107 protein-coding genes and 1 tRNA gene (1 of these 108 running past the window's edge) are annotated in these 111,739 nt (G+C 68.1%); 64 read left to right on the forward strand and 44 right to left on the reverse strand.

The annotated features are described in order from the left end of the window. The first annotated feature begins 48 nt into the window (after positions 1 to 48). From proS to OCL97_RS00570, 3 genes are read left to right on the forward strand one after another with little or no spacing between them, the layout of a single operon-like run. Positions 49 to 1,362 (forward strand): proline--tRNA ligase, encoded by a 1,314-nt coding sequence (gene proS, locus OCL97_RS00560; RefSeq protein ID WP_377366669.1) that lies wholly within the window; start codon positions 49 to 51, stop codon positions 1,360 to 1,362. Beyond that, a complete protein-coding gene (locus tag OCL97_RS00565) occupies positions 1,353 to 2,648 on the forward strand; it encodes a lipoprotein-releasing ABC transporter permease subunit (protein ID WP_370690219.1) in 1,296 nt (431 codons plus the stop codon). The genes proS and OCL97_RS00565 overlap by 10 nt, the downstream gene beginning before the upstream one ends. After that, on the forward strand, positions 2,641 to 3,342 hold the full coding sequence (locus OCL97_RS00570) for an ABC transporter ATP-binding protein (RefSeq protein ID WP_304780162.1): 702 nt from the start codon (positions 2,641 to 2,643) through the stop codon (positions 3,340 to 3,342). The genes OCL97_RS00565 and OCL97_RS00570 overlap by 8 nt, the downstream gene beginning before the upstream one ends. On the opposite strand, the gene OCL97_RS00575 is transcribed toward OCL97_RS00570, so the two are convergent. Then, positions 3,339 to 3,638 (reverse strand): hypothetical protein, encoded by a 300-nt coding sequence (locus OCL97_RS00575; protein WP_305337296.1) that lies wholly within the window; start codon positions 3,636 to 3,638, stop codon positions 3,339 to 3,341. The two genes, OCL97_RS00570 and OCL97_RS00575, sit on opposite strands and share 4 nt — an antisense overlap. Positions 3,639 to 3,748: 110 nt before the next feature. On the opposite strand from OCL97_RS00575, the gene sidA reads away from it, so the two are divergent. The 17 genes from sidA to lpxB all read left to right on the forward strand — a co-directional run bounded on the left by sidA (position 3,749) and on the right by lpxB (position 22,273). Then, positions 3,749 to 3,841, forward strand: a complete 93-nt coding sequence (gene sidA, locus OCL97_RS00580) for a cell division inhibitor SidA (protein ID WP_215340377.1) — start codon at positions 3,749 to 3,751, stop codon at positions 3,839 to 3,841. Between the two features lie 27 nt (positions 3,842 to 3,868). After that, positions 3,869 to 7,309 (forward strand): DNA polymerase III subunit alpha, encoded by a 3,441-nt coding sequence (gene dnaE / locus OCL97_RS00585; protein ID WP_377366672.1) that lies wholly within the window; start codon positions 3,869 to 3,871, stop codon positions 7,307 to 7,309. A 182-nt stretch (positions 7,310 to 7,491) separates the two neighbouring features. After that, positions 7,492 to 8,400, forward strand: a complete 909-nt coding sequence (gene rpsB, locus OCL97_RS00590) for a 30S ribosomal protein S2 (RefSeq protein ID WP_377366674.1) — start codon at positions 7,492 to 7,494, stop codon at positions 8,398 to 8,400. 95 nt (positions 8,401 to 8,495) lie between these two features. Further along, the gene (gene tsf / locus OCL97_RS00595) at positions 8,496 to 9,434 is read left to right on the forward strand and encodes a translation elongation factor Ts (RefSeq protein WP_304713587.1); all 939 of its coding nucleotides are present in this window, start codon (positions 8,496 to 8,498) and stop codon (positions 9,432 to 9,434) included. Positions 9,435 to 9,533: 99 nt separating this feature from the next. Next, positions 9,534 to 10,253 (forward strand): UMP kinase, encoded by a 720-nt coding sequence (gene pyrH / locus OCL97_RS00600; protein WP_305337293.1) that lies wholly within the window; start codon positions 9,534 to 9,536, stop codon positions 10,251 to 10,253. A 37-nt stretch (positions 10,254 to 10,290) separates the two neighbouring features. After that, positions 10,291 to 10,857, forward strand: a complete 567-nt coding sequence (gene frr / locus OCL97_RS00605; protein WP_304713588.1) for a ribosome recycling factor — start codon at positions 10,291 to 10,293, stop codon at positions 10,855 to 10,857. A gap of 38 nt (positions 10,858 to 10,895) precedes the next feature. Further along, entirely contained in the window at positions 10,896 to 11,648 is a 753-nt protein-coding gene (locus OCL97_RS00610; protein ID WP_377366677.1) for an isoprenyl transferase, read from the forward strand. Next, the gene (locus OCL97_RS00615; RefSeq protein ID WP_377366679.1) at positions 11,629 to 12,471 is read left to right on the forward strand and encodes a phosphatidate cytidylyltransferase; all 843 of its coding nucleotides are present in this window, start codon (positions 11,629 to 11,631) and stop codon (positions 12,469 to 12,471) included. The genes OCL97_RS00610 and OCL97_RS00615 overlap by 20 nt, the downstream gene beginning before the upstream one ends. Next, positions 12,459 to 13,658 carry a 1-deoxy-D-xylulose-5-phosphate reductoisomerase gene (gene dxr, locus OCL97_RS00620; protein ID WP_377366681.1) on the forward strand — a complete coding sequence of 400 codons (1,200 nt, stop codon included), beginning with the start codon at positions 12,459 to 12,461 and terminating at the stop codon, positions 13,656 to 13,658. Before OCL97_RS00615 ends, dxr begins: the two co-directional genes overlap by 13 nt. Before the next feature lie 14 nt (positions 13,659 to 13,672). Continuing rightward, a complete protein-coding gene (locus OCL97_RS00625; RefSeq protein ID WP_377366683.1) occupies positions 13,673 to 14,890 on the forward strand; it encodes a M50 family metallopeptidase in 1,218 nt (405 codons plus the stop codon). A gap of 29 nt (positions 14,891 to 14,919) precedes the next feature. Further along, positions 14,920 to 17,319 (forward strand): outer membrane protein assembly factor BamA, encoded by a 2,400-nt coding sequence (gene bamA / locus OCL97_RS00630; RefSeq protein WP_377366685.1) that lies wholly within the window; start codon positions 14,920 to 14,922, stop codon positions 17,317 to 17,319. Positions 17,320 to 17,324: 5 nt separating this feature from the next. Further along, positions 17,325 to 17,951 carry an OmpH family outer membrane protein gene (locus tag OCL97_RS00635; RefSeq protein ID WP_377366687.1) on the forward strand — a complete coding sequence of 209 codons (627 nt, stop codon included), beginning with the start codon at positions 17,325 to 17,327 and terminating at the stop codon, positions 17,949 to 17,951. A 40-nt stretch (positions 17,952 to 17,991) separates the two neighbouring features. Then, the gene (gene lpxD / locus OCL97_RS00640; protein ID WP_377366689.1) at positions 17,992 to 19,017 is read left to right on the forward strand and encodes a UDP-3-O-(3-hydroxymyristoyl)glucosamine N-acyltransferase; all 1,026 of its coding nucleotides are present in this window, start codon (positions 17,992 to 17,994) and stop codon (positions 19,015 to 19,017) included. After that, entirely contained in the window at positions 19,014 to 19,487 is a 474-nt protein-coding gene (gene fabZ / locus OCL97_RS00645) for a 3-hydroxyacyl-ACP dehydratase FabZ (protein ID WP_304777167.1), read from the forward strand. The genes lpxD and fabZ overlap by 4 nt, the downstream gene beginning before the upstream one ends. Further along, on the forward strand, positions 19,484 to 20,281 hold the full coding sequence (gene lpxA / locus OCL97_RS00650) for an acyl-ACP--UDP-N-acetylglucosamine O-acyltransferase (RefSeq protein WP_305337289.1): 798 nt from the start codon (positions 19,484 to 19,486) through the stop codon (positions 20,279 to 20,281). The genes fabZ and lpxA overlap by 4 nt, the downstream gene beginning before the upstream one ends. Positions 20,282 to 20,288: 7 nt before the next feature. Next, positions 20,289 to 21,122: a UDP-2,3-diacylglucosamine diphosphatase gene (gene lpxI / locus OCL97_RS00655; protein WP_377366691.1), complete on the forward strand. Its 834-nt coding sequence runs from the start codon at positions 20,289 to 20,291 to the stop codon at positions 21,120 to 21,122. Then, the gene (gene lpxB / locus OCL97_RS00660; protein WP_377366693.1) at positions 21,119 to 22,273 is read left to right on the forward strand and encodes a lipid-A-disaccharide synthase; all 1,155 of its coding nucleotides are present in this window, start codon (positions 21,119 to 21,121) and stop codon (positions 22,271 to 22,273) included. The genes lpxI and lpxB overlap by 4 nt, the downstream gene beginning before the upstream one ends. A 66-nt stretch (positions 22,274 to 22,339) precedes the next feature. Here the strand turns inward: lpxB and gltA are convergent, their stop codons facing one another. Then, positions 22,340 to 23,620: a citrate synthase gene (gene gltA, locus OCL97_RS00665; protein WP_304777163.1), complete on the reverse strand. Its 1,281-nt coding sequence runs from the start codon at positions 23,618 to 23,620 to the stop codon at positions 22,340 to 22,342. A gap of 56 nt (positions 23,621 to 23,676) precedes the next feature. Further along, complete coding sequence (gene gltX, locus OCL97_RS00670) at positions 23,677 to 25,080, reverse strand: glutamate--tRNA ligase (RefSeq protein ID WP_377366695.1); 1,404 nt, start codon at positions 25,078 to 25,080, stop codon at positions 23,677 to 23,679. Here gltX and OCL97_RS00675 point away from each other — a divergent pair. Next, positions 25,058 to 27,289, forward strand: coding sequence for a ComEC/Rec2 family competence protein (locus OCL97_RS00675; RefSeq protein WP_377366697.1), 2,232 nt, complete (start codon positions 25,058 to 25,060; stop codon positions 27,287 to 27,289). The two genes, gltX and OCL97_RS00675, sit on opposite strands and share 23 nt — an antisense overlap. 6 nt (positions 27,290 to 27,295) lie before the next feature. Here the strand turns inward: OCL97_RS00675 and lexA are convergent, their stop codons facing one another. The 4 genes from lexA to OCL97_RS00695 form a co-directional block, all read right to left on the reverse strand. Continuing rightward, positions 27,296 to 27,991: a transcriptional repressor LexA gene (gene lexA / locus OCL97_RS00680; RefSeq protein ID WP_304777160.1), complete on the reverse strand. Its 696-nt coding sequence runs from the start codon at positions 27,989 to 27,991 to the stop codon at positions 27,296 to 27,298. A gap of 84 nt (positions 27,992 to 28,075) precedes the next feature. Further along, complete coding sequence (gene trpC, locus OCL97_RS00685; RefSeq protein ID WP_377366699.1) at positions 28,076 to 28,864, reverse strand: indole-3-glycerol phosphate synthase TrpC; 789 nt, start codon at positions 28,862 to 28,864, stop codon at positions 28,076 to 28,078. Beyond that, positions 28,861 to 29,877 carry an anthranilate phosphoribosyltransferase gene (trpD, locus tag OCL97_RS00690; RefSeq protein WP_304777158.1) on the reverse strand — a complete coding sequence of 339 codons (1,017 nt, stop codon included), beginning with the start codon at positions 29,875 to 29,877 and terminating at the stop codon, positions 28,861 to 28,863. The genes trpC and trpD overlap by 4 nt, the downstream gene beginning before the upstream one ends. Then, on the reverse strand, positions 29,877 to 30,467 hold the full coding sequence (locus OCL97_RS00695; RefSeq protein WP_377366701.1) for an anthranilate synthase component II: 591 nt from the start codon (positions 30,465 to 30,467) through the stop codon (positions 29,877 to 29,879). Before OCL97_RS00695 ends, trpD begins: the two co-directional genes overlap by 1 nt. 80 nt (positions 30,468 to 30,547) lie before the next feature. Between OCL97_RS00695 and OCL97_RS00700 the strand changes: the two genes are divergently transcribed. Next, a complete protein-coding gene (locus OCL97_RS00700) occupies positions 30,548 to 30,748 on the forward strand; it encodes a hypothetical protein (RefSeq protein ID WP_305337323.1) in 201 nt (66 codons plus the stop codon). Between the two features lie 25 nt (positions 30,749 to 30,773). Here the strand turns inward: OCL97_RS00700 and trpE are convergent, their stop codons facing one another. Together trpE and OCL97_RS00710 are read right to left on the reverse strand one after the other, a co-directional pair. Beyond that, on the reverse strand, positions 30,774 to 32,306 hold the full coding sequence (trpE, locus tag OCL97_RS00705; protein WP_304777155.1) for an anthranilate synthase component I: 1,533 nt from the start codon (positions 32,304 to 32,306) through the stop codon (positions 30,774 to 30,776). Beyond that, complete coding sequence (locus OCL97_RS00710; RefSeq protein WP_377366704.1) at positions 32,303 to 34,234, reverse strand: peptidylprolyl isomerase; 1,932 nt, start codon at positions 34,232 to 34,234, stop codon at positions 32,303 to 32,305. The genes trpE and OCL97_RS00710 overlap by 4 nt, the downstream gene beginning before the upstream one ends. A 136-nt stretch (positions 34,235 to 34,370) precedes the next feature. On the opposite strand from OCL97_RS00710, the gene tpiA reads away from it, so the two are divergent. Continuing rightward, positions 34,371 to 35,114: a triose-phosphate isomerase gene (tpiA, locus tag OCL97_RS00715; protein WP_377366706.1), complete on the forward strand. Its 744-nt coding sequence runs from the start codon at positions 34,371 to 34,373 to the stop codon at positions 35,112 to 35,114. On the opposite strand, the gene OCL97_RS00720 is transcribed toward tpiA, so the two are convergent. The 3 genes from OCL97_RS00720 to OCL97_RS00730 form a co-directional block, all read right to left on the reverse strand. Beyond that, on the reverse strand, positions 35,111 to 35,341 hold the full coding sequence (locus OCL97_RS00720) for a hypothetical protein (protein WP_305702881.1): 231 nt from the start codon (positions 35,339 to 35,341) through the stop codon (positions 35,111 to 35,113). The two genes, tpiA and OCL97_RS00720, sit on opposite strands and share 4 nt — an antisense overlap. Positions 35,342 to 35,381: 40 nt before the next feature. Next, positions 35,382 to 36,260 (reverse strand): aspartyl protease family protein, encoded by an 879-nt coding sequence (locus OCL97_RS00725; protein ID WP_377366708.1) that lies wholly within the window; start codon positions 36,258 to 36,260, stop codon positions 35,382 to 35,384. A 102-nt stretch (positions 36,261 to 36,362) separates the two neighbouring features. After that, positions 36,363 to 37,511: an esterase-like activity of phytase family protein gene (locus OCL97_RS00730; RefSeq protein WP_377366710.1), complete on the reverse strand. Its 1,149-nt coding sequence runs from the start codon at positions 37,509 to 37,511 to the stop codon at positions 36,363 to 36,365. A 100-nt stretch (positions 37,512 to 37,611) separates the two neighbouring features. On the opposite strand from OCL97_RS00730, the gene OCL97_RS00735 reads away from it, so the two are divergent. Next, entirely contained in the window at positions 37,612 to 38,517 is a 906-nt protein-coding gene (locus tag OCL97_RS00735) for an oxygenase MpaB family protein (protein WP_377366712.1), read from the forward strand. Here the strand turns inward: OCL97_RS00735 and OCL97_RS00740 are convergent. Together OCL97_RS00740 and OCL97_RS00745 are read right to left on the reverse strand one after the other, a co-directional pair. Beyond that, a complete protein-coding gene (locus tag OCL97_RS00740) occupies positions 38,514 to 38,924 on the reverse strand; it encodes a VOC family protein (RefSeq protein ID WP_377366714.1) in 411 nt (136 codons plus the stop codon). The genes OCL97_RS00735 and OCL97_RS00740 overlap by 4 nt on opposite strands. A 22-nt stretch (positions 38,925 to 38,946) precedes the next feature. Next, positions 38,947 to 39,462 carry a GNAT family N-acetyltransferase gene (locus tag OCL97_RS00745; protein WP_305761552.1) on the reverse strand — a complete coding sequence of 172 codons (516 nt, stop codon included), beginning with the start codon at positions 39,460 to 39,462 and terminating at the stop codon, positions 38,947 to 38,949. Between the two features lie 112 nt (positions 39,463 to 39,574). Here OCL97_RS00745 and secG point away from each other — a divergent pair, with 112 nt between their 5' ends. From secG to lpdA, 14 genes are all read left to right on the forward strand, one after another. Further along, a complete protein-coding gene (secG, locus tag OCL97_RS00750) occupies positions 39,575 to 39,997 on the forward strand; it encodes a preprotein translocase subunit SecG (RefSeq protein WP_377366716.1) in 423 nt (140 codons plus the stop codon). Between the two features lie 149 nt (positions 39,998 to 40,146). Then, positions 40,147 to 41,787: a CTP synthase gene (locus OCL97_RS00755; protein ID WP_377366718.1), complete on the forward strand. Its 1,641-nt coding sequence runs from the start codon at positions 40,147 to 40,149 to the stop codon at positions 41,785 to 41,787. Positions 41,788 to 41,814: 27 nt separating this feature from the next. Beyond that, positions 41,815 to 42,156, forward strand: a complete 342-nt coding sequence (locus OCL97_RS00760; RefSeq protein ID WP_305704630.1) for an MmcQ/YjbR family DNA-binding protein — start codon at positions 41,815 to 41,817, stop codon at positions 42,154 to 42,156. Positions 42,157 to 42,244: 88 nt separating this feature from the next. Next, positions 42,245 to 42,427, forward strand: a complete 183-nt coding sequence (gene rpmF, locus OCL97_RS00765; protein WP_215340463.1) for a 50S ribosomal protein L32 — start codon at positions 42,245 to 42,247, stop codon at positions 42,425 to 42,427. Positions 42,428 to 42,641: 214 nt separating this feature from the next. Continuing rightward, complete coding sequence (gene eno / locus OCL97_RS00770) at positions 42,642 to 43,922, forward strand: phosphopyruvate hydratase (RefSeq protein ID WP_304777143.1); 1,281 nt, start codon at positions 42,642 to 42,644, stop codon at positions 43,920 to 43,922. 78 nt (positions 43,923 to 44,000) lie between these two features. Then, on the forward strand, positions 44,001 to 44,561 hold the full coding sequence (locus tag OCL97_RS00775; protein ID WP_377366721.1) for a cytochrome b: 561 nt from the start codon (positions 44,001 to 44,003) through the stop codon (positions 44,559 to 44,561). A 27-nt stretch (positions 44,562 to 44,588) separates the two neighbouring features. After that, positions 44,589 to 45,284: a VIT1/CCC1 transporter family protein gene (locus OCL97_RS00780; RefSeq protein WP_305704628.1), complete on the forward strand. Its 696-nt coding sequence runs from the start codon at positions 44,589 to 44,591 to the stop codon at positions 45,282 to 45,284. A gap of 135 nt (positions 45,285 to 45,419) precedes the next feature. Beyond that, on the forward strand, positions 45,420 to 45,716 hold the full coding sequence (locus OCL97_RS00785) for an FtsB family cell division protein (protein WP_377366723.1): 297 nt from the start codon (positions 45,420 to 45,422) through the stop codon (positions 45,714 to 45,716). Positions 45,717 to 45,888: 172 nt separating this feature from the next. Further along, complete coding sequence (pdhA, locus tag OCL97_RS00790; protein ID WP_377366725.1) at positions 45,889 to 46,935, forward strand: pyruvate dehydrogenase (acetyl-transferring) E1 component subunit alpha; 1,047 nt, start codon at positions 45,889 to 45,891, stop codon at positions 46,933 to 46,935. Continuing rightward, entirely contained in the window at positions 46,932 to 48,338 is a 1,407-nt protein-coding gene (locus tag OCL97_RS00795) for a pyruvate dehydrogenase complex E1 component subunit beta (RefSeq protein ID WP_377366727.1), read from the forward strand. Before pdhA ends, OCL97_RS00795 begins: the two co-directional genes overlap by 4 nt. After that, complete coding sequence (locus OCL97_RS00800) at positions 48,335 to 48,736, forward strand: GFA family protein (protein ID WP_377366729.1); 402 nt, start codon at positions 48,335 to 48,337, stop codon at positions 48,734 to 48,736. The genes OCL97_RS00795 and OCL97_RS00800 overlap by 4 nt, the downstream gene beginning before the upstream one ends. Positions 48,737 to 48,783: 47 nt before the next feature. After that, positions 48,784 to 50,115 (forward strand): pyruvate dehydrogenase complex dihydrolipoamide acetyltransferase, encoded by a 1,332-nt coding sequence (locus OCL97_RS00805; protein WP_377366731.1) that lies wholly within the window; start codon positions 48,784 to 48,786, stop codon positions 50,113 to 50,115. 9 nt (positions 50,116 to 50,124) lie between these two features. Beyond that, a complete protein-coding gene (locus tag OCL97_RS00810) occupies positions 50,125 to 50,601 on the forward strand; it encodes a glutathione peroxidase (protein ID WP_305761048.1) in 477 nt (158 codons plus the stop codon). Continuing rightward, positions 50,601 to 52,010, forward strand: coding sequence for a dihydrolipoyl dehydrogenase (lpdA, locus tag OCL97_RS00815; protein WP_377366733.1), 1,410 nt, complete (start codon positions 50,601 to 50,603; stop codon positions 52,008 to 52,010). The genes OCL97_RS00810 and lpdA overlap by 1 nt, the downstream gene beginning before the upstream one ends. On the opposite strand, the gene OCL97_RS00820 is transcribed toward lpdA, so the two are convergent. The 3 genes from OCL97_RS00820 to OCL97_RS00830 form a co-directional block, all read right to left on the reverse strand. Beyond that, positions 52,007 to 53,242 (reverse strand): acetyl-CoA C-acetyltransferase, encoded by a 1,236-nt coding sequence (locus tag OCL97_RS00820; protein ID WP_304777133.1) that lies wholly within the window; start codon positions 53,240 to 53,242, stop codon positions 52,007 to 52,009. The two genes, lpdA and OCL97_RS00820, sit on opposite strands and share 4 nt — an antisense overlap. Before the next feature lie 95 nt (positions 53,243 to 53,337). Further along, positions 53,338 to 54,894: an AMP-binding protein gene (locus tag OCL97_RS00825; RefSeq protein WP_377366736.1), complete on the reverse strand. Its 1,557-nt coding sequence runs from the start codon at positions 54,892 to 54,894 to the stop codon at positions 53,338 to 53,340. A 98-nt stretch (positions 54,895 to 54,992) separates the two neighbouring features. Beyond that, positions 54,993 to 56,012, reverse strand: coding sequence for an alpha/beta hydrolase (locus OCL97_RS00830; RefSeq protein WP_377366738.1), 1,020 nt, complete (start codon positions 56,010 to 56,012; stop codon positions 54,993 to 54,995). Between the two features lie 153 nt (positions 56,013 to 56,165). On the opposite strand from OCL97_RS00830, the gene lipA reads away from it, so the two are divergent. Then, positions 56,166 to 57,125, forward strand: a complete 960-nt coding sequence (gene lipA / locus OCL97_RS00835; protein ID WP_377366740.1) for a lipoyl synthase — start codon at positions 56,166 to 56,168, stop codon at positions 57,123 to 57,125. A 3-nt stretch (positions 57,126 to 57,128) separates the two neighbouring features. Further along, the gene (locus OCL97_RS00840) at positions 57,129 to 57,572 is read left to right on the forward strand and encodes a type II toxin-antitoxin system RatA family toxin (RefSeq protein WP_377366742.1); all 444 of its coding nucleotides are present in this window, start codon (positions 57,129 to 57,131) and stop codon (positions 57,570 to 57,572) included. Here the strand turns inward: OCL97_RS00840 and OCL97_RS00845 are convergent. Next, positions 57,569 to 58,060 (reverse strand): CinA family protein, encoded by a 492-nt coding sequence (locus OCL97_RS00845; RefSeq protein ID WP_304777128.1) that lies wholly within the window; start codon positions 58,058 to 58,060, stop codon positions 57,569 to 57,571. The two genes, OCL97_RS00840 and OCL97_RS00845, sit on opposite strands and share 4 nt — an antisense overlap. 84 nt (positions 58,061 to 58,144) lie before the next feature. On the opposite strand from OCL97_RS00845, the gene OCL97_RS00850 reads away from it, so the two are divergent. Then, positions 58,145 to 60,442, forward strand: a complete 2,298-nt coding sequence (locus OCL97_RS00850) for a spermidine synthase (protein ID WP_377366744.1) — start codon at positions 58,145 to 58,147, stop codon at positions 60,440 to 60,442. Here OCL97_RS00850 and OCL97_RS00855 read toward each other — a convergent pair. After that, positions 60,439 to 61,584, reverse strand: coding sequence for a bifunctional 2-C-methyl-D-erythritol 4-phosphate cytidylyltransferase/2-C-methyl-D-erythritol 2,4-cyclodiphosphate synthase (locus OCL97_RS00855; protein ID WP_377366746.1), 1,146 nt, complete (start codon positions 61,582 to 61,584; stop codon positions 60,439 to 60,441). The two genes, OCL97_RS00850 and OCL97_RS00855, sit on opposite strands and share 4 nt — an antisense overlap. A gap of 92 nt (positions 61,585 to 61,676) precedes the next feature. Between OCL97_RS00855 and dusB the strand changes: the two genes are divergently transcribed. The 9 genes from dusB to OCL97_RS00900 all read left to right on the forward strand — a co-directional run bounded on the left by dusB (position 61,677) and on the right by OCL97_RS00900 (position 71,773). Beyond that, entirely contained in the window at positions 61,677 to 62,687 is a 1,011-nt protein-coding gene (gene dusB, locus OCL97_RS00860) for a tRNA dihydrouridine synthase DusB (protein ID WP_377366748.1), read from the forward strand. Then, entirely contained in the window at positions 62,684 to 63,805 is a 1,122-nt protein-coding gene (locus OCL97_RS00865; protein ID WP_377366750.1) for a two-component system sensor histidine kinase NtrB, read from the forward strand. The genes dusB and OCL97_RS00865 overlap by 4 nt, the downstream gene beginning before the upstream one ends. Then, positions 63,802 to 65,232 carry a sigma 54-interacting transcriptional regulator gene (locus OCL97_RS00870; protein ID WP_377366752.1) on the forward strand — a complete coding sequence of 477 codons (1,431 nt, stop codon included), beginning with the start codon at positions 63,802 to 63,804 and terminating at the stop codon, positions 65,230 to 65,232. The genes OCL97_RS00865 and OCL97_RS00870 overlap by 4 nt, the downstream gene beginning before the upstream one ends. Before the next feature lie 79 nt (positions 65,233 to 65,311). Next, on the forward strand, positions 65,312 to 67,549 hold the full coding sequence (locus tag OCL97_RS00875; protein ID WP_377366754.1) for a sensor histidine kinase NtrY-like: 2,238 nt from the start codon (positions 65,312 to 65,314) through the stop codon (positions 67,547 to 67,549). After that, complete coding sequence (ntrX, locus tag OCL97_RS00880) at positions 67,539 to 68,930, forward strand: nitrogen assimilation response regulator NtrX (RefSeq protein WP_304777121.1); 1,392 nt, start codon at positions 67,539 to 67,541, stop codon at positions 68,928 to 68,930. Before OCL97_RS00875 ends, ntrX begins: the two co-directional genes overlap by 11 nt. Beyond that, positions 68,930 to 69,793 carry a D-amino-acid transaminase gene (locus tag OCL97_RS00885; RefSeq protein ID WP_305337349.1) on the forward strand — a complete coding sequence of 288 codons (864 nt, stop codon included), beginning with the start codon at positions 68,930 to 68,932 and terminating at the stop codon, positions 69,791 to 69,793. The genes ntrX and OCL97_RS00885 overlap by 1 nt, the downstream gene beginning before the upstream one ends. Before the next feature lie 101 nt (positions 69,794 to 69,894). Then, positions 69,895 to 70,143 carry an RNA chaperone Hfq gene (hfq, locus tag OCL97_RS00890; RefSeq protein ID WP_215340521.1) on the forward strand — a complete coding sequence of 83 codons (249 nt, stop codon included), beginning with the start codon at positions 69,895 to 69,897 and terminating at the stop codon, positions 70,141 to 70,143. Then, positions 70,140 to 71,453, forward strand: a complete 1,314-nt coding sequence (gene hflX / locus OCL97_RS00895) for a GTPase HflX (RefSeq protein WP_377366757.1) — start codon at positions 70,140 to 70,142, stop codon at positions 71,451 to 71,453. Before hfq ends, hflX begins: the two co-directional genes overlap by 4 nt. A 14-nt stretch (positions 71,454 to 71,467) precedes the next feature. Further along, positions 71,468 to 71,773 carry a hypothetical protein gene (locus tag OCL97_RS00900; RefSeq protein WP_377366759.1) on the forward strand — a complete coding sequence of 102 codons (306 nt, stop codon included), beginning with the start codon at positions 71,468 to 71,470 and terminating at the stop codon, positions 71,771 to 71,773. Between the two features lies 1 nt (position 71,774). On the opposite strand, the gene mazG is transcribed toward OCL97_RS00900, so the two are convergent. The 7 genes from mazG to OCL97_RS00935 all read right to left on the reverse strand — a co-directional run bounded on the left by mazG (position 71,775) and on the right by OCL97_RS00935 (position 78,694). Then, complete coding sequence (gene mazG / locus OCL97_RS00905) at positions 71,775 to 72,581, reverse strand: nucleoside triphosphate pyrophosphohydrolase (protein ID WP_377366761.1); 807 nt, start codon at positions 72,579 to 72,581, stop codon at positions 71,775 to 71,777. Between the two features lie 145 nt (positions 72,582 to 72,726). Then, positions 72,727 to 73,224, reverse strand: a complete 498-nt coding sequence (locus OCL97_RS00910) for a hypothetical protein (protein ID WP_377366763.1) — start codon at positions 73,222 to 73,224, stop codon at positions 72,727 to 72,729. A 104-nt stretch (positions 73,225 to 73,328) separates the two neighbouring features. Beyond that, complete coding sequence (locus OCL97_RS00915; RefSeq protein WP_377366765.1) at positions 73,329 to 73,691, reverse strand: hypothetical protein; 363 nt, start codon at positions 73,689 to 73,691, stop codon at positions 73,329 to 73,331. Positions 73,692 to 73,925: 234 nt separating this feature from the next. Next, the gene (locus tag OCL97_RS00920) at positions 73,926 to 74,135 is read right to left on the reverse strand and encodes a cold-shock protein (protein WP_215340550.1); all 210 of its coding nucleotides are present in this window, start codon (positions 74,133 to 74,135) and stop codon (positions 73,926 to 73,928) included. A 236-nt stretch (positions 74,136 to 74,371) separates the two neighbouring features. Next, the gene (locus tag OCL97_RS00925; RefSeq protein WP_377366767.1) at positions 74,372 to 75,457 is read right to left on the reverse strand and encodes a lipocalin-like domain-containing protein; all 1,086 of its coding nucleotides are present in this window, start codon (positions 75,455 to 75,457) and stop codon (positions 74,372 to 74,374) included. After that, positions 75,457 to 78,030, reverse strand: a complete 2,574-nt coding sequence (locus tag OCL97_RS00930; RefSeq protein WP_377366769.1) for an FtsX-like permease family protein — start codon at positions 78,028 to 78,030, stop codon at positions 75,457 to 75,459. The genes OCL97_RS00925 and OCL97_RS00930 overlap by 1 nt, the downstream gene beginning before the upstream one ends. Further along, positions 78,020 to 78,694 carry an ABC transporter ATP-binding protein gene (locus tag OCL97_RS00935; RefSeq protein WP_377366771.1) on the reverse strand — a complete coding sequence of 225 codons (675 nt, stop codon included), beginning with the start codon at positions 78,692 to 78,694 and terminating at the stop codon, positions 78,020 to 78,022. Before OCL97_RS00935 ends, OCL97_RS00930 begins: the two co-directional genes overlap by 11 nt. Before the next feature lie 206 nt (positions 78,695 to 78,900). On the opposite strand from OCL97_RS00935, the gene OCL97_RS00940 reads away from it, so the two are divergent. Next, positions 78,901 to 80,262, forward strand: coding sequence for a flavin-containing monooxygenase (locus tag OCL97_RS00940; protein WP_377366773.1), 1,362 nt, complete (start codon positions 78,901 to 78,903; stop codon positions 80,260 to 80,262). A gap of 98 nt (positions 80,263 to 80,360) precedes the next feature. Then, positions 80,361 to 80,822, forward strand: a complete 462-nt coding sequence (locus tag OCL97_RS00945) for a hypothetical protein (RefSeq protein ID WP_377366775.1) — start codon at positions 80,361 to 80,363, stop codon at positions 80,820 to 80,822. Here the strand turns inward: OCL97_RS00945 and purN are convergent. From purN to efp, 8 genes are all read right to left on the reverse strand, one after another. Continuing rightward, entirely contained in the window at positions 80,819 to 81,418 is a 600-nt protein-coding gene (gene purN, locus OCL97_RS00950) for a phosphoribosylglycinamide formyltransferase (RefSeq protein WP_377366777.1), read from the reverse strand. The genes OCL97_RS00945 and purN overlap by 4 nt on opposite strands. Continuing rightward, complete coding sequence (locus OCL97_RS00955; protein WP_377366779.1) at positions 81,418 to 82,242, reverse strand: MBL fold metallo-hydrolase; 825 nt, start codon at positions 82,240 to 82,242, stop codon at positions 81,418 to 81,420. Before OCL97_RS00955 ends, purN begins: the two co-directional genes overlap by 1 nt. Beyond that, complete coding sequence (locus OCL97_RS00960; RefSeq protein ID WP_377366781.1) at positions 82,239 to 83,015, reverse strand: TatD family hydrolase; 777 nt, start codon at positions 83,013 to 83,015, stop codon at positions 82,239 to 82,241. The genes OCL97_RS00955 and OCL97_RS00960 overlap by 4 nt, the downstream gene beginning before the upstream one ends. Positions 83,016 to 83,022: 7 nt before the next feature. After that, positions 83,023 to 84,021: a DNA polymerase III subunit delta' gene (locus OCL97_RS00965; protein WP_377366783.1), complete on the reverse strand. Its 999-nt coding sequence runs from the start codon at positions 84,019 to 84,021 to the stop codon at positions 83,023 to 83,025. Beyond that, positions 84,014 to 84,661: a dTMP kinase gene (tmk, locus tag OCL97_RS00970; protein WP_377366785.1), complete on the reverse strand. Its 648-nt coding sequence runs from the start codon at positions 84,659 to 84,661 to the stop codon at positions 84,014 to 84,016. The genes OCL97_RS00965 and tmk overlap by 8 nt, the downstream gene beginning before the upstream one ends. Positions 84,662 to 84,698: 37 nt before the next feature. Continuing rightward, entirely contained in the window at positions 84,699 to 85,694 is a 996-nt protein-coding gene (locus OCL97_RS00975; RefSeq protein ID WP_377366787.1) for a septal ring lytic transglycosylase RlpA family protein, read from the reverse strand. A 222-nt stretch (positions 85,695 to 85,916) separates the two neighbouring features. After that, positions 85,917 to 86,006, reverse strand: a tRNA-Ser gene (locus OCL97_RS00980). Positions 86,007 to 86,017: 11 nt separating this feature from the next. Continuing rightward, on the reverse strand, positions 86,018 to 86,587 hold the full coding sequence (gene efp, locus OCL97_RS00985; protein ID WP_304777100.1) for an elongation factor P: 570 nt from the start codon (positions 86,585 to 86,587) through the stop codon (positions 86,018 to 86,020). A gap of 108 nt (positions 86,588 to 86,695) precedes the next feature. On the opposite strand from efp, the gene epmA reads away from it, so the two are divergent. Next, positions 86,696 to 87,739 (forward strand): EF-P lysine aminoacylase EpmA, encoded by a 1,044-nt coding sequence (gene epmA, locus OCL97_RS00990; RefSeq protein WP_377366789.1) that lies wholly within the window; start codon positions 86,696 to 86,698, stop codon positions 87,737 to 87,739. 6 nt (positions 87,740 to 87,745) lie between these two features. Here epmA and OCL97_RS00995 read toward each other — a convergent pair whose 3' ends face one another. Both OCL97_RS00995 and OCL97_RS01000 read right to left on the reverse strand, forming a co-directional pair. Next, a complete protein-coding gene (locus tag OCL97_RS00995) occupies positions 87,746 to 88,240 on the reverse strand; it encodes a MarR family winged helix-turn-helix transcriptional regulator (RefSeq protein ID WP_377366791.1) in 495 nt (164 codons plus the stop codon). Next, positions 88,237 to 89,400 carry an Acg family FMN-binding oxidoreductase gene (locus OCL97_RS01000; protein WP_377366792.1) on the reverse strand — a complete coding sequence of 388 codons (1,164 nt, stop codon included), beginning with the start codon at positions 89,398 to 89,400 and terminating at the stop codon, positions 88,237 to 88,239. The genes OCL97_RS00995 and OCL97_RS01000 overlap by 4 nt, the downstream gene beginning before the upstream one ends. A 132-nt stretch (positions 89,401 to 89,532) precedes the next feature. Here OCL97_RS01000 and OCL97_RS01005 point away from each other — a divergent pair, with 132 nt between their 5' ends. From OCL97_RS01005 to OCL97_RS01020, 4 genes are read left to right on the forward strand one after another with little or no spacing between them, the layout of a single operon-like run. After that, a complete protein-coding gene (locus OCL97_RS01005) occupies positions 89,533 to 89,904 on the forward strand; it encodes a hypothetical protein (protein WP_377366793.1) in 372 nt (123 codons plus the stop codon). A 51-nt stretch (positions 89,905 to 89,955) separates the two neighbouring features. After that, positions 89,956 to 91,236 (forward strand): TolC family protein, encoded by a 1,281-nt coding sequence (locus OCL97_RS01010; RefSeq protein ID WP_377366794.1) that lies wholly within the window; start codon positions 89,956 to 89,958, stop codon positions 91,234 to 91,236. Next, the gene (locus OCL97_RS01015) at positions 91,236 to 92,489 is read left to right on the forward strand and encodes an efflux RND transporter periplasmic adaptor subunit (RefSeq protein ID WP_377366796.1); all 1,254 of its coding nucleotides are present in this window, start codon (positions 91,236 to 91,238) and stop codon (positions 92,487 to 92,489) included. The genes OCL97_RS01010 and OCL97_RS01015 overlap by 1 nt, the downstream gene beginning before the upstream one ends. Next, positions 92,479 to 95,655, forward strand: a complete 3,177-nt coding sequence (locus OCL97_RS01020) for an efflux RND transporter permease subunit (RefSeq protein WP_457852589.1) — start codon at positions 92,479 to 92,481, stop codon at positions 95,653 to 95,655. The genes OCL97_RS01015 and OCL97_RS01020 overlap by 11 nt, the downstream gene beginning before the upstream one ends. A gap of 26 nt (positions 95,656 to 95,681) precedes the next feature. On the opposite strand, the gene OCL97_RS01025 is transcribed toward OCL97_RS01020, so the two are convergent. From OCL97_RS01025 to OCL97_RS01040, 4 genes are all read right to left on the reverse strand, one after another. After that, complete coding sequence (locus tag OCL97_RS01025) at positions 95,682 to 96,077, reverse strand: hypothetical protein (RefSeq protein ID WP_377366798.1); 396 nt, start codon at positions 96,075 to 96,077, stop codon at positions 95,682 to 95,684. Next, a complete protein-coding gene (locus OCL97_RS01030; RefSeq protein WP_377366803.1) occupies positions 96,077 to 96,472 on the reverse strand; it encodes a hypothetical protein in 396 nt (131 codons plus the stop codon). Before OCL97_RS01030 ends, OCL97_RS01025 begins: the two co-directional genes overlap by 1 nt. A gap of 22 nt (positions 96,473 to 96,494) precedes the next feature. Beyond that, positions 96,495 to 96,977: a hypothetical protein gene (locus tag OCL97_RS01035; protein ID WP_377366805.1), complete on the reverse strand. Its 483-nt coding sequence runs from the start codon at positions 96,975 to 96,977 to the stop codon at positions 96,495 to 96,497. Between the two features lie 134 nt (positions 96,978 to 97,111). Then, positions 97,112 to 98,812, reverse strand: coding sequence for a class I adenylate-forming enzyme family protein (locus tag OCL97_RS01040; protein WP_377366807.1), 1,701 nt, complete (start codon positions 98,810 to 98,812; stop codon positions 97,112 to 97,114). A gap of 94 nt (positions 98,813 to 98,906) precedes the next feature. Between OCL97_RS01040 and OCL97_RS01045 the strand changes: the two genes are divergently transcribed. Both OCL97_RS01045 and OCL97_RS01050 read left to right on the forward strand, forming a co-directional pair. Then, a complete protein-coding gene (locus OCL97_RS01045; protein WP_377366809.1) occupies positions 98,907 to 100,064 on the forward strand; it encodes a Gfo/Idh/MocA family protein in 1,158 nt (385 codons plus the stop codon). Then, on the forward strand, positions 100,061 to 100,717 hold the full coding sequence (locus OCL97_RS01050; protein ID WP_377366811.1) for a hypothetical protein: 657 nt from the start codon (positions 100,061 to 100,063) through the stop codon (positions 100,715 to 100,717). The genes OCL97_RS01045 and OCL97_RS01050 overlap by 4 nt, the downstream gene beginning before the upstream one ends. A 100-nt stretch (positions 100,718 to 100,817) precedes the next feature. On the opposite strand, the gene hisC is transcribed toward OCL97_RS01050, so the two are convergent. Continuing rightward, a complete protein-coding gene (gene hisC, locus OCL97_RS01055; RefSeq protein ID WP_377366813.1) occupies positions 100,818 to 101,879 on the reverse strand; it encodes a histidinol-phosphate transaminase in 1,062 nt (353 codons plus the stop codon). A gap of 315 nt (positions 101,880 to 102,194) precedes the next feature. Between hisC and OCL97_RS01060 the strand changes: the two genes are divergently transcribed. Beyond that, positions 102,195 to 103,283 carry a GNAT family N-acetyltransferase gene (locus tag OCL97_RS01060; protein ID WP_377366815.1) on the forward strand — a complete coding sequence of 363 codons (1,089 nt, stop codon included), beginning with the start codon at positions 102,195 to 102,197 and terminating at the stop codon, positions 103,281 to 103,283. A 122-nt stretch (positions 103,284 to 103,405) separates the two neighbouring features. Here the strand turns inward: OCL97_RS01060 and OCL97_RS01065 are convergent, their stop codons facing one another. Then, positions 103,406 to 104,377 (reverse strand): SDR family NAD(P)-dependent oxidoreductase, encoded by a 972-nt coding sequence (locus OCL97_RS01065; RefSeq protein ID WP_377366817.1) that lies wholly within the window; start codon positions 104,375 to 104,377, stop codon positions 103,406 to 103,408. A gap of 186 nt (positions 104,378 to 104,563) precedes the next feature. Between OCL97_RS01065 and OCL97_RS01070 the strand changes: the two genes are divergently transcribed. The 3 genes from OCL97_RS01070 to OCL97_RS01080 all read left to right on the forward strand — a co-directional run bounded on the left by OCL97_RS01070 (position 104,564) and on the right by OCL97_RS01080 (position 107,664). Continuing rightward, complete coding sequence (locus OCL97_RS01070) at positions 104,564 to 104,917, forward strand: hypothetical protein (protein ID WP_377366819.1); 354 nt, start codon at positions 104,564 to 104,566, stop codon at positions 104,915 to 104,917. Positions 104,918 to 104,998: 81 nt separating this feature from the next. Then, the gene (locus tag OCL97_RS01075; protein WP_377366821.1) at positions 104,999 to 106,927 is read left to right on the forward strand and encodes a M61 family metallopeptidase; all 1,929 of its coding nucleotides are present in this window, start codon (positions 104,999 to 105,001) and stop codon (positions 106,925 to 106,927) included. A 2-nt stretch (positions 106,928 to 106,929) separates the two neighbouring features. Then, complete coding sequence (locus OCL97_RS01080) at positions 106,930 to 107,664, forward strand: GNAT family N-acetyltransferase (protein ID WP_377366823.1); 735 nt, start codon at positions 106,930 to 106,932, stop codon at positions 107,662 to 107,664. Between the two features lie 110 nt (positions 107,665 to 107,774). Here the strand turns inward: OCL97_RS01080 and OCL97_RS01085 are convergent, their stop codons facing one another. Continuing rightward, on the reverse strand, positions 107,775 to 110,297 hold the full coding sequence (locus OCL97_RS01085) for an ATP-binding protein (protein WP_377366825.1): 2,523 nt from the start codon (positions 110,295 to 110,297) through the stop codon (positions 107,775 to 107,777). Positions 110,298 to 110,621: 324 nt separating this feature from the next. On the opposite strand from OCL97_RS01085, the gene OCL97_RS01090 reads away from it, so the two are divergent. Beyond that, complete coding sequence (locus tag OCL97_RS01090) at positions 110,622 to 110,852, forward strand: sulfurtransferase TusA family protein (RefSeq protein ID WP_305336731.1); 231 nt, start codon at positions 110,622 to 110,624, stop codon at positions 110,850 to 110,852. On the opposite strand, the gene OCL97_RS01095 is transcribed toward OCL97_RS01090, so the two are convergent. After that, on the reverse strand, positions 110,824 to 111,739 hold the 3' portion of the coding sequence (locus tag OCL97_RS01095; protein ID WP_377366933.1) for a YihY/virulence factor BrkB family protein. The gene runs 47 nt beyond the window's last position; the window shows 916 of its 963 coding nt (coding positions 48–963); its start codon lies off the right edge, out of view; its stop codon occupies positions 110,824 to 110,826. The two genes, OCL97_RS01090 and OCL97_RS01095, sit on opposite strands and share 29 nt — an antisense overlap.

The raw sequence follows: 111,739 nt of genomic DNA on the forward strand, positions 1-111,739 counted from the left end.
CGGCTATCAGGGCCGTTGATCTGAACCTCGTCCGGGAATCTCCGCCAGATGCGTCTTTCGCGTTACTTCATGCCGACGCTTCGGGAAGCCCCCTCCGACGCCCAGGTGGTCAGCCACCAGCTCATGCTGCGCGCCGGCATGATCCGCCAGGAGGCCGCCGGCATCTACGCCTGGCTGCCGCTCGGTCTGCGGGTGCTGAAGAAGATCGAGCAGATCGTCCGCGAGGAGATGGACCGGGCCGGCGCCATCGAGGTGCTGATGCCCACCCTGCAACTCGCCGACCTCTGGCGCGAGAGCGGCCGCTATGAGGATTACGGCGACGAGATGCTCCGCATCACCGATCGCCACAAGCGCGACCTGCTCTACGGCCCCACGGCCGAGGAGGTGATCACCGAGATCTTCCGCGCCTATGTGAAGAGCTACAAGGACCTGCCCAAGAACCTCTACAACATCCAGTGGAAGTTCCGGGATGAGCGCCGCCCCCGGTTCGGCGTCATGCGCGGCCGCGAGTTCCTGATGAAGGACGCCTATTCATTCGACGTGGACGAGGCCGCCGCGCGCAAATCCTACAACCGCATGTTCATCGCCTATCTGAACACCTATGCGCGGATGGGCTTGAACGTGGTGCCCATGAAGGCCGATCCCGGCCCCATCGGCGGCGACCTGTCCCACGAGTTTATCATCCTGGCCGACACCGGCGAGAGCCAGGTCTTCTGCCACAAGGACCTGGTGGAGATGGGCGCTCCCGGCGACGTCGACTGGGACGGCGACCTCCAGCCCCTGGTGGAGCAGCGCACCAACCTCTACGCCGCCACCGAGGAAATGCATGACGAGGCGGCCTTCGCCCTGGTGCCTGAGGACAAGCGCCTCTCGGCCCGCGGCATCGAGGTGGGCCACATCTTCTATTTCGGCGAGAAGTACTCCAAGCCCATGAAGGCCGAGGTGGCCGGGCCTGACGGCCAGAACCACCCCATCCATGGCGGCTCCTACGGCGTCGGCGTCTCGCGTCTGACCGGCGCCATCATCGAGGCCAGCCACGACGAGGCCGGCATCATCTGGCCCGACGCCGTGGCGCCTTTCGGCGTGGCGGTGATCAACCTGCGGCCCGGGGACGCCGGAACCGATGAGGTTTCCGAGACCGCCTACCAGGCCCTGATCGCGGCGGGCAAGGATCCCCTGCTGGACGACAGCGACCAGCGTCCGGGCGCCAAGTTCGCGGCCATCGACCTGGTCGGCATTCCCTGGCAGCTCGTGGTCGGCCCCAAGGGCGTCGCCGACGGCACGGTGGAGATCAAGCGCCGCGCCACCGGCGAGAAGCAGACCCTGCCGCTGGAGCAGGCGCTCAAGGTCATCTGCGCGTGAGCAACCCGACCCTGGGAGGCCGCGGCCAGCCCTTCGGGGTCTGGGAGCGCACCGTCGCGGGCCGCTACCTGCGCGCCAAGAAGAGCCAGGGCGGCGTCGCCCTGATCTCCATCATCTCCTTCATCGGCATCACCCTGGCCGTCGCGGTGCTGATCATCGTGATGAGCGTGATGAACGGCTTCCGCTCCGAGTTGCTGAACCGCATCCTGGGCTTCAACGGCCACGTCTATGTGGCGGGCGGCGTGCTGCAGACCCCTGAGCGCGACCCCATGGTGGTGCGCCTGCGCGCCCTGCCGGGCGTGATCCAGGCCGCCCCGGTCATCGAGGCCCAGGCCATGGCGCTCGGCATGGGCCAGATCAGCGGCGCCATCGTGCGCGGTCTGTCCCCCGCCGACCTCAAGGCCACCGAGATCATCTCCAGCAACATCGTCTCCGGCTCCCTGGAGGGCTTCGGCGACGGCGAGTATGGCGGGGACATGATCCTGGTGGGCGACGACCTGGCCCGTAACCTGGGGGTCCAGGCCGGCGACGCCCTGACGCTCATTTCGCCCACCGGCGGGGCCACGGCCTTCGGGGCCACGCCGCAGCGCAAGTCCTACACCGTGGCCGGCACCTTCAAGGTGGGGATGAGTCAGTACGACCAGGCCTTCATCTACATGCCGCTGGCCCAGGCCCAGCTGTTCTTCGGCCGCGACACCGGCGTCGACTTCGTGGAGATGAAGCTCGCCGATCCCGACAAGGCCGTCGACATGAAGCCCGACGTCGCCCGCGTGGCCGGCCCGGCCTCCATCGTCACCGACTGGACCCAGAAGAACGCCTCCTATTGGGGCGCCCTGCAGGTGGAGCGGAACGTCATGTTCCTGATCCTCACCATGCTGCTGTTCATCGCCGCCATGAACATCATCTCGGGCTTGGTGATGCTGGTGAAGAACAAGAGCCGCGACATCGCCATCCTGCGCACCATGGGGGCGGGGCAGGGGAGCATCCTGCGCATCTTCTTCATGACCGGCGCCACCATCGGCATTCTGGGCACTGCGACGGGCCTGCTGATCGGGGTGCTGTTCTGCACCTTCATCGGCGAGATCCAGCAGTTCGTGGAGTGGGCCACCGGCGCCCAGGTGTTTAATTCCGACGTCTATTTCCTCACCCGCGTGCCGGCCAAGATCGACTGGCTGGAGGTCGGCGGCATCACCGGCGGCGCCCTGGTCATGACCTTCATCGCCAGCCTGCCGTCGGCCTGGCGCGCCTCGCGTCTCGATCCCGTGGAGGCGCTTCGCTATGAGTGAGACCCACGCCGACCAGGTCCTGGCCATCCGTGGCCTGACCCGCACCTACCAGACCGGCGACAAGACCCTGACGGTGCTCAACGAGGCCGACCTCGACGTCATGCCTGGCGAGGTCGTGGGCCTGATCGGCCCCTCCGGCTCGGGCAAGTCGTCGCTGCTGCACGCCGCGGGCCTGCTGGAGCGCCCGACCGCCGGCCAGATCTTCATCGAGGGCCGCGACTGCTCCAACCTCAGTGACCGCATCCGCACCCGCGTGCGCCTGCACACCATCGGCTTCGTCTACCAGGCCCACCACCTGCTGCCGGAGTTCTCGGCGCTGGATAATGTGGCCCTGCCGCAGATGATCGCCGGGGTGGGCCGCAAGCCCGCCCGCGAGCGCGCCTTCTTCCTGCTGGAACAGCTCGGCCTCGCCGAACGGGTCAAGCACCAGCCGGCCCAGCTCTCCGGCGGCGAACAGCAGCGCGTCGCCATCGCCCGGGCTCTGGCCAACTCGCCCCGCCTCCTGCTGGCCGACGAACCCACCGGCAACCTCGATCCCCATACGTCAGCGGCGGTGTTCGAAAACCTCTATGCGCTCGCCCGCGCCACCGGCGTCGCCGCCCTGGTCGCCACCCACAACCTCGAACTGGCCCGGCACATGGACCGGGTGCTGGGGCTCAAGGACGGGAAGCTGGAGACGCAGACGGGATTTTAGGGGAGGTCGGCCGCAGGAGGCGCCTTCGCAGCGCGGCCCTTCCATCCCAGCAAATCCACCGCGAGCCAGACCAGCGTCGGCAAGACGTAAAAGCTAGCTGCATAGCCAAAAGCGGGCGGTCCGCCATTGGCGAACCCGAAGCCGCCAAGGATCACGGCTGCGCCACAGGCGACGGCATGCGCCGTCAGGATGCGGGCCGGTCTGTCGCCAAGCCGTTTGAACAACCACAAGGTCGCACGGCTGACCAGGAACATTGCCACTAAGGCGCCGAAGACCGCCCCAATCATGTGAGCCACTGTGATGCTCCCGTTCGTTGCTGGCGTGACGATGATGCCAACATAGCCCCCTTGTCATGAGAACAAAAGGCGAATAGGAACATACGCAGAACATTCACAGGGGTGACGTTATGGTTGTTCGTTTGGCGCGGGAATCGCTGGCCTTTGTGTCGGTCGCGGGGTTTGTCTGGATGATGTGTCAGGTCGCGCAACTGGCCGCCTGAGGCTGATCTTTTGAAGCGGAGGACGGCGTGAGCGGCGAGGGCGGACAAGACGGTTTCGTCCACTTAAGGGTCCGCTCGGCCTATTCGCTGCTGGAAGGCGCCATCAAGGCCGACGCGGTCGGTAAGCTGGCGGCCAAGGCCCATATGCCGGCCGTGGCCCTGACCGATCGGGCCAACCTGTTCGGGGCGCTCGAGTTCTCCGTCACCACCAAGGAGACCGGCGTCCAGCCCATCGTCGGCGTCGCCCTGCCGGTGCGCGGCATCGGTGAGGGACCGCCTGAACGCTGGGCCAAGATTCCCACTGTCGTCCTGCTGGCCCAGAGCGAGCAGGGCTATCTGCACCTCTCCGAACTCTCCTCCATGGCCTATCTGGACATCGAGCCCACGGAGGAGCCTCAGGTTCCCTGGAGCGCGGTGGCGGAGCGGGCCGAGGGCCTGCTGCTGCTGTCGGGCGGTGTCGACGGACCGGTCGATCCGCTGATGGCCGCGGGCAAGACGCTCGAGGGCAAGGCGGCCCTGGCCGAGATGCACCGGGTGTTCGGGGATCGCTTCTATATTGAGCTGCAGCGCCACGGCATGGCCGCCCAGGCCGCCGCCGAGCCGGAACTGGTGGCCTACGCCTACGAGTTCGACATTCCCCTGGTGGCCACCAACGACGTCTATTTCGGCCCCGCAGAGCTCTATACGGCCCACGAGGCCCTGCTGTGCATCGCCGACGGCGCCTATATCAGCCAGGAGGATCGGCGCCGGGTGACACCCGAGCACTGGTTCAAGCCGGCCGCCGACATGCGCAAGCTGTTCGCCGATCTGCCGGAGGCCTGCGACAACACCCTCGATATCGCGCGGCGCTGCGCCTTCATGGTCAAGAAGCGCGACCCGATCCTGCCGCGCTTCCCCACGGTCGCCGGCCGCACCGAGGCCGAGGAACTGGCCGAACAGGCGCGCGAGGGCCTGCGCAAACGCCTGCAGGGCCACACGCTCTCGGGGACCGAGCAGGACTATTGGGACCGGCTGGAGCGCGAGATCGGCGTCATCCAGGCCATGGGCTTCCCCGGCTACTTCCTGATCGTGTCGGACTTCATGAAGTGGGCCGTGGCCCACGACATTCCCGTGGGTCCGGGGCGGGGCTCCGGCGCCGGCTCCCTGGTGGCCTGGTCGCTGCTGATCACCGGCCTCGATCCCCTGCGCTACGGCCTGCTGTTCGAGCGGTTCCTGAACCCCGAGCGGGTGTCCATGCCCGACTTCGACATCGATTTCTGCCAGGAGCGGCGGGAAGAGGTGATCTCCTACGTGCAGCAGCGCTATGGCCGCGACCGCGTGGCCCAGATCATCACCTTCGGCACCCTGCAGGCCCGCGCCGTGCTGCGCGACGTTGGCCGCGTGCTGCAACTCCCGCTCGGCCAGGTGGACCGCCTGGCCAAGATGGTGCCCGCCAACCCCGCCAATCCGGTGACCCTGGCCCGCGCCATCGAGATCGAACCACGCCTGCGCCAGGCCAAGGACGACGACGAGGCCGTGGCCCAGCTGCTGGAGACCGCCCTCCAGCTCGAGGGTCTCTACCGCAACGCCTCGACCCACGCCGCCGGCGTGGTGATCGGTGACCGGCCGCTCACCGAGCTGACGCCGCTCTACCGCGATCCCCGCTCGGACCTGCCCGCCACCCAGTTCAACATGAAGTGGGTGGAGAGCGCGGGCCTGGTGAAGTTCGACTTCCTGGGCCTGAAGACGCTCACCGTCATCGACCGGGCCCTGAAGCACCTCGACAAGCGCGGCGCCCGCGTCGACATGGCCACGCTGCCCCTGGACGACGCCAAGACCTACGAGCTGATGAGCGCGGCCCAGACGGTCGGCGTGTTCCAGCTGGAAGGCCAGGGGATGCGTGACACCCTGCGCCAGCTTCGCCCCGGCTCTATTGAGGACGTCACCGCCGTCGGCGCCCTGTACCGGCCCGGGCCCATGGACAACATCCCGCTGTTCATCGACTGCAAGTTCGGCCGCAAACCCGTTGATTACCTTCACCCGTCCCTGGAGGTGGTGCTGAAGGAGACCTACGGCGTCATCGTCTATCAGGAACAGGTGATGCAGATCGCCCAGATCCTGGCGGGGTATTCGCTGGGGGAAGCCGACCTGCTTCGCCGGGCCATGGGCAAGAAGAAGAAGGAGGAGATGGACCAGCAGCGGGCGCGGTTCATTTCCGGCGCGGCCGAAAAGGGCGTCTCGGCCGAGCAGTCGGGGGGCATCTTCGACCTGGTGGACAAGTTCGCGGGCTACGGCTTCAACAAGAGCCACGCGGCCGCCTACGCCCTGATCTCGTACCAAACCGGCTGGTTGAAGGCCAATGCGCCGGCGGAGTTCTTCGCGGCCTCCATGAGCCTCGACATCTCCACCACCGACAAGCTGGCGGTCTTCTACCAGGACGCCAAGAAGTTCGGGGTCAAGATCCGAGCTCCGGACGTGAACCTGTCGGCCGCCGACTTCGACGTGGCGGACGGCGAGGTGCTCTACGCCCTGGGCGGCATCCGCAATGTGGGCCTGCAGGCCATGGAGCATGTGGTGGCCGTCCGCGCCGAGGCCGGGCCGTTCAAGGACCTGTTCGACTTCGTCGAGCGCGTCGACCCCAAGCAGGTCAACAAGCGCTCCTTCGAGACCCTCGCCCGGGCCGGCGCCTTCGATTCGCTCCACGCCAACCGCGCCCAGATCGTCGGCGCCGCCGATGTGCTGGTGGGCTACGGCCAGTCGGTGGCCGCCGAGCGGGCGTCGTCGCAGGGCTCGCTGTTTGGCGGCGACCAGGTGGAGGCCCAGCGGCCGCGCCTGCCCAAGATCGACACCTGGTCCTCGACCCAGCGCCTGGATGAGGAACTGGCCGCCGTCGGCTTCTATCTCTCCGGCCACCCCATGGACGACATGGTGCCCGCCCTGCGCCGCAAGCGGGTGGACCTGCTGGCCGATGTCCTGCCCAAGGCCATGGCCGGCGCCGAGGCCTTCCGCATGGCCGGGGTTGTCCGCCGCAAGCAGGAGCGGGCCTCGGCCTCCAGCGGCGAGAAGTTCGCCTTCGTCACCTTCTCCGACCCCACCGGCGAGTTCGAGGTGCTGTTCCCGCCGGAATCCCTGCGCAACGCCCGCGAGCTGCTGGAGCCCGGCAAGTGCGTCGGCCTGCGGATCCGCGCCAAGGCCAGGGACGGGGAGGTGCGGTTCTTCGGCGACGGCTGCGAGCCCATCGACCGGGCCATCGAGAACGCCGTGGCCGGTCTGCGCGTCCATATCGCCCCCCGCAGCGCCGAGATCGACGCCCTGAAGAAGCGCCTCGAGGGCTCGGCGAACAGTCGCGGCGGCGAGGTCATCCTGGTGGCGCCGGTGGAGGGCGGCCGCGAGGTGGAGGTCAAGCTGCCCGGCCGCTTCACCCTGGACAATGCGGTGCGTGGCGCCCTGAAGACGGCGCCCGGGGTAGTCTTCGTCGAGGATCTCTAGGCGGCTCCCGCAGCCAACTGCCCCTGGCTATTGTATTTTCTGGCGCTTGGCCCTATATCCGCGCCCATTCCACACGCAGGCGTTTGGCGGTTGGCGGGGAGACATCCCGCCGGTTTCCATTCCGGTCCTCCTTCGGGAGGGTTTGTCTGCGGAGGCTAACCGGAAAAAGAGGACCATACGACATGGCGCTTCCCGACTTCTCTATGCGTCAGCTCCTGGAAGCTGGCGCCCACTTCGGCCACCAGACCCACCGCTGGAATCCGAAGATGGACCGCTACATCTTTGGTAGCCGCTCCAACATCCACATCATCGACCTTTCGCAGTCGATCCCGCTCCTGCACCAGGCCCTGGTGAAGGTGCGTGAGGTCGCCGCCTCGGGTGGCCGCGTGCTGTTCGTCGGCACCAAGCGTCAGGCCTCCGATCCGGTGGCCACCGCCGCCAAGCGCAGCGCCCAGTACTATGTGAACCACCGTTGGCTGGGCGGCACGCTCACCAACTGGCGCACCGTCTCGGGCTCGATCTCGCGTCTGCGCGAGCTGGAAGGCCTGCTGGAAGGCGGCTCGGAAGGCCGCGCCAAGAAGGAGCTGCTGAAGCTGACGCGCGAGCGCGACAAGCTTGAGCTGTCCCTGGGCGGCATCAAGGACATGGGCGGCATTCCCGACATCATGTTCGTGATCGACACCAACAAGGAAGCGATCGCGATCCAGGAAGCCCGCAAGCTCAACATCCCGGTCATCGCCATCCTGGACACCAACTGCAATCCGGACGGCATCACCTATCCGATCCCGGGCAATGATGACGCCGCGCGCGCCATCCAGCTCTATTGCGACCTGATGGCCGACTCGGTCCTCGACGGTCTGGCCGCCGGCCAATCGGCCGCCGGTGTGGACCTGGGCGCCTCCGTGGCCCCGATCGAGCCGACCCTGGCCCGTGAGCTGACCCCGGAACCGGTCGTGACCGAAGCCGAGATGGCCGCGCCCGCCGCCGCCGCTCCGGCCCCGGTCGCTGCGGAACCGGCCCCGGCCGCGGCCGAACCGGAGACCACCGCGGCGGAAGCCCCGGCGGCTGAACCGACCGCGACCCAAGACTAAGTCGGAGGCACGCCCTCCGGCGAGCCGACACGAACACGACACGGCGGGGCCCTAGATGGGGTCCCGCCAACCCATTTGATCTGAAGGAGCTCACCATGGCGGAAATCACCGCTGCGCTGGTCAAGGACCTGCGCGAGAAATCCGGCGCGGGCATGATGGACTGCAAGAAGGCCTTGCAGGAAAACGGCGGCGACGTCGAAGCCTCCATCGACTGGCTGCGCACCAAGGGCCTGTCCAAGGCCGCCAAGAAGTCCGACCGCGCCGCCGCTGAAGGCCTGGTGGCCGGCAAGCTGAGCGATGACGGCAAGACCGGCGTGCTCATCGAGCTGAACGCCGAGACCGACTTCGTGTCCAAGAACGACAAGTTCCAGGACGCGGCGCGCGATTGCGCCCTCGTGGCGCTGGACATCGACGGTGACGTCGAGGCCATCGCCGCGGCGAAGACCGCCAAGGGCGAGGTCGTCAGCGACGTGATCACCAACCTGATCGCGACCATCGGCGAGAACATGCGCCTGCGCCGCTCGGCTCGCCTGAGCGTCGCTCAGGGCGCCGTGGCCCTCTACCTGCACAATGCGCAGGGCGATGGCGTCGGCCGCCTCGGCGTGCTCGTCGCGCTGGAAGGCGCCGGCGACCAGGCGGTGCTGAAGGATGTGGGCCGCAGGATCGCCCTGCACGTGGCCGGCACCCCGACCCCGCCGCTGGCGCTCACCGAGGCCGACCTGGACCCCGCCGCCGTCGAGAAGGAAAAGAAGTTCCTCACCGACCAGGCGCTGGAATCGGGCAAGCCCATCGGCGTCGTCGAGAAGATGATCGAAGGCCGCATCCGCAAGTGGCAGGAAGAAGTGGTGCTGCTGAAGCAACCCTTCGTCATGAACCCGGACCTGACCATCGAGCAGCTGATCGCCGACACCGCCAAGGAAACCGGCTCGCCGGTGACCGTGAAGGGCTTCGTGCGCTTCGCCCTGGGTGAAGGCGTGGAGAAGAAGGTGGACGACTTCGCCGCCGAAGTCGCCTCGATGACCGGCCAAGCCTAACTTACAGGCTGACAAAAAGACGGCCCTGGGGCGCCGTGCGTTCGACGCGCACGGCGCCCTTGGTTTATGTAGTACCGCCTAGATTCTCGAGAGCGCCCCATGTCCGACGCCAAGCCGCGCTACAAGAAGATTCTCTTGAAGATGTCGGGCGAGGTCCTGATGGGCGACGCCCTGTTCGGTATCGACACCGCGACCATCGACGCGGTGGCTCAGGACATCAAGGAAGTGGTCGACGCCGGGGTGGAGCTCTGCCTGGTGGTGGGCGGCGGCAACATCTTCCGCGGCGTCTCCCTGGCCGGAAAGGGCATGGACCGGGCCAACGCCGACTATATGGGCATGCTGGCCACGGTGATGAACGCCCTCGCCCTGCAGGGCGCCTTGGAAAAGGCCGGCGTGGACACGCGGGTTCAATCAGCCATCCCCATGGACGCGGTCTGCGAGCCCTATATCCGCAGGCGGGCCCAGCGCCACATCGAGAAGGGCAGGGTGGTGATCTTCGCCGCCGGCCTCGGCGCACCGTTCTTCACCACCGACACCCCTGCGGCCCTGCGTACCGCCGAGATGGGCTGCGACGCCCTCTTCAAGGGCACCAGCGTCGACGGCGTCTACACCGCCGACCCCAAGAAGGATCCCAGCGCGCGCCGCTACGAGACCCTCAGCTACCAGGACGTGCTGGCCCAGGACCTGCGGGTCATGGACGCCTCGGCCATCGCCCTGATGCGCGACAACAACGTGCCGATCGTGGTGTTCTCTATCCGCGAGCGGGGCAACTTCATGAAGGTGCTGCAGGGCGAAGGCGTCTTCACCACCATCGCCTGACCACGCCGACAACCTTTGACTTAAGGGAGACGCACCCATGGCCGACGCAGAAAAGCCGGTGCTTTCGAGCTACCGGGACCGGATGGACAAGGCGATCGCCGCCTTGAAGGACGAGTTCGCCAGCCTGCGCACAGGCCGGGCTTCGGCAGGCCTGCTCGATCAGGTGATGGTGGAGGCCTATGGCTCGACCGTGCCGCTGAACCAGGTGGCCGCCGTGAGCGTGCCGGAGCCCCGCTCCATCACCGTCAGCGTCTGGGACAAGGGCATGGTGGTGTCGGTGGAGAAGGCGATTCGCTCGTCGGGTCTCGGCTTCAACCCCGTCAACGAAGGCACGAACCTGCGCATCCCGATCCCGCCGCTCACGGAGGAGCGCCGCAAGGACCTGGCCAAGATCGCCGGCAAGTATGCCGAACAGCAGAAGATCGCCGTCCGCAACGTGCGCCGCGACGCCAACGACGACCTGAAGAAGGCCGAGAAGAACGGGGCCATCAACCAGGACGACCTGAAGCGCATGGAGACCGAGGTCCAGAAGATGACCGACGAGGCCATCAAGCGCGTGGACGAAGCCTTGAAAACCAAAGAGCAAGAGATCATGCAGGTTTAGTCGTCCACACTGACCGAAAGGACGAAACGGAAAACCTGATGGCCTCCGCTCCCACAGAGCCGCCCCCCAAGGACACGCCGCTGCACGTGGCGATCGTCATGGACGGCAATGGCCGCTGGGCGAAGCGCCGGGGCCTGCCGCGCAAGCTGGGTCATCCCAAGGGCGTGGAGGCCATTCGCAAGGTGGTGGAGGCCGCTCCCGAACAGGGTGTCCGCTGGCTCACCCTCTACGCCTTCTCCACCGAAAACTGGCGCCGCCCCGCCGGCGAGGTCGCCGAGGTCATGCGGCTGCTGAAGCACTATGTGAACAGCGACCTGGAGAAGCTGACCCGTGAGGGCGTAAAGGTCCGCATCCTCGGCCGCCGCGAGGGGCTGCCCCCCGACATCGCCGAGATTGTCGAGCGCGCCGAGACCCGCACCGCTCACAACGACAAGTTCTTCCTGCAGGTGGCCTTCAACTATGGCGGCCGGGCCGACATCGTCGACGCCGCCCGCGCCCTGGTGGCCGACGCCCTGGCCGGCAAGATCGACGCCGCGGCGATCACCGACACAGTCTTCGAGGCCAGGCTCTCCACCGGCGGCCTGCCGCCTCCCGACCTGGTGGTGCGCACCAGCGGTGAACAACGCCTCTCCAACTTCCTCCTGTGGGAGTCGGCCTATTCCGAGTTCGTCTTCCCCGACGTTCTCTGGCCGGACTTCACGCCAGATCACCTGCAGGCGGCGATCGACGAGTTCCACCGGCGCGAGCGCAGGTATGGCGCCGTCGCGGACGATGTCCTTGCCGCCGGCTAAGCGTTTCAACTGGACCAATCTGGGCGTGCGGGTGGCCTCGGCCACCGTTCTCGTGCCCACCGCCCTGGCCGCAGTCTGGTTCGACACCGGCCTGGCGGCGGGCGGCTGGCCGTTCCTGGTTCTGGTCGCCGTGGCCGTCGCCCTGCTGTCCATCGAATGGGGCGGAATGAGCGCACCCTATGCGCCGATCCGGGTCTCCACCGCCGTCACCGTGGCCATCCTCGCCGGGGTGTTCCTGGCCCACCGCGACCACATGTGGCTGGCCTGGGGCGGGTTGCTGCTGGGCGGGGTCGCCTCGGCCCTCGTGGCGCGTGGCGTCGCAGAGCGACCGTCGGACGCCGCCTTCGGGGTCTTCTATATCGGCATCGCCTGCATCTGCCTGATCTGGCTGCGCGCCATGCCCCAGGGGCAGTGGTGGACCCTGATGCTGTTCGCCATAACCTGGACCGCCGACATCGCCGCCTTCGCCGTTGGCAGCGCCCTGAAGGGCCCCAAGCTCTGGCCGCGGTTCTCGCCCAACAAGACCTGGTCGGGCTTCGTGGGGGGGCTGGTGTTCGCCATGGCCGTGGGCGCCCTCATGACCATCATCCCGGCCTTCGAACTCAACATGGCCGCCGGCGCCCTGGTGGGGCTGCTGGGCGGGCTGGCCACCATGGCCGGCGATCTCTGGGAATCGGCTCTGAAGCGCCGCTTCGGGGTGAAGGACTCCGGCAACCTCATTCCCGGCCATGGCGGCCTGCTGGACCGGGTCGACGGCCTGCTGTTCGCGGTCGTGATCATCGCCGCAGCGCGCCTGGTGAACCACCTGGGATGGGGGCATTGAGCCTTCCGCGCCGCCTCAGCGTCCTGGGCTGCACGGGCTCGGTGGGCGTCTCCACCCTCGACCTCATCGAGAAGTCGGGCGCCGAGGTCGAGATGATCGCCCTGACCGCGGGCCGCAATGTCGAACGCCTCGCCGAGCAGGCTCGCCGCTGGCGGCCGAAGCTGGCGGTGATCGAGGACGAGACCAAGCTTTCCGAACTGCGTGACCGCCTGGCCGGCACAGGCGTCGCCACCGCCGCCGGACCCAACGCCGTGGTCGAGGCCGCGGCCATGGACGCCCAGTGGGTGATGTCGGCCATCGTGGGCTTCGCGGGTCTCGGGCCCACCCTGGCGGCGGCGCGGTCCGGCGCCATCGTGGCCCTGGCCAACAAGGAGAGCCTGGTCTGTTCCGGGCCGCAGCTGCTGCGCATCGCCAAGCTGGCGGGCGGGGTGGTGATCCCGGTGGATTCCGAGCACTCGGCGATCTTCCAGGTCTTCGACCCGATGGTCGCCCAGCATGTCTCGCGCCTGGTCCTGACCGCGTCGGGCGGACCGTTCCGGGGTTGGACGCGGGAACAGATGCGTCTGGCCAGTGTCGAACAGGCCGTGGCCCACCCGATGTGGGACATGGGGGTCAAGATCTCCATCGACTCGGCCACCATGATGAACAAGGGCCTGGAGATGGTGGAGGCGGCCTATCTGTTCGCCATGCCGGCCGAGCGGGTCGACGTCATCGTCCATCCGCAGTCCATCATCCATTCGATGGTGGAATATGTGGACGGCTCGACCCTGGCTCAGCTGGGGGCGCCCGACATGCGCACCCCGATCGCCTGCGCCCTGGCCTGGCCCGACCGTCTGCCCTGGCCCGCACCCAAGCTGGATCTCGCCCAGGTCGGGCAGCTCACCTTCGAGGCGCCCGACTACGAACGATTCCCCGCCCTGCAGATCGCCAAGGACGCGCTTGCGGCCGGCGGCGCGGCCCCGGCGGTGATGAATGCGGCCAATGAGGTCGCGGTGGCCGCTTTTCTTGACCGCCGCATAGGCTTTCTCGATATTGCCGCAATCGTAGCCGACACACTCGAATGTGTTGAGGCCAAAGGCCTCGCGGGGGAACCCAACAGCGATGTTCTCGAGAGTGCGAAGGCGACAGATGCGATGGCGCGTCGCGTTGCGTGCGATGTCGTCGCCGGGCTCAGTCCGGCGACGTAGGGAGTAGCCTCGCCATGCTTTCTTTTCTTCAGACTGGTCTGATTTACATCGTGCCCTTCATCCTGGTGCTGACCCTTGTGGTCACCATCCATGAGTTGGGGCACTTCTGGGCGGCGAAGAGTTTCGGCGTCGCCATCGACCGGTTCTCCATCGGCTTTGGCAAGGCCATCGCATCCTGGACCGACAAGTCAGGGGTGCAATGGCGGATCGGCTGGGCGCCGGTCGGCGGCTATGTCGCCTTCGCCGGCGACGACAACGCCGCCAGCGTGCCCGACCAGGACGACCTGGAGACCCTGCGCCAGTCCATCGTGGCCCGCGAAGGGGAGGGGGCGCTCTCCCGCTATTTCCACTTCAAGCCGATCTGGCAGCGGGCGGTGATCGCCGCCGCGGGCCCGATGGCCAACTTTGTCCTCGCCATCATCCTGTTCGCCACCCTGGTCTTCGCCCTCGGAGAGCACCTCCTGCCGGCCAAGGTGGCCTCCGTGGCCGCCGGCAGTCCCGCCGCCCAGGCGGGGTTCCGCGCCGGCGACCTCATCGCCGAGGCGAACGGTCGTCCGGTCAAGAGCTTCATGGACCTGGCGGAGGTGGCCCAGCTTCGGGTGAACCTGCCCACGGTGTTCGTGGTGCGCCGCGGAACCGATGAGGTGTCGCTGACCGCCACCTCCAAGCTGCAGATGCGCTCCGACGGTCTCGGCGGCGAACGTCTGCAGGGCACCCTGGGGATCGTGCCGGCCCAGGCGCGCGAGGACTATGTGCATGTCCGCTACAATCCCATCGAAGCCGTCGGCAAGGGTGTCGAACGGACGTGGCGCGTGCTCAGCACCACGGTTTACTATCTGGGCCGCATGGTCACGGGCCAGGTCTCGGCCGACCAGCTGAGCGGGCCCCTGGGAATCGCGCGGGTCTCGGGCCAGGTCGCCCAGACCGGGGCCCTGGGAGCGCCCGACCTCGGATCACAGGTTCTCGGCGCCGGCGTCGCCCTGCTGGGTCTCGCCGCCGTGCTGTCGGTGGGAATCGGCTTCATGAACCTGCTGCCGGTGCCTGTGCTGGACGGTGGCCACCTGCTGTTCTACGCCTACGAAGCTGTGGCCCGCAGGCCTCTGGCGGCCAAGGTTCAGGCCGCGGGTTATCGTGTGGGCCTTGCGCTGTTGCTGGGATTGATGTTGTTCGCGACCTGGAACGATCTGCAGCAACTGCGTGTGTTCAAAATCCTCGGCGGTCTGCTTTCCTGACCCCCCCATTTCCGTTGACGGCAGAAACGATGCAAAGAACCCGCGCCCAACGCGCCGCGCTCGCCTCCGGTCTCGCCCTGCTTCTGGGCTCGACCGCGATCACCCTGCCGAGTCTCGCCTTCGCCCAGGCCGCTGAGCAAGCCGGCGTCGTGCAGCGCATCATTGTTCAGGGCAATGAACGTATCGAGCAGTCGACCGTGCTCTCCTACCTGCCGATCCAGGCCGGTGAGGCCGCAGACCCCGCCAAGCTCGACCTGGCGCTGAAGGCGCTGTTCCGCACTGACCTGTTCTCGGATGTGAAGATCAACCTGCTGAACGGGGACCTGACCATCACGGTCGTGGAGAACCCGATCGTCAACAAGGTGGTCTTCGAGGGCAATTCCGGCCTGAAGGAAGACAAGCTGCGCGACGAAGTCACCGTGCGTCCGCGCGGCATCTTCACCCGCGCCAAGGTCCAGGCCGATGTGCAGCGCATTGTCGAGCTGTATCGCCGCTCGGGGCGGATCTCGGCCACGGTGTCGCCGAAGATCGTCGAGCTGCCCCAGAAGCGCGTCGACCTGATCTTCGAGATCGACGAAGGGCCCAAGAGCGGCGTGCTGCGGGTCAACTTCCTGGGCAACCAGGAATTCTCCGACAACGACCTGCGCGACGTCGTCGTGACCGAGCAGACCAGCTGGTACAAGTTCTTCTCGTCCAACGCCAACTACGACCCTGATCGGCTCGAGTACGACAAGGAACAGCTGCGCAAGCACTACCGTAACCGCGGCTTCTACGACTTCCGCGTGATCTCGGCCGTGGCCGAACTGTCCACCGACAAGAACGGCTTTGTCATCACCTATACCCTTGATGAAGGCCCGGAATACAAGTTCGGCAAGATCTCCGTGGAGACCGAACTACAGAAGCTGGACAAGAACCTGCTGCTGCAGCTGGTGCCGATCCGCTCGGGTGAGCTCTATCGCGACGAGATTATCGAGAGCGCCACCGACTCCCTGACCTTCGCCGCCGGCGCCGCGGGCTTCGCCTCGGTGGACGTGCGGCCGCGCTATGTCGCCAACAGGGAAACCAAGACCGTCGACGTGGTCTTCCAGGTCCGTGAAGGTCCGCGCGTCTATGTCGAGCGCATCGACATCGTCGGCAACAGCCAGACCCTCGACTACGTCATCCGCCGGGAATTGAACCTGGTGGAGGGCGACGCCTACAACCGCGCCCTGGTGGACCGGTCGAAGAACAACATCCGCGCCCTTGGCTTCTTCAAGGACGTCAACATCACCGAAATCCCGGGATCCGCGCCGGACCGCACGACCCTGCAGGTGCAGGTTGAGGAGCAGCCCACCGGGGAGCTCTCGTTCAGCGCCGGCTATTCGTCGGTCGACCAGCTCGTCCTGGATCTCGGCGTCACCCAGCGCAACTTCCGGGGCCGCGGCCAGGATGTGCGTGCCCGGATTTCCGTTGGCTCCCTGCGCCAGCAGGTGGACTTCTCCTTCACCGAGCCGCGCTTCCTGGGTCGCAATCTGCGGGCCGGGGTGGACATCTATTCCTACCGCTACGACCTGACCGACTACTCGGCCTATCAGACCAGCACGCTGGGCATGAACCTGCGCGCCGGGTTCCCACTGACCCTGAACTCGTCGATGACGACGCGCTACGTGCTGCGCCAGGACGAGGTGGACATTGACGACACCTACTGCGATCCGACCTCGCCGATCGTCTCCCTGTCGCTCTGCGCCCAGCGCGGAGCGTTCCTGACATCTCTCGTGGGCTATGGCCTGCGCCTGGATCGCCGGAACAATCCGATCAATCCAACCCGCGGCTTCTACGCCGATATCAGCCAGGACCTGGCCGGCGTCGGCGGCGATGTGAACTACATCAAGACCGACATCGACGGCGGCTGGTACCACGGCTTCAACAAGAACTTCATCCTCAGCGTCACCGGCCAGGCGGGCTATATCGCCGGCTGGAGCGGCGACACGATCCGCATCAACGACCGCTCCTACAAGGGCGGCAACAGCTTCCGCGGCTTCGAGACGGCGGGTCTTGGCCCGCGGGACACCAACTTCGCCCGCAGTGACGCCTTGGGTGGCCGCGCCTACGCCATCGGTTCGGTGGAGCTGACCATTCCGACCTTCGTGCCCGAGCAGTACGGGATCAAGGCCGCCCTGTTCACCGACTTCGGCACCGTCGGCCTGCTGGATGACGTGGACAAGGAATATCAGCCCGGCTCGATCAATCCGGTCACAAACCTTCCCTATCCTGCCGGGACGCGCGATCCGCTGATCTTCGACGACCTTTCATTGCGCGCCACGGCTGGTCTCTCGGTGTTCTGGAAGTCTCCGATGGGTCCCATCCGTTTCGACTTCAGCCAAGTTTTGGCCAAAGAAGACTACGACAAGACCGAAACCTTCCGTTTCTCCACTTCAACGAAGTTCTGACCCCCATGACGATCAAAAACCTAGTCGCGGCGACCTGCGTCGCCGCGCTCTCGCTCAGCGCCAGCTCCTCGGCCTTCGCCCAGGCGGCCGCGCCGACCATCACTCACGGTCCCGCCCTTCCAGGGGTCTGCGTCATGTCGATCCAGGGCGTCATCTCCAGCTCAACGGTGGGCAAGCACGTCCAGACCCGCATGCAGCAGATCCTGGCCCAGGTTGAGGCCGAGCTGAAGGCCGAGGAAGCCGCTCTGCAGAGGGACGGCCAGGCTCTGGAGAGCCAGAAGGCCACGCTGGACCAGGGAACCTTCGACACCCGCGCGGCCGGCCTGCAGGTGCGGCTGAACGCCTACAAGCGCAAGTCGCAGCAGCGGGACAATGAGCTTGACCGCACGCAGCAGAAGGCTCTTGGCCGCGTCGGCCAGGAAATGGAGCCGATCATGCGTCAGGTCTACCAGCAGCGTCAGTGCAGCGTCCTGCTGCGCGCCGAGTCCGTTCTGGTCGCCAATCCGGCCATGGACATCAGCCCGGCGATCCTCAGCGGCCTCAACGCCAAGATCACTCAGTTCGCCTTTGAGCGCGAACGGCTGGACCAACCGGCCGCCACCCCGCAAGCTGCGGCTCCCGCCCGCAAATAGAACGACTCGGGCTATGCGCGGGTCGAGCTGAGAGTGCTTGATGCCTGACCCGCGCTTTTTCGAAGATCTGGGCCCCGTCTCCCTGGCGGAGCTCGCAGCGCTGACCGGGGCCGAATTGTCGGCGCCCGGGGCCGGCTCGGTTCAGGTCGCCCGCGTTGCGATCCTGGCGCGAGCGAGCGCCGACAGCATCACCTACTTCTCCGATCGCAAGCTGGCCGCCGAGCTGGCAGAGACCCGCGCCGCCGCGTGTTTTGTCACGCAGCGGGACGTCGGCCTCGTGCCCCAGGGCTGCGTCGCCCTGGTGACCCGCCAACCCGCCGCCGCCTACGCCATGTCCGGCCAACGGCTCCACCGGCCGCGCCTGCACGCCGGGGCGGCCGCGGTCTCCCGCGACGCGAGGGTGGAGGAGGGGGCGATCATCAGCCCTGGCGTGGCCATCGGCCAGGGCGCCCAGATCGGTCGGGGCTCCGTCGTCGGCCCCAACACCGTCATCGGGCCTGGGGTCACCATTGGCCGTGACTGCGTCATCGGCGCCAATGTCAGCATCCACTGCGCCCTGCTGGGCGACCGGGTGAAGATCCTGGCTGGCGCGGTCATCGGCGAGGCCGGCTTCGGCGCGACCGCCGGACCCACCGGGGTGATCGATATCCCGCAGCTTGGCCGGGTGATCCTGCAGGACGGGGTGACCGTCGGCGCCAACACCTGCATCGACCGCGGCGCCTATGAGGACACGGTCCTGGGGGAGAACACCAAGATCGACAACCAGGTGCAGATCGCTCACAACGTGCGCGTCGGCCGCAACTGCGTCATGGCGGCCTTCACGGGGATTTCAGGCAGCGTGACGATTGGGGATGGCTCGGCGTTCGGTGGCCGGGCCGGGGTGGCCGACCACGTCATCATCGGCGAAGGCGCTCAAATCGGCGCGGGCGCCGGCGTTTTCCGGGACGTCGCCCCCAAGGCGGTCATGGGCGGATACCCGGCCATGCCTATGCGAAAATGGCTGCGCGAAGTCGCCTGGCTGACCAAGGCGGCCGCCGTGCGCCGTCGGGAGGAACCTGATCAATGAGCCGCAAGGCCCCCGTCAACGAGTCTCCCACCGAGATCGACATCACCGAGATCGTGAAGCGGATCCCGCATCGCTATCCCTTCCTGCTGGTCGATCGCTGCGAGGACTACAAGGCCAGTGAATCCATCGTCGGCATCAAGTGCGTGACGATCAACGAGCCCTTCTTCCAGGGCCACTTCCCCGACTATCCGGTCATGCCGGGCGTGCTGATCATCGAGGCGCTCGCCCAGACCGGCGCGGTGCTGATGTCCAAGTCCCTCGAGGTGGACGTGGCCGGCAAGACCATCTTCTTCGTCTCGGTGGACAACGGCCGCTTCCGCCAGCCGGTGCGGCCCGGCGACGTCCTGCGCCTGAATGTCAAGGTGATCCGCGCCCGGGGCGACCTCTTCAAGTTCCAGGGCCAGGCGATGGTGGGCGACAAGGTGGCGGCCGAATGCGAGTTCGCCGCCATGGTCGTGGCCACCCAATGAGCGTCCAGGTCCATCCCACCTCCATCATCGCCGACGGCGCGGTCCTTGGCGACGGCGTGGTTATCGGCCCGTTCTGCACGGTTGGGCCCAATGTCAGGCTCGGCGCGGGCACCAGGCTGGTCTCCCACATCGTCGTGGACGGCCACACCGAGCTCGGCTCCGGGAACACCGTCTATCCCTTCGCCATGCTCGGCGGCCCGCCTCAGCACACCGCCTACAAGGGCGAGCCCACCCAGCTGGTGATCGGCGACCGCAACATCATCCGCGAGCACGCCACCATGAACGTCGGCACCGTCAACGGCGGCGGCGTGACCAGCGTGGGGTCTGATGGCCTGTACATGATCGAGAGCCATGTCGGTCACGACTGCAAGGTCGGCGACAACGTGATCCTGACCAAGCAGGCCACGCTGGGCGGCCACTGCCAGATCGGCGATTTCGTGATCGTCGGCGGCCTGGCCGCCGTCCATCAGTTCACCCGGGTCGGGCGGCACGCGATGATCGGCGGCCTGGCGGCCGTGGTGAAGGACGTCATCCCCTATGGCTCGGTCTGGGGCAACCACGCCCACCTCGAGGGGCTGAACCTGGTGGGCCTGAAGCGCCGGGGCTTCAGCCGCGAGACCATCAATACGATGCGCGCCGCCTATCGCATGCTCTTCGCCGACGAAGGCACCTTCCAGGAGCGCCTCGACGACACCATCGAGACCTATGCCGGGTCCGAGGAGGTCCGCGAGATCATCGACTTCATCCGCGCCGACGGCAGCCGCCCGCTCTGCCTGCCCGAGCGCGAGGTCTAGCCGCCGCATGCGCAAACTCGGCCTGATCGCCGGCGGCGGCACGCTGCCCCTGGAGATCGCCGAACACTGCGAGCAGGCCGGCCGCGCGGTCTTCATCGCTCGATTGAAGGGCTTCGCCGAGCCGCAGCTGAACCGCTTCCCGGGCGCGGACGTCGGCCTCGCCGAGATCGGCAAGACCATCAAGGCCCTCAAGCGCGCCGGTTGCCAGGCCGTCTGCCTGGTGGGCAATGTCAGCCGGCCGGACTTCAAGACGCTGAAGCCTGACCTTCGCGGCCTCGCCCTGCTGCCGGCGATCATTGCGGCGGCGCGGCATGGCGACGACGCCTTGCTGCGGGTGGTGCTGGACGAATTCGCCAAGGAGGGCTTCACCATCGAAGGCGCCCACGAGGCCAAGAGCGATCTCACCCTGCCCAAGGGCGCCCTCGGCGTCGTGTCGCCGGGTCCCGAGCACCAGGGCGACATCGACCGCGCCCTGCTGGTGGCCCGCGAGATCGGCCGCCTGGATGTCGGACAGGGCGCTGTGGTCTGCGACGGGTTGGTGCTGGCGGTCGAGGCCCAGGAGGGCACCGACGCCATGCTGCGCCGGGTGGCCCACGAAATCCCCACCGCTATCCGCGGAACCCCCGGCGCCTATCGAGGGGTGATCGCCAAGGCGCCCAAGCCGATTCAGGAGACCCGTGTCGATCTCCCCACCATCGGTCTCGCCACCGTCCAGCGGGCCGCTGCCGCCGGCCTGGCGGGTATCGTGGGGGAGGCTGGCGGACTGCTGGTTCTGGACCGCGAGGCGGTGATCGAGCTGGCCGACGAACTGGGCCTGTTCATCTTCGGAGTGGAACCGTGAGTAAGCCGCTCTGCGTGATGCTGGTAGCCACCGAGGCCTCCGGTGACGACCGGGGCGCGGGCCTGGCCAAGGCCCTGCGCGCCCGCCTGGGCGACAAGGTGCGCTTCATAGGAACAGGGGGCGCCCAGATGGCCGCCCAGGGCGTGGAAAGCCTGTTCGATATCGCCCAGCTCTCCATCCTGGGCGTGGTGGACGCGCTCGCCGTCTACCCCCGCGCCATGAAGATGGTGGACCAGACCGTGGCGCTTGCCGCTCGTGAGAAGCCCGACGTGGTGGTGCTGATCGATTCCTGGGCCTTCAGCCTGCGCGTCGCCCACCGCCTGCGGAAGATCGATCCCTCAATTCCGCTCGTGAAGTACGTCGCTCCCCAGGTCTGGGCGTGGCGCAAGGGCCGCGCCAAGGTGCTGGCGGGCGCCGTCGACCACCTGCTGTCGATCCACAGCTTCGACGCCCCCTATTTCGAGGCGGAGGGCCTGGCCACCACCTTCGTAGGCAACGCCGCCCTGAAGGTGGATTTCTCCAAGGCGGATCCCGCGCGCTTGCGCAAGAATCTCGGCATCTCGCCCCAGGCCCCGATCCTGCTCGTCCTGCCCGGCAGTCGTCCCAGCGAGATCGCCCGGGTCCTGCCGCCCTTCGGCGAGGCCGCCCTGATTCTGAAGGCCAGCCACCCGGACCTGGAGATTGTCATCCCCGCCGCGCCGACCGTGGCCGCGGCGGTCAAGGCGCAGGTCGCCGGCTGGACCCGCCGCGCCCATGTGGTGGAAGGCGATCAGGCCAAGCGGGACGCCATGAAGGCCGCCACCGCCGCGCTCGCCTGCTCGGGCACCGTCACCATCGAGCTGGCCCTGGCCGGCTGTCCCATGGTCATCGGCTATCGCATCGACAAACTGACCTACGCCCTGGTCAACCGGCTGGTGAAGCGGCCTATCACCCTCTTCAACATCGCCGCGGGAACGATCGTCGCCCCCGAGCTGATCCAGGATGATTGCACGCCGGAGAACCTCGCCCGCGAGGCCGCCCTGCGCCTGGACAATGCCGACATCGCCGGCCGTCAGGTCGCCGCCCAGTACGGCGCGCTGGAGAAGATGGGCCGTGGCGGGCCCGATCCCTCGGACGCGGCGGCTGACGCCATCCTCAAGATCATCGCCTGATCGCCAAAGAAAATCCGCCGAACCCGAGGGCGCGGCGGATGATCTTCGATCGGGCGAAGAGAGCGCCTAGCGCGTACTGATCGCGGTGTAGTCCCGTTGCGCGGCGCCGGTGTAGATCTGGCGCGGACGGCCGATCTTCTGCAACGGATCCTCGATCATTTCCTTCCACTGCGCGATCCAGCCCACGGTGCGGGCGACCGCGAACAGCACGGTGAACATCTCGGGCGGGAAGCCCAGGGCGCGCAGGGTGATGCCGGAGTAGAAGTCGACGTTCGGGTACAGCTTGCGCTCGATGAAGTAGGGGTCGGACAGAGCGATGCGCTCCAGCTCGATGGCCACCTTCAGCAGCGGGTCATCGGAATTCCCGACCTCGGCCAGAACCTCGTGGCAGGTCTTCTGCATGACCGTCGCGCGGGGGTCGTAGTTCTTGTAGACCCGGTGGCCGAAGCCCATCAGGCGGTAGCGGCGGTCCTTCACGCCCTGCACGTACTCGGGGATCCGATCGACGGTGCCGATCTCCTTGAGCATGTTCAGCGCTTCTTCGTTCGCGCCGCCGTGGCTCGGGCCCCAGAGGCAGGCGATGCCGGCCGCAATGCAGGCGAACGGGTTGGCGCCCGAGGAACCCGCCAGACGCACGGTCGAGGTCGAGGCGTTCTGCTCGTGGTCGGCGTGCAGGATGAAGATGCGGTCCATGGCGCGCGTCAGCACCGGGTTCGGAACCCAGTCCTCCGCCGGGACCGAGAAGCACATGCGCAGGAAGTTCTCGGCGTAGGACAGGTCGTTACGCGGATGCACGAAGGGCTGGCCGCGGAAGTACTTGAAGGCCCGAGCCGCGATCGTCGGCATCTTGGCGATCAGCCGGTGCGACGAGATCATCCGCTGCTGCGGGTCCTCGACGTTGGTGCTGTCGTGATAGAAGGCTGAGAGCGCGCCGACGGCGCCGACCATGATCGCCATCGGGTGGGCGTCGCGACGGAAGCCCTGGAAGAACCGATCAAACTGCTCGTGCAGCATCGTGTGGTAGGTGATGGTCTTCTCGAATTCCTCGGCCTCGGCGGCGGTCGGCAGTTCGCCGTGCAGCAGGAGGTAGCAGACCTCGAGGAAGCTGGACTTCTCGGCCAGCTGGTCGATCGGATAGCCGCGGTGCAGCAAGATGCCCGCGTCGCCGTCGATGAAGGTGATCTTGCTCTCGCAGGACGCCGTGGAGGTGAAGCCCGGGTCGTAGGTGAAGACGTCGGCCTCGGCGTAGAGCTTGCGGATATCGACGACGTCCGGACCGTCGACGCCCTTCAGAATCGGGAGTTCAACGGTCTTCTGACCGATGCTCATCTTCGCCGTGTCGGCCATGCCATCCCCTTCGCATGTCTGGAACAAAACGTCTGTTTGGGGAGCCTTATACCGCCTTACGCAGCGGGCGAAAGGGCATCGTCAAGCCTGCCGAGACTTTCCGCTTTTCCGAGGCTTACCAAGGCGCCGGCCAGATCGGGCGCCGGCGCGCCGCCAGACAGGACGCCACGTAAGGCGGGTCCGATCTTTCCAAGGCCTACGCCCTCGCTTTCGGCGAAGCCCCGCAGGGCGGCCTCCAGCGCGGGGACCTCCCAATCGGCCTGGCCGGCGAGGTTTTCGCGCAACCGGGTTAGCCGAGCGCGGGTCTCTTCATTCAGCATGCCGGTCACCTTTTCCGGCAGCTCCAGCGGCCGCGGCTTCAGGGCGAAGACCACGGCGTCGGCGAGTTCCAGCAGGGTCTTGGCCCCGTCGCGGACCAGGGGAATGGTGCGGTGCAGGATGGCTGAGTCGGCGTCGTGCACGGGCTCGCCGCGGCTCGTCCGGACCCTCTGGGTCAGGGCCACCAACCGGTCGATGTCGGCGAGGCGCAGATAGTGGTTGTTGATGTGGTTCAGCTTGGCCCAATCCAGCCGGGCGGGCGCGCTGACCACGTCGGTGACGTCGAACCAGCTTTGCGCCTGTTCGTCGCTGAAGATTTCGTCGTCGCCGTGGCCCCAGCCCAGGCGCGCCAGATAGTTTCGCATGGCCTCGGGCAGGTAGCCCATGTCGTCGAATTCACTCACCGCCTGGGCGCCGTGGCGCTTGGACAGCTTGGCGCCATCGGGCCCGTGGATCATCGGCAGGTGGGCCCAGACGGGAACCTCCCACCCCAGCGCCTCATAGATCAGGGTCTGGCGGGCGGCGTTGTTCAGGTGGTCGTCGCCACGGATCACGTGGGTGACCCCCATCTCGTGGTCATCGACGATGACGGCGAGATTGTAGGTGGGCGTACCGTCAGTCCGCAGGATGATCAGGTCATCCAGGTCCTTGTTCTTGAAGGTGACGTCGCCCTTCACCCGGTCGTGGATCACGGTCTCGCCCTCGCGGGGACCCTTGAAGCGCACGACATAGGGGCGGTCGTTGAAATTGGCGTCCTGATCGCGCCAGGGCGACTGCACCGCACGGCCCTCGGCGCGGGCGATTTCGCGTTCGGCGGTCAGTTCGTCAGCCGTCATGTAACAACGATAGGCGCGGCCGTTGGCCAGCAGCTCCTGGGCGGCCAGGACGTGGCGATCGGCGCGCGCGGCCTGGAACACCGGCTCTTCATCCGGGACCAGGCCCAGCCAGGCCATGCCGTCGAAGATCGCCTGGACGGCGGGCAGGGTGGAGCGTTCGCGATCGGTGTCCTCGATGCGCAACAGGAACTTGCCGCCGGTGCGCTTGGCGTAAAGCCAGTTGAACAAGGCCGTGCGGGCCGTGCCAATATGCATGTAGCCGGTGGGCGAGGGGGCGATACGGGTGACGACGGGGCGGTCGGACATCGAGCTCGGGACTGTGGGTGAGGCGGCGCCGGCGGAGGCCGACGCGATCGCGGCGCCTATTAACACGCCCGTCCGCAAGCTTCCTAGCGCCGCCGAAGTCTTCGCGTGGCTGCGCGCCCAGGCGGCCGCCCAGGCCGACCGGCTCAGCCTGTGGACCCCGGTCGCCTTCGGCTGCGGCGCCGCGGCCTATTTCGCCGTGCCGCGCGAGCCTGTGGCGGGGCTGGCCATCGCCGTCCTCGGGCTCGCCGGCCTCATGTTGCTGGCCCGCGCCCGATGGGGCGGCGGCCGGATTCTGGTCATCGCACTCACCCTCTCGGCCTTCGCCATGGCCGGATTCGCCGCCGGCAAGCTGCGCACGCAGCAGGTCCGCGCGCCGATCGCGCCAAGCGGCGAGGGGATGCAGACCGTCGAGGCCTTCGTGGTGGACATCGCCAATCCAGGGCAGGGCGGCCCGCGCCTGCTGCTCGCCCCGATCCGGGTCAGCGGCCTCGCTCCCGAGTCCACGCCGATCCGGGCCCGCATGACCCTGCAGCCCGACACGCCCTTGCCGGCGCCTGGCGTGGCGATCCGCGTGCGCGGCATGCTCAATCCGCCGCCGCCGCCCGCCAGCCCCGGCTCATACGACTTCGCCCGCGACGCCTTCTTCGAGGGAATCGGCGGCGTCGGCTTCACCCTGACCTCGCCGCGGCAGATTTTCGCCGAGCCGCCGCCCTGGAGGCTGGCGCTGGAGATGCGGGTCAACGCCGCCCGGTGGACCCTGGCCCGCAAGATCGTCGACGAGATGGGGGTGGAGAGCGGCGGCTTGGCCGCGGCCATGGTGACCGGTCACGAAGCCTTCGTGCCCCGCGAGCAGGTGGACGCCCTGCGCGCCTCCGGCCTGGCCCACATCATCTCGATCTCGGGCCTGCACATGGCCATCGTCGGAGGCTTCGCCTTCGCGGGCGTGCGGTTGCTGATCGCCGCCTGGCCCTGGCTCGCCCTGCGGGTGTCCAGCAAGAAGACCGCGGCCCTGTTCGGCCTTGTCGCCGTGCTGAGCTACCTTGTGCTCTCGGGGGCGCCGGCGCCGGCGGAGCGGGCGGCGATCACGGCGGCGGCGGCCTTCGGGGCCATCCTGGTGGATCGTCGCGCCATCAGCCTGCGCACCTTGGCCATCGCCGCCCTGGTGATCCTGGCCCTGCAGCCCGAGGCGGTGACCGAGCCTGGCTTCCAGATGTCCTTCGCCGCCACCACGGCTCTGGTGGCCATGGCCGAGCTCTGGCCCCGCCCGATCCGCGAGATCAACGCCCCCTGGCCGATCCGCGCCGTCCAGGGGGTGGGGACTTGGCTGGGGGCCAGCCTGGTCGCCAGCTTCGTCGCCGGGATGGCGACCGGCCCCTTCGCCATGCAGCACTTCAACCGGGTCTCCACCTTCGGGCTGATCGCCAACCTGCTGGTGGCGCCGATCTCGTCCTTCCTGATGATGCCGGCCCTGGCGCTCGGCGCGATCCTGGCGCCCTTCGGCCTGGGCGACTGGCCGCTGCGAGCCGCCGGGGTCGCCATCGACACCATGAACCTGATCGCCGCCAAGGCCGCGGCCATGCCCAACGCCCAGCTGATCATCGCCAGCGCGCCGGGCTGGACCCTCGCGGCCGCCTTCCTTGGCATCCTCTGGCTCTGCCTGTGGAAGGGGCCACTGCGCTGGCTGGGCCTGCCCTTCGCCCTGGCCGTCAGCCTGGCGCCCCGCCCGCCGACACCTGACATCTGGGTCGCCGCCGATGGCTCGACCCTGGCGGTGCGGGAGGGCAGGACGGCGGTTCTCTTCCGACCTGACGTCAAACTGTTCGGGGCCGAACTCTGGGCCCGCCGGCGCGGCCTGGAACCAGCCGTGCAGGGTCTGGCGGCCCGTGACGCCCTCTATGACTGTGACCGCTGGTCTTGTGCTCCGCGCGTTGGCTCATCGCCTCGCGTGGCCGCCGTCTTCACCCGGCGCGCCTCGACGATCGAGAAGAAGCTGCCGCTGTTCTGCCAATGGGCCGCGGTGGTCGTGGTGCGGGGCGCGGCGACCGCCGCCGACTGCCCCGGAGCGCTGCTGTTGACGCAGGACGACTTCGCCAGGGGCGGGTCGGCCGAACTCTACCGCGCGGCCTCCGGCTGGCGGATCGTGTGGGCCCAGAGCCTGCGCGGTCAGCGGCCCTGGACCGGCGGTGTGATCGCCGATCAGGCCGACTGACGGCGCCTAGTGGTACTTGCGGATCAGCCCGACGAGCCGGCCCTGCACCTGGACCTGGTCGGGACCGAAGATGCGGGTCTCATAAGCCGGGTTGGCGGCCTCCAGGGCGATGGAGGCCCCCTTCTTGCGCAGGCGCTTGAGGGTGGCTTCCTCACCCATCACCAGGGCGACGACGATTTCGCCGGAGGTGGCGGTATCGGTCTTGCGGATAACGACATAGTCGCCGTCCAGGATGCCAGCGTTGATCATGGAGTCGCCCTGGACTTCGAGGGCGTAGTGCTCCCCCGCGCCCAGCATGCTTTCGGGCACATGCATGCGGTCGCGTTCCTGCTGGATCGCCTCGATTGGGGTGCCGGCGGCGATCTTGCCCAGGACCGAAATCTCGCGGGTGTCGTTGGCCGCGTTCATCGCAGGCTGGGCTGCGCCGGCCTCGACCAGTTGCGGCTTGAACGGGGCGCGGCCCTTGGGCGGGGAAGAGGTGGTGGCCTGCTGCGGCAGCTTCACCACTTCCAGGGCGCGGGCCCGGTGCGGCAGGCGGCGCAGGAAGCCGCGTTCCTCCAGCGCCGTGATCAGGCGGTGAATGCCGGACTTGGAGGCCAGGTCGAGGGCCTCCTTCATCTCGTCGAAGGAGGGCGAGACGCCGCTCTCCTTGATCCGCTCATGGATGAACATGAGCAATTCGTGCTGTTTACGAGTGAGCATTGGACGACGAGCCCTTGAAGAACAAAGCGGAAACCTTGCCGATGTTCTCTAGACGTTCTTCGTTAATGTCAAGTTGACCGAAAGCTAGGCCAAAAGCGCTCGCGCCGCGGCGGCCACATCGGCCTGACGCATCAGGCTTTCCCCCACCAGCATGGCGCTGGCGCCAGAGCGCTCCAGCCGGGCTGCGTCAGCGGCGGTGAAGATGCCGCTTTCCGTTACCAGCAAGGCGTTTGCGGGGGCGAGCGCCGCCAACCTTTCGGTGATGGCCAGGTCGATGCTGAAGCTGCGCAGGTCGCGGTTGTTGACCCCCACCAGGGTCGCGCCCAGGTCGCCTGCGCGCGCCATCTCGGCCTCGTCGTGCACCTCGACAAGCGCGTCCATGCCGAATCGCGCCGCCTCGGCCATCAGGTCGCGGGCGGTGGAATCGTCGACCATGGCCATGATCACCAGGATGGCGTCGGCCCCCAGCGCCCGCGATTCGGCCACCTGCCAGGGGTCCACCAGGAATTCCTTGCGCAGGCAGGGCAGGGCGCATGCGTCGCGTGCCGCCGTCAGGAAGCTGTCAGCCCCCTGGAAGCTCGGCGTGTCGGTCAGCACCGAGAGGCAGGCCGCGCCGCCCGCCTCATACGCCTTGGCGAGCGACGGGGGATCGAAGTCCTCGCGGATCAGCCCCTTGGAGGGTGAGGCCTTCTTGATCTCGGCGATCAGGCCCAGGCGGCCCGGCGCATGGGCCCGCTCCAGGGCGGCGCGGAACCCGCGCGGAGCCGAGGCCTGGGCCGCCGCGGCTTCGACCTGCTCGACGGTGCGCTGCGCCTGTCGTTCGGCCACCTCGACGCGCTTGTAGGCGGCGATCTTGTCGAGGATGTCGCTCATGGCGCGCTCGTGATGGCGGCCAGGGTGGTGAGCGCCGTCTTGGCCCGGCCGTCGTCGATCACCGCGCGCGCCAGGTCGATGCCGTCGCGCAGGGTCTCGACCTTCTCGCCCACCAGGAAGGCGGCCGCGGCGTTCAACAGCACGATGTCGCGATAGGCGCCGGTCTCCCCGTCCAGCAGGGCGCGCAGGGCCACCGCGTTTTCGGCCGGGCTGCCGCCGGTGAGGTCGGCCAGGGCCGCGCGGGGCAGGCCGACGGCTTCCGGGGTGATGGTGAAGAGCCTGGCCTGGCCGTCGCGCCATTCGGCCACGACGCTCTCGCCCGTGGTGGTCATCTCATCCATGCCGCCGCCGTGCACCACCCAGGCGCGCTCGGAGCCGAGGGCCCCCAGCACGCGGGCCAGGGGCTCGACCCAGCGCTCGGCGAAGACTCCCATGACCTGGCGCTTGGCGTTGGCCGGGTTGGTTAGCGGTCCCAGCAGATTGAATACCGTGCGGAAACCAAGCTCTGCCCGGATCGGCGAGACATGGCGCATGGCGCCGTGATGGGCCTGGGCGAACATGAAGCAGATGCCGGCCTCATCCAGGGCCTTCATCTGCCGGTCGACGGGAGCGTTGATGTCCACCCCCAGTTCGGTCAGCACATCGGCGGTGCCGGAGCGCGAGGACAGGGCGCGGTTGCCGTGCTTAGCCACTTTCAGCCCGCCGCCGGCGGCGACGAAGCCCACGGCGGTGGAGATGTTCAGCGTATGCAGGCCGTCACCGCCGGTGCCGCAGACGTCCATCACGGCATAAGGCGGATCCAGGGTCACGGCGGCGCGGCGCATGGCCTTGGCGCAGGCGGTGATCTCGCCCACCGTCTCGCCACGCAGGCGCATGGCGGTGATGGCCGCGGCCACCTGGGCCGGCGACGGTTCGCCCCGCAGGCAGGCGGCGAAGAACTCTCCTGCGTCCTCGTCCGATAGCGTCTGGCCATCGGCCAGCCGGCCCAGAAGCGGCTTGAAAGCGTCCGACATCAGGCCGGCACGTTTCGCGGCACGCCGGCCAGTTCCAGGAAATTGGCCAGCAGATGGTGGCCGCCCTCGGTGGCGATGGATTCCGGATGGAACTGCACGCCATGGATGGGCCGGGTCTTGTGCTGGAAGCCCATGACCTCGCCGTCTTCTGTCCAGGCGGTGATCTCCAGGACGTCGGGCAGGGTTTCACGCGCCACCGACAGGCTGTGATAGCGGGTGGCGGTGAAGTCCTGGGGCATGCCCGCGAACACACCCTTGCCGGTATGGTGCATCGGGCTGGTCTTGCCGTGCATGGTGGCCTTGGCGCGCACCACCTGCCCGCCGAAGGCCTGGCCGATGGACTGGTGGCCCAGGCAGACCCCCAGGATCGGCAGATTCTCGGGGGCCTTCTCGATCAGCTCCAGGCAGATGCCGGCCTCGTTGGGGGTGCAGGGGCCGGGCGACAGCAATATGCCGTCGGGCTTCAGGCCGAGCGCCTCTTCGACGGTGATGGCGTCGTTGCGATAGACGAGGGTCTCCGCCCCCAGCTCGTTCAGATAGTGGACGAGGTTGTAGGTGAAGCTGTCGTAGTTATCGATGACCAGGATCATGGGTGTCCATCTAGGCTGTAGGCGCTGCTGCGCCAAGTCCACGCATTGCATGCTGTGCGAGTTGGGCGGACCCTGTGGCCATGACGACCGCTGATTCCGTCCTCGACGCCGACCAGATCGCCCGCGCCCGGCTGCTGCTGGCGACCCCGGTGATCAAGGAATCCATGTGGCCGGTGTTGTGCGCCGCGGCGTTCGCGGCCTCGACCGCGCTCACCCTGGCCACCGCCATGATCCTCGCCCCGCCGGTGATCACCCAGCACGTGGTGCAGGGCGAGCGCTAAGCGCCGTCGGCGATAGCCCTCAGGCTCAGACGAACCGCCAGCTTTCCTCGGCCGCCCGGCGCAGGGCGCGGGCCTTGTGCAGGGTCTCGTCGTACTCGGCGTCGGCGTCGCTATCGACCACCACCCCGCCGCCGGCCTGGACGTACATCATCCCGTCCTTGAAGCAGGCCGTCCGCAGCACGATGCAGGTGTCCACCGAGCCGTCGGCGCCGAAATAGCCGACCGCGCCGGCGTAAGCGATGCCGCGCTTCTCCAGCTCCAGCTCGTCGATGATCTGCATGGCTCGCACCTTGGGCGCGCCCGACAGCGTGCCGGCCGGCAGGGCGGCCATCAGCACGTCCACTGGATCCAGGCCGTCGGGCGCGTCGCCCTCGACGTTGGAGACCAGGTGCATGACGTGGCTGTAGCGCTCCACGAAGAAGCTGGCCGTCACTCGGACATGCGACCCCTTGGAGGGCTTGGGCGGCTCGTTGGCGCCGGCCTTGTTGAGCATCGCCACCCGGCCCACGTCATTGCGGCCCAGGTCCAGCAGCATCAGGTGCTCGGCCCGCTCCTTGGGGTCGGCGATCAGCTCGGCCTCCAGGGCGCGGTCCTCCTCCGGCGTCGCGCCGCGGGGCCGCGTGCCGGCGATGGGGCGAATGGTGATCTTGCCGTCCCGCAGCCGCACCAGGATCTCCGGCGACGAGCCCGCCAGCTGGAAATCCCCGAAGTTCAGATAGAACAGGAACGGCGAGGGGTTCATCCGCCGCAGGGAGCGGTAGAGGGCGAAGGGATCGCGGCTGAAGGGCGCGCGGAACCGGTGGCTCGGCACCACCTGGAAGATGTCGCCGGCGCGGATGTAGTCCTTCGCGCGGCCGACGATGGCCCGGTAGTCCTCGCGACTTACCGGGGTGGTGAAGGCGTCGGGTTCAGGCACGCCGTTTCCGGCCAGTGGCGGGGCAGGCTTGCGGAAGTCATCCATGACGCCTGCCAGCCGCGCCTGGGCGGCGTCGAAGGCGTCCCTGGCCGACAGGCTGTCGGGGCGCACGGTCGTCACCAGGATGATCTCCTGGGCGATGGCGTCGAAGATCGCCACGATGGACGGTCGTATCATCAAGCCGTCGGGCAGGTCCAGCGGGTCCGGGTTGATGTCCGGCAGCTTCTCCACCAAGCGGATCATGTCGTAGCCTATGGCCCCGAACACCCCGGCCGACATCGGCGGCAGTCCGGCCGGCAGATCCAGCCGCGAGGCCGCCACCAGGTCGCGCAGTGAATCCAGGGCGCCGCCTGACTGGGTCACGAACTGACCGGACTCGATGGCCGGGCCTTGCGCGATCTCCGCCACATCGCCACGGCACTTCCAGACCAGGTCCGGCTTCATGGCGATGACCGAATAGCGCCCCCTCCAGGCCCCGCCCTCGACGCTCTCGAACAGGAAGGCGTAGGGCCGGCCGTGGGCGATCTTCAGATAGGCCGAGACCGGGGTCTCGAGGTCGTCGATCAGCCGGGTCCAGACGACCTGCGGCGCGCCTTGGGCATATTTCTGCTCAAAGTCCGCAAACGCAGGCTCGATCATCACTTGGCCTTTTCCGTCTTGGGCGCCGGGGCGTCCTTCTTGGGTTCGATGGGTTCCAGGCCGATCGCGAGCCGGGCGTTGTTGGGATAGGTCTTCACCTTCACCAGCGTCCCTGCCGCCTTCTGGGCGTCGGCCTGGATTTCGCGGAAGGTCGACTCGGTCATCTGCGGGCGGCTCTCCTCGGTCATCCGGGCCAGGGTCGGGCCGGTCGGGGCGCGAACCGCCTCCAGCTTGGCGACCACCAGGCCGAAGGTGGGCGCCTCGGCGGTGTAGACCTCGCCGGGCTTGGCGCCGAAGGTCTTGATCAGGGCGTCCTGGGACAGGGCTTGGCTCTGGCCGGCGTTGCGGCGGTCGAGGCCGGTGGCGCGGCCTACGCGGGCGCCGACGCTGGAGGCCACGGCTTCCAAGGTCTCACCCTTGCGCACCCGGGCGGCGAGTTCGTCGGCCTTGACCTGCAGGCGCTTGACCATTTCGCGCATCATCCAGACGCGGACCAGTTGCGGCTTCACCTCGGCGAGGGGCGGCATGGACTTGGGCGTGATCTTCTCGACGCGGACGGCGTAGTACTCGCCGTTTCCGGCCTCCTCGACCCCGCTCTCTCCGCCCTGCGGCAGGCTGAAGGCGGTCGCCAGCAGCTTGGGATTGATGCCCGACACCGGCTGCCCTTGGGGTCCCGCGCCCTGGGCGGAGACGGGGCCGATGGTGAAGGTGGGCACATTGGCCTTCTTGGCGGACTCGGCCAGGTTGGCGCCGCCGCCGTGGGCGTCGTCATAGGCCTGGGTCATCTCGTAGACCTTCTCGGCGGCGGCGTCCTTGCGCAGCTCGGCCTCGAGCTGGGGCCGGATCTCCTCCAGGGTCACGGCTTGGCCGGGTGTGACCTTGCTGACCCGGATGACCGCGAAGCCGAGGTCGCCCTTCACCGGCGCGATCTGGCCGACGGGCAGGGTGAAGGCGGCCTGGCCCACCTTGGGGTCGGCGATGGCGGTGCGCGGCTTGTCGGCATAGGTGATGGCGTCGACGCCCAGGGACTTGGCGATGGCGCCGGGATCCTCGCCCTTGGCCAGCCGGGCGGCCACGGCCTGGGCCGCGGCGGCGTCCTTGGCGGGGATCTGCACGAGGCTGCGGGTCTCGGGCCGCGACAGGGTGTCCCTGCGGAATTCGAAGCGCTTCTGCAGCTCGGCCGGATCGATGGGCAGGTTGGCGCTGATCATCGCTGGGCTGAAATGCACCACGGTCAGCACGCGGAACTCCGGCCGGGTCAGGGCCGCGGCGTTTTCCTTCATCAGCTCGGTGAGCTGGGCGTCGGTGGGCAGGGCGGGCGCGGTGACGTTGCGCGGGTCGATGGTGAAATAGCCGACATCGCGGCTCTCCATCGCGTAGATCGCCCCGAGCGCGGTATAGGCCCGCGGCACCCGCAGGCCATTGGCCAGGGCCGAGACCAGATGGCTGCCGGCGACCTGGTCGCGCATGATCAGCTCAAAGGCGGGCGGCGTCAGGCCATTCTCATTCAGGCGCTCAGCGTAGAGGTTCTTGTCGAAGCGGCCCGAGACCTGGTCGAAGAAGGCCGGGATCTTCTGCAGTTCGCGGGTGATCAGGGTGTCGGAGGGCTTGATGCCGATCTTGGCCAGCATCTCGCCAAAGGCCTCCCGGCTCGCCACCTCGTTCAGGACGCGGGTGTCCAGGCCGTTGGCCGCCGCCATCTCGTTGGTGATCGGCTGACCCACCTGCTGCTCGGCGCCTTTGCGGAAGCTGTCGAACTCCCGCTTGAAGTCGGCGGTCGAAACCTTGCGCGAGCCCGCCGTCACCACGGCGTTCGAAGTGCTCCCCGTGAACACGTCATTGATCCCGAACAGTGCGAAGCTCACGACAAGCAGGCCGATCAGGACGAGGGCGACCCAGGATTTTGCGAACTGACGGATGGCGGCGAGCATTTGGCGGTCTTCCTGGCCCCGCGGGGCGAGCATCGGAACGGGCGGTATAGTGGAGGCCGCTTGGACCCCGCAAGCGCGTGACAGAATTCTCAAGGCGCCTTACTCGCCCAAGGAACACGACAAAAGCGAGGCCTTGATGACCGCCCCCGTCCCCTTGATCGCCGGAAACTGGAAAATGAACGGGGATTCCGCGTCCCTCGGGGAGGCCCTGGCCACCGCCGCGGGCCTCGGATCGACCCGGGTGCGGGTGGCCATCTGTCCGTCGGCGACCCTGGTGTCCCGGATGGCGGACGCGCTCAAGGCGACCAATGTGCTAGTGGGCGGCCAGGACTGCCGCGCCGAGGTTTCCGGCGCCTATACCGGCGACGTGGCGGCCGAGCAGCTGGCGGACGCCGGCGCCGAGCTGGTGATCCTCGGGCACTCTGAGCGGCGGGCCGGCTACGGCGAGACCGACGCCCTGGTGGCCGCCAAGACCCAGGCGGCCCTGCGCGCGGGCCTGGAACCCATCGTCTGCGTCGGCGAGACCCTGGACGAACGCAAGGCCGGCAAGGCCCTGGAGATCGTCACCGGGCAGGTGCGGGGTTCGCTCCCCGCCGAACTGGCCGGCAAGGTCTTCTCCGTGGCCTATGAGCCCGTCTGGGCCATCGGCACGGGCCTGACCCCCTCCACCGAGGAGATCGTCGAGGTCCACCGCGCCATCCGTCAGACCCTGACCTCGATCTTCGGCGCCCATGGCGCGACGGTGGCCATCCTCTACGGCGGCTCGGTGAAGCCCTCCAACGCCGCCGAGATCCTGCATGCCGACGAGGTGGGCGGGGCCCTCGTGGGCGGCGCGTCCCTGAAGGCCGCCGACTTCCTGGGGATCATCGCAGCGGTCTAGTCGCCGCCGCGGCCCACATCCTCGTCGCCCTCTTGGCCCTTGGCGTCGGCGCCGGCGAGGGTGCTCTTGGTCCCCGAAAGCCCGTCGCCCAAGGCGTTGCCGCCACCGCCCGCAGCCTCCGCCAGGTCGCGTTCGGCGCCGGGATCGGGCGCGTCGGGCTTGCCGGTGATGTCGGATTCCTTGGTGGCTTCGCCGGCGGCGTTGCCGATCTGGGGGCGGGGGGTCATCAGCTGTTCCTCGGGAGTTGCTGCGCACTCAACGAACGCCTCAGCCCGCTGTTCCAGCCTCGCTGAGGTGCAGCGCGCCCGCCCTGTGGTCCAGGCCCACGCGGAACCCTTTCAGCAGACCGGCGCCGATCAGGCCGTCCGGCAGCGGGCTTCCGGCTTGCGCCGCGAAGATGCTCACCTTCACATCGCGCAGGGTGAAGCCCGCGAACCGAACTTGGTGGGCGGTGACCATGCGATCCACGCTGGCGCCGCCGATCCCGATGGACCGAACGGAGGTCAGCTTGCGGGCCTGATCGAGCAGGCCCGCGGCGCCCGCGGCCTGATCCGAAAGCGCCAGGGCGCCGGAGGCCCCGGTGTCGACGAGGGCCGAGATTGGCGCCCCGGATTCAACGCTGACCTCCAAATGCAGTCCGCCGCTCTTCCGGGTCACCGGGGCAAGCACAGAATTCTTGGGCGGAGCATAGGCCTCGTGCCGCAGAAAGGCGGCGCGCCGGCGCGGATAGTCCACCTCCAGGATGACCGAACGCAGGACATCGCGTCCCAGCAACATATCGAAGGGTTGGTTGGTGAAGGCCGAGATGGCGGCCAGATTCAGCACCGCGGCGCGGATCCGCTCGATCCTCAGCGCCCCGAGATCCAGATCCAGCCCGACCGTGTGGGTGATGCTTGGCCCGCCGCCGACGCCGTAAGCCAGGACCGGCAGAGGCAGGCCCGCGGCCAGGCCCAGGCGGCGGGCGAATCCGGCGTCGATGGCCGAGGACTGGGCGCCGGAATCCACCAGCACCCGGATCGGGGCGCCGGCCACCGCGCCCTGCAGCATGATGAACCCCCCGGCGCGCGGCAGGTCGATCCACCCGCTTCCCGAGACGTCGCCGGCGAAGATCACCCGGGGCGCGCTGAATTGCCCACCGTTGCGCACAAAGACGATGCCGGCTGCGCCGGCGCCCAGGAAGGCGAGTTGTCCCAGCAGGGCGCGGCGGGTGGTCAGGACGGCCTCATGGGGCGGGAAGGGGGCGGCCCCCTAGATGGGGCCGCCGGCCGGGCGTTGAAGGGGCCGTTCCAGGGTGACCTTGAAGAACCGCGTCTCCACGCCCTCGATCCCGAAATCGTTATCGTTCACCAGGAGGATTTCCCGGTCCGACAGCAGGATCATGCCCTCCAGGTCCGGTGCGACCTCCGGCGCGTCGTCGCTGGTGAAGACCAGCTCTTTTCGCAGGTTCCCGCCAGCGCCCCTCAGGTCGACCACGTAGATCTTGCTGGTGTGGGAAATCCGCTCCAACACCAGCAGGCGACCTTCGCCCACGCACAGCAGTTCGCCGATCTTCAGGTCGGCGGGCGCCACCGGCCCGGCCTCGAGGTCCCGGAGAAAGCTGTCTGGCGGGTCGAAGGGGTAGCTGTGCTCCGCCAGCAGGGCGCCTGACGCCGCGTCCAGGGTCCAGATCCGCACGGCCCCGGCCTCGTCCCCTTCGAAGGCGCTCTGGAACCCCGCATAGAGGCGGGTCTCGTCGGCCGACACCGCCAGCCCCTCGAAGCCGCGATTGAGCCGCCGTCGCCCCGCGATCGCGGGGAGCAGGTCCACGGCGCCGGGCCAGGCCAAGCCCTGCGGCGTCCAGCGGGTCTCCACCACGCCCTGCTCGCTGACCTTCATCAGCGAGGGCCCATACTCCTCCGCCACCCAGAACGAGCCGTCGGCCAGGGCCGCGACCGCTTCCGAGTCCGCCCCGTTCACGTCCGCAGCCAGCGGCCGCCCTTCCACGTCGAACAGCGGCTCCATGGACACCTCGGCGCCCCCAGGGAGAGGGAGGCCGGTCACCGGGGCGCCCGAGGCCACCCGCAAGCGCAGGGTCCGAAGGCGCTCGATCCGGTCGCCGGTGATCTGCAGCTCCGAGAGGCTGGGCCCGATCTGCGGCATCGGCAGGATCTTGGCCCCCGCCACCTCGCGCAGGTGGTCCAGCCCCTCGACGCCGTAGTCCTCGCGGGCCTGCTTGATGCTGAGGTTCGGCCCCCGGTCGCCCAACGCCCATAATCGCCCCGGTGGGTCGCCTGGACGCCGGGTCAGACCCGAGCCCAACCCCAGGGTCGCGCGCAACACGCCGGCGGGCAGAGCGACCTCGCCCAGCGGCTGGTCCTGCCAGGCGAGCCGTTCGACTGTGAAGCGGGGCGAGGTCATGTGAAGCCTTCCGGACCTGTCGAATTCGATAGCTTGATGCCTGGCCGTGCATCACGACGATCCTGCGGATCGTTATGCACATCCCCTCCGGAGTTCGGCCATGACCGATATGACCTCCTATCTCGGCTGGAAGATCGACTACGGCCAGCCCGTGGGGGAGCCGGCGTTTCTGGATCCAGGCTCCGTCCACTGGCGAGTGTACAAGAACCCGATCGCGCTGGCGGTCGGCGGGGTGGCCGCCGTGCTGCTGGAATTCGCCGACCCCCGCATCCGTTCCGGCGTCTGGGACCATTCGACCTTCAAGACCGACCCCATCGGACGCTCCAGGCGCACCGGCGTCGCCGCCATGGTCGGGGTCTATGGTCCGCAGAGCGCGGCGCGACGGGTCATCCAGGGCGTCACCAACATGCATGGCCGCGTGGCCGGGAACACCCCCGCCGGCGAAGCCTACAAGGCTCTGGATGTCGAACTGCTGGACTGGGTCAGCGCTACGGCCGGCTATGGGTTCCTGAACGCCTATGACCGCTTCGTCTCGCCGCTGAACGAGGCTGACAAGACCCGCTTCTACGAGGAGGCCGGCCCCGTCGCCCGGCTCTACGGTGTGCAGTCCTCGCCAAAATCCACCGCGGACGTCCTGGGGATGATGCAGACGCTGGCGCCCCGCTTCGAGCCGCACCCCATCGTCACCGAATTCCTGGGCATCATCCAGTCGGGCCAGGCCGCGCCGGCCGCGCCGAAGTTCCTGCACCGAGCCCTGGCGCGGGCCTCAGTCTCCCTGCTGCCCCTCGCCGTGCGCCAGAAGCTGGCCCTGGGGTCGGAGTACGACCTGACGGCGACCGACCGCCTCGCCCTGAAGGCCGCCGGAAAGCTCGCCGACCGCATCCCGGTCCCGGGCTCCGCGCCCTGCGAGGCCAGCAAGCGCCTCGGCCTGCCGGCCAACTTCCTCTATCTCAGCCGCGGCACGCAGGAACGGCTGCTGGCGGGCGCGCCGGAAGCGGCGGGCTAGGGGCCCTTCAACTCCACCGTGTTGCCTTCGGGATCCTGCAGGTACAGCGACAGCCCATCGCCATGCGCGCCGTAGCGCGGGCCCTCGTCGGTGATGGTCACGCCATGCGCCGTCAGGTGGGCCCGGATCGCCGCCCCATCGAAGGGCGCGACGGTCAGGCAGAAGTGGTCCAGGTTCCGGCCCTCGACGCCCGGGCCCGCGCCGCCCAATGCCCCGAGCGGGCCCTCGAGGGTCACCAGGTCGATCAGGTTCACGCCGGCCCGCAGGTGGGTCAGGCCCAGCTCCGGCCGGTCCCAGTCCATCGAACAGCCCAGGACCTCGATGTAGAAGCCCACCATGGTGGGCTTGTCGCGGATGCGCAGGACGATGTGGTCGAAGCCGGCGAGTTGGATCGGATGGTCGGTCATCAGTCTCACATAGTCCGCCCGGCTAGAGCAGCAAGCCGAACAGCCGGCAGTCGCGGCGGTCGCCGTCGCGCAGGACGTGGCCGCGCAGCAGGCCTTCCTCGGTGAAGCCCAGCTTCTCCAGCAAGGCGTCGGAGCGCCGGTTGCCCAGATGCGTCCGCGCCGTCAGCCGCCGGATGCCGCTTGAGGCGGCGTGCGCGATCACCGCGCGCATGGCCTCCAGGCCATAGCCCTGGCCCCAGGCGCCGCGGCCGAGCATGAAGCCGACCTCCGCCCGCTTGTGCCAGCGGTCGATATCCGACAGGTCGCAGATCCCCAGGAATTCCTCGCCGTCCAGGGCGCGCATGGCCCAGTACACCGCCCGCCCGGCCGCCATGTCCTCCACCTGCCCGGCGACGATGGCGGCGATCAGGTCTGGGTCGTCGATCTCGGGCACGTCCCAGTGGGCCATGACCTCGGCGTCGCTCATCATCGGAAACAGCAGGGCGGCGTCCGAAACCTCAAGCGGACGGAGGCTCAGGCGTTCGGTTTCGAGAATCATGGGCTTGCTCGACACGTGCAACGCCCTAGCTATGGCCTTGCGTCCCTCTCAGTGGTAGAGCGCGCGCTTCATTTCGGCTCCGTTCCTTCGGCCGAGGCTACCGGACGTACACATGCTGCTTGGCATCCTGCTCACCATCCACATCATCGTCTGCATCTGCCTCATCGCCGTGGTGCTGATGCAGCGGTCCGAAGGTGGCGCGCTCGGCATGGGGGGCGGCCCGTCCGGTTTCATGAGCGCGCGGGGCGCCGGTGACCTGCTCACCCGCATCACCTGGATCCTCGGATCGATCTTCTTCATCATCAGCCTGGCGCTCACCCTGCTGTCGGGACGTCAGGGCGCTTCGGATTCCGTCGTCGACCGGATGAAGGTCGAGGCCATCGACCCCAACAAGCTGAACCAGCCCGCCCAACCGGCGCCCACCGACCCCAACGCGGCCCCGCCGCCGCTGTCGGCCCCGACCCCGCAGGTCCGCAATCCCTTCACCGGCGACGCCGAGGGCGCCCCGGCCGCCCCCGCGCCGACCAACCCCTGATCTAAGGTTTTCATGGGCAAGCCGACCTCATCGCCGCATCTGCGGCGCGATCTCCCATGGCTTGCCGGGTGCGGCCTTTGCGCCCCTCAACAGGTTTTCGCGAATCACCTGAGCGCCAAGGCCCCGAATCACCGCTACTCTGAACGCCCATGACCCGGTACATTTTCATCACCGGCGGCGTGGTCTCCTCCTTGGGAAAAGGTCTCGCCTCCGCCGCGCTTGGCGCGCTCCTGCAGGCGCGGGGCTACAAGGTCCGCCTTCGCAAGCTCGACCCCTATCTGAACGTCGATCCGGGGACGATGAGCCCCTATCAGCACGGCGAGGTCTTCGTGACCGACGACGGCGCCGAGACCGACCTGGACCTGGGCCACTACGAGCGCTTCACCGGGGTGAACGCGACCAAGGCCGACAACATCACTACCGGCCAGATCTACAAGACCATCATCGAGAAGGAGCGGCGCGGCGACTACAACGGCGCCACCGTCCAGGTGATCCCCCACGTCACCGACCAGATCCGCGAGTTCGTGCTGTCGGACCCGGGGGAGGGCGTCGACTTCGTGCTGGTGGAGATCGGCGGCACGGTCGGCGACATCGAGGGCCTGCCGTTCTTCGAGGCCATCCGCCAGCTGGGCCAGGAGCTGCCCCGCGGCCACGCCTGCTACATCCACCTGACCCTGCTGCCCTACATCAAGACCGCCGGCGAGATGAAGACCAAGCCGACCCAGCACTCCGTCAAGGAGCTGCGGTCCATCGGCATCCAGCCCGATATCCTGCTCTGCCGCTGCGAGATGCCGATCCCGGCCGGCGAACGCCGCAAGATCGGTCAGTTCTGCAATGTCCGTGAGAGCGCCGTCATCCAGGCGATGGACAGCGCCAACATCTACCACGTGCCCCTGGACTACCACGCCCAGGGGTTGGACCGCGAAGTGCTCGACGTCTTCGGCATGGCCGACACCGCGCCCGCGCCGGACCTGTCGCGCTGGCAGTCGATCTCCGACACCCTGACCAACCCGGACGGCGAGGTGAACATCGCCATCGTCGGCAAGTACACCGGCCTCACCGACGCCTACAAATCCCTGGTGGAGGCCCTGATCCACGGCGGCGTCGCCCAGAACGTGCGGGTGAAGTTCGACTGGATCGAGGGCGAGGCCTTCGAACGCGAGGAAGGCCTGATCGCCGAGCGCCTGACCGAGGTGCACGGCGTCCTGGTGCCTGGCGCCTTCGGCGAACGCGGCTCGGAGGGCATGATCCGCGCCGTCCAGTTCGCCCGCGAGCACATGGTCCCCTATTTCGGCGTCTGCTTCGGCATGCAGATGGCCATGATCGAGGCGGCCCGGAACCTGGCGGGCATCGGCGCGGCGTCCTCCACCGAGTTCGGCCCCACCTCCGAGCCCATCGTCGGCCTGATGACCGAGTGGACCAAGGGCAATGAGCGCCAGGTCCGCAAGGAAGGCGACGACCTGGGTGGCACCATGCGCCTGGGGGCCTACGAGGCTGTCCTGACGCCGGGCTCCAAGGTCAGCGAGATCTATGGCGACCTGACCATCAGCGAGCGCCACAGACACCGCTACGAGGTCAATATCGACTACCGCGAGCGCATCGAGCAGACCGGCCTGGCCTTCTCCGGCCTGTCGCCGGATGGCGTGCTGCCGGAGATCTGCGAGCGCAGCGACCACCCGTGGTTCATCGGCGTCCAGTTCCACCCCGAATTGAAGAGCCGCCCCTTCGAGCCTCACCCCCTGTTCGCCAGCTTCATCGGCGCGGCGAAGGATCGCTCGCGTCTGGTCTGACGGCGATTTTCGAGTCAGGCTCAGCCCATGCTGACCTGCGACGACATCCGGTCCATCGCACTGGCCCTGCCGCAGGCGGAGGAACAGCCGCACTTCGACTCGACCTCCTTCCGGGTGAAGGGGAAGATCTTCGCCACCCTGGGCGACGAACCCCGCGCCACCCTGAAGCTCGACCCGGAGGACCAGCACAACCTCGCGCAGGCCCATCCGGGCGTTGTCGAGGCCGTGGAGGGCTACTGGGGCCGCAACGGCTGGACTGTGGTCCAGTGCGCGGCGATGGACGCCCAGACCCTCTCTGGACTGATGAGGATGGCCTGGGTCAATGTGGCGCCCAAGCGGCTCGCAAAAGCTTTCGTCCAGGGCGCTTGAAACGAAGCGGGGTTTGCGTCATACACCCGCGCTCACGTCGGCGGCCCGCAGGTCGCCGCTTCCATTTCCACGCCTGAGAGATTCTCCCATGGCCGTTCCGAAACGCAAAGTCTCGCCCTCGCGTCGCAACATGCGCCGCAGCCACGACGCCCTGGGCGCCAATTCCTATGTCGAAGACAAGGAAACCGGCGAACTGAAGCGCCCGCACCACGTCGACCTGAAGACCGGCATGTACAAGGGCCGTCAGGTCATCACGCCGAAGGAAGACTAGCTCTTCCTCGCCGCGCCTTCGGGCGCGCGGACCTTCGAGCTCGTAGACTAGAAAAGCCACCCGCTGCGGCATCCGCGGCGGGTGGCTTTGCCTTGGGCGTCTGTCCGATCGGGACAAGAGGCCCGCGCGCGCCGAGACCTCCGCAAGATTGCCCCCGGGGCCGAAGCTGGCTAAGGGTCGCGCGCCTTTTCTCAATGCCCACCCGGGGACCGCCATGACCGAGATCGTCGACATCACCGCCCGCGAAATCCTCGACAGCCGCGGCAACCCGACGGTCGAGGTGGACGTGGTGCTGGAGGACGGCTCCATCGGCCGCGCCGCCGTGCCCTCCGGGGCCTCCACGGGCGCCCACGAGGCGGTGGAGAAGCGGGACGGGGACAAGAGCCGCTACGGCGGCAAAGGCGTCCTGCAGGCGGTCGACGCCGTCAATGGCGAGATCTACGACGCGCTCTCCGGTTTCGAGGCCGAGGACCAGCGGCGCCTCGACACCCTGCTGATCGAACTGGACGGCACCCCCAACAAGTCCCGCCTGGGCGCCAACGCCATTCTCGGCGTCAGCCTGGCGGTGGCCAAGGCCGCGGCGACCGCCGCCGACCTGCCGCTCTACAAGTATGTCGGCGGGGTCTCGGCCCGCGTCCTGCCGGTGCCGATGATGAACATCATCAACGGCGGCGCCCACGCCGACAATCCCATCGACATCCAGGAATTCATGATCCTGCCTACCGGCGCCGCCACCTTCGCCGAGGGCCTGCGCATGGGCGCGGAGATCTTCCACGGCCTGAAGAGCGCGCTGAAGGCCGCCGGTCACAACACCAATGTCGGCGACGAGGGCGGCTTTGCCCCCAACATCGCCACCGCCGAAGAGGCCCTGGCGTTCATCGTCAAGTCGGGCGAGGCCGCCGGCTACAAGGCCGGACGCGACTTCGTCCTGGGCCTGGACGTCGCCGCCACCGAATTCTTCAAGGACGGCAAGTACGTCATGGCCGGGGAGGGCAAGACCCTCGATCCCTCCGGCATGGTCGACTACCTGACGGGCCTGGTCTCCCAGTTTCCCATCGTCACCATCGAGGACGGCTGCAGCGAGGATGATCTCGACGGCTGGAAATTGCTGACCGACAAGTTGGGCGCGAAGATTCAGATCGTGGGCGACGACCTCTTCGTCACCAACCCCAAGCGCCTGTCCATGGGCATCGAGAAGGGCCTGGCCAACTCCATCCTGGTAAAGGTCAATCAGATCGGGACCTTGTCGGAAACTCTTGACGCCGTGGAGATGGCCCACCGCGCCGGCTACACCTCCGTGATGAGCCACCGCTCGGGCGAGACCGAGGACTTCACCATCGCCGACCTGGCGGTGGCCACCAACTGCGGGCAGATCAAGACCGGCTCGCTGGCCCGCTCCGACCGCACCGCCAAGTACAACCAGCTCCTGCGCATCGAGGAAGAGCTTGGCGACCAGGCGGTCTATCTCGGCCGCGCGGCGCTCAAGGGCCGCTGATCCCAAGCGCCGCCTTGATCCCGATCAAGGCGGCGCGGACCGGGGCGCGGCATGAGCAGGCTCGCCTGGAGCCTTGCCATGTCTCTCCGAAACACCCGCGTCGCCTACGGCTGGGCGGCCATCGCCCTGCACTGGATCAGCGCCGTAGGGGTGATAGTCCTCTACCTGCTGGGCGAGCAGATGGAGGAGGCGCCTGACCGAGCGGCCAAGATCGCCGCCCAGGGCCTGCACGTCTCCGTGGCCATGTTGCTCTTCGCCTTCCTGGCCGCGCGGCTGCTGTGGAGCCTGTCCCAGCCCCATCCTCGCACCCTGGAGCCGAACGTCTGGTTTCAGCGGCTGGCCATGGCGGTCCAGGGCCTGTTCCTGCTGATGATCGCCGTGCTGCTGGTCAGCGGCCCCCTGGCCATCTGGTCGGGCGCCCGTCCGATCCAGGTCTTCGACCTCTTCGCGATCCCCAGCCCGTTCCCGGTGCGCATGGAGGGGCTGCACGAAGCCGCCGAGACCGTGCACGGGGCGGCCACCAAGCTGTTCTGGCCCCTGATCGCCCTCCACGTCCTCGGCGCCCTGAAGCATCTGCTGATCGATCGCGATGGGACCTTGCAGCGGATACTGTGGGTCAAGCGCTCGCCTTCCACCTAAGCTCCAGGCCGCGCACAGGGAGGTCCCATGTCGAGATCCCACCGCGAGATGCACCTGATTGAACGGGTCGGCTGGCTCCGGGCCGCCGTCCTGGGCGCCAATGACGGGATCGTCTCCACGGCCAGTTTGATCGTCGGCGTCGCAGCCGCATCCCAGGGGCGTGGCGAGATCCTGGTGGCGGGGGTCGCGGGCCTGGTGGCCGGGGCCATGTCGATGGCCGCGGGCGAATATGTCTCGGTCAGCTCCCAGGCCGATACCGAACGGGCCGACCTGACGCGGGAGCGGGGCGAACTGGCCACGCAGCCCGAGCTGGAACTCGCCGAGCTCGCCGGCATCTACGCCGAGCGGGGCGTCGAACCTGGCCTCGCTCACGAGGTCGCCCGCCAGCTGATGGCCAAGGACGCCGTCGGCGCCCACGCCCGCGATGAATTGGGCATCTCCGAGATGACCACCGCCAGGCCGGTGCAGGCGGCCTTCACCTCGGCGTTCACCTTCGCCGTCGGCGCGGCCCTGCCGCTGGCCTTGGCCGTCGTCACCCCGCTGCCGGCGCTTGTGCCGGCGGTCTCGGGCGCCTCCATCGCCTTCCTGGCTCTGCTGGGCGGAGTGGGCGCACGGGCGGGCGGCGCGCCGATCTGGAAAGCCGTGGCCCGGGTGACCTTCTGGGGCGCCATGGCCATGGCCCTGACGGCGGGCGTAGGCGCGATCTTCGGCGTCGCAGCCTGACCTGGTCCTGCGGCGGCGGGGATAACCTCAATCCAATGCGATGCTTGGCCCCGCCGCCTCAAGCTTGACCGCAACGCAATATTAAACATGAAGCGCGACATTGGCGGGGTCAGAAACGCTGTTGATTCCAGGCCCGTGCTCGCAAGTATCCGCCCCTATCTGCCGACCGCCGCCCTGGCCCTCCTTATTTTCTATTTCGGGTTCCACGCCTTCACGGGTGATCGGGGCCTGCTGTCGTCGGACGCTCGCGACGCCGCCCTGGCCGCCAAGATATCCGAGCTGCAGAAGGTGCGCGTCGAGAGGCAGGACCTCGAGGCCCGCGCCCGGCTTTTGCGCGACACCAGTCTTTCGGCTGATCTGCTGGAAGAGCGGGCCCGTTCCCTGCTAGGTTTCGCCGACCCGAGAGATTATGTGATCCGGGTGAAGCCGTAGGGCGGATTCGTTCGTTCTAGAGCCCGACAGTCAAAAGTGGACACCGGTTTTGGCGACCGTCGGGCTCTAACTTAAGGTTTGGAGCGTTCTCGCTTCAACCTGAAGCGATGACGCTCTCGGGTGAGACTGACTCGGGAACGAGGCCCAAGTGGCGAACTCCACGGAGAAACGAATGGCGCGCGGGCAGACAAGCTCGACTTCCAAGCGGAAGAAGGATGACACCGGTGTCATTGACGGGGGTGCGGACCCCATGACCAAGGACTCCCTGCTCAAGTTCTATCGCGACATGCTGCTGATCCGCCGCTTCGAGGAGCGTGCGGGCCAGCTCTACGGCATGGGTCTGATCGGCGGCTTCTGCCACCTCTACATCGGCCAGGAAGCCATCGCGGTCGGCGTGCAGTCGATCAAGGAGGCCGGCGACCAGGTGATCACCGGCTATCGTGACCACGGCCACATGCTGGCCTGCGGCATGGACCCCAGGGAAGTCATGGCCGAACTCACGGGCCGCTTCACCGGCTCGTCCAAGGGCAAGGGCGGGTCGATGCACATGTTCTCCACCGAGGCCGACTTCTACGGCGGCCACGGCATCGTCGGTGGCCAGGTGAGCCTGGGCACCGGCCTGGCTCTGGCCAACCGCTACAAGGGCAACAAGAAGGTCGCCTTCACCTATTTCGGCGACGGCGCGGCCAACCAGGGCCAGGTCTATGAGAGCTTCAACATGGCCACGATCTGGAAGCTTCCGGTCGTCTATGTGATCGAGAACAACCAGTACGCCATGGGCACCTCCATCGAACGCTCGTCCTCGGAGACCCACCTCTACAAGCGCGGCGCCTCGTTCCGGATTCCGGGTGAGGAGGTCGACGGCATGGACGTCATCGCCGTCCAGGAAGCCGCCCGCAAGGCCGCCGCCCACGCCCGTTCGGGCGAAGGCCCCTACATCCTGGAAATGAAGACCTACCGCTACCGTGGCCACTCCATGAGCGACCCGGCCAAGTACCGCACCCGCGAGGAAGTCGACGAGGTCCGCAAGACCCGCGATCCCATCGACCACCTGCAGGAACTGCTGGAGAAGCAGGGCTGGGCCGACGAGGCCGCGCTGAAGGCCATCGACGCCGAGGTGAAGAAGATCGTCGCCGACGCCGCCGAATTCGCCCGCACCTCGCCCGAGCCCGACCCGTCCGAGCTCTATACCGACGTCTACCTGGAGGCCGCTCAGTGACCGACGTACTGATGCCGGCCCTCTCTCCCACCATGGAAGAGGGCACGCTGGCCAAGTGGCACGTGAAGGTGGGCGACACTGTCCGGTCCGGCGACGTCATCGCCGAGATCGAGACCGACAAGGCGACCATGGAGGTCGAGGCGGTCGACGAGGGCGTGATCGAGGAGATCCTGGTGCCGGAAGGTTCCGAGGAGGTGAAGGTCAATACGCCCATCGCGCGTCTCTCCGGCGAGGGCGCCGCCGCGCCGTCGGCCAAGGTCGATGCGCCGGCCACGAAGACCGAGACCAAACCCGAGCCCGCCGCCAGCGGCGATCCTGAAAAGCAGCCCGCCGAGGCCGCGCAGCCGCAGCCTGAGGGCGAAGCCGCGACACCCGTGACGCCCAAGCCGACCCTGCGCGATCCCGAGTTGCCCGATGGCGTGAAGCTGGTGAAGACCACCCTGCGCGACGCCCTGCGCGACGCCATGGCCGAGGAGATGCGGGCTGACGAGAACGTCTTCCTGATGGGGGAGGAGGTCGCCCAGTACCAGGGCGCCTACAAGGTCTCCCGTGGCCTGCTGGAGGAGTTCGGCGACCGCCGCGTCATTGACACCCCGATCACCGAATACGGCTTCGCCGGCCTTGGGGTCGGGGCCGCGATGGCGGGCCTCAAGCCCATCATCGAGTTCATGACCTTCAACTTCGCCATGCAGGCCATCGACCACATCATCAACTCCGCCGCCAAGACGCTCTACATGTCCGGCGGCCAGATCAAATGCTCGGTCGTGTTCCGCGGGCCCAACGGCGCCGCGGCCCGCGTCGGCGCCCAGCACAGCCAGGACTATTCGGCCTGGTACGCCCAGGTGCCGGGCCTGAAGGTGGTGGCGCCCTATGACGCCGCCGACGCCAAGGGCCTGCTGAAGGCAGCCATCCGAGACCCCAACCCTGTGGTCTTCCTGGAGCACGAGATGCTCTATGGGGTGGAGTTCGATGTACCCGAGGGCGACTGGGTTGTGCCGATCGGCAAGGCCAAGGTCCGCCGCGAGGGAACCGACGTCACCATCACCGCCCACTCTCGGGCGGTCGGTCTGGCCCTGGAGGCCGCCGAGCGGCTGGCGGGCGAGGGGATCGAGGCCGAGGTGATCGACCTACGCACCCTGCGTCCGCTGGATCACGAGACCGTCGTGGCGAGCGTCAAGAAGACCAATCGCCTGGTCACCGTCGAGGAAGGCTGGGGTCCGATGGGCGTCGGCGCCGAGGTGATCGCGCGGGTGCTGGAGCACGCCTTCGACTACCTGGACGCCCCTCCGGCGCGCGTGCACCAGGAGGACGTGCCCATGCCCTACGCGGCCAATCTGGAGGCGCTATCGCTGCCCTCGGTCGACAAGATCGTGAAGGCGGTGAAGGCGGTCACGTACAAATGACCCCCGACCCGTTCACCTGGCGGGCGGGAGGCTGCCATTGCGGCGGCGTGCGGTTCGAGGTGGCCCTGCCGCAGGTGGTCGAGGCCCAGAGCTGTAACTGCTCGATGTGCGCCAAGACCGGCTACATCCACGTCATCGTGCCTGAGAGCCGCTTCCGGGTGACCAAGGGCATGGAGCGGCTGGCCGAGTACACCTTCAACAGCCGGGTGGCCAAGCACCTGTTCTGCTCGGAATGCGGCATCAAGAGCTTCTACCGCCCGCGTTCCAATCCGGATGGCTGGTCTGTCAACGCCCGCTGCCTGGACGAGGCGGCCAATCTAGACCTCACCGCCTTCGACGGCCAGAACTGGGAGGCCAACGCCGACCAGCTCGCCCACCTGTCGCTGGAGCCGTCATGACCATCGTGCGCGCCTGCGCCCCCCACAACCGCCCGAGCGCCTGACCCATGTCGACCGAGATCCTGATGCCCGCGCTGTCGCCCACCATGGAGGAGGGCACGCTCGCCAAGTGGTATGTGAAGAAGGGCGATGTGGTGAAGTCCGGCGACGTCATCGCCGAGATCGAGACTGACAAGGCGACCATGGAGGTCGAGGCCGTCGACGAGGGGACCATCGAGGACATCCTGGTCCCCGAGGGCACGGAGAACGTGAAGGTCAATTCGCCGATCGCCAGACTGTCCGGCGAGGGCGAGGCGGCGGCGCCTTCTCCTTCTCCCCTTGCGGGAGAAGGTGGCCCTGCGGAGCAGGGTCGGATGAGGGGTCTCTCAGAACCGTCCGGAAAGCCAGTTGCAGCTAGCGCTGAGGCGGGAGCCCAACCCCTCATCCGACCGGTCTCCGACCGGCCACCTTCTCCCGCAAGGGGAGAAGGGCAGGGAACGCGCGTCTTCGCCTCGCCGCTGGCCCGGCGGATCGCGGCCCAGAAGAACCTCGACTTGTCGGCCCTGAAGGGCTCCGGGCCCCACGGCCGCATCATCAAGCGTGACGTGGAGGGCGCGACCCCCGGCGCGGCGAAGGCCCCGGCCACTGGCGGCGCGGCGGCGTCGGCCCCGCGTCAGGTGCAGAGCCTGGCTCAGATGGGCATTCCTGACGGCTCCTACGACCTCGTGCCCCTGGACGGCATGCGTAAGACCGTCGCCCGGCGGCTCACCGACAGCTTCCGCGACGTGCCGCACTTCCCCCTCACCATCGACCTGGAGATCGACGCCCTGCTGGCCGGACGGGTGAAGATCAACGCCATGCTGGAGAGCCAGGGCGTCAAGGTCAGCGTCAACGACCTGGTGATCAAGGCCGCCGCCATCGCCCTGAAGCAGGTGCCGGAGGCCAACGCCTCCTACTCGCCCGAGGGCATCGCCCTGCATCACCACGCCGACATCGCCATGGCCGTCGCCATCGACGGCGGGCTGATCACGCCCATCATCCGCGCGGCCGAGACCAAGGGCCTGGCCCAGATCGCCACCGAGGCCAAGGACCTGGCCGCCCGGGCCCGCACCCGCAAGCTCAAGCCCGAGGAATTCCAGGGCGGCACCTTCTCGATTTCCAACCTCGGCATGTTCGGGATCAAGGCCTTCGCCTCGATCCTCAACGAGCCCCAGGGCGCGATCCTCTCGGTGGGCGCGGGCGAGCCGCGCCCGGTCGTGAAGAACGGCCAACTGGCCATCGCCACGGTGATGACGGTGACCCTGACCTGCGATCACCGCGTGGTGGACGGCGCCATCGGCGCTCGCTGGCTGCAGGCCTTCAAGATCCTGATCGAAGATCCCATCACGATGATCGTCTAGGAGCGCGCCATGAGCATCTATGACTTCAGCGCCGAGACCCTGGAGGGCAAGGCGACGCCGATGTCCAACTATCGCGAGAAGGTGGTCCTGATCGTCAACACCGCGAGCAAGTGCGGGTTCACTCCGCAGTTCGAGGGGCTGGAGGCGCTCTACACCAAGTACAAGGACCGGGGCTTCGTGGTGCTGGGGTTCCCCTGCAACCAGTTCGGCGCCCAGGAGCCGGGGAACGCCGAGGAGATCGCCAGCTTCTGCGCCCTGACCTACGACGTCGACTTCCCGATGATGACCAAGATCGACGTCAACGGCCCCAAGACCCACCCGCTCTTCGCCTATCTGAAGAAGGAGAAGAAGGGGCTGCTGGGCACCGCCAATGTGAAGTGGAATTTCACCAAGTTCCTGGTCGACCGTAAGGGCCAGGTGGTGGAGCGCTTCGCCCCTACCGTCGAACCCAAGTCGCTGGAAAGCGCCATCGAGGCGCTGCTGTAATGGCCGACACCTTCGATCTGATCGTCATCGGCTCCGGCCCTGGGGGCTATGTCACCGCCATCCGCGCCAGCCAACTTGGCCTGAAGACCGCCATCATCGAGAAGGAAGCCCTGGGCGGGGTCTGCCTGAACTGGGGCTGCATCCCCACCAAGGCGCTGCTGAAGACCGGCGAGGCCTATGAGCAGCTCTCCCACCTGGCCGACTACGGCATCAAGGTGGAGAAGGCCTCCTTCGACTTCACCGGCATCATCAAGCGCTCCCGCAAGGTGGCGGCCCAGCTGAACTCCGGCGTCGCCTTCCTGATGAAGAAGCACAAGATCGAGGTGGTGGAGGGGACCGCCAGGCTTGAGAAGGGCAGTCCCGCCCCCAAGGTCGTCGTGGCCCTGAAGGCCGGCGGCGCGCGCACCCTCACCGCCAAGCACGTCATCCTGGCCACCGGGGCCCGCGCCCGCACTATCCCGGCCGTGGGCCTGGAGCCGGACGGCGACCGCATCTGGACCTACCGCGAGGCCATGGCGCCCAAATCGGCGCCCAAATCTCTGATCGTCATCGGGTCGGGTGCCATCGGCATCGAATTCGCCAGCTTTTACAGGGCGTTAGGGGCCGACGTGACGGTCATCGAAACCCTGCCGCGCATCCTTCCCGTGGAAGATGAGGAAGTCTCCGCAACCGCCCGGAAAGCCTTCGAAAAACGCGGTATCAAATTCCGCGTTGGAGCCCAGGTCGAAAAGGTCGAGAAGCCGAAATCCGGGGGGGTCCGCATCACTGCAAGCGGCGCCCAAACTTCAGAAGTCCTGGAGGCCGAGGTGGCCATCGTCGCCGTCGGCATCGTCGGCAATGTCGAGGACATGGGCCTCGAATCCCTGGGCGTGAAGATCGACCGAACTCACGTGGTCACCGACAGCCACGGCGCCACGGGCGTGGCTGGGCTCTACGCCATCGGCGATGTCGCAGGCCCGCCCTGGCTCGCCCACAAGGCCAGCCACGAGGGTGTCCACTGCATCGAGCATATCGCGGGCCTGGCGCCCTCCAACCTCAACGCCCCGATCCCCGGCTGCACCTATTCCACCCCGCAGATCGCCTCGGTGGGGATCACCGAGGCCGCGGCCAAGGAGAAGGGCATCGCCGTGAAGGTGGGCCGCTTCCCGTTCCGGGTGAACGGCAAGGCCATCGCCTCCGGCGAGACCGAGGGCTTCGTGAAGACCATCTTTGACGAGAAGACCGGCGCCCTGATCGGCGCCCACCTGATCGGCGGCGAGGTCACCGAAATGATCCAGGGCTTCGCCCTGGCCATGACCCTGGAGGCCACCGAGGCGGAACTGATCGCCACCGTCTTCCCCCACCCGACGATGAGCGAGGCCATGCATGAGGCCTCGCTCGACGCCTATGGGCGGGTGCTACATATCTAGATCCGCTCGATGATCGCCGCCGGGGCCATGCCGCCGGCGGCGCACAGGGTGGCCATGCCGACCGACAGGTCGCGGCGTTCCATCTCGTCCAGCAGGGTCCCCAGGATCATGGCGCCCGTGGCCCCGATGGGGTGACCGAGCGCGATGGCCCCGCCATTGACGTTGACGATCGCAGGATCGACGTCCAGGTCGCGCATGAACTTCAGCGGCACCACGGCGAAGGCCTCGTTGATCTCCACCAGCTGGATGTCCTTCATGGTCATGCCGGCCTTGGCCAGCGCCTTGCGGGCCGCGGGGCCGGGCGCGTTCAGCATCAACTCCGGCGAGTCGCCCGCCGTGGAGACCGAGCGGATCCGGGCTCGCGGCTTCAGTCCATGGGCGCGGGCGTATTCCGGCGAGGCGATGACCACGGCGCCGGCGCCGTCCACCACGCCCGACGAGTTGCCGGCATGGTGCACGTGGTTGATCTTCAGGTCGGGATAGGTGGCTTCCACCAGCTTGCGGAAGCTGAGACCCTCTTCGTCCAGCGGCACGTCATAGAGGCTGGCGAAGGCGGCCTTCAGGGCGGCCAGGCCCTCGGCGGTCGTGCCGGCGCGGGGATACTCCTCCCGGTCCAGGGCGACGCTGCCGTCGTCATTGTAGACGGTGATCAGGCTGCGGTCGAAATAGCCGTTGGCGATGGCGTGAGCCGCCCGGCGCTGGCTTTCGAGGGCGAGCGCATCGACGTCCTCGCGGGTGAAGCCTTCCAGGGTCGCCACGACGTCGCCGCAGACACCCTGGTGCGGCTGCGGGTGAATGGCGCGCAGGTGGGCGTTGCCGGAGTCCAGGGTCGGGCCGACCTGGCGCTTCAGGGTCGAGCCGTAGGACATGGACTCCACGCCGCCGGCCACCACGAGGTCCTGGGCGCCGGACATCACGCCCATGGCGGCCAGGTTCACCGCCGTCAGGCCCGAGCCGCAGAAGCGGTCCAGGGACATGCCCGCCGCCTCGTTGGCGTAGCCGGCGTCCAGCGCCGCCATGCGCGCGATGCAGGACCCCTGCTTGCCGAACTGGGTGCCGCAGCCGGCGATCACGTCATCGATGTCGGCGGTGTTGAGGTTGTTGCGCTCGGCCAGGGCCTTGAGGACCGTGGACAGGATGCGCTGCGGGTGGACACCCGACAGGGCGCCCTTCTCAGGCTTGCCGACGCCACGCGGGGTGCGGGCGACGTCGATGATCCAGGCTTCGGCCATGGCGTATTCCTCTCGGGGCAGGTTTGCGTCTCTGAGAGCCAGGATGGACCCGGCTCCCCCACGGCAGCCAAGCGCCGATTAGGGACTCTTGCGCGTTATGCCGCGCGACGGCCCTCGGCCTCAACCATGCGCTGGATGGCGACATAGTCGGTCTTGCCCGTGCCCAGGACCGGCACTTCGGGCACATTGAGGATCTTCTTCGGCACGTTCAGCTCGGACGCGCCGATGGCCTTGGCGTGGGCCACCAGGGCGCTGGAGTCCGCGTCGCGCCGGTCGGTGACCAGCACCAGGCGCTCGCCCTTGCGGGTGTCGGGCATGGCGATGACCGCGTGCCGGTTGTCGGGCCAGACGGCGACGGCCAGATCCTCGGCGGCGGTCAGGGACACCATCTCGCCGCCGACCTTGGCGAAGCGCTTCACCCGCCCGCGGATGGTGACCCAGTCATCGTCGGACAGGTCCACCACGTCGCCGGTATCGTGCCAGCCATCGGTCAGGGGCTCGATCGAGCCATCGGGGCGCAGGTAGCCGCTCATCACATTGGGGCCGCGCACGAAGAACCGACCGCCGCCCGGAATGCCTGGAACCGGTTCCAGGCGGGTCTCCATTCCAGGCAGCAGGCCGCCGACCGTGCCGCGACGGTTGTCGATGGGCTTGTTGACCGCGATCACCGGGGCCGCCTCGGTGGCGCCATAGCCCTCCAGCACCGGCACGTCGCCGAAGCTGTCGCGGATCAGGTTGTGGGTTTCCTCACGCACCTTCTCGGCGCCGCAGACGATAAACTTCAGTCCGGCCAACTCGTCGTACTCGGCGACCCGGGCGTACTGGTTGAGGAAGGTGTCGGTGGCCAGCAGGATGGAGGCCTTGGAATCCTTCAGCAGCGGCGGGATCACCTTGGTGTGCAGGGGCGAAGGATACTGGAACGCCTTCATGCCGGTGAGGATGGGCAACAGCGCGCCGCCGGTGAGGCCGAAACAGTGGAAGGTGGGCAGGGGATTGAACATCACCCAGTCTGGATCCAGCGGGATGTGGGAGGCGATCTGGTAGACGTTGGACACCAGATTGGCCTGGCTCAGCACCACGCCCTTGGGCACGCCGAAGCTGCCGGAGGTGAACAGGATGACGCCGGGATCGTCTGGCTTGGTCTCGGCCAGGAAGGCCCTGGGGAAGGCGCTGGCGGTGGCGGCGAAGATCTTGTCGGCCAGACCGATCTTCTCACGCACCTCCTCCAGGTAGGTGACGGTCGAGACCTCCTCCAAGGCGTCCACCAGATCGTGGAGCTGGCCCTGCTCGATGAACCGGTGGGCGGTCAGCACCCGCTTCACCCCGGCCAGCTTGCAGGCGCCCTTCAGGTTCCGGATGCCGGAGGTGAAGTTCAACATGGTGGGGATGCGCCCGAAGGCGTGCAGGGCGAAGAAGGTGACGATGGCGGCCGAGCTTGCAGGCAGCATGACGCCGACCCGCTCCCCCTTTTCCGTGATCGCTGCGATCTTCCGTCCGAGCGCGAAGGCGGCCCGGATCATGTCGGTGTAGGACAGCGGATTGCGTTCCTGGTCCTCCAGGATCGATTTCTTGGCGCCGAACTGGGCGCGGGCGTCGAGCAGAGCCCCAAACAGGGTCTTCTGGCTCTCAAGCGGATCAAATGTACGCGACAAAAGCGAAGACCTCCCCGATCGGATCGCCGGTTCTTGGAGCGCAAGCCTATCGTCCGGGTTCGTCATTGCAAGGATACGTTACAATGCGTGAGGCGGTTTCAGGGCGGGGGCGGGGAATTCTCCTCTGGAGCCGGGGCCGGGGCCGGGGTTTCGGCCGCAGGCGGGGCGACTTCGGCTTGGCGCTCGGCCTCGACTCTGGCGGCTATATAGCCGGTGACCTGGTCCATCCAGGGCTGACGGAAGCGGTCTTCCTCCAGGTGCAGGGCCGCAAAGGCGCCCGGGACGGCGACCGAGCGACAGTGGGGCAGGGCCTTGCAGAGCGCGAGTGCTTCCTTGGTGGTCTTGTCGGGCAGCAGCATCAGGACCTCAGCCTTCACCGCGCCGGCGTTGGCCTCCGCCGCGCGGCTGGCGGCCTGGTGGGCGCCGCGCCAGCCGAGACTGGGTGACGACATGCGCAGGTCCGGATTGGCGGTCTGCCAGGCCTGCTGAACCCGCCCGCGCCAGGCGTCGTGGGTGAGGCCCTGGCCGCGCGCGTCGGGCGCTGATCGGCTCCAAGGTCGCCAGTCGGTCGACGGCAGGCGGCCGAGGCCCGCGCGGCCTGCGAGCGCCTGGGCTGTGTCTGCGCTGACGGCGCGCGACGCGACGTCCGGCGACGACAGGATCACGGCATCGACCTTCAGCCCGGCCTCCACGGCCCGCAGCGCCACGACCGCGCCGTCGGCATGGCCCAGCAGGATCAGCGGGGAGGTTTCCGGGGGACGGATCACCACCCGGACCAGGGCGCCGACATTGGCGACATCGGGCTCGAAGCTCGGAACAAACCCAAGGTCGCGGGGCAGGGTGTAGCGAGCCGACCCGCCCTGACCTGCCCTCTCGAGGATCCAGACGGTGTAGCCGCGCCGGATCAGGCCGCTGGCGGTCTCGAACCAGGCCTCGGCCGACTCTCCGTAGCCCGGCAGGATCACGACCGTGGCCCTGGGCGCCCGCCAGCCGGCGGCGACGCCGTAGCGCTGGGCGGGTTTGCCGCCGGTCTCAATGAAGCCCCAGGCCCAGCCTTCCGGCGGATAGAAGCGGGGGCTGAGCGCCGGCGGCGCCTGGGTCTCCGCGAACGGTCCCATCAGGTCGCCGCGGCCGCACGCCGCGAGCAACAGGAGCAAAGCGGCGACTGCCAGGGCGCGGACCATGCCGTCTTTGAACCCAGTTCACCGCTGTGGCGCAAGGCTGCTCAATCGTGGCTTGATCCAAGCGGCCCGAACGCCGATCTAGGGGGCATGGCGACCGTTATCGACACCCTCACCGGCGCAAGGCCGCGGCACCCTGAAAAGCAGTCTCGGCCCGACACGCCGATGCTGCGCAAACCCGAATGGCTGCGTGTCCGCGCCCCGGGCTCACCGGGCTATTCGGTCACCAAGGCCCTGGTGAAGGAACACGGCCTCACCACGGTCTGCGAGGAAGCCGCCTGTCCGAACATCGGCGAGTGCTGGAGCATCAACCACGCCACCATGATGATCATGGGCGACACCTGCACCCGGGCCTGCGCCTTCTGCAACGTCATCACCGGCAAGCCGCAGGCCCTCGACCCCACCGAGCCTGCCCGCGTCGCCGACGCCGTGGCCAAGATGGGCCTGAAGCACGTGGTGATCACCTCGGTGGACCGCGACGACCTGGCCGATGGCGGAGCGGCGCACTTCGCGCAAGTTGTTCGCGCAATCCGCGCCCAGGCCAGCGGCACGACCATCGAGATCCTGACCCCGGATTTCCTGCGCAAGCCGGCCTCGGCCGCCGAGCTGGTGATCGACGCCAAGCCCGACGTCTTCAACCACAATCTGGAGACCGTCCCGCGCCTCTACCTGTCGATCCGCCCAGGCGCCCGCTACTTCCACTCCCTGCGCCTGCTGGAGCGGGTGAAGGAGCGCGACCCCGAACAGTTCACCAAGTCAGGCCTGATGGTGGGACTGGGCGAGACCAAGGAGGAGGTCATGCAGGTGATGGACGACATGCGTTCGGCCGGCATCGATTTCCTGACCATCGGCCAGTACCTGCAACCGACCCGCAAGCACGCCGCGGTCGACCGGTTCGTGACGCCGGACGAGTTCCACGCCTATGAGGAGATCGCCCGGGCCAAGGGGTTCCTGATGGTCTCGGCCAGCCCCCTGACCCGCTCGTCGCACCATGCCGGCGAGGACTTCGCCAAGCTGCAGGCCGCCCGCCGGGCCAAGGACGCAGCCTAGGTCTTGCGCCACCAAGTCACCCGAACTCTGCCCTACACGCCGGACCAGTTGTTCACTCTGGTTGGCGACGTGGAGGCCTATCCGCAGTTCGTGCCGTGGATCGTGGGCATGCGTACCTGGAACAGCCGCACCGACAGCCAGGGCATGAGCTGGACCGACGCCGAGGCGAAGGTCGGCTTCTCATTCTTGAAGGAGACTTTCTCCACCCGCGTGCGCCGCGACCCTGCCGGCCGCCAGATCGACGTCGGCCTGATCTCGGGACCGTTCAAATCCCTGCGCAACCAGTGGAGGTTTGAGCCCGAGGGCGAGGGGACCCGCGTGGTGTTCGACATCGACTTCGAGTTCAAGTCGAAGATGCTGGGCGCCTTGCTGACCTCGAACTTCTCACACGCCGTCGACAAGCTGATGGCGTGCTTCGAGGCTCGGGCGAAGGCGCTCTACGGCTAGCTCATCCGGTCGCGTAGCGCCTGCAGCGCCACCTGCACGGCGGCCAGCTGGATTTCCGACCGGGTCTCGTACTGGAAGAATTCCTGGCGGTGCATCAGGCCGTGGTTGGTCCGCGCCGTCGCGATATGGACCGTGCCCACGGGCTTGAACGAGGTGCCGCCATGCGGACCCGCCACTCCGGTGATGGCCACTGAGATGTGGGCGTTTGACGCCTCCAGCGCGCCCTCGGCCATCATGCGGGCCACGGGCTCGGAGACCGCCCCCAGGTCGGCCAGCAGGTCGCCCGGAATGCCGAGAAGTTCCTGCTTGGCGCGATTGGTGTAGGTGACAAAGCCCCGCTCGAACACGTCCGACGCACCGGAGATCGAGCAGATGGCGCCGGCCACCAGGCCGCCGGTGCAGCTCTCGGCGGTGACGATACGCAGGTTGCGCTCCCGGGCCTCGTCGATGAGCAGGCGCGCGAGGGTCTCGATCTCGAGGGAAAACATGGGCGCGCGACTCCGACACAGCTAGGCAAGGTTGAAGCGAGACCACAACATCGCCGCGACCCCGGACACAAGACGATTCGAAACATGACCACGCAGGACGTCGCCGCAACCTCCGCCGTGGGCCGATCGCCGCTGCTGTTCGTGCTGACCATCTTCGCCAGCGCCAGCCTTGTGTTCCTGGTCCAGCCGATGATCGCCAAGCTGGTCCTGCCCCTGCTGGGGGGCGGGCCGTCGATCTGGAACACCAGCCTGGCCTTCTTCCAGACCGCCCTGCTGGTTGGCTACGGCTACGCTCATTTGCTGCAGCGCGTGCAATCGATCCGCATGCAGGCGGGCATCCACCTGGCTGCGATGATCCTGGCCGCCCTGGTGCTGCCGATGCATGTCACCGGGGTCTTTGGCGCGCCCAGTTCGGAGCATCCGGCCCTGTGGCTGCTAGGGGTGATGGCAGTCTCGATCGGCGCGCCCTTCGCAGTGCTGTCGGCCACTGCGCCCCTGGTGCAGGCCTGGCACGCGCGCACGCTGCACGCCGACAGCGGTTCCGAACCCTACGCCCTCTATGCCGCCAGCAACCTCGGAAGCCTGATCGCGCTGCTGGCCTATCCGATCGTCGTGGAGCCGCTCACCAGCCTGCACGCCCAGGCCATGGGCTGGAGCCTGGGCTACGGCGGTTTCATCCTGCTGATGGCCGCGCTGATGTATTTCGTCACCCGGGGGCCCGCTGCGCCCGCGCCCGTTGTGACCGAGACCGCCGAGGCCGGCGGCGACGCGCCTACCTGGCGCAACCGGCTGACCTGGGTCGTCCTTGCAGCGATCCCCTCCAGCCTGATGATGGGGGTCACCACCCACCTGACGACGGATGTGGCCTCAGCCCCCTTCATCTGGGTGGTGCCGCTGGCCCTCTACCTGGTCACCTTCATCATCGCCTTCTCCACCAAGCCGGCGATCTCGCAAGACACGACGCTGATCCTGCAGGCCGCGGCCGTGGCGGCCTGCGCCTCCCTGCTGCCCTTCAAGGCCAGCAACCTCTTCCTGCAGCTATTCATCCACCTCTCGGCCTACTTCCTGACCGCCCTGATGTGCCACCAGGCCCTGGTGGCGCGGCGGCCGAACCCGAGCCGGCTGACCGAATTCTATCTGTGGATGTCCTTCGGCGGCGTGGTGGGCGGCGGGTTCAACGCCTTCCTCGCCCCCGCGATCTTCAACAATGTCTGGGAGTATCCCCTGGTCCTGGCGCTGGCCTGTCTGGTCCGCCCCTGGGGCGAGGGGCCCATCGAGCGCTGGCGCTGGGTGACCTTCGCGCTCGGTTGCCTCGCGGCTGTCGCGGCGCCGGTCGCAACCTTCGCCGCCTATACCGGCCAGATCGGCCGCGCCGACATGCTCGGCATGACCGGCCACGACCTGATGCTGCTGCTCGTGAAGGTCGCCCTGGCCGTGGCCGTCGTCTGCGCCTTCCTGGTGCGCCGCCGCGGCATCGTCTTCTTCGGGATCATCACCATCATCTCGCTGGCGGCGGAGGGTGCGGGCGACAAGGTCGACGTACTGAAGAGCTGGCGCAGCTTCTTCGGGGTGGTCCGACAGTCGGAGCTGCAACTGCCCGAGATGGGAGGCACGGTTCGCATGCTCTCGCATGGTACGACCCTGCACGGCGCCCAGGCCCAGGACCCGCGCTGGCGCTGCCGTCCCCTGGTCTATTACGCGCCGGAGACCCCCATCGGCCAGGTGTTCACCCAGCGGCTGGGGGAGAGGCGCGTCCTGCGGATCGGCGCCGTGGGCCTGGGGACCGGGGCCGTAGCGGCCTATACCCGGCCAGGAGATCACCTGACCTTCTTCGAGATCGACCCCCTGGTGATCCGCGTCGCCACCGACCCAGCACACTTCAGCTACACGACGGAATGCGCCAAGGGCCAGATCGACTACGTGGTGGGCGACGCCCGCTTGACCCTGGCCCGGCAACCGACGAACCAGTTCGATATCCTGCTGATCGACGCCTTCTCCTCCGACAGTGTGCCCGCCCACCTGCTGACCGTGGAGGCGATGAAGGCCTACCTGACCCACATCAAGCCTGATGGGGTGTTGATCCTCCACTTGTCGAACCGAAACCTGGATCTGCGCAGTCCGGCCATGGCGGTCGCCTACGCCGCCGGCGGGGAGGCGCTATTGCAGCGGCATGGCGCGGCCAAGAACTCGCCCATGCTGTGGGAGTCTTCGGAGGACGCCCTGATCGTGGCGCGCAACGAGGCGGCGCTCGCCGCCTTCGTGGCCGATCGGCGCTGGACGCCCAGCGAACCCACCCTCGCGCGGCCCTGGACCGATGACTACACGAACCTCGTGGGCGCCCTGTACGGCCGGATGAAGGAACGCTGGGACTGGCTGCCCTAGGCGGGCGTCTCCACCGTCGCCACCGCCTGAGCCATCAGACCTTCGCCCCGGCCGGTGAAGCCCATGCCTTCGGTCGTGGTCGCCTTTACGCTGACCCGGTCGAGGGGCAGGGCGAGCAGTTCCGCCAGGCGCGCGCGCATGGCGTCGCGGTGCGGGCGGATCTTCGGACGCTCGCAGATCAGGGTGACGTCGACGTTGAGAATCGATCCGCCCTTGGCCGCCACCAGCTTGGCCGCATGGACGAGGAATCGGTCAGAGGATGCGCCCTTCCATTGGGGATCGGTGGGCGGGAAGTGCTCGCCGATGTCGCCTTCGCCGATGGCGCCCAGGATGGCGTCGGTCAGGGCGTGCAGGCCGGCGTCGGCGTCGGAATGGCCGACCAGGGTCTGGTCGTGGTCGATCTTGACCCCGCAAAGCCAGACCGCCTCGCCTGGCCCCCAGCGGTGTGCGTCGACCCCGAAGCCGGTGCGGACAATCCGCCGCCCGCCCGCCAGCTGTTCGGCCATGGCGAAGTCCTCCGGATAGGTCAGCTTCATCAACAGGGGATCGCCGGGGACCAGGGCCACCTTGCCCCCGGCGCGCTCCACCACGGCGGCGTCGTCGGTGGGCTCCGCGTCGGCGGGCCAGGCGCCATAGGCCTGCCTCAGGGTGCGGAGGCGGAACGCCTGCGGCGTCTGGGCGCGCCAGAGGCCGTCTCGCGACACCGTCTCGGCGACGATGTCCACGCCGCGCTTCAGGGTGTCGGCGACGGGGAGGGCGGGAACCGCGCCATCAGCCTCGGCCAGGGCGACCAGCAGGCTCTGGACGTGGGCGGAGGTCACGAAGGGCCGGGCGGCGTCGTGGACAAGAACCGCTTCTTCGTCCGAAGGGGCGAGTGCGGCGAGGCCCGCCTGGACAGACTCAGCCCGCGTGGCCCCGCCCGCGACGGCTTTCCAACCCGCCAAACCTGCGAGGGCCTCATCGGCGTCCGCCGTGCGCTCAGGCGCTGTGACCACGATGATTTCTCGGGCTCCGGCGCGGCTCAGGGCCTCGACCGACCAGCGCAGAATCGGTCGTCCGCCCAGGCTGCGCCAGGGCTTGGGCGCCCCTGGTCCGGCCCGGGTGCTAGAGCCTGCGGCGACAACGACGGCAGAAAAGTTCATGGCGACGTTGTTTAGAGGGCGATCGTGTCCTGTCTAGGCTTTACGGCGCCGCACAAATTGCCTAAAAAGGCGGCGATGGGGTTGATTACAAAATGAGCAACACGCTCGCAGTCGGGGATATCGAAGTGTTGGGTCGGGCGTGGATCGCGCCCATGACCGGCGTTTCCGACCTGCCGTTCCGCAGGGCGGCCAGCAAGCTTGGGGCCGCCTATGTGGCGACCGAGATGGTCGCCTGCGCCGAGTTCTCCAGGGGCCGGCCCGATGTCGTGCGCCGCGCCGCAGTGGGCGAGGGCCTTCCCCTGATGGTGGTTCAGCTCGTCGGCCGTGATCCGGTCCACATGGCGCGCGGCGCCGTGCTGGCCGCGGAGGCGGGCGCCCACATCATCGACTTGAACTTCGGTTGTCCGGCCAAGGAGGTCACCGGCGGCGCCCAGTCCGGCTCAGCTCTGATGCGCGAGCCCGACCTTGCCGAGGCGCTGATCGCCGCCACGGTGGACGCCGTCGACATCCCGGTCACCGTCAAGATGCGCCTAGGCTGGGACGACAAGTCGAGGAACGCGCCCGAGATCGCCGCGATGGCGGAACGGCGCGGCGCCAAGGCGGTCACCGTCCACGGCCGCACCCGCAGCCAGTTCTACAAGGGGGTCGCCGACTGGACCGCCGTCCGCGCGGTGAAGGCTGCGGTTTCCATCCCGGTGATCGTTAATGGCGACATCGTCGACGGCGCTACGGCCCGCGAGGCCCTGGACCAGTCCGGCGCCGACGGCCTCATGGTCGGGCGCGGCGTCTATGGCCGCCCCTGGGTCGCCACCCAGATCGAGACCGAGTTGAACGGCGGAACCTTCGTCGAACCCGACGTTGAGACCCGCTTGGGCATCGCCCTGGAGCACTTCCGGGACAGCCTGAATTTCTACGGCGACCGCCTGGGCCTGCGGATCTTCCGCAAGCATCTGGCGTCCTATGTCGATAACGCGCCTTGGCCCATGCAGGTCGAGGCCAGGCAGGTCGCACGATCCGCGCTCTGCCGCCTGGAGGATCCCGCCCTGGTCGAGGAAGGCCTCATTGCGCTCTGGCGCGATCCCCAAACGAGATTGGCGGCATGAACAGTCAAACAAGGGCCGCAAGCAGCGGCGTAAATCTGGATGTCCTGAAGGCTGCGGCCTTCGACCTCTCCCCTGAACCAGCCCTGGTGGTGAACGGGGACGGCGCCCTGGTGGCGGTGAACGAGGCCGCTGAGGCCCTTTTCGGCCAAGGGCTCAGCCTGCTGACCCGGGGCCGCTTCGGCGCGGCCCTGCCGGAAGGCTCGGCCCTGGTCTCCCTGCTCAATCGGGCCCTGGAGGAGGATGCTCCGGTCCGCGAGCGCGGGGTGGAAATCAGTCTGTTCGGCCATCCCTCGTTCGAGGCCGACGGCGCGGCGGCCCCGCTCGGCGATGGCTCTGTGCTGCTGACCCTGCACGTCAAGGGTGGCGCCCTGGGCGGGGAGCGCACGGGGGCTGAGGCCGCCGGCCTGCGCACCATCGTCGGTCTCGGCCGCATGCTGGCCCACGAAATCAAGAACCCCCTGATGGGGATCCGAGGCGCGGCCCAGCTGCTGAAGGCTGGCGCCAAGGCCGAAGACACCCCGCTGGCCCAGCTGATCGTCGACGAGACCGACCGTGTCCGCCGGCTGGTGGACCGCATGGAGGCCTTCTCCGACGACGCCCTGCCGGTCTGCACGCCGATCAATATCCACCAGGTTCTGGACCGTGTGAGGGCGCTGGCCGTCAACGGCTTCGCCGACGGCCTGGTGCTGAAGGATCTCTATGACCCCTCGCTGCCGCTGACCTATGGCGATGAGGATCAGCTGATCCAGATCTTCCTGAACCTGGTGAAGAACGCCTCGGAGGCGGCCCACAGCCGGGGCGACAACCGCGGCGAGGTCACCATCCACACCGCTTACCGTCACGGCGTCCGGGTCCGGGCCGCCAAGGGGCAAGCCCTGCGCGGCGCGCCTCTGGAGATCCGTATCCAGGACAACGGCCCGGGGATCCCGCCGCATCTGCGCGACAGCCTGTTCCAGCCTTTCGTCACCACCAAGGTCAACGGCGCCGGTCTGGGCCTGGCGCTGGTCTCCAAGCTGGTGTCAGGCCACGGCGGCCTAATCGATTTCGAATCCGAGCCCGGTCGCACGACCTTCCGCGTGCTGCTGCCCATCGCATCTGAAGAGGACGTCTCGGCATGAACGCGATCGCCAACGCCAACAAGAAGATCCTGATCGCCGACGACGACTCCTCGATCCGGCTGGTGCTCAGTCAGGCCTTCACCCGCCTTGGCTACCAGGTCCGCGCGACCGGCAACGCCACCACCCTACTGAAGTGGGTCTCGGACGGGGAGGGGGACTTGGTGGTCACCGACGTGATGATGCCCGACGAGAACGTCTTCGACGTGCTGCCGCGCATCCGCAAGGACCGCCCCAAGCTGCCGGTCATCGTCATGAGCGCTCAGAACACCCTGCTGACGGCGGTCAACGCCGCCGAGGTGGGCGCCTTCGACTATATCTCCAAGCCCTTCGACCTGGATGACATGACCTCGGCGGCGCGTCGGGCCCTGGCCAAGCCGGCTGACTCCGAGGCGTCCAAGGCCCAGGCCCGCGCTGTGCGCGACGAGCGCCTGCCGCTGATCGGTCGCTCGGGGCCCATGCAGGACGTCTATCGGACCATCGCCCGCCTGGTGGGCGCCGACCTTACCGTGCTGATCCTCGGCGAGTCGGGGACCGGCAAGGAGCTGGTGGCCCGCGCCCTGCACGAGATGGGACGCCGCAAGGACGGCAAGTTCGTGGTCATCAATCTGGCCGCAGTGCCGCGCGAGCGGGTGGAGACCGAGCTTTTCGGCCGCGAGGATGGCGACCACGGCAAGCTCGTCGAGGCCGACGGCGGCACCCTGTTCCTGGACGAGATCGGCGATATGCCGCTGGACGCCCAGACCCGCCTGCTGCGTGTCATTGACGGCTCCGAGCCGGCCCTGAACCCGAAGACCGGCCGCCGGCCCAATGCGCGGATCATCGCCGCCACCAACCGCGACCTGCGGGGCTTGATCCAGCAGGGGCTGTTCCGCGAGGACCTGTTCTTCCGGCTCAACGTCGCCCCGCTGCGCCTACCGCCACTTCGTGACCGGGTGGAGGACATCCCCGATCTGGCCCGCGCCTTCCTACTACGCGCCAACCGCGAGGGCCTGCCCTCCAAGACCATCGACGCCGCGGCGCTTGAAAGGCTGAAGCTGCACTTCTGGCCCGGCAACGTTCGCGAGCTGGAGAACCTGATCCGCCGGATCTGCGCCCTCTATGCCGAAGAGCTGATCAGCGCCCGAATCGTCGAGCGCGAATTGGCCGACCAGCAGCCGCAGATTCAGGGCCAGGAGGGGCCGGTAACCCTGGCCACCCTGGTGGAGCGCCACCTGGGCGGCTATTTCGCCGAACAGCCCGACGGCCTGCCGCCTGCGGGGCTCTACGACCGGGTGCTGGAGGAAATCGAGCGTCCGCTGATCCAGTTGACCCTCACCGCCACGCGCGGCAATCAGGTACGCGCCGCCGAGATCCTCGGTCTCAACCGCAACACCTTGCGCAAGAAGATCCAGGACCTGGGCGTGGAGATGGCTCGAGGACGCCGCTGACTGTCCTGACGCGTATGTGAAGCATTCTCGCAACAACCTGTTGAGTCTCAGGCACAGTTCCGCCTAGGGTCGCGGCGTTATGGCGTCCCTGACCCACGACGGCGAGAATCCTCGAGCGCCGGCCGCGCGGCTGTGGCGGGCTGTTCAGTCACGCTATGTGCTCGGCGGCGGCTACGCCCTGGCCCTGGTGCTTACCGGCGTCGCCATCCTGCTCGCCGCGTCGCCGCCGGAGACCGGTCCGTTGGCGCCCGCCAGCAAGAACATCCTGGTGCTGCTCGGCTTCAATCTGGTGCTGATCCTTGGCCTCGCCGCGATCATGGCCACACGCCTGGTGGCCTTGCTGGACGCTCGGTCGATGGACGCCGGGGCCCGCCTGCATCTGCGATTCGTCGCGATGTTCGCGCTCGCCGCCGTCGCCCCGGCCGTCGTCGTGGCGCTGTTCTACGGCGTGCTGGTCAACCGGGGCGTGGAGAACTGGTTCTCCGAGCGGGTCCAGACCGTGGTGGAGAACTCGGCCACGGTGGCGCGGTCCTATGTGGAGGACCAGAAACGCTACATCGGCGACCACGTGACCCTGATGGCCGTGGACCTCAACCGCGCAGCGCCGGCCCTGCAGTCCAGCCCCATCACCTTCAGTCACTTCCTGGCCTACCAGGCGTCGTATCACGCCTTCCCGGCCGCCTATCTGATCGATGGCGAAGGCCGGGTGCTCGCCCGCGCCGAGGCCGGCGACGCGCCCGCCTATGTCACGCCGCCTGAGAGCAGCTTCAAGGCGGCCGACGAGGGCGACATCTCGGTGCCGGCCTTCGATTCGGCGGACCTGATGCGGGCGGTCTTCAAGCTGACGGCCTATCCCGACGCCTATCTCTATGTGGCCAAGCCCGTTGAGAAGGGGATCATCAACCACCTGACCGACGCCGATGCATCCCTGGTCTCCTATCGCGAGGCCGCCCAAAGCCGTCAGCGAATCCAGGCCGTGTTCGCGCTCTCGTACATGGAGACCGCCCTGCTGGTCCTGGTGGGCGCTGTGTGGCTCGGCATGGCGGCGGCCAACGCCATTTCCGGTCCCGTGGGACGCCTGGTGCAGGCCGCGGGCAAGGTGGCCGGGGGCGATCTTACGGCCCGAGTTGACGCCGACAAGGATCCTGGGGAAATCGCCGTATTATCTAGGGCATTCAACAGCATGACCCATGATCTTCAGGTTCAGCAGGCGGCCCTGCAGCGGGCCCGCGACGAGGCCGACCAGGATCGGCAGTTCATCGAGACGGTGCTGGCCGAGGTGTCGGCGGGGGTCATTGGTCTGGATTCCGACGGGCGGATTTCGGCCGCCAATAGGCAGGCGACCGAACTGCTGGGCTTGGGTGCGTCTCTCGCGCGTGGCCGCAGGCTCGCCGACGTGGCCCCGGAGTTCGTGCTGATCGCCGAAAACGCCCGCATCGCCGGCGAGGCCGAGGAAGAGGTGGACGTCGACCGCGATCGGGAGACGCGCCGCCTGCGTGTGCGCGCCAGCCGCAGCGAAAGCGGCCTGGTCCTGACCTTCGACGACATCACCCGCCTGGTCTCAGCCCAGCGGAACGCCGCCTGGCGCGACGTGGCGCGGCGTATCGCCCATGAGATCAAGAACCCCCTGACCCCCATCCAGCTGTCGGCGGAGCGCCTGCAGCGCAAGTTCCGCAAGGGCGTCCCCGCCGAGGACCTGGAAATCTTCGACCGTTGCACCGACACCATCGTACGCCAGGTCGGGGACATCGGCCGGATGGTGGACGAGTTCTCGGCCTTCGCCCGCATGCCCGCGCCCAAGTTCGCCGAGCAGGATCTGGTGGAGCTGTTGCGGGCCGGCGTCTTCGCCCAGCGCGTGGCGAGCCCCGATATCGAGATCGACCTGGTGGAGCCTTTGCCGCCCACCGTGCTGATGGCCGATGGACGGATGCTGGCCCAGGGGCTGACCAATATCCTGAAGAATGCGGCGGAGGCTGTCGCGGCCAGGGTCGCCGATGAGCCCCAGCCCGAGGGGCGGATCATCGCCGAGCTGACCTCCGATGCGGCCGGCGTCTGCATAAGTATCGAGGACAATGGCGTGGGCCTGCCCGAAAAGGACCGCGACCGGCTGACCGAGCCCTATGTCACGACCCGCGAGAAGGGCACGGGCCTTGGTCTGGCCATCGTCAAACGGATCCTCGAGGACCACGGTGGCGAGCTGATTCTGACCGACGCGACGCAGGGCAGGGGCGCCCGCGTCCTGCTGAAACTTCCGACGACGGCGCGGGTAGGCGCCGTCACCGACGATCACGGACTAGAGGTGACCAATGGCGGCTGACATTCTGGTGGTGGACGACGAGGCCGATATCCGCGAACTCGTGGCCGGCATCCTGTCGGACGAGGGCTATGCGGTCCGAACGGCCAACGACTCGGAATCGGCGCTCGCCGCCATCCGGGCCCGCAAGCCGTCCCTGCTGGTGCTCGATATCTGGATGCAGGGCGGCGGCATGGACGGGCTGGAGCTGCTGGACATGCTCCGCACCCTCGACGCCGACTTCCCGGTGATCATGATCTCGGGCCACGGCAATATCGAGACCGCCGTAAGCGCGATAAAGCGCGGGGCCTACGAGTTCCTGGAGAAGCCCTTCAAGTCCGACAAGCTGCTGCTCATCGTTGAGCGCGCCCTGGAGGCCACCAGCCTGAAGCGCGAGAACCGGCGGCTTCGCACCCAGGCGATCATGCCCGATGGCTTGGTGGGCAGATCGATGGCGACCCAGCAGCTGCGCAGCCTGATCCCCAAGCTGGCCGGCGCAAACAGCCGCGTCCTGATCGCCGGCCCGCCCGGCGCAGGCAAGGAGACCGTGGCGCGGATGATCCACGCCGCCAGCGCCCGGGCCAAGGCGGAGTTTGTCGTCATCAGCGCCGCCGGCATGACCCCCGAGCGGATGGATCTCGAGCTGTTCGGCGAAGAGGCCGAGACCGGTCGCCCGGCAAAGATCGGCGTCTTCGAGCGCGCCCATGGCGGCACCCTCTATCTGGATGAAGTGGCCGACATGCCCTTCGAGACCCAGAGCCGCATCCTGCGGGTGCTGGTGGAGCAGCGCTTCCGGCGCGTGGGCGGCGACAGCGACGTGCAGGTTGACGTTCGGGTCGTCTCCTCCACCTCGCGGGATCTGCGCGAGGAGATCGCCGGCGGGCGATTCCGCGAGGACCTGTTCCACCGCCTGAACGTGGTGCCGGTGATGGTGCCGGGACTGGCCGAGCACAGGGAGGATATCCCCGAACTGGTGGACTACTTCATCCAGCGTATCTGCGAGGCCACTGGCATGCCGCGCCGTCGGCTGGCGGACGACGCCCTGGCGACCCTGCAGGTCAAGGCCTGGCCCGGGAACCTGCGCCAGCTGCGCAACAATGTGGAGCGGATGCTGATCCTGGCCTCAGGCGACCCCAGCGAAGCCATTAGCGCCGACATGTTGCCGGGCGATTCTTCGCCGTCGGACCAGGGTTCGTCGCTGGGGGCCGATCGGATCATCGCCCTGCCGCTGCGCGAGGCCCGCGAGGTCTTTGAGCGGGAGTACCTCAACGCCCAGATGCTGCGCTTCTCCGGCAACATCTCGCGCACCGCGGCCTTTATCGGCATGGAGCGCTCGGCCCTGCACCGGAAACTCAAGTCGCTTGGCCTTTCGGGCGCCCGCCCCGTGGAAGAAGAGGACGCCTGATGGGCCGCATCGCCTATGTGAACGGACGCTTCTCGCGTCATGATCAGGCCGTCGTCCATATCGAGGATCGCGGCTATCAGCTGGCTGACGCGGTCTACGAGGTATGGTCGCTGTTCGATGGCAAGCTGGCCGATCCGGAGGGGCACTTCGCCCGCCTTGAGCGGAGCCTGGGCGAACTGCAGATCGCCATGCCCATGAGCCGGGCGGCCCTGACCATGGTGCTGAAGGAGACCGTGCGGCGGAACCGTATCCGCGAGGGGCTGGTCTATCTGCAGGTCGGCCGCGGTGTCGCGCCCCGCGATCACGCCTTCCCCCATCCAGGCACCCCGCCCAGCATCGTGGTCACGGTCAAGGCGATCGACCGCGCCGCCACCGAGGCCAAGGCCGCCAAGGGCGTCTCGGTGATCACCACCCCGGAGAACCGCTGGGGCCGTTGCGACATCAAGACGGTGGGCCTGCTGCCCAACGCCATGGCCAAGCAGGCAGCGAAGGAACGCGGCGCTGCCGAGGCCTGGTTCGTGGACGAGATGGGGCTGGTGACCGAGGGCTCGTCCTCCAACGCCTGGATCATCGACGCCGACGGCACGGTGCGCACTCGCGCCACCAACGCCAACATCCTGCGCGGCGTGACCCGCTACAGCCTGCTGGATATCCTGAGGGAGCAGGGGATGAAGGTGGACGAACGCCCCTTCACCCCCGATGAGGCGCGCGCCGCCAAGGAGGCCTTCATCACGGGCGCCGGGACCCTCGTCATGCCCGTCGTCGCGGTCGACGGGCAACCGGTTGGAGATGGAACCGTTGGGCCAGTGGCGATGAAGCTGCGAAGCCTCTATATCGAGCGTGCGCGAGCAACCGCGATCTGAACAGCACGGCGCGATTGCGTCGGTCACAGAGAGAGGTCTAGCGTCCAACTTGTGTGTGGCGGCCGTGTTGGCCGCCGATCCAGAACAAAGGGCGAAAAGCCATGTCGAACGAAAAGAAACAAAACCTGCAGGACACGTTCCTGAACAGCGTGCGCAAGTCGAAGACGCCGCTGACGATCTTCCTGGTGAACGGCGTGAAGCTGCAGGGCGTGGTCAGCTGGTTCGATAATTTCTGCGTGCTTCTCCGCCGCGATGGCCAGTCGCAACTGGTCTACAAGCACGCCATCTCGACCATCATGCCGGCTCAGCCCGTGCAGTTGTACGAGCCGGCGGAAGACGAGGCCGATTGAACTCTAAACTCATAGATCGCGAAGTCCCCCCGCAGGGGGCCATCGTCATCCACCCCGTCCGTGACGAACGGGGCCAGTCCCGAACCGCCGAAGGGCGTCTGGAGGAAGCCATCGGGCTTGCCCTGGCCCTGGATCTGGTGATCGCTGACGCCTTCATCGCGCCGTTGCGCAAGCGCGTGCCCGCCACCCTGTTCGGCAAGGGCAAGGTGGAGGAGATCGGCAACATCATCGAGGCCGCCGAGGCCGACGTGGCGGTCGTCGACGACCAGCTGACGCCGGTGCAGCAGCGGAATCTGGAAAAGGCCTGGAAGGTCAAGGTCATCGACCGGACCGGCCTGATCCTGGAGATCTTCGCCCGCCGGGCGCGGACCAAGGAAGGCCGTCTGCAGGTCGAGCTGGCGCGCCTGTCCTACGAGAAGTCACGCCTGGTCCGCACCTGGACCCACCTGGAGCGGCAACGGGGCGGGGCAGGGGTGATGGGCGGTCCCGGGGAAACCCAGATCGAGACCGACCGCCGACTGATCGCCGACAAGATCGTCAAGCTGAAGAAGGAACTTATCGAGGTCCGCCGGACCCGCGATCTTCAGCGAGGCGCGCGCCAGCGTCACCCGTACCCGTCTGTCGCCCTTGTCGGCTACACCAACGCCGGCAAGTCGACCCTGTTCAACCGGCTGACCAAGGCCGAGGTGGTGGCCGAGGACATGCTGTTCGCCACCCTGGACCCCACCATCCGGATGCTCGACCTGCCCGACGGCCGGCCGGCCATCCTGTCCGACACTGTGGGCTTCATCTCCGAGCTGCCGCACGAACTGGTGGAAGCCTTCCGCGCCACCCTCGAGGAGGTGAAGGAGGCTGACGTCATCCTGCACGTTCGCGACATCTCCAGCGACGAAACCGACGCCCAGGCGCAGGACGTGCGCACCGTGCTGTCGCGGCTCGGCGTGGAGATCGAGGAGCGGCGGCTGATCGAGGTCTGGAACAAGCTGGACATGGTCGACGCCGAGGACCGCGACCGGGTGATCGGCGACGCCCGGCGCGCCAATCCTCCGGCCATCACCGTCTCCGCCGTCACCGGCGAGGGCTGCGACGAACTGCTGGCGCTGGTCGCCGAGATGGTGGACGAGGCGCCCGCCGTCGAGATCACCGCGACGGCGGCTCAAGGCGCGGCGGTCGCTTGGCTCTACCGCCATGGGCGAGTGCTGGCGCGTGAGACCCAGGACGACGGTGGCACGCGTCTTGCGGTGAAGCTGAGCGCCCAGGCCCTGGGACAGTTTGAGCAACTCTTCCCGCAGGCCCGCCTGCGGGCCTGACGCCGGAGCGTTCCGTGGACTATGTGCCCATCCAACCCGGCCCGCGCCGGGCGCCTGCCGGCCTGATCGTGATGTCTGTTCTGGAGGTGCTCCTGGCGCTGGCCGCGGCATGGGTGGCGCTGACCCGGATGTCGCCGAGCCAGATCATGGACCATCGCGACGTGATCACGACTGTGGCGGGCGGCACCCTGCCGCTAGCTCTGCTGGCCGCTCCGGTGCTGGCCTGGATCGCCTTCCTCCGCCGCGCCGATGGCGCGATCTGGCCCTTGCTGTGGAGCCCGGGAACATGGGCGCTGCTGATCATCGCGGGCAGCCTCTAGCCTACTCCGCAGCGGCCGCCCTCTCGGCCGCCTTGGCCGCGTCCCACAGTGCGTCCATTTCCGCCAGGTCCGACTGGTCCGGCGTCTTGCCGCGCGCCTTCAACTCGCTCTCAATGTGTCGGAAGCGGCGGGCGAACTTGGCGTTGGTGGCACGGAGCGCATCCTCGGGGTCGATGTCCAGGGTCCGGGCGATATTGGCCACGACGAACAGCACGTCGCCCAGTTCGGCGCGGGCCTTCTCCCGATCGTCGGCCGCGATCTCGACCTTCAGCTCGCCGACCTCCTCGTCCAGCTTGGCCACCACCTCCCCGATGGTAGGCCAGACGAAGCCGACGGTGGCGGCGCGTCGCGAGAGTTTCACAGCGCGGGTCAGGGCCGGCAGGCCCGACGGCACGTCGTCGAGGAGGCTTTCGTTGCGGCCCCTGCCCGCCCGCTCCTCCGCCTTAATCAGCTCCCAGGCCTGAGTCTGCTGGGCGGCGGTGCGCTGCGCCTCGGCGCCAAAGACATGGGGATGGCGGCGGATCATCTTTTCGGAAATGGCGTCGGCCACGTCGTCGAAGCCGAAGGCCCCTTGCTCCTGCGCCATGCGGGCATGGAAGACGACCTGGAACAGCAGGTCGCCGAGTTCGTCCCGCAGGTCGGTCAGGTCGTTGCGCTCGATGGCGTCGGCGACCTCATAGGCCTCCTCGACCGTATAGGGGGCGATGGTGGCGAAGGTCTGCTCCAGGTCCCACTCGCAACCGCCTTGGGGATCGCGCAGGCGGGCCATGATGGCGAGTAGCCTGTCGATCGGTCGTTCCGCCGCCATGTCGCAAGATCCCAGGAGCACACGCGGAAATCCGTTCCCCGCGAGGCGCGATCTGACCGCGCGCGGCGTGGGCAGGCAAGGTCGATCTCGCACCAAGGGGGGAGATCGAGCCATGTTCGCGCTGCCCCGCCGGCTAGGGCTCGGTTCAACGCGCGGCGTAGGACTCGCCGCGGCCGTAGCGGTAGGCGAAGCGATTGAAGGCGTAGTGCGCATCCGCCCACGTGCTCTTGGTCCAGGCCTGGCGGATGTCGCTCTCGTACCATTGGAAGTGGATCGGGGTGACCTCTCCGGTCACCGAGATCGCCTGGCCATCAATGGTGGCGCCGCCGATGCCATAGCTCTCGTAGGACAGGCCGGGCTGGGCGCCGAGTTGGCGGAAGGTGGGACGGTTCGGCCGGACATCGGTCAGCACCAGCTCCATGCGACCGCCGGCCAGCACCCCGGTGCGCTCGAGTTCACGGGTGACGTCCCGGCGCAGTTCCGCCGCCAGGCGGTCGACATCCTTCACACCGAGATCCTCGGCGGCCTTCTTCTGAAGCTCAGGCGAGACCGAAACCTCGACACTGCCCACGGTGGAGAGCGGCGCGGCCGCGGCCGAACCCGCAACCAGGGCGGCGAGGGAAGAAAGAAGAATGACGTGCATGAGCAGGCTCCGAGGATGAAGCAGTGTCAGGCGGATGTGGGGAGTCGGCCGCCCAGGCGCCATGGAGGCGCCCAAGCGTGGCCTTACTGTGGCGAAGCTTGCGCCTAGTCGGCGGTGGCTTCGGCCGCGACCTTCGGCTTGGCCTTGGCGCGGGTCTTCTTGACCTTCACCGGGGCGGGTTCCGGCTCGGGATCGGGCTGCGGATCGACGTCCAGAAGGCTGAGGGGGATGTTGCCCACCTTCACCCGGACACCGACGAAGCGCATTTCGCCATCGATGAAGCTGACCTCGTCGAGGCCGACCTCCGGGCTGCGCTTGATCAGGGATTCGTCACGGAAGGTCAGGCGAAGCAGCATGGTGTCGCGCGACACGCCATCGGCTTCGGCCTTGGTCACCGCCGCACGCAGGTCTTCGATGGTGGGGCCGCGGGTGCTGGTGGCTGCAACCTTGTAGGACTTGATCATCATTCGCCTTTCTTCCCCGAGGGATCCCACTGGCGGGGACGCGTCGGGCAGGTCGGCGGGGTGGGCGGCGCGCCGACAGGGCTCTTGGAGAGCGGCCTGAACCATAGCACGAACCCGGCCCGCCGGGGGTCTTTCATGGACCTGTCGCAAAACAGACAGACAAAACGAAAACGGGCCGGCGCGAGGCCGGCCCGTCAGAACGTTCAGGACTCCGCGTTGGCGGACGTCCGGTTCGTCTTAAGCCGCAGTCAGTTGCCCAGCGGACATCTTGCCGCTGCGCTGATCGCGCTCGAGTTCGTAGTTGAGCTTTTGACCTTCGTGGATCGAGCCCAGGGTCGAACGTTCAACAGCCGAAATGTGGACGAACACGTCGCCGCCGCCATTTTCAGGCTCGATGAAACCGAAGCCCTTGGTCGCGTTGAACCACTTCACAGTACCGGTAGCCATAGTCGTTTAGTCCTAGCAATAGTGTATTCGGCTGACAAAGCGTCGCCGCAGAATCAAAGTTCATGATGGTAGGGAGGGTAACTTCGGGGCCTCACCAGCGGTGAGCCGAAATCGCGAGCCGCGCCAAGTCGAAATTCGATGAGGCCCATCTCTCATGAATGTCTTGTGAAGGCAAGGCATTGTTGGCGCAGGGCCAGGCTGACCGGTCCGGGAAACTGTCCGGTCGAGCCGGTTTCTCACATCTTCAACGGGGACACATAGCCGGTGAGCTCGAGATAGCCGCGGGCGCCAGGCGCCCTTACGGCCCCCTCCCAATAGACCGGACCGCCGGTGGCGCGGCTGTCGAGTTCCTGATCATCGAAAAGCGGCGTCAGCCGCCAGCGGCGCTCGCCCGCCGGGGTGCGTACGATCACCTCGCGCTGCACCGGATAGCGCCCGCCGGTCCGGGGCGAGCGCCAGATCCGCTCCGTGGTGAACCGCACATCTCCCGGCCCCAGCCGGGAGGTCGTCCCGTCGGCCGTTCGCAGCGACCCGCCGGACCACAGGGCGTTACCGGCCGCATCACGGACCCGGAACGCGGTGAGGGCGCCGCCGTCGGCCAGGTTCAACCCCACCCAGTCCCAGCCCACGGCCTTCGGATCGAGCAAGGTGGAGGACCATTCGTGATCGAGCCAGGCTTCGCCGGTGACCTTGGCGCGCTTGCGGCCCTGGAGAACCGAGCCCGTCACCTTCAGGTGCGGCAGGCTGTAATAGTAGCTGGCCTGGGCGGGCAGGGGTCCTTTGCGGCTGAACCCCCGGTCGCCCTGCAACAGGACCGGCTGGGTGGGCGCAAAGGCGAGATCCAGGGTGAAGTCGGCGCCGATGGCCTTGGCGACGAACCGGCCGTCCGCCGCGCGCGCCAGGCGCCAGTCGTCGATGACGATATTGGCGTCTGTCGTAGAGGCCTCCGCCAGCCCCAGCCCCTGGCGCGCCATCCGGCCGTCGTGCAGCAGGTGGCCGACCTTGGGGTCCGAGAGCCCGGCGTGGGCAAAGAGGATCTGCTTGGGTGCGAAGGCGCTGGGGTTGCGCTGATCCACCGAAAGACGGCTGCGGAAGAAGGTCACCTGGAAGCCGAGGTCGCGGCCGTCCTCCGTCTTCAGCCAACCGGTGACGTACCACCACTCGGTCCGGTAGTCGGGGTGGGAGCCGTGGTCGGCCGGGAAACTCAACGCCTTCCCAGCCCGCACCTCCGGGAACACCGGCAGGACGGGCCTGTCCGGCGCCGCGGCGGTCAGCATCCAGGCCAGCAGCGCAAGGCCCGCCAGCTTCCAAGCGCGGGGCATCACCAATCCTCCCGAACGGCGCGCACCGCGTCGGCCGACAGCGCCCGCCGGCCGGCCAATACAGCTGTTCCCGCTCCGGCCGCCACCAGGGCCACCGCGAGGCTTGCGAACAGACCAAGGGGGAGGCGGGTCTCCATCGTCCAGTGGAAGGATTGCGGGTTCACGACATGGATCAAGACCTGGCTCATGGCGAGACCGAGACCGAGCCCCGCGATGACCCCCACAGCCCCCAGCAGCGCGCCCTCGACAGCCAGCATCAGGACGATCTGGCGACGCAGGACGCCTACATGGCGCAACATGCCGAACTCCTTGGTCCTGGCCAGGGTCTGGGCCGAGAAGGTGGCGGCCACCCCGGCCAGCCCGACGACGATGGCGATGGCCTCCAGGGCGTAGGTCAGGGCGAAGCTGGAATCGAACAGGCGCAGGGCGATGGCCCGCATCTGGCGCGTCTCGAAGAACTGGACCTGCTCGGCGAGGTTTGGGGGCAGGGCGGCGCGAATCGCCTCGCGGGTGCTGGCCGCCGTCGCGCCGGGCGCCAGGCTGAGGGAGGCTTCGGCCCGCAGGTCGTCACCAGTCAGGCGGGTGTAGTCGGCCTCGTCCATGGCGACGGCTCCGGATTGCCGGGCATAGTCGCGCCAGACCCCGGCCACGAACACATTCGGGTCTCCGCCGCCGAGGGGCAGGACCATCCTTTGGCCGACACGGTGGCCATAGAGCCGGGCGGCCGGTTCCGAGAGCCAGACTGGCGTCACGCCCGGCGGTGCGGTCGCGCTGCGCCCGATCATCGGGAGACTGGCCTTGGGCTGGACCTTGTCCACCGGCCGGACCAGCAGGACGAGGGGCGGCATGTCGGCCGAAAGCTGCATGGGCAGGGACTTCTGGAACACGATGTCCGCGACGCCCGGCGCCCGCGCGATTCGGGCGCGGGTCTCGGCGTCAAAGCCACCGCTCTCGACCCGGAACAGCAGGTCCGACGGCAGAATTTCGGTCAGCCAATCGTCCACCGAGCCCCGCAGACTGGCCACCATGACCGCCATGGCCACCATCAGGCTGGTGCTGGCGACGATCCCGCACAGCGCGACCGCCGCCTGGGCCGGCGCCCCCCACAGGCGCTTGATCGCCAGGTCGATGGAGACATTGCCGCGGCCGGCCCCCAACAGGGGGGTCAGCAGGATCCTGGCGAGCCAGGGCATGGCCGCGACGCCGCCGGCCAACATCAGCGCGATGGAGAGATAGCCGAACAGCGGCAAGCCCCAGACGGCCGGCAAGAAAGCCGCGGCGCCGCCCGCCGCCAGCAGGCCCAGGCCCCACCATCCGGCGGGCCGGGCGTTGGGATCGTTCTTATCCCCCAGGTCCTTCAGCGCGATGCCCGGCTGGGCGCGACCGGCCTCGAGGGCCGGTAGCAGGCTGCCGAGCAAGGCGGCCAGCAGCCCAAGGGCGAAGAAGACCACGACAGGGAGGGGCGTCACCACCAGGTCGGGAGCCGTGCCCTGGAAATAGCCGCCGCCGAGGTCGCCGCCCAGGAAGCGCAGGGTGCCCATAGCGACGCCAAGCCCCAGCGCGAGCCCAAGCGCGGCGCCGACACCGCCCACCAGGGCGCCCTCGACAAAGACCTGGGCCAGCAGGCCGCGCCGCTCGAGCCCCAGGACCCGGAGCAGGGCGAAATGCGGCCGCCGGCGGGCCACCGACAGCGACTGGGCCGAATAGACCAGGAACCCGCCGGTCAGCAGGGCCATCATGGCCAGCATTTCCAGATTGACCCGATAGGCCCGGGTGAGGTTGTCGCCCCGCCGGGCCTCCGACTGCGCGGTGACAATCTGGGCGTCAGCAGGGAGGCGGGCGCGCAGGGCGGCCTGCACCGTCGCTGGATCGGCGCCTGGCGTGAACTTCAGGTCGATGCGCTGCAGACGCCCCAGGCTGCCGAACAGCCACTGGGCGGTGGCGATGTCCAGCACCGCCACCTGCTGCTCCGAGGCCGCGCCGCTCAGTAGGCCCGCCACGACGAATTCCACGCTGCGCCCCGCCGCCGTGATGGTCACCGCCTCGCCAACCTGGCGATCGCTGGCCGCCAGAGCGGCTGGCGACAGGACGATGGCCCGGGGATCGAACAGGCTCTCCGGCACGAAGCCGCTGGCCCCCTGCGCCGGGGCCGACACCCGACCAAGCAGGGCAGGGGTGACGCCGGCCGCCCGCAGCGGGTCGATCCCCAGGACAGTCAGACGACCGCCCTCCAGGGATCGCGACGGGCCGGTCCCGAACCGCGCCGACAGTTCGACGACCGGGCTCGCGGCGGCGATTCCGGGCGTCCGCGCCAGGACCGGATAGAGCGCTTCGTCAAAGCCGAGCGGCGTCGTGGCGTGGACTTGCAGGTCAGCGTCAGCGTTCACCGAGCGCACCGCTTGGGCCAGCTCGTTCTGGGCCGAACCGTTGATCAGGTGGACAGCGAAGCCCAGGGCCACGCCGATGGCGATGGCCAGGGCCGCCGTCACCACCCGGCCAGGATGGTCGCGCCATTCCCCGACCATCATCCACCTGAGCGCCGTGCGGCTGAGAGGGCGGCGATCAGCCGGCATGGCGCAGGCCGTCGCGCGTGAGAACAAGGCTGCGGTCGGCCACGGCCGCCGCACGCTCGGAATGGGTCACCAGGATCGCAGCCGCGCCCGAGCCGCGCACCTCGGCGACGAACAGGTCGAGAATCCGCGCCGCGGTCTCAGGATCGAGGTTGCCGGTGGGCTCGTCGGCCAGGACCAGGGCCGGTCGGTGGACCAGGGCGCGGGCCAGGGCGACGCGCTGAAGCTCGCCGCCGGAAAGCTGCGAGGGCCGGTCGCCGGCCCGGCCAGGCAGGCCGATCGAGTCCAGCATCGTCGTGGCCCTCGCCGTCGCCTCGCCGGCCTCCACATTCTGAAGGACGAGGGGCAGGGCGACGTTCTGGGCCAGGGTCAGGTGCGGCAGGATGTGGAAGGCCTGGAACACGAAGCCGATTCGGTCCCGCCGCATCCGCGTGCGCCCGTCCTCGTCCAGGCTCTCCAGGGCAACGCCGTCGATGGCCACGCCGCCGCTGTCAGCCTGGTCCAGTCCCGCGATCAGGTTCAGCAGGGTGGACTTGCCAACCCCGGACTCGCCCATGATGGCGACGATCTCGCCGGGCGGAACGTCCAGGTTCAGGCCCTCGAACAGGACGCGCCCACCTGGGACAGACTTGCGCAGAGCGGTGAGCGACAGCACGGGAGGACTCATGGCGTCAGCCTAGCGCAGATCGCGGCTATTATCCGCCTTGAGGGGAATGGCGGGGCTGGAGCGAAAGCAGCCACATCCATTCTTCGCCTAAGGAATATTATCGGAAATTGTAGCATGGCGTTGGGGCATGCCGCTGCGTGACCTTTGACGCTAAGTCCGGCCTCTGGCTAGGCTCGCGCAACACCCAGACCGCCAGGAGTTCCGCCATGAGTCAGCTGCCCAGGGCTTGCATCATCGGCGCCGGCTGTTCTGGCTTCACGACCGCCAAGCGGCTGAAGGACTTCGGCATTCCCTACGATTGCTTCGAGATGTCCGACGACATCGGTGGCAACTGGTACTTCAAGAACCCCAACGGCATGTCGGCCTGCTACGAGAGCCTGCACATCGACACCTCGAAATGGCGCCTGGCCTTCGAGGATTTCCCGGTCCCTGCTGATTGGCCCGATTTCCCGCATCACGCCCAGTTGCTGCAGTACTTCAAGGATTACGTCGACCATTTCGGCCTGCGCGAGACCATCACCTTCAACACGGGCGTCCAGAGGGCCAGGCGCACCCCGGGCGGCCTCTGGTCGGTGACACTTTCCTCAGGGGAAACCAGAACTTACGACGCGCTGTTCGTCTGCAACGGCCACCACTGGAGCCCGCGGACCCCCGAATATCCCGGCGTGTTCGACGGCCCGGCCTTCCACAGCCATGCCTATTGCGACCCCTTCGATCCCGTCGACATGCGCGGCAAGAACGTCGTTGTGGTTGGCATGGGCAATTCGGCGATGGATATCGCCTCGGAACTCGCCCAGCGACCCATCGCCAAGACCCTCTGGGTCTCCGCCCGCCGTGGCGTCTGGGTTCTGCCCAAGTACATGAACGGCAAGCCGGCCGACAAGTCGGCGATGCCGACCTGGATGCCGCGCAAGCTGGGCCTCTCCATGGCTCGCAAGATGATCAAGAAAACCCTTGGAAACATGGAAGATTATGGTCTTCCCAGGCCTGATCACGAGCCCCTCGAGGCCCACCCTTCGGTCAGCGGAGAGTTCCTGACCCGCGCCGGCTGCGGCGACATCAGGTTCAAGCCGGCCATCAAGGCCCTGGAGGGCCACCGCGTCCGCTTTGCCGACGACACGGTCGAGGATGTCGACGCTATCGTCTTCGCCACCGGCTACGACATGCGCTTCCCGTTCTTCGATGACCCCGAGCTCGTCCCGGACGCCAATCACCGCCTGCCGCTGTTCAAGCGCATGATGAAGCCCGGCGTGCCGAACCTGTTCTACATGGCCCTGGCCCAGCCCCTGCCGACCCTGGTGAACTTCGCCGAGCAGCAGAGCAAACTGGCTGCCGCCTACCTCGCCGGCCGCTACCTGCCGCCGCCCGCCGCGGAGATGAAACGGATCATCGTCAAGGACGAGGAAACCCACCTGGGCCAATACTACCAGGCCAAGCGCCACACCATTCAGGTCGACTTCGGAATTTACGTAGACGACCTGCACCGCGAAATCGCACGTGGCGCAAAGCGGGCGAAGGCGGCGGGCGATCACCTCCCCGTGCCCGGCCGCGCCCAGGCGGACGCCTGACTGTCAGGGCCGACACCAATACCCAAATTGGGTATAGCGTTGACAGTGACACGTACCATGCCGCAAGACGCCAAGCTTCACTGTGGCAGGAGTACAGGATGAGCGTCGGCGAAGAGGCCCTTGAGCCTAACGAGAAGATCGCCTCGATCATCACCGCCGAACTTCTGCTGCGCATCGCTTGCAGCATGAACAAGGAGTTCGGAGCCGACTACAACGGCTTCGTCGTCTATCTGACGATCCTCGCCACCAGCGTCGGGCGGGTCTTCCGCGCCGAAGGCTTCGATCCCGCAGTGGATCCCGACCTCGTGGGGCTGGTCAATGTTCCGGGGATCTCCCGCGCCGGCGTCTCCCGGACCACAGGCATTCCCAAGGAGACCGTGCGCCGCAAGGTCGAGGACCTGATGGCCAGGGGGCTGGTGCGCGAGAGTAGCCGGGACGGGTCGCTGAAGCCCAATTTCGAGGCCCCTGCCCCCAATTTCACCGAGCATATCACCCACAACACCATCTCGATCCGCCGGTTTGGTCGAGAGCTGCGGCGCCACGCGGGCATGGAGCTCTAAGGCAGCCTCAAGTCGCCGCCCGCGATAGCTCGCAGGGTCTCGACGAAGAACAAGGGCTCCAGGGCGGTGATCCGCGCCTCCAGGCTGTCGACCGTCTCGCCAGGGGCGAGGGTCAATTCGCGGCGGGTCAGGACCGGCCCCCGATCATATTCCTCGTCGACCAGGTGGATCGTGGCGCCGCTTTTCAGCGCGCCTGCGGCGATCACCGCCTCATGGACCCGGCGGCCGTACATGCCCTCGCCGCCGAACTCTGGCAGCAGGCCCGGATGGATGTTGACGACGCGGTGCTGATAGCGGGCCAAGGTCGCGGGTCCCAGCTTGCGCAGATAACCTGACAGCACCACCAGTTCGACGCCGGCGGCCTCCAGGGCGTCGCGCAAGGCGATATCCGCAGCGGCCGGATCGCGTTCCGTGGGGATGCAGAGGTTGGGCACGCCGCGTTCCTGCGCAAAGGCCAACGCTCCGCTCTTGCGGTTGTTGCTGACGATCAGCCGCGCCTCGGCCCGAAGCTCGCCAGCGGCTATGGCGTCGACGATCGCGCGAAACGACGACCCGTTCCTCGACGCGAGGAAACCCAGCTTAAGCAGCGAAGACATCAGGTGAATTCGCCACTGAGTTGATGTTCGAAACGCAACCCGTCGAAGCCCGGTTCGACCCCGGCCGGCAGCTTGGACTTGAGGTCTTCGTAGTCCAGGTCGATGTGCATGTTGGTGAGGACCGTGTGCCGGGGCTTCAAGCGCGCCACCCACTCCAGGGTCCGCTCGACATGGGCGTGGGTCGGGTGCGGGGTCCAGCGCAGCGCATCGACGATCCAGACATCGAGGTCAGCCAGGGCCGCGAAAGCCGCCTCGTCCAGGTTCACGACATCGCTGGAATAGGCCACGCCGCCAAAGCGATAGCCCACCGAGCGAACGCCGCCATGATCCTGGTCGAAGGTGACAACAGGAATCACGCCCGAGGGCCCGGACACGCTCCACGTCTCGCCGTGCGGCGGGATCGGCCTCAGGTCGGCGATGCCGGGATAGCCGCCCTCCCCCTCGAAGATGTAGCCGAAACGCCGCCGGGCGGAGACCGCGGTGGCCTCGTCGGTATGGCAGGGAATGCGGGCCCGCTGGCGGATAAAGAAAGCCCGGATGTCGTCGATGCCGTGGATCTGGTCGGCGTGGTCGTGGGTCAGCAGCACGGCGTCCAGGCGCCTCGCGCCCGCGTCGGAGGTCTGACTCACCAGGTCCGGCGAGGTGTCGACGATGAGCGTCGTGGAGGTCTCTGGGGTATGGCCGGTGCGCCGCACCAGCAGCGAGCAGCGGCGGCGCCGATTCTTCGGATTGGCCGGGTCGCAGGCGCCCCAGTCGCCATCGGCCCGCGGCACGCCGCCGGACGAGCCGCAACCAAGAATGGTGAACTCAAGGGCCGCGCTCACGGCCGCGGGATCCGCTTGAACAGGTTGAAGAAGGCGTCCTCCGTCCGCTGCTCGGCCTCGTCGCGCCCCCAGCCGCGAATCTCCGCCAGTTTGACCAAGACGTCGGGCAGATAGGCGGGCTCATTGCGCCGACCCCGGTGTGGGACCGGGGCCAGATAGGGGCAGTCGGTCTCCACGATGATCCGATCGGCCGGCATCTCGCGCACCACGGCGCGGACATCTTCGGCCGCCTTGAAGGTGGCGATACCGGAAACCGAGAACCAGGCGCCCAGCGCCGCGCATCGGATCGCGAGTTCGGCCCCTGAGGTGTAGCAGTGCATCAGCAGGGGGAAGGCGCCCTTGGCGTGCTCCTCCTCCAGAATATCGCCCATGACCTGGTCGGCTTCGCGCGTGTGGACCACCAGGGGCAGGCCGGTCTCGCGCGCCGCCAGGATATGCTGACGGAACACCGCGGCCTGAATCTCACGGGGGCTGAGGTCGTAGTGGAAATCCAGCCCGCACTCGCCAATACCCACCACGCGCGGGTCGACGGCGAAGTCGATCAGGGTCTGGGCCGTGAGGTCTGCATGGTCCTTGGCCTCATGCGGGTGCGCGCCCACCGTGCACCAGATGTCCGGATGGTTCGCCAGCGCCCGGACCGCCGGGAAATTCGGGATCTTGTCGCAGATATTGACCATCAGCCCGACGCCAGCGGCGCGCGCGCGGTCGATCACCGCCTCGCGGTCCTCGTCGAATTGCGGGGCGTGCAGGTTTACGTGACTGTCGATCAGCATGACGGGCTCAGGCGCGCGCGGCGTCACGCAGTTCGGAAAGCGCCGTGAACAGGGCGTCGGCGCGGTCGAGGTTCACGGCTTCCACCTCGCGCGGCAGGCGCTGCAGCGTCTCCCATGCCGAGGCCCAGCGATCAAGGCCGCCGTGGCCATCCGCCGCCTGGGCCAGCACACGGGCATGGACCCGCTCGGCCAGGCGTTCGAACAGCAGGTTGAACTGGGTCGCGCCTTCCCCGCCGCGGAACCGGTCGGCCAGGGACAGAGCCGCGGCCTCATCCACCTGGGGCAGGTCGCGCAGCAGCTCCTTGGCCGCGTCATCGATCGCCACGGCGCCGGCGTTGGCCAGGGCCCAGGCCCGCCCAGGCGCCCCTACAGACATGCGCGCCAGGCGGATGGCCTCCTCGGCGTTGGCGTTGGTGTGCGACCGGACAAAGGCGGCGGTGTCGCCCTCCGACAGGCCATGGAAGGTCAGCCTGCGGCAACGCGAGCGGATCGTGGGCAGCAGCCGGCCTGGCGAATGGGAGACCAGCAGCAGCACCCCGCTGGGGGGCGGCTCCTCCAGGGTCTTCAGGACCGCGTTGGCGCTGTTGGCGTTCAGATCGTCGGCGGCGTCGATGATCGCCACCCGATGTGGGGCGCTCGCGGGAGATTTTGAGAAGAACTCCGACAGCTTGCGCGCCTCGTCCACCGGGATGACCTTGCGCGGCTTGCCGTCCTCACCCACGCGCTCCAGCACCAGGATGTCGGGATGGGAGCGCGCCATTATCTGGCGGCTGACGGGATGTGCCGGATCGGCGCCCAGCGTGCCGTATTCAGGGGCGGGCGGCGCCCCCAGCAGACGGCGGGCCGCCCGGTACGCGAAGGTGGCTTTTCCGACGCCTTCCGGCCCGGTGAGCAGCCAGGCGTGGTGCAGGCGGCCCCGGGCGCGGCTGGCCTCGAACGACTCTTCAGCCGCCTCATGGCCTTGCAGCCCAAAGACATCGCGCGGATGGGGGATGTCCTCAGCCATGGACCGGCAATCGTGCGGCCACGGCGGTCCATACGGCGGCCTCGACGCCCTCGATGGTGTCGGCGGCCTTCACCAGGACGCACCGGTCTGGCTCGACGGCGGCGATCTCGCGGAAGGCGGCCCTCAAGCGTTCGTGGAAGTCTACCCCCTTGGATTCGAACCGGGTTTCGGCGTGCCCCGACGCCTCGGCATGGGCCTCGGCGCGGGCCAGTCCCACCTCGACCGGCAGATCGAACACCAAGGTTAGATCCGGCCGCACTTCCGCCAGGACGTGGTTCTCCAGAGCCGCGATCAGGTCCGGCGCCACGCCTCCGGCACCGCCCTGGTAGGCGCGGGTGGAATCGGCGAACCGGTCGCACACCACCCAGGCGCCGCGTTCGAGCGCGGGAACAATCGTCCGTTCGATGTGATCGCGCCGGGCCCCATACATCAGCAGGGTCTCGGTCACCGGGCTCCAACGGTCTGCAGAACCGGTCAGGACCAGGGCGCGGATCGCCTCGGCGCCGGGGGAACCCCCCGGTTCGCGGGTGGCGACGACCTCGACGCCGCGCGCTTCGAGGCGCGCCACAAGGCGTCGGACCTGGGTGGATTTCCCAGCGCCCTCTCCGCCTTCGAAGGTGATGAACTTGCCGCGCGACACCGGCGCAACATGGCCGGTTCGCGCGGTTTGTCGAGGCCTAGAAGGGTCTCAAGACCCGGGCCTCGGCAAAACCGTAGGACGCCACCTTGTCGCGCAGCCCCCAGGCCTCCCCTTCGTCGGCGCCGCCCTGCAGGACGACCCGATAAAGGGTGATGCCATCGGGCCGCTGCACCGGCTCGATGATGGCCTGTCCCGCGGTGGAGAGCTGATCGACGACCCGCTGGGCGTTGCTGCGATCACTGAAGGCGCCGGCCTGAACCCTGTAGGCGCTGGCCCGCACGACGGCTGGCGCGCTGGCATAGACCGGCGCCGCCGAGGACACGGGCGGGATCTGGCTCGAGGCTATCGCGGCCCCCGTTATCGGCGGCAGGCTGGCGGCGGCCACCGAGACCGGCGCCGGCGGCGTGTAGGCCGGCAGCGGAGCGGAATAGGCGGGCGGGATGTAGCTTCCCGAGGCATAGGCCGGAGCCGGAGCGGCGTTACCGGCGTACCGCAGACCCGTGTCAGGCCCGCCCAGGGTCGCGGGCCCCACATACTTCACCCGGACGTTGGCGAGCCCCTTGCGGTCATAGCCGAGTTGGCGCGCGGCCTCGTGGCTCAGATCGATGACCCGTCCGCCCACAAAGGGCCCGCGGTCGTTCACCCGCACCTGCAGGGTCTTGCCGTTGTCGAGATTGGTGACCTCGACCATCGAGGGCAGCGGCAGGGTCGGATGCGCCGCCGACACGGCGTTCATGTCGAAGGTTTCGCCGTTGGCCGTCGGCTTCATGTGGAAATCGTCGCCGTACCAGGAGGCGGTGCCGGTAGCGTTGTAGTGCGGATCTTCGTGCGGCACGTACCAGACGCCCGCCACCTGGTAGGGAGAACCGACCTTGTAGCGCCCCCCTGCCCCAGACGGCGCCTTGCCGGTCGTGGCGTCAGGCAGCTTGCCAGCCAACCTGGGCTGCGGCGTGGCGCAGGCCGCCAGGGCGACGCCGGCCACCAGGACGACAGCGAGGTTGCGCGCGGTGGCGCTGTGACAATGGGCGTTCATTGGCCGCAAATCCTTCTTCCCACGCGCCCCCCAGCACGCGGTTCTGGCATCCACAGTGCCTGTAAGGATTTGCGCGACGGTTAAGGAAGAAGGTTAATTCGTTAAGCCTGCGCCGACGACCATGGCCCGCATCGACACCGACCACCCGGCGGCGGTGCTGTTCAAGCCGCTCTCGGAACGCCAGCTGCGCCACACCATCGAGGAGGTGCTGGCGCGCTGAGGTGGCGGACGGGGTGGGATTCGAACCCACGGTGGGCTTTCACCCACGGCGGTTTTCAAGACCGCTGCCTTAAACCACTCGGCCACCCGTCCAGGTTTGAAACCTAGTCCTTGGCGCGTTCCACGTAGGAGCCGTCCTCGGTGAGGATGACCACCCGGGTGCCCGGCGCGATATAGGGCGGCACCATGGTGCGAAGGCCGTTGGAGAGCACCGCGGGCTTGTAGGACGACGAGGCGGTCTGCCCCTTCACCGACGGCTCGGTGTCGACGATCTCGAAGGTGGCCAGGCGCGGCAGGGACAGGGCGATCGGCACGTCGTTGTGGGTCGATAGCTGGACCGTCATGTTCTCCTGCAGATAGGCGGCGGCGTCGCCGATCACCTCTTCGCTGGCGGTGAGCTGGTCGTAATTCTCGGGGTTCATGAAGTGGAACCCGTCGGCGTCCTGATAGAGGAAGGTGTGGTCGCGCTCGTCGACGAAGGCCTTCTCCACCGACTCCGTGGTGCGATAGCGTTCCGACACCTTCACCCCGTCGGAGATGCGCCGCATGTTCAGCTGGGTCACCGGGGTGCCCTTGCCGGGGTGGATGTTCTCGGCGCTGAGCACCACGTAGAGCTTCCCGTCCATGTCGACGACGGCGCCCTTGCGGAGCGAGCTGGCGGCTACCTTTGGCAAGTCATTCGTCCTCTGGTCGCGGCGGGCCAATGGCCGGCGCGTTGTGCTAGGTTCCTGCGCTCCTATAGCGATCCGGGCCAGGATCGCCAGTCTCTTGGAGCGCCGAGCGTGACCTCCCCCCTGCCCTCGCCCTGGTGGCGGCCCGAGAACCACCAGGACCGCAGGCCCTTCCTGCTGGGGCGCAACGCCATACAGAGGGCCATCCGGGGCTGGTTCGAGGACCGGGGCTTCACCGAGGTGGACGCCGCGGCCCTGGCCGTATCGCCGGGCAATGAGGCGCATCTGCACGCCTTCGCCACCGAGGCCATCACCACGGACGGTCAGCGCTCACAGCTCTATCTGCACACCTCGCCGGAGTTCGCCTGCAAGAAGCTGCTGGCCGCCGGCGAGACCAAGATCTTTGATTTCGCAAAGGTTTGGCGCAACCGCGAGCGCGGCGCCCTGCACCATCCGGAGTTCACCATGCTGGAGTGGTACCGGGCCGAGGCGCCCTATGAGACCCTGATGGCGGACTGCCAGAGCCTGCTGGCCCTGGCGGCGGAGAGCGTCGGGGCCGACGCCTTGCGGTTCCGGGGCCACGTCTGCGACCCCTTCGCGGAAGCCGAGCGGGTGACGGTGGCGCAGGCCTTCGAGCGGTGGGCGGGGGTCGATCTGCTCATGTCGGTCTCCACGGATGGAACAGTCGACCGTTCGGCCCTGGCGGCCCAGGCGCCGGTGCGGGTGGCCGACGACGACACCTGGTCCGATATCGCGTCCCGGATTCTGGTGGAGAAGATCGAGCCGCACCTCGGCATGGGCCGGCCGACATTGCTCACCGAGTACCCGATCGCGCAGGCGGCCCTGGCCCGGCCGAAACCCGGAAACCCCAAGGTGGCCGAGCGTTTCGAGCTCTATGCCTGCGGCGTGGAGCTGGCCAATGCGTTTGGCGAACTGACCGACATTGACCAGCAACGTGACCGTCTGGGTGCCGAGATGGACGAGAAGCAGCGCGTCTACGGCGAGCGATACCCCATCGACGAAGACTTCCTGGCGGCGCTCGCGGTGATGCCGGAAGCCAGCGGCTGCGCGCTGGGCTTTGACCGCCTGGTGATGCTGGCCACGGGCGCGGCGCGGATCGACCAGGTAATCTGGACGCCGGCTCCGGAGACCTAAGCGCCGTCAGTCTCGCAAGCTTTTCTCCGCTCCAGTCTGATCAACGTTGTCGCGTGCGCGATCGAGCACCGCGCGAAGGTGGCGCAGGACCGGCAAGGCGTCCGCCAGCGTCGCAGCGTCCAGTTGCTTGGCGATACCCGCCGTGGCCGCGTCGAGGTTGGCGATGGCGGCTTCGCGAAAGCGACGACCCTCATCGGTGAGGTGAACCAGCTTGGAGCGGCCGTCCTGAGCGTTGTGCCCTATGGCGATGAATCCCCTTTGCCTCAGCACTGACAGCGAGTGAGTCATTGTCGCCTTCGTGACCTGCATCGCGGTGGCAAGCCGCTGGGGCGTCCGGCCGTCGCCCATGCGGACCATGTGGTTGAGAATGAAGAAGTGCGACACGTGCACGCCCTCCGGCAGCACGCGGGCAAACATATTCATGGCCAGCTGGTTGATGATGCCGACCTCGTTCAGAAACTCAAAAAGCTGCCGGCCGGTCAGCTGCTCCCCCTCGCTCATGCGGCGACCAGCTTGGCCTCGAGCGGCCAGCGGGGGCTGGGTCCGACAGCCGCGCCGTGGCCGATGCGGCACAGCATCTGCACGGTTCCGCCACGAGGCGCCAAGCGCGCGTGCGCCTCACGGTAAGGACCGGCCATCTCCGGAAACTCCTGCAGGGCCTGACTCAACGGATGCCAGCCGACGCTCTCGCGGGTAGCGGCCAGGTTCATGCGCACCCAATCACGCCCTGCGGCGATTTGGTCAATCCGTCGGTTCTGTGCGCTAACCATCCAGACGTGTCCTGTGGCGGAAGCCGCGTTCTCGATCACAGCCCCTACCCCCTGCTGGTAAGCCATAGACTTCGGATCCAGCGCCACTTGGCGGTCGAACTGGCCGACGCGCGCCAAGCCCTCGAACACCACGCCCGTGAAGTCGATACCATCGGGGTTCGCCTCCACTTCGGCGCGGCCGATGCGGAACAGATCCACACTCTCACGATAGGTTCGCGGAGTGGCGATCTCGATACGCAGCGCGCGTTCGGTGAGGCTGCGCAGCGCCGCAACCGAGGTGGGCGCCAGAGATGCATCCACCGCCGGGCCGTGGCGCGCGGCCGCCAGGATCCGGGGAACGACCGCGGGATCCACGAGACGCGCCGTGTCGAACGGCTCCTTGTTTGTTCTGCGCGCCAGCACGTGGGCGAATAGCGGATCGGGGCGCACGGTTCCGTCACGCACAAACCGCGCAATCGCCACTCGACCGGAGGTCAGCCCCTGGGGGGTCTCGCCGTCCGGGAATAGCTCCAGGTCCACGCGATCGCCCGCTTCGGCCGCAGCCATCACCATCAACTCCAAGAAGCAGCCGAGGCCGATGGTGATCTGACGGTTGAGCGGGTCAGTGTGGGGGAGCAGGCGCGTACGATCAACATGGAGGGTGACCTGGCCCGGCGTCCGCACGTCCGCCAACCACGGCTGCCGATTGTGCGGGTTAGGCGCGAGGATCGCGTAACTCAATGCCCCTAGCCGGACGTCGTCCCGTCGTCCCGCGGCCGACCAAGGGGCCAGCGCAAGCTTGGGTTCTCGAGTCAGCGCAAAGCCCACAGCCCCTGCCGTCGCCCCGGCGAGCACGCCGCCACCCATCAAGGAAAGAAACCGTCGCCGTTCCATCGCCATCTCCAAGGTCATCTCGTTTGACGTCATACTATCTAGCTAGACGTCTAACCAAACGCCGTCAAGTGATCTGGACGCCGGTCCCCGGCCAGCCTTGAGACTCAGCTTCAGGCGCCGTAGTGCTGCGGCGTGAGCCGGTCGCTGTCCTTGTCGTTCAAGACCGCCGTCGCGATGTTCTGCATCGCGTTGTCGCTGCTCTATGCGACCGCCTCGGCCGCCAGCGTGCTGGACCGGGTGCAGCACCAAAGCCAGCCGGCGCAACACCATGAGCACGGCGGCTTCGGCGACCTGTCCTTCGACGATCACCACCAGGACGGCGACACCGAGGCGAGCCATGATCGCGGCAGCGGGCATCATCATCACGCCGATGGCCCGCAGGGCATTCTCGGAGAGAACCAGGGGTGCGGTGTCAGCGCGAGCTTAACCGAACGGCCGGCCATCCTGTCCGACCAGCTGATCACCAGTCCTGGCTCACCCGGGCCCGAGCGCCCTCCCAAAGCCGTCACCCTCAGCGTCTGAGCCCCCGCGTCGCACGACGTGGGCCAATCACGTCTGCTTGGTGAGACCCTCATGCCAAAGCCCCAAAACGCGCGCCCATGGGCGCCGTCCCGCCGTCTGTTGACGGCCTGCGCCGCCGTGTTCGCGGCGGTCGGTTTCGACGCCGTCGCCGAGACCTTGAGTCTCTCCGAGGCCCTGACACGGGCCGCGACCTATGACCCCTCCCGCCCGGCCGCCGACGCCCGCGTGCAGGCCGCACAGGCCGGTGTCCGCCAAGCGGGGGTTCGCCCCAATCCTATCCTGGGCGCGGACCTGGAGAACTTCGCGGGCACCGGCGACATCGGCCTGGCAGACCGCTCCGAGGCCACGCTCTACTACGAGCAGACCTGGGAACGGGGCGGCAAGCGCGAGGCGCGGGTCGATGTGGCGCGGGCGGAATTAGCCGTGGCCCAAGGCCGGGCCTCGGTTCGCGCCCTTGACCTGTTGGCGGAGGTCCAGGCGGCCTGGGTGGAGGCCCTGGCCGCCGAGGCGCAGATCGCGGTGGCGGAAGAACGCCTGGCCCTGGCCCGGCGCCTCGAGGGCGAGGTGGAGCGCCGGGTGCGCGCGGCGCGTGATCCGCTGTTCTCCGCCGAGCGCGCCCGCACCGCCACCGCCCAGGCCCGTATCGACCGCGACCAGGCGCTGGCCGCCGCAGAGCAGGCGCGAGGGCTGCTGGCGTCCTACTGGGGCGCCGGCGCCAATTTCGAGCTCGGCGCCTCGGCGCTGGAACCGCGGGCCGCGGCCCCTGCCGGCACGCTCCCTGACACCCCGGACCTGCGGCTGCTGGCGATGGAGCGCGACCTGAGCCAGGCCCGGATCGGGGTCGAGCGCGCCCGCGCCGTGCAGGATCCCCGCTGGCGGGCCGGACTGCGGCACTTCGGGGAGAGCAACGATGTGGCGGTCATCATCGGGGGATCGATCCCACTGGGCCGCAACGACACAAACCAGGGCGCCATCGCGCGCGCCCAGGCCGAGCGCACCGCCGTCGAAGCAGACATGGCCGCCGCCCGGGTCGACCGGGAGCGGGAGGTGTCGCGCCTGACCGCACGGCGCGCGACGACCCTGGCCGAGGTGACCCGAAACGACGCTGAGGTCGCCCCCAGCGCGGCGCGGGCCGTAGCCCTGGTCCGGGACGGCTTCAACCGTGGCGGCGGAGCCTTCACCTATCTGGAGGTGGCCGACGCCCAGCGGGCGGTCATCGAGGCCAAGGCCCGGCGCATAGAGCTTCTGAAACGCTTCCATCTCGACGGCGTGCGCCTCGACCGACTGACCGGTCGCCATGCCGCCCTCCTCGCCAGCGCGGAGATCCGCTGATGCGCCCCTCGACCTTCCGCGGCCTGGCCGCACTCCTGCTGGCCGGCAGCCTGCTCGCCGCCTGCGCCGACCGGCCCAAGTCCAAGGCCGAGGGCGACGACCACGCCGCCGCCGCCGCCGATTTCGAGCGCGGGCCGCATCGCGGCCGCCTGCTCCGCGACGGGGACTTCGCCGTCGAGATCACCATTTTCGAGGACGGCGCGCCGCCCGAGTTCCACGCCTATGTCTATCGCAAGGACAAGCCCATCGATCCCCGACAGGTGCAGCTCAGCGTCGAGCTGACCCGCCTGGGCGGCAAGGTCGACCGCTTCGCCTTCGCCCCTGTCGAGGACTATCTGCGCGGGGCCGGGGTGGTGGTCGAGCCGCACTCCTTCGACGTCAAGATCCGGGCGGTCGAGGGCGGCCGGACCCATCAGTGGGCCTATGCCTCCTACGAAGGCCGCACGAGCATTTCGGCCGAGGCGGCCAAGGCCGGCGGCGTGCGGACTGAAATCGCCGGACCGGCGACGATCGGCGAGCTCGTCGACATGGCCGGCCGGGTGGAGATCGTTCCGGAGGGCAAGGCCGAGGTTCGGGCCGTCTATCCCGGCCGCATCCTGATGATGCGCGGCGAGCTGGGCCAATCGGTGCGCAGGGGGCAGGCGATGGCGCGGGTGGAGTCCAGCCACAGCCTGCAGGCCTATGCGATCACGGCGCCGATCAGCGGGGTGATCATCGAGAAGAACGCCAATGTCGGCGGCGTGGCCGGCGATCAACCCCTGTTCGTGGTCGCCGACCCCACCAAGCTGCACGCCGAGTTCTTCGTCTATCCGCGTGACGCCGAGCGCGTCCGGGTCGGCCAGCCGGTCGAGGTCCGCTCGCTGTCCGGCGAGGCGCGGCTGACCGCCAGGGTCGAGGCCATCCTGCCGACCGCCGACCTGGCCAGCCAGACCTTGATGGCCCACGTCCACTTGCCGCCAGGCGCGGCGACGAGCTTCCGGCCCGGCATGGGGGTGGAGGGATCCTTCTCCGTCGGCGCGCAGTCGGCCCCGCTGGCGGTGCGCACCAAGGCCCTGCAACGGTTCAGAGACTTCACCGTGGTGTTCGCCAAGGTCGGGAACACCTACGAGGTGCGGATGCTGGAGCTGGGCCGCCAGACGCCGGAATGGACCGAGGTGCTCGGCGGCCTGGCGCCCGGAACCGAGTATGTGGTCGACGGCGCCTTCCTGATCCGCGCCGACATCGAGAAGTCGGGGGCCAGCCATGACCACTGACATCGTCCCCGGTCGCCCCGGCCTGCTGGTACGCATCGTCACGCTGTCGATCCGCTTCCGCTGGGCGGTGCTGGCCCTGGTCTTCCTCTCCGCCGCCCTTGGCGTGTGGAGCTTTCAGCGGCTGCCCATCGACGCGACGCCGGACATCACCAATGTCCAGGTCCAGATCAACACCGAGGCCCCCGGCTTCTCGCCGCTGGAGGCCGAGCAGCGGATCACCTTCCCGGTGGAGACCGCCATCGCCGGCCTGCCCGGCCTGCAATACACCCGCTCGGTCTCGCGCTACGGGCTGAGCCAGGTGACCGCGGTGTTCGAGGACGGGACCGACATCTACTTCGCCCGCCAACTGATCAACGAACGACTGCAGATCGCCCGTGGCCAACTGCCGTCCACCGTCGCCCCGGAGATGGGCCCCATCGCCACCGGTCTGGGCGAGATCTTCATGTACACGGTCCAGGCCAAGCCCGGCGCGCGCAGGCCTGATGGCGAGCTCTACACCCCCGAGGACCTGCGCACCCTGCAGGACTGGGTGATCCGGCCGCAACTGCGCAACACGCCCGGAGTCACCGAGGTCAACACCATCGGCGGCTTCGAGCGGCAGTACCACGTCACCCCCTTGCCGGAGCGGCTGTCGGCCTATGGCCTGACCATGACCGACGTCATCGAAGCGCTGGACCGCAACAACGCCAATGTCGGCGCGGGCTATGTCGAGCGCTTCGGCGAGCAGTACCTGGTGCGGGTTCCGGGCCAGGTCGCGGGGCTGGACGACCTCAAGGGGATCATCGTCAGCAACCGCGGCGGCGTGCCGATCCGGATCGCCGATGTGGCCGACGTCGGCATGGGCGAGGAACTGAGGACCGGGGCCGCCACCCAGGACGGCCGCGAAGTCGTGCTGGGCACGGTGTTCATGCTGGTCGGCGAGAACAGCCGCACGGTTGCGCGCGCCGCGGCCGCACGGCTCGAGGAGGCGGCCAAGGCGCTGCCCGCGGGAGTCTCGGCCGTACCGATCTACGACCGCACCGACCTCGTCGATCGCACCATCAGGACCGTCGAGACCAACCTGCTTGAGGGGGCGCTGCTGGTCATCGTCGTGCTCCTCCTGCTGCTCGGCAACATCCGCGCGGCGCTGATCACCGCCGCGATCATCCCGTTCTCCATGCTGCTGACCATCACCGGCATGGTGCAGACCCGGGTTTCCGGCAACCTGATGAGCCTGGGGGCGCTGGACTTCGGCCTGATCGTCGACGGGGCGGTGATCATCGTCGAGAACTGCCTGCGGCGGTTCGGCGAGGCCCAACATCGTCTGGGCCGGGTGCTGACCCGTGACGAACGCTTCAGTCTGGCGGCCACCGCCACCGACGAGGTGATCGGCCCGTCGCTGTTTGGCGTGCTGATCATCACCCTGGTCTATGTGCCGATCTTCGCCCTGACCGGGGTGGAGGGGAAGATGTTCCATCCGATGGCGATCACCGTCGTCATGGCCCTGAGCGCCGCCATGGTGCTGTCGCTGACCTTCGTTCCCGCCGCCGTGGCCCTGTTCGTCACCGGCAAGGTCGAGGAGACCGAGAGCCGGGTGATGCGCGGCGCGCGGCGGTTCTATGAGCCGGCGCTGGCCTTCGCCCTGCGGATGCGCGCCGCGGTGGTGGCCGGGGCCGTGATCCTGGTGCTGTTGGCCGGTTTCGCGGCGAGCAAGATGGGCTCGGAGTTCATTCCGAACCTCGACGAGGGCGACATCGCCATGCACGCCCTGCGTATCCCGGGCACCAGTCTGAGCCAGGCGATCCAGATGCAGGCCGCGCTGGAAGCCCGCATCAAGCGGTTCCCGGAGGTCGAGCGGGTTGTGGCCAAGATCGGCACCGCCGAGGTGGCGACCGATCCGATGCCGCCCTCGGTCGCCGACACCTTCATCCTGCTGAAGGACCGGAAGGACTGGCCCGACCCGCGCAAGCCGCGAGCCGAGCTGGTCGAGGAACTGCGGGCCGCCGTGGCCCAGGTGCCGGGCAACAACTACGAGTTCACCCAGCCGATCCAGATGCGGTTCAACGAGCTGCTGTCGGGCGTCCGCGCCGATGTGGCGGTCAAGGTGTTCGGCGACGACCTGGACCAGCTCCTGACGATCGGCAATGAGCTGAAGGCCGTCGTGGAGGGCGTCGACGGCGCCCAGGACGTCGGTGTCGAGCAGATCACCGGCCTGCCGGTGCTGCAGATTACGCCCGACCGCGCCGCGCTCGCCCGGCTGGGGTTGAACGTCCAGGACGTGCAGGACGTCGTCGCCACCTCCCTGGGCGGCGCGGTGGCCGGCCAGGTGTTCGAGGGCGACCGGCGCTTCGATATCGTCGTCCGACTGCCGGAGCCCCTGCGCCGAAACGTCGATGAGATCGGCCGCCTGCGGGTGCCGCTGGCCGCGACCGGGCAAGGCCCGCGCGGCTTCGTGCCGCTCGCCGACGTCGCCAAGATCGAGGTGGAGATCGGTCCTAACCAGATCAGCCGCGAGAACGGCAAACGCCGGGTGGTGGTCACCGCCAATGTGCGTGGCCGCGACCTAGGCTCCTTCGTCCAGGAGGTGCAGCGCAAGGTCGGAGCCGAGGTGGAGGTCCCGAGCGGCTACTGGATCACCTATGGGGGCACCTTCGAGCAGCTGATCTCGGCGGCCAAGCGGCTGCAACTCGTGGTCCCGGCGGTCCTGTTGCTGATCTTCGGCCTGCTCTACGCCCTGTTCCGCTCGGCCAGGGACGCGGCGATCGTGTTCTCCGGCGTGCCCCTGGCCCTGACCGGCGGGGTTGCGGCCCTGCTGCTGCGCGGCCTTCCGCTGTCGATCTCGGCGGCGGTGGGCTTCATCGCCCTGTCGGGGGTGGCGGTGCTCAACGGGGTGGTGATGGTGAGCTTCATCCGCAACCTGGTGGCCGAGGGTCGCCCCCTCGACGCGGCGATCTCCGAAGGCGCCCTCACCCGACTGCGGCCGGTGCTGATGACCGCCCTGGTGGCCAGCCTGGGGTTCGTGCCCATGGCCTTCAATGTGGGCGCGGGCGCCGAGGTGCAGCGTCCGTTGGCCAGCGTGGTGATCGGGGGGATCATCTCCTCGACGATCCTCACCCTGCTGGTGCTGCCGGCGCTCTACCGGATGGTCCATGGACGCCGGGCGGCGCGGGATGGCGCGACCAGGTGATCTGGACGCCGGTCCCCGGCAAAAGCCTAGAGCGGCGCCTTCATCGCGCAGACCGTCGCGGCCAGTTGCTGGAAGCCCTGAGTATAGGAGGTCCAGGGCGTGGCGGGGGCGGGGTTGGCCGGATAGAGCATGGCGCCGTTCTGGGCGTAGTTGGCGCCGCTGATATAGGTCGCCGTCTTGGCCTGGCAGTCGAAGGCCACCTTGTGGATCGACCAGGCCACCGGGGTGGGATTGGCGCCGAAGTTGGTGGGGGTCGCGTAGAGGGTCTGGACCGAGGTGGTCTTCACGGCGCCGTCGATGGCGATCTCGCCGGAGGTGAAGGACCAGGCGGCGAAACTGTCGCGCGCGACGCCTTCGTAATAGGGCGCGGCGGCGGCCTGCAGGGCGAGGCTGAGGCCGGCGGCCAGGATCAGGGGGCCCATCACTCGGCCACCAGACCGGCGGCTTCCATGACCCCGTTGGGGCCCGGCACTCCGGTGACCGTGACGGACATGGTGCCGCTGCCGCCGCCGTTGTCCTGCACGTTGAAGACCACGATGTTGGGCTGCTTGAGGGTGATGAGCTTGACCCGGGTGAAGCCGCCGTCATTCCCGTCCACCAGTGGGTGGGTGTAGGTGGTGTAACCGTCGGCGTCCGGCGCCGGGATCTCCGAGGCCGGCCGGCAGCCGAAGAACCGGATGGGTCCGGCCGTCGGGTCCACGGCCCAGGCCGCCTCGGACAGGCACTTGGGATCCAGGATGATCCCCGCCCCGCCCATGGCCGAGGCGCTGGAACTGGCGAGCAGGGAAAACGCGGCGGCGATCAACAGGCGTTTCATGGCGGAGGTTCCGGGACAGCGGTCAAGAGGCGGGCGTCAGGCCCAGGGTGATAGTGTAGAGCATCTGGGCGGGCCTCGGATGGCAGCTGGCCACCGGCGCGTCCTCGCGGCAGACACCCTTGGCGGTGTCGTAGTTGACGCTGACGGCCACCGCCTGGTCGGCCTTGCGGTAGCCCATGGCCGTGCCGGTGGGACCGTCGGCGGCGGCGGCGTTGTCCGGCGCCCAGCCCCGGCCCTGCATCATCGTGTCGAGCTTGCCCGCGACCGCCTGGAAGCTGGCCCCGAAGACCGCCCCCGTGCCCGTGAAGCTGATGAGACAGCCCGGGGCGTCGGCCTGGCCGGGATAGGACACGCTGGCGAGCGCCGCGCTCGATGTCGCCCCCAGCGCCATGTCGGCGCCCGACTTCAGCGCCAGGCAGGTGGCGGGCACGGCAGGCGCGGCGTGAGCCGCCGTCGTTATGGCGAGCGCCGCGATGGCGGCAAGGCCTGCAAAGGTCAGTTTCATGATCGGCTCCCCCCCGGGCTCAACGGGAGAATAGCACGGGTATGCGACATGAAAAGTGCGGCTTGTTTCTGCGGGTGGGAGCCAACTCGGTTGGTCCCCCTCCGACCCGCCGCGGCGCGCCTGGCGAGGAGCTTTTACCCCGCGTCCTCGACCTTCAGGCTCTCGCGCAGGGCGCGTTTGAGGAACTTGCCCGAGGCGTTGCGCGGGATGGACTCGTCGAGGAACCAGACGTAGCGGGGGGCCTTGTGCTTGGCCATCAGGCCCGTGCAGTGGGTGCGCAGCTGGTCGGCGGTGAGGCTGTGGCCGGGGCGCAGGAGGACGGCGGCGCCGACCTCCTCGCCCAGGCGCTCGTCGGGGACGCCGAAGACGCAGACCTCGGCCACGGCCGGGTGGCGGTAGCAGGTGGCCTCGACCTCGGCGCAGTAGACGTTCTCGCCGCCGCGCAGGACCATGTCCTTCTTGCGATCGACGATGAAGATGAAGCCGTCCTCGTCGATGCGGGCCACGTCGCCGGTGTGCAGCCAGCCGTTGGTGATGCTCTCGGCCGTGGCGTCGGGGCGGTTGAGGTAGCCCTTGATCACCGGGGCGCCCTTGACCCAGAGCTCGCCGACATGGCCCGGCGGCACGGTCTGGCCGTCGTCGTCCACGCAGCGGGCCTCGAAGGTGGGCATGGCTGGGCCGCAGCTGTCGGGCTTGTCGACGAAGAAGTCGGCGGCCACCGAGGTGATGATGCCGCAGGTCTCGGTCATGCCGTAGCCGGTGTTGGGCCGGGCGGTGGCGACGGCCGAATCGATCTTGGCCACCAGGTCGGGCTGCAGCTGGGCGCCGCCGCCGCCGAGCGACAGCAGACTGGAGGTGTCGGTCGTCGCGAAGTCGGGGTGGGTGATCACCTCGCGGGCCATGGTGGGCACGCCGCTCATGGCGGTGATCTTCTCACGCTCGATCAGCTTCAGGGCCTCGCCCGGATCCCACTTGTACATCAGCACCATCTTGCCGCCGGCGGCGGTGAGGGCGTAGGCGGCGCAGTTGTTGGCGGTGACGTGGAACAGCGGGGTGACGATCAGGCCTGCGGGGACGCCCGGCGCCGGGGCGGCGGCGGGATCGATTCCGTTGGCCCGCATGGTGGCAAGGCCCTGGACCTGGCCGGAGAAGCCCATGTTCATCAGGTTGGCGACGCAGCCGCGATGGGTGAGCTGGGCCCCCTTGGGGAAGCCCGTGGTGCCCGAGGTGTAGAAGATGCAGGCGTCGGCGTCGGGATCGACCTGGACCTCGGGCATGTCGCCGCCCCGGCTCAGCACCTCGGAGAACGGCAGGACGCCTTCCGGCGGATTGTCCATGCGGGTGACCACCAGGCGGGTGTCGGCGGCCATGGCCGGGCGCTCAAGTATGCGGGCCAGGCGCTCCTCGTCACAGAAGACCACCTTCGGTGCGCTGTCCTTGAGGGCGTATTCCAGCTCGTCGGTCACCCACCAGGCGTTCATGCCCACGGCGGCGACGCCGAGGCAGACGCAGGCCCAGTAGAGCAGCATCCATTCGGGATAGTTGCGCATGGCGATGGCCACCCGGTCGCCGGGGCGCACGCCCTGCGCCCACAGCCAGGCGGCGATGGCGTTCACCCGTTGGTGGGCCTGCGCATAGGTGATGCGCTCGTCCTCATAGACCATGTAGACGCGGTCGGCGTAGGCGGCGGTGGACAGCCAGACGGCGCGGATATTGGGCGGGGCGTGCTTGTAGCTGCGGATGGAGTTCCCGCGAACCTCGATCTCCTCGACCTCGAAGGGCTGTCCAGGGGCCGTCAGCTCGGCCCAGGCCTGCTTGAGTTCCGCGTAGTGCATTGTTTCGTCCCGGCGTTTTTTGATTTTTGCTTGTGGCTCCATAGTGTCGGCATTCCGCGACGTGCGCCAAGCGGGAAGTACGGGGGAAACGGCCATGAAAACCTACCGCATCGGGGTCATCGGCCTGGGCCAGCGGATCGCCCATGTGCTGGCCGCCATGAAGGAGGTCGGCTGGAGCCTGGACCTGGCGGCCTATGTCGATCCGGCGCCGGTGGGGGCGCCGATCCTTGAGGCGGCCGGGATCCCGCTGGGGGTCAGCTACCCCTCCCCCGGCGCCCTGCTGCACGACGGGCCCTATGACCTCGTCATGATCGGCACGCCCAACCACCTGCACATGCGCCATCTCGGCCTGGCCCTGGCGGCGGGCTATCCGATCTTCGCCGAGAAGCCGATCGTGCGCACGGTGGAGGAGACCTACGGCCTGGCCCGCGCCCTGGCCGAGCCCGGCCATCCGCCGCTGTTCATCGGCCTGGTGATGCGCTCCATGCCCATCGTGCGCGAGGTGATCAAGCGCGTGGACTCAGGCGAGCTGGGGGAGATCATCTCCATCGACGCCACCGAGCACCTGAACGTCGAGCACGGCGCCTATCTGGCCCGCAACTGGCGGCGCAAGGTCGAGTGGGGCGGGTCCTACCTGCTCGACAAGGTGTGCCACGACTTCGATATCTTCGGGCGCATCGCGGGCGCGCGGGCCGCCAAGGTGGCGAGCTTCGGCGGGCGGCGCGTGTTCACCTCGGAGCGGGCGGGCGCGCCTCGGACCTATGACGACGGCTCACCGGCCTATGTCGCCACCAACCCCGGCTGGATGGGCGCCAACGACGCCTTCGAGAGCGACATGGACGTCACCGACCACCAGACCGCCATGGTGGAATACGAGAACGGCGTGCGGCTGTCCTTCCACGCCAACAGCCATGTCAGCCTGCCCGAGCGCCGCTGGTACGTGGCCGGGACCGACGCCACCCTGATCGCCGACCTGGTGCGCAACAAGCTGATGATCCGCCGCACGCTGAGCCGCCAGAAGCCGGAGCGGATCGACTATGGCGGCGTGACCGCGGACTCCCACAACGGGGCCGACCAGGCCATGGCGCGGGACCTGCTGGCGACGCTGGAGACCGGGGCGGCGTTCCCGGTCACGCCCTATGACGCCATGGAGGCGGGGCTGACGGTGATGGCCATCGACCAGGCGATGGCCGACGGCGTGATGCTGGACTGCGGGGAGATGTGGGCCGGGTTGGATGAGGCGCGGGGGTGAACGAGCATCAGAGAGGCCACATCCCGCTGGGCTGGCCGACATGGCTCGCGATATGCGTGGCGTGCATGGGCGTTGGATGGACACTCGGCTTCGCCGTACAGCGCGGTTTCTGGAGCCAGGAGACCGCCGCTTGGGTCCAAGCTATAGGCTCCGTGATTGCAATTGGGTTCGCTGTTTGGATTCCCAACCGCCAACGACATGTGGCTCTCCAACATGCGGCGGAGGGGCTTTTCGCCGCGGCCGAGAATCTGCTTGCAGCAACTTACCTGATCCAAGCCTGCGTCGAGCTTGATCTACGCGCCTTGCGAACGCTATCGACACCAGCCGTTAAGCTCGAAACCGCCGTCGCTGGGCTAGCGGGCGTGACCGCATCAGGCCTAGTAGCGCCGCAATGGATTGCGGATGCTTACAGTCTAGAAAGTTACGGACGTACAATTTGTCATGCGTTTCTAGAATCGTCTGGAGTAAGCGACGACTTGTTTGTCGGAATGGTTTCACTCGGTAACGAAGAATCACAGAAAAGATATGAACGACTATCTCTAGCTTATGGAAAAACCCCTAAATCGCCTTTAGAATTTGCTTCAGAGTCGCGCGAACGTCTCGAAGAATTGCAGAGCTACGCCATGTCTGGCCAGTGGGGGGTCAGACGTTAGCTCCGAGCCAATGCGCGTTCGGGAGGGAGCGAAACGAGCAGCCTTGCTGCGCGCGCCCTCCCCCCAACCCTCCCCTAAAGGGGGCGAGGAGTGGAAACTTTCAGCCGGCGATGGTCTCGGTGAGCGCGGTCAGGAGCTTCTCCGTCTGCGCCTCCGTCCCGACCGTAATCCGCAGATAGTCCCCGATCCTCGGCGCATCCCAGCGGCGGACCAGGATGGCCCTCTCGCGTAGCGCCGCCGCCAGGGCCGCGCCTGAATGCTGCGGGTGGCGCGTGAAGACGAAGTTGGCGCTGGACGGGAGGGTCTCGAAGCCGAGGGCGGTGAGGCCTTCCACCATGCGGGTGCGGGTGGCGATGATCGCCGCCAGGGTCTCGCGGAAGTACCCCTCGTCCTGCACCGAGGCGATGGCGCTGGCCTGGGCGGGGCGGCCGAGGGGGTAGGAGTTGAAGCTGTCCTTCACGCGGGTCAGGGCCTGGATGATGCTGGGGTGGCCGAGCGCGTAGCCGACGCGCAGGCCGGCCAGCGCCCGGCTCTTGGAGAAGGTTCGGACCACCAGGAGGTTGTCGTGGCTGGCGATCAGGGGAATGGCGGTGTCGGCGCCGAAGTCCACATAGGCCTCGTCGATCACCACGGGGGCGTCGGGGTGGCCCTTCAGCAGGGTCTCGATGTCAGAGAGCGGCAGGGCGACGCCGGTGGGGGCGTTGGGGTTGGGCAGGATGATGGCCCCTGCCCTGCGGCGGTAGTCGGCGACACGGACCTGGAAGGCCTCGTCCAGGGGGATGGTCTCCGCCTCGATGCCGAACAGGCGGCAGTAGACCGGATAGAAGCTGTAGGTGATGTCGGGGAACAGCAGGGGCGCGTCGTGCTTCAGCAGGGCGGCGAAGGCGTGGGCCAGGACCTCGTCGGAGCCGTTGCCGACGAAGACCTGGGCCGGATCGAGGCCGTGGTAGGCGGCCAGCGTCTTGCGGAGTTCGGTGGCCTCCGGGTCGGGATAGAGGCGCAGGTCGTCGGTGGCCTGCGCGGCGATGGCGGCGAGCGCCTTGGGCGAGGGGCCCAGCGGGCTCTCATTGGTGCTGAGCTTGATCAGGCCCGGAATGCGCGGCTGCTCGCCCGGCACATAGGGCGAGAGCGTGTGGGTCAGGTCGCTCCAGAGGCGGCTCATGCGGGTCCTCGATTTGGTCGCGGAGGTCTGTGCCACGGATCAATTGGTTTCGCACCCCACCCGGGCCCTTCTCCCCTTGCGGGAGAAGGTGGCCGGTCGGAGACCGGTCGGATGAGGGGTTGCGCTCCCTTCTCCGAACATCATCCAACCGCCCCAACCCGATAGATCTATCGACCCCTCATCCGACCCTGCTCCGCAGGGCCACCTTCTCCCGCAAGGGGAGAAGGAAACGCTAGCCCACATCTCGCGCAGTGTTGGACGGCCAAGCGCCGCCATACGGCAGGGGATTTGCAACGGCGTGGGGCGGAGGCGCCCATGACAACCATCAGTGTTTCAAACTGGACAGACCTAAGCCCCGACGACCTGGCGTCGTGGCGTGGGTGGCAGGCCGACTGCCCCGCCCTGGCCAGCCCGTTCCTCACGCCGGAGTTCGCCGAGGCGGTGGGCCGGGTCCGCAGCGACCTGGCGTTCGCGGTGCAGCGGGACGAGGCCGGGCGCGCCCAGGCCATCCTGCCATTCCATCGCGGATATCTGGGCTCCATCTCGCCCCTGGCCGGGCCGATGTCGGACTGGCACGGGGTGGTGGCCGCCGATCCGGACGCGGTGGACGTCAAGGCCATGATCACGCGGCTGGGCGCCAGCGTGCTGCGGCTGGAGAACGGCCACAGCCCGACGCGGGGCGCGCCGGGCGCGGTGGAATTCTCGCACCTGATGGACCTGAGCAGCGGCTACGACGCCTATGAGGCGCGTGGCCGGGCGCGGGAGGCCGGCGCCTTCAGCCGGCTGGCCAGCCGAGGCCGCAAGCTGGCCAAGGCCGGCGCGGTGACCTTCGACCTGGACGACCGGACGCCCGAGACTCTGGACTGGCTGATCTCCAACAAGCGGCGACAGTGCGTGGCCACCGGCCAGTTCGACGTCTTTTCCGTGGGCTGGACCCGGGCCCTGCTGCACGAGCTGTTCGCCACGGGGACGCCGGCGTTGCGGGGTCGGCTCTCGACCCTGCGCATTGACGGGGCGCTGGCGGCGGCCCACTTCGGCATCCAGGGGGCGGGCGTCCTGCACTACTGGTTCCCCGTCTATGACGAGGCCCACGGCGCCTGTTCGCCCGGGCTGATCCTGCTGCAGGCCATGGCGCGGCAGGCGGCCAGCGAGGGCCTGACGGCCATCGAGCTGGGCAAGGGCGACTATCGCTACAAGCGCGAGTTCGGCGATACCCAGCGACCGGTCTATCGGCACGCGATCTGGGCCGACAGCGTCAGCGGGGCGCTGTGGCGCTCCATGGACGGGCTGGAGGGCGGCTGGGCCGCCCTGCCCCTGGGCGAGGTGGCGCGCCTGCCCGGCAAGGTGGCGCGCCGCGCCGACCGGCAGCTGAACTTCTACCTGGGCGACCTGCGCGCGGCCTAGCGCGATCCGCGCCGGGCTGCTGCGCGGCCCTACCGGCCCGCGTCAGCGACGCGGGCGTTCGTCGCGGCGATCGACAAATCGTTGTCGATCGCATGCGGCTCGCAAGCGCGAGCCGCCGCGCCTCACCCGCCCAGCTTCCACCCGACCGCCTTGACGAAGGCCTCGTAGAAGGCCGGTTCGTAGGCTTGTTCCGGGTCCTTGCGGACCCATTCGTCCAGCAGGCGGGCGTCGTCCCCCACCAGGATGCGCCAGGTCTCGGCCTTGACCCCGTCGAGGATCACGGTGGCGGCGGCCGCGGCGGTCATGGGGGCGTCCTGTTCGAAGCGCCTTGCGCCCTCGGAGACCATGGCCTGGATAGCGGCGTCGGGGACGTCGGAGAGGTCCATGCCGGCGGCGACCATGCGGTGGCGGGTGGCGACCAGTTCCTCCGGTGTCAGGTCATCGCTCTCGGTATTGCCCTGCACCTTGCGGGAATTGGCGACGATGGCGGTGCCGATGTGGCCGGGCATGACCACGCTGGCCTTCACGTGCGGCGCGGTCAGCCGCAGGTCGGTGACCAGGGCCTCGGTGAAGCCCTTCACCGCGAACTTGGCCGCCGCATAGGAGGTGTGGGAGGTGTTGGGCCCGATGGTGGCCCAGAAGCCGTTGACGCTGGAGGTGTTGACGATGTGGGCCTCGGGCGCGGCGATCAGCATGTCCAGGAAGGTGCGGACCCCCAGATAGACCCCGCCCCAGCAGACATTGAAGGTCCGCTCCCAGGCCGCGCGCGTGTCGGTGACCATGCTGCCGCCGCCGGCGATGCCGGCGTTGTTGAACAGCAGATGGATGTGATCGGTCTGGTGCTGGTCCTTGATCTCGTCCCGGAAGCGCTGGAGGGCGGCCTCGTCGGAGACGTCGGCGACATGGGCGGTGATGCGCACGCCCTGGGGGATGCGGTCCCCCTGACAGAGGCTGATGGTCTGGGCCATGTTTCCCGCCGAGACGTCGCACATGGCCACGTGGCAGCCCTGGGCCACCAGCTGGCGGGCGAGCTCGCGGCCCATGCCCGTGCCGCCGCCGGTGATCACGGCGATCCTGCCGGTGAAGTCCTTCATTGCGTCTCTCCCTTTGGCGAGAGCTTGGACCCTGGCGCGCGCGGGCGAAAGCGTGACCCCGCGTCAGGCGCGGCGGCGGGGCGGCCCGGCGTGCTTAACCCCTATTCACTGAACTTCTTGGCCAGCCATTGACGGGCCTGCGGCAGTCTCAGGCTGAACAGGATTGGGCCTTTCGCCTTGGAACAGATGAGCAAAATCGCGAACGCCGGGGCGCTGTCGGCCCGGCAGATTCTCGACGCCTTCGACGTCTGGCTGAGCGAGCGCGTGGCCGAGGCGCGCGCCGCGGGAATGGACCTGGCCTTCCATGACCGGGAATTCGACATCGCTCCGGGCCGCGAGCCCCCCCTCGTGGGCTGGAGTCATATGCTGCTGGCGCCCGGCGCCTGCCCGCCCAAGGGACCCGACTGGACCGTCTATCGCCTGCAGGACCAGGGCTCGGCGGCCAATAGCGCGGGCGGCTCCCTGGATCAGGACGGCCTGCGGCTGGCCCTGGAGGCCCTGGGCTACGGCGCCTATCTGAACCCCGCCAGGATGGGTTGATCTACCGCCAGGGGTTGCGCGCGCGCGCCACGGCCGCAGGATAGGGCCAAGCCCTTGTCCTGATTCAGAAAGTCGCCGCCCTTGAACCGCGCGCTCCTCGCCGCCTCCGCCCTGGTGCTCAGCGCCGGGGCCGCCTTCGCCCAGCCCGCCCCGCCGCAGCCGCTGGCCCTGCCGCCGGCCATCGCCGCGCCGCGTGACACGCCCTATCCCGGGGTGATCACCCTGTCGGTGGACGCCACCGACACCGACCGGCGCATCGTGCGGGTGCGCGAGACGATCCCGGTGGCCCAGCCCGGGCCCATGACCCTGCTGTTTCCCGCCTGGATCCCCGGCAAGCACGCGCCGCGGGGCATGATCGAGAAGCTGGCCGGCCTGACCATCACCGGAAACGGCGCGCCGCTGGCCTGGACCCGCGATCCGCTCAACGTCTTCGCGTTCCACATCGACGTCCCGGCCGGGGTGAAGGCCGTCGAGCTCAGCTTCCAGCACGTCTCGCCCACCGACGAAGACCAGGGCCGGGTGACGGTCACTCCGGAGATGACCCACGTCCAGTGGTTCTCCCTGGCCCTCTATCCCGCCGGCCACTTCGCCCGGCAGATCCAGATCGCGCCGGAGATCCGCCTGCCAGAGGGCTGGTCCTACGCCACGGCGCTGGAGGACCTGGCCAAGGCCGGCGATACGGCGAAGTTCAAGCCGGTGACCTTCGATGCCCTGATGGATTCTCCATTATATGCAGGGCGTTACGCCAAGAAGCTCGACCTCGATCCTGGCGGACGATCGCGGGTGACCCTGAACCTGGTGGCCGACGAGGCCAAGCTGCTGGACGTCAAGCCCGCCCACCTGGCGGCGCACCGGGCCATGGTGGTCCAGGCCGACAGGCTGTTCGGCGCCCGCCACTTCGACCACTACGATTTCCTGGTGGCGCTCAGCGACAAGCTGGGGGGCATCGGGGTGGAGCACCAGAGGTCCACCGAGATCGGCACCACCCCGCGCTTCTTCCTGGACTGGGACAAGCTGGCGGCTGTGCGGGGCGTGGTGCCGCACGAATACGTCCACAGCTGGAACGGCAAGTACCGCCGCCCCGCCGACCAATGGACCGCCGACTTCAACACCCCCATGCGCAACAGCCTGCTGTGGGTCTATGAGGGCCAGACCCAGTACTGGGGCAATGTGCTGGCCGCGCGCTCGGGGATGTCCAGCAAGCAGGAGGCCCTGGACGCGATGGCCGCCATGGCTGCGGCCTATGACAACCGCGTCGGCCGCGGCTGGCGGGCCATGCAGGACACCGTCCATGACCCGATCATCTCGCCGCGCCAGCCGCAGGCCTGGAACAGCTGGCAGCGCAGCGAGGACTACTATTCCGAGGGCCAGCTGATCTGGCTCGACGCCGACACCCTGATCCGCGAGCAGTCGAAGGGGAAGAAATCCCTCGACGACTTCGCCCGGGCCTTCTTCGGGGTGAATGACGGCGCCTGGAAGGACCCCCTCACCTATGACTTCGACGAGGTGGTGAAGACCCTGAACGCCGTCCATCCCCACGACTGGGCGGCCTTCCTGCGCCAGCGTCTGGACGGACATGGGCCCGGCGCGCCCCTGGATGGCGTGACGCGCGGCGGCTACCGTCTGGTCTATTCCGCCACCCCGACCGACTACACCAAGACCGAAGAGGCCCGGCGCAAGATCACCGACCTGACCTATTCCCTGGGCCTAGTGCTGAACAAGGACGGGGAGTTCACGGCGGTGCAGTGGGAGGGCCCGGCCTTCAAGGCGGGCCTGGCCGACGGGGTGAAGCTGATCGCGGTGAACGGGATGGCCTATGACGGCGACCGGCTGAAGGAGGCGGTCACCGCGGCCAAGGGCGGCAAGGCGCCCATCGAGCTGCTGGTGAAGGCCGGCGAACGCTATCGCACCGTGCCGATCGCCTATCACGACGGCCTGCGCTACCCGCGCTTCGAGCGGATCGTCGGGACCCCGGCCCGCCTCGACGACATCCTGGCGGCGCGCAAATAGCCTTGGAGGCCCTTGAGGCCCTTGAGGCCAATATTGGCGCCATCTTCGGCCTGTCCGAGACCGGCCGCATTGTGTGCGAGAACGAGCCCGGCCGACCGGCGGGGCCGAGGCTGTTCCTGGCGGGCTGCCGAGAGGGCGTCCGCGCCGTCCTGCGCCACGATGTGGGCGCCGAGACCGCGCGGGCGATTGAGGCGCTCGTGGCCCGCGCGGCGCCGTGGTTCGATCCCTGGGCCGACCCGGACGGCCTGGAGGACATGCTGGCCCTGCTGGGCCGCGACGCGCCTGTGGAAAGCGTCAGCCGGTCGCTGATCTACCGCCTGCCCCACGCCCTGCCTGTCGCTGCGGACGTCCGGATCATCACCGGCGACACCGGCGAGGGGCTCCGCTGGCTGGCCGGACTGGCGCAGACGGGGATGCCGCCACACCTGCTGGAGGCCGGCTTCCTGGGGGTGGGCGACTTCTGGGAGCCGTGGGTGGTGGCGCTCGAGGGCGACACCATCGCCGCCATGGCCTTCGCCGCGCGCATCGGGCCGAGGGCGGCCGAGACCGGGGTCTATGCCTTTCCAGGCTTCCGGGGTCGCGGCCTGGCCGCGGCGGTGACGGCGGCCTGGTCGAGCCTGCCCGAGCTGGCGGACCGGCCCCTGTTCTATTCGACCCAGACAACCAACGTCTCGTCGCAGCGGGTGGCGGCTCGGCTGGGACTGCCGCAGTTCGGAGCCGGGATCCGGATGACCTAGAGCATGTCAGGCGCAAGTGGGCGCCGGTTCGCCGCCCGGACATGCTCTAGATTCAAGTAGATAGACCCTTTTTATCCCATCAGGTTGATTCAACCTGATCCGGAAAGGGTCTAGGCCACTTCCCGGTCTCCCTGCGCCTGCTCGGCGGCCAGGATGGCGTGGACGATGGTTTCGATCAGAGCCTGGGCGCGGATCGGCTTGGACAGGTGCTGGTCGGCGCCCGCCTCGCGGCCGGCGCGGATGTGCTCGTCCATGGCGTTGGCGGTCAGCATGATGACCGGGGTGCGGGCCAGGCCCTCGGCGACCTCGAACGCCCGCAGCATGCGGGTGGCCGACAGGCCGTCCAGCTCGGGCATCTGCATGTCCATGAGCACGACGTCGAAGCGTTCGGTCCTCAGCCGGTCGAGGGCCAGCTGGCCATTCTCGACGATCTCCGGCTCGACGTTGACCGACTGCAGGATGAGCTGAACCACCTTCTGGTTGGTGGGGTGGTCCTCGGCCAGCAGGATGCGGCAGCCGGAGAGATCGAAGGCCGCCTGGGCCTCCACCGCCTCGGTAGCGGCCGCGGCCTCGGCGGCCTCCAGCGGCAGGACGAAGGTGAAGACCGAGCCGACACCCGGCGTCGATTCGACACTGATGGCGCCGCCCATGAGTTCCACCAGCGAGCGGCTGATGGCCAGGCCCAGGCCCGTGCCGCCGAAGCGCCGGGTGATGGAGCCGTCGGCCTGCTGGAAGCGACCGAACAGGCGGGCCTTCACGGCGTCGTCGAAGCCGATACCGGTGTCGGTGACGGAAAAGCGGACCTGCCCGCCCTCCTCCGTCACGGCCAGGCGCACCGCGCCGGCGTGGGTGAACTTCACGGCGTTGGAGAGCAGGTTGGACAGCACCTGGGTCAGGCGGACCTGGTCGCCCACGAAGGCGCCACGGGCAGCCTCGGCCACGGACCAGCCGAGTTCCAGCCCCTTGGACTCCGCCGCCGCGCGATGCAGCTCGGCGATGCGCCGCACGATGGCCTGCATGTCGAAGGTCTCGTTGGAGAGCTGAATTTCGCCGGCCTCGATCTTCGAGAAGTCGAGGATGTCGGTGAGGACCTGTTCCAGCAGGCGTCCCGAGGAGACGATCAGCTCGGCCAGTTCGCGGCTCTGCTGGGTCTTCTGCTGGGCGGCCAGGGTCTCGGAGATGGCGATGACGCCGTTCAGCGGCGTGCGCAGCTCGTGGCTCATATTGGCCAGGAACCGGGACTTCTCGGCGTTGGCGCGCTCCAGCTCGGCGGTCCGGTCGCGGACCCGGTCCTCCAGACTGGCCAGCACCTCCTCGACCTTCTCGCGCTCCCCACGCAGGGCGTTGGCCAGGACGCCGATTTCGTCGGTGCGCCGCTCGATCTTGCTGACGTCCTCCCGCTCGGGACGGCGGTCACGGACGCCGTAGACTTCGGGCTCGCAGGCGCCGGCCAGCTGACGCAGGGGCCAGACGATGGTGCGGCGGGCCAGGGCCACCACCAGCAGGGTCTGGATCAGGGAGGCGATCGCGCCGATCGCCAGGACCCAGGACGCCGACCGCGCCGCCGAGAGCGTGATGGCCGACTTGGGATAGGTGAGCAGCAGGTACCAGTCGGGACCCGCAAGCCGGCCATAGGCCACCACCTGGCGGCCATCGGGGCTATCGATCACGCCGTGCATCTGGCCGTCCCTGCGGATCGCCTTCACCAGGGACTTAAGGCTGAGTTTGCGTTCGTAGTCGGCGACGGTGTCCTCCGAGGCGCGGCCCGGCGTGCCGAAGCCCGGATAGGCGATCAGCTCGCCCTTCCCCGTCACCACCAGGTTGGAGGCGCCCGGCAGGGTGGTCCGTATGGCGTTGAGGAAGAACCCCGTGAGTTCAATGGAAGACCCGAACGAACCGACATAGCGGCCGTTCACATAGGCCGGGGTCAGGCAGCCCGTGGCCAGACGCTCGCCCATATTGTCCTGGATCAGGCGCTGCAGGTTGGTGCAGCGGGTCACCCGGGTCGGATCGTTCTTCGGCAGGGTGATCTGGGCCATCTCCTCCTTGGACACGTCGAGGCTGGCGGGCGCCTCGCGGCGGTAGAACATCAACCGGTCGGCCCGGTCGGGGCCGAACATCACCAGCCGGGCGTCGGCCGGGGCGAAGAAATAGAAATTGTCGTACTCGCTGCGGGCGGCCTGGCCGAAGTCGGACACCACGGAGAAGGCCGCGGTCAGGGCGCGGCGCTCGGCCATCGAGGCCTGGTCGGCGTCGGAAATGAAGGCGCCCATGCCGTAGATCCAGCGGCCCGAGGCGGTCAGGTGGCCATCGAACAGGGCGTCGCGGCTGCGGCGGGTGCCGTCGCCCTTGGCCGGGAAATAATCATCGGTGAGCCGGACCACGTCAGCGTCCGAGAGGTGGTTCATGCGGCGCTCAAGCTCGACGCCGGCGGCCTTGTGCAGGTTGGTGAGGTTGGTGAAACGTTTGTCGATGTTGGAGCTGCGCTCGCGCACATAGTCCGAGAGATAGCTCAGCTGTCGATTTGTCAGTTCCTGCTGGAAGACGACGAAGGCGCCGATGGACCCCAGGATGGTGACCACCAACGACATCAGCCCGACGCTGATCAGGAATCTGCGCGAAAGAGAGTTCATCGCCCCGCCAACGGCCCAACCGAAAGCCTGAACCTACGGACCAGTCCTTGCGCCCAGGTTACGAAATTCAACCTTTAGGACATGGTTGCGACAGCATTACCCTTAGGGTTAGCGGTCATCCCAGGCGTTTCGACTACAAAAATACAACCCTGACGACAGTCGCGATAACCTAGGGCGCGGCGTCGAGGGCCAAGGACAGGGGCGGCGCGACCTCCTCCAGGGACTTACGCTCCGCGTTGACGCCCAGGAACACTTCGACGATCGCGGCGAAGATCATCAGGCCAAGCTTGGGTTCCAGGGCGCGACTGGGCTATGCACAGAATCATGGCCAGCGAGATCATCGTCGACGCCCGAGGCCACCACTGCCCGGTGCCAACCCTGCGGCTGCGGCGCGCGCTGGAGGATGCGCCTGCCGGGGCGCAGGTGCGCCTCTACGCCGACGACCCCATGGCGCGGATCGACGTGCCCCACTTCGCGTCGGGCGCCGGGTTCGAGGTGGTGGAGACGGCCGAAGAGGCCGGGACGCTCAGCTTCCTGATCCGGAAACCAGCCTAGTCTTTTCGCCCCGCAGGTCCGGCAGCAGGCCGGCGGCGGACGTGGCCCGGTGCTCGTCCATGGCCAGCTCGATCTCAGTGGCCAGAGCGCCGCCGAAGAAGATGGCGTTCACGGTCCAGGACAGCCAGATCAGGAACACCACCACGGCGGCCACGGAGCCATAGGTGGCCCCCAGCTGCGCGATCTGCTCGACATAGAAGGCGCTGGCCCAGGACATGAACAGGCACAGCAGGGCGGCGGCCATGCCCCCGGTGATGGAGGCCTTCCAGGCCACCGGGCGGCTGGACATGGCGAAGCGGTAGATCAGGCTCATGGCCAGGGTGATGCCGAAGCTGGCCCAGGTCCACTCGCTGAACAGCCAGGGCGCGCCAGCCAGGGGCTTGATGTCGAAGGCCGCCGCCACGAAGCGCAGGTAGAAGAAGGCCGCCGACAGGAAGCCCAGCAGCACGAAGGCGGCCACCAGCACCAGCAGGGCCATGACGTTGAAGCCCACGAAGCCGCGCGGGGCCTCGTCGTCGTGAATGAAGGACAGCCCCGCCAGCAGGGCCTTGAACCCCCGGTGGGAGGCGTAGGATCCGATGATCAGGGCCACGCCGCTCTGAGCCGAGACCGCCTCCAGGGGCGCGCGGGCCAGGCGGGTGAGCTCGCCCTCGAACAGGCCGCGCGCCACCGGCGGCATCAGGTGAGACAGCATCTCGGCCTGGGCGGCGGCCTGGCTGGCGTCGGCGAAGAAGGAATAGACCCCCACCATGATGGCCAGGCCGGGGAAGACCGCCAGCAGGACAAAGAAGGAGACCCCCCCGACATAGAGCATCACGTCGCGGCCCCAGAGGCGCGTCAGAGCCTTGCCGTTTACCGACAAGGTCCGCCGCACCCAGTGCAGCGGG

The organism is Phenylobacterium ferrooxidans (assembly GCF_042714595.1).
Lineage (GTDB): Bacteria > Pseudomonadota > Alphaproteobacteria > Caulobacterales > Caulobacteraceae > Phenylobacterium > Phenylobacterium ferrooxidans.

Bases quoted from the DNA above. Each gene is read 5' to 3' on its own strand.
- sidA (WP_215340377.1), top strand. From the start codon at position 3,749: ATGGTTGTTCGTTTGGCGCGGGAATCGCTGGCCTTTGTGTCGGTCGCG.
- gltX (WP_377366695.1), bottom strand. From the start codon at position 25,080: ATGTCCGACCGCCCCGTCGTCACCCGTATCGCCCCCTCGCCCACCGGC.
- OCL97_RS01070 (WP_377366819.1), top strand. From the start codon at position 104,564: ATGAGCAAAATCGCGAACGCCGGGGCGCTGTCGGCCCGGCAGATTCTC.
- OCL97_RS00920 (WP_215340550.1), bottom strand. From the start codon at position 74,135: ATGGCTACCGGTACTGTGAAGTGGTTCAACGCGACCAAGGGCTTCGGT.
- OCL97_RS00780 (WP_305704628.1), top strand. From the start codon at position 44,589: ATGTCGAGATCCCACCGCGAGATGCACCTGATTGAACGGGTCGGCTGG.
- OCL97_RS00700 (WP_305337323.1), top strand. From the start codon at position 30,548: ATGACGACCGCTGATTCCGTCCTCGACGCCGACCAGATCGCCCGCGCC.
- OCL97_RS01040 (WP_377366807.1), bottom strand. From the start codon at position 98,812: ATGCACTACGCGGAACTCAAGCAGGCCTGGGCCGAGCTGACGGCCCCT.
- OCL97_RS01065 (WP_377366817.1), bottom strand. From the start codon at position 104,377: ATGAAGGACTTCACCGGCAGGATCGCCGTGATCACCGGCGGCGGCACG.
- OCL97_RS00935 (WP_377366771.1), bottom strand. From the start codon at position 78,694: ATGAGTCCTCCCGTGCTGTCGCTCACCGCTCTGCGCAAGTCTGTCCCA.
- hisC (WP_377366813.1), bottom strand. From the start codon at position 101,879: ATGAGCCGCCTCTGGAGCGACCTGACCCACACGCTCTCGCCCTATGTG.
- OCL97_RS00975 (WP_377366787.1), bottom strand. From the start codon at position 85,694: ATGAACGCCCATTGTCACAGCGCCACCGCGCGCAACCTCGCTGTCGTC.
- OCL97_RS00930 (WP_377366769.1), bottom strand. From the start codon at position 78,030: ATGCCGGCTGATCGCCGCCCTCTCAGCCGCACGGCGCTCAGGTGGATG.
- OCL97_RS01060 (WP_377366815.1), top strand. From the start codon at position 102,195: ATGACAACCATCAGTGTTTCAAACTGGACAGACCTAAGCCCCGACGAC.
- lpdA (WP_377366733.1), top strand. From the start codon at position 50,601: ATGGCCGACACCTTCGATCTGATCGTCATCGGCTCCGGCCCTGGGGGC.
- OCL97_RS00610 (WP_377366677.1), top strand. From the start codon at position 10,896: ATGGCCTCCGCTCCCACAGAGCCGCCCCCCAAGGACACGCCGCTGCAC.
- OCL97_RS01015 (WP_377366796.1), top strand. From the start codon at position 91,236: ATGCGCCCCTCGACCTTCCGCGGCCTGGCCGCACTCCTGCTGGCCGGC.
- OCL97_RS01090 (WP_305336731.1), top strand. From the start codon at position 110,622: ATGGCCAGCGAGATCATCGTCGACGCCCGAGGCCACCACTGCCCGGTG.
- OCL97_RS00855 (WP_377366746.1), bottom strand. From the start codon at position 61,584: ATGAACTTTTCTGCCGTCGTTGTCGCCGCAGGCTCTAGCACCCGGGCC.
- OCL97_RS00995 (WP_377366791.1), bottom strand. From the start codon at position 88,240: ATGAGCGAGGGGGAGCAGCTGACCGGCCGGCAGCTTTTTGAGTTTCTG.
- tsf (WP_304713587.1), top strand. From the start codon at position 8,496: ATGGCGGAAATCACCGCTGCGCTGGTCAAGGACCTGCGCGAGAAATCC.
- OCL97_RS00720 (WP_305702881.1), bottom strand. From the start codon at position 35,341: ATGACCCCCCGCCCCCAGATCGGCAACGCCGCCGGCGAAGCCACCAAG.
- lpxD (WP_377366689.1), top strand. From the start codon at position 17,992: ATGCCTGACCCGCGCTTTTTCGAAGATCTGGGCCCCGTCTCCCTGGCG.
- OCL97_RS00830 (WP_377366738.1), bottom strand. From the start codon at position 56,012: ATGGGACCGTTCGCGGAGACCCAGGCGCCGCCGGCGCTCAGCCCCCGC.
- OCL97_RS00810 (WP_305761048.1), top strand. From the start codon at position 50,125: ATGAGCATCTATGACTTCAGCGCCGAGACCCTGGAGGGCAAGGCGACG.
- lpxA (WP_305337289.1), top strand. From the start codon at position 19,484: ATGAGCGTCCAGGTCCATCCCACCTCCATCATCGCCGACGGCGCGGTC.
- proS (WP_377366669.1), top strand. From the start codon at position 49: ATGCGTCTTTCGCGTTACTTCATGCCGACGCTTCGGGAAGCCCCCTCC.
- OCL97_RS00730 (WP_377366710.1), bottom strand. From the start codon at position 37,511: ATGACCTCGCCCCGCTTCACAGTCGAACGGCTCGCCTGGCAGGACCAG.
- pdhA (WP_377366725.1), top strand. From the start codon at position 45,889: ATGGCGCGCGGGCAGACAAGCTCGACTTCCAAGCGGAAGAAGGATGAC.
- gltA (WP_304777163.1), bottom strand. From the start codon at position 23,620: ATGGCCGACACGGCGAAGATGAGCATCGGTCAGAAGACCGTTGAACTC.
- tpiA (WP_377366706.1), top strand. From the start codon at position 34,371: ATGACCGCCCCCGTCCCCTTGATCGCCGGAAACTGGAAAATGAACGGG.
- OCL97_RS01035 (WP_377366805.1), bottom strand. From the start codon at position 96,977: ATGAAACTGACCTTTGCAGGCCTTGCCGCCATCGCGGCGCTCGCCATA.
- trpD (WP_304777158.1), bottom strand. From the start codon at position 29,877: ATGTCGGACGCTTTCAAGCCGCTTCTGGGCCGGCTGGCCGATGGCCAG.
- OCL97_RS00885 (WP_305337349.1), top strand. From the start codon at position 68,930: ATGGGCCGCATCGCCTATGTGAACGGACGCTTCTCGCGTCATGATCAG.
- OCL97_RS01045 (WP_377366809.1), top strand. From the start codon at position 98,907: ATGAAAACCTACCGCATCGGGGTCATCGGCCTGGGCCAGCGGATCGCC.
- frr (WP_304713588.1), top strand. From the start codon at position 10,291: ATGGCCGACGCAGAAAAGCCGGTGCTTTCGAGCTACCGGGACCGGATG.
- rpsB (WP_377366674.1), top strand. From the start codon at position 7,492: ATGGCGCTTCCCGACTTCTCTATGCGTCAGCTCCTGGAAGCTGGCGCC.
- bamA (WP_377366685.1), top strand. From the start codon at position 14,920: ATGCAAAGAACCCGCGCCCAACGCGCCGCGCTCGCCTCCGGTCTCGCC.
- mazG (WP_377366761.1), bottom strand. From the start codon at position 72,581: ATGGCGGCGGAACGACCGATCGACAGGCTACTCGCCATCATGGCCCGC.
- lipA (WP_377366740.1), top strand. From the start codon at position 56,166: ATGGCGACCGTTATCGACACCCTCACCGGCGCAAGGCCGCGGCACCCT.
- OCL97_RS00745 (WP_305761552.1), bottom strand. From the start codon at position 39,462: ATGATTCTCGAAACCGAACGCCTGAGCCTCCGTCCGCTTGAGGTTTCG.
- OCL97_RS00915 (WP_377366765.1), bottom strand. From the start codon at position 73,691: ATGATGATCAAGTCCTACAAGGTTGCAGCCACCAGCACCCGCGGCCCC.
- dusB (WP_377366748.1), top strand. From the start codon at position 61,677: ATGAGCAACACGCTCGCAGTCGGGGATATCGAAGTGTTGGGTCGGGCG.
- OCL97_RS00945 (WP_377366775.1), top strand. From the start codon at position 80,361: ATGAGCGTCGGCGAAGAGGCCCTTGAGCCTAACGAGAAGATCGCCTCG.
- OCL97_RS00760 (WP_305704630.1), top strand. From the start codon at position 41,815: ATGCTGACCTGCGACGACATCCGGTCCATCGCACTGGCCCTGCCGCAG.
- OCL97_RS00910 (WP_377366763.1), bottom strand. From the start codon at position 73,224: ATGCACGTCATTCTTCTTTCTTCCCTCGCCGCCCTGGTTGCGGGTTCG.
- OCL97_RS00615 (WP_377366679.1), top strand. From the start codon at position 11,629: ATGTCCTTGCCGCCGGCTAAGCGTTTCAACTGGACCAATCTGGGCGTG.
- dxr (WP_377366681.1), top strand. From the start codon at position 12,459: ATGGGGGCATTGAGCCTTCCGCGCCGCCTCAGCGTCCTGGGCTGCACG.
- OCL97_RS00805 (WP_377366731.1), top strand. From the start codon at position 48,784: ATGTCGACCGAGATCCTGATGCCCGCGCTGTCGCCCACCATGGAGGAG.
- OCL97_RS00965 (WP_377366783.1), bottom strand. From the start codon at position 84,021: ATGGCTGAGGACATCCCCCATCCGCGCGATGTCTTTGGGCTGCAAGGC.
- OCL97_RS01030 (WP_377366803.1), bottom strand. From the start codon at position 96,472: ATGAAACGCCTGTTGATCGCCGCCGCGTTTTCCCTGCTCGCCAGTTCC.
- OCL97_RS00740 (WP_377366714.1), bottom strand. From the start codon at position 38,924: ATGACCGACCATCCGATCCAACTCGCCGGCTTCGACCACATCGTCCTG.
- OCL97_RS00625 (WP_377366683.1), top strand. From the start codon at position 13,673: ATGCTTTCTTTTCTTCAGACTGGTCTGATTTACATCGTGCCCTTCATC.
- OCL97_RS00925 (WP_377366767.1), bottom strand. From the start codon at position 75,457: ATGCCCCGCGCTTGGAAGCTGGCGGGCCTTGCGCTGCTGGCCTGGATG.
- OCL97_RS00870 (WP_377366752.1), top strand. From the start codon at position 63,802: ATGAACGCGATCGCCAACGCCAACAAGAAGATCCTGATCGCCGACGAC.
- OCL97_RS00755 (WP_377366718.1), top strand. From the start codon at position 40,147: ATGACCCGGTACATTTTCATCACCGGCGGCGTGGTCTCCTCCTTGGGA.
- OCL97_RS01025 (WP_377366798.1), bottom strand. From the start codon at position 96,077: ATGGGCCCCCTGATCCTGGCCGCCGGCCTCAGCCTCGCCCTGCAGGCC.
- fabZ (WP_304777167.1), top strand. From the start codon at position 19,014: ATGAGCCGCAAGGCCCCCGTCAACGAGTCTCCCACCGAGATCGACATC.
- lexA (WP_304777160.1), bottom strand. From the start codon at position 27,991: ATGCTCACTCGTAAACAGCACGAATTGCTCATGTTCATCCATGAGCGG.
- OCL97_RS00570 (WP_304780162.1), top strand. From the start codon at position 2,641: ATGAGTGAGACCCACGCCGACCAGGTCCTGGCCATCCGTGGCCTGACC.
- rpmF (WP_215340463.1), top strand. From the start codon at position 42,245: ATGGCCGTTCCGAAACGCAAAGTCTCGCCCTCGCGTCGCAACATGCGC.
- trpC (WP_377366699.1), bottom strand. From the start codon at position 28,864: ATGAGCGACATCCTCGACAAGATCGCCGCCTACAAGCGCGTCGAGGTG.
- OCL97_RS00820 (WP_304777133.1), bottom strand. From the start codon at position 53,242: ATGGCCGAAGCCTGGATCATCGACGTCGCCCGCACCCCGCGTGGCGTC.
- OCL97_RS00800 (WP_377366729.1), top strand. From the start codon at position 48,335: ATGACCCCCGACCCGTTCACCTGGCGGGCGGGAGGCTGCCATTGCGGC.
- eno (WP_304777143.1), top strand. From the start codon at position 42,642: ATGACCGAGATCGTCGACATCACCGCCCGCGAAATCCTCGACAGCCGC.
- OCL97_RS01000 (WP_377366792.1), bottom strand. From the start codon at position 89,400: ATGACCTTGGAGATGGCGATGGAACGGCGACGGTTTCTTTCCTTGATG.
- OCL97_RS00845 (WP_304777128.1), bottom strand. From the start codon at position 58,060: ATGTTTTCCCTCGAGATCGAGACCCTCGCGCGCCTGCTCATCGACGAG.
- lpxI (WP_377366691.1), top strand. From the start codon at position 20,289: ATGCGCAAACTCGGCCTGATCGCCGGCGGCGGCACGCTGCCCCTGGAG.
- purN (WP_377366777.1), bottom strand. From the start codon at position 81,418: ATGTCTTCGCTGCTTAAGCTGGGTTTCCTCGCGTCGAGGAACGGGTCG.
- OCL97_RS00940 (WP_377366773.1), top strand. From the start codon at position 78,901: ATGAGTCAGCTGCCCAGGGCTTGCATCATCGGCGCCGGCTGTTCTGGC.
- OCL97_RS01085 (WP_377366825.1), bottom strand. From the start codon at position 110,297: ATGAACTCTCTTTCGCGCAGATTCCTGATCAGCGTCGGGCTGATGTCG.
- OCL97_RS00635 (WP_377366687.1), top strand. From the start codon at position 17,325: ATGACGATCAAAAACCTAGTCGCGGCGACCTGCGTCGCCGCGCTCTCG.
- OCL97_RS00735 (WP_377366712.1), top strand. From the start codon at position 37,612: ATGACCGATATGACCTCCTATCTCGGCTGGAAGATCGACTACGGCCAG.
- ntrX (WP_304777121.1), top strand. From the start codon at position 67,539: ATGGCGGCTGACATTCTGGTGGTGGACGACGAGGCCGATATCCGCGAA.
- pyrH (WP_305337293.1), top strand. From the start codon at position 9,534: ATGTCCGACGCCAAGCCGCGCTACAAGAAGATTCTCTTGAAGATGTCG.
- OCL97_RS00775 (WP_377366721.1), top strand. From the start codon at position 44,001: ATGTCTCTCCGAAACACCCGCGTCGCCTACGGCTGGGCGGCCATCGCC.
- OCL97_RS01020 (WP_457852589.1), top strand. From the start codon at position 92,479: ATGACCACTGACATCGTCCCCGGTCGCCCCGGCCTGCTGGTACGCATC.
- hfq (WP_215340521.1), top strand. From the start codon at position 69,895: ATGTCGAACGAAAAGAAACAAAACCTGCAGGACACGTTCCTGAACAGC.
- secG (WP_377366716.1), top strand. From the start codon at position 39,575: ATGCTGCTTGGCATCCTGCTCACCATCCACATCATCGTCTGCATCTGC.
- OCL97_RS00850 (WP_377366744.1), top strand. From the start codon at position 58,145: ATGACCACGCAGGACGTCGCCGCAACCTCCGCCGTGGGCCGATCGCCG.
- OCL97_RS00695 (WP_377366701.1), bottom strand. From the start codon at position 30,467: ATGATCCTGGTCATCGATAACTACGACAGCTTCACCTACAACCTCGTC.
- OCL97_RS00960 (WP_377366781.1), bottom strand. From the start codon at position 83,015: ATGCTGATCGACAGTCACGTAAACCTGCACGCCCCGCAATTCGACGAG.
- OCL97_RS01010 (WP_377366794.1), top strand. From the start codon at position 89,956: ATGCCAAAGCCCCAAAACGCGCGCCCATGGGCGCCGTCCCGCCGTCTG.
- OCL97_RS00710 (WP_377366704.1), bottom strand. From the start codon at position 34,234: ATGCTCGCCGCCATCCGTCAGTTCGCAAAATCCTGGGTCGCCCTCGTC.
- OCL97_RS00875 (WP_377366754.1), top strand. From the start codon at position 65,312: ATGGCGTCCCTGACCCACGACGGCGAGAATCCTCGAGCGCCGGCCGCG.
- OCL97_RS00865 (WP_377366750.1), top strand. From the start codon at position 62,684: ATGAACAGTCAAACAAGGGCCGCAAGCAGCGGCGTAAATCTGGATGTC.